The 115343-nt window shown below is 59.4% G+C and carries 94 protein-coding genes, 1 tRNA gene and 1 pseudogene (2 of these 96 running past the window's edge); 54 read left to right on the top strand and 42 right to left on the bottom strand.

The features are described from left to right. The 10 genes from VDP81_RS13195 to VDP81_RS13150 all read right to left on the bottom strand — a co-directional run. A protein-coding gene (locus VDP81_RS13195; protein WP_322997303.1) for an EAL domain-containing protein crosses the window boundary here: on the bottom strand, positions 1-2186 show its 5' portion. The gene continues 988 nt to the left of window position 1, outside the view; the window shows 2186 of its 3174 coding nt (coding positions 1-2186); it begins with the start codon at positions 2184-2186; its stop codon lies off the left edge, out of view. A 91-nt stretch (positions 2187-2277) separates the two neighbouring features. Further along, the gene (locus VDP81_RS13190; protein ID WP_323012575.1) at positions 2278-3705 is read right to left on the bottom strand and encodes a 4Fe-4S binding protein; all 1428 of its coding nucleotides are present in this window, start codon (positions 3703-3705) and stop codon (positions 2278-2280) included. A gap of 16 nt (positions 3706-3721) precedes the next feature. Next, positions 3722-4594, bottom strand: a complete 873-nt coding sequence (locus VDP81_RS13185) for an FTR1 family iron permease (RefSeq protein WP_323012574.1) — start codon at positions 4592-4594, stop codon at positions 3722-3724. Positions 4595-4611: 17 nt separating this feature from the next. After that, positions 4612-4956: a cupredoxin domain-containing protein gene (locus VDP81_RS13180; RefSeq protein WP_322997300.1), complete on the bottom strand. Its 345-nt coding sequence runs from the start codon at positions 4954-4956 to the stop codon at positions 4612-4614. Position 4957: 1 nt separating this feature from the next. Further along, complete coding sequence (locus tag VDP81_RS13175; protein WP_322997299.1) at positions 4958-5494, bottom strand: iron transporter; 537 nt, start codon at positions 5492-5494, stop codon at positions 4958-4960. Positions 5495-5679: 185 nt separating this feature from the next. Then, a complete protein-coding gene (gene phaR, locus VDP81_RS13170) occupies positions 5680-6249 on the bottom strand; it encodes a polyhydroxyalkanoate synthesis repressor PhaR (protein ID WP_322997298.1) in 570 nt (189 codons plus the stop codon). 5 nt (positions 6250-6254) lie between these two features. Beyond that, positions 6255-6992 (bottom strand): acetoacetyl-CoA reductase, encoded by a 738-nt coding sequence (gene phbB / locus VDP81_RS13165; protein ID WP_323012573.1) that lies wholly within the window; start codon positions 6990-6992, stop codon positions 6255-6257. A 10-nt stretch (positions 6993-7002) separates the two neighbouring features. Then, positions 7003-8622 (bottom strand): class I poly(R)-hydroxyalkanoic acid synthase, encoded by a 1620-nt coding sequence (locus VDP81_RS13160; RefSeq protein ID WP_323012572.1) that lies wholly within the window; start codon positions 8620-8622, stop codon positions 7003-7005. 140 nt (positions 8623-8762) lie between these two features. Next, entirely contained in the window at positions 8763-9578 is an 816-nt protein-coding gene (gene pgeF, locus VDP81_RS13155; RefSeq protein WP_323012571.1) for a peptidoglycan editing factor PgeF, read from the bottom strand. Further along, a complete protein-coding gene (locus VDP81_RS13150) occupies positions 9575-10540 on the bottom strand; it encodes an RluA family pseudouridine synthase (protein ID WP_323012570.1) in 966 nt (321 codons plus the stop codon). Before VDP81_RS13150 ends, pgeF begins: the two co-directional genes overlap by 4 nt. 55 nt (positions 10541-10595) lie before the next feature. Here VDP81_RS13150 and VDP81_RS13145 point away from each other — a divergent pair, with 55 nt between their 5' ends. Continuing rightward, the gene (locus tag VDP81_RS13145) at positions 10596-11435 is read left to right on the top strand and encodes an outer membrane protein assembly factor BamD (protein ID WP_416233256.1); all 840 of its coding nucleotides are present in this window, start codon (positions 10596-10598) and stop codon (positions 11433-11435) included. On the opposite strand, the gene VDP81_RS13140 is transcribed toward VDP81_RS13145, so the two are convergent. Next, positions 11436-13433, bottom strand: coding sequence for an ATP-dependent DNA helicase (locus VDP81_RS13140; protein ID WP_323012569.1), 1998 nt, complete (start codon positions 13431-13433; stop codon positions 11436-11438). It abuts the gene before it with no gap. Positions 13434-13552: 119 nt separating this feature from the next. On the opposite strand from VDP81_RS13140, the gene VDP81_RS13135 reads away from it, so the two are divergent. Continuing rightward, positions 13553-15913 carry a Tex family protein gene (locus tag VDP81_RS13135; protein ID WP_323012568.1) on the top strand — a complete coding sequence of 787 codons (2361 nt, stop codon included), beginning with the start codon at positions 13553-13555 and terminating at the stop codon, positions 15911-15913. A 4-nt stretch (positions 15914-15917) separates the two neighbouring features. Here the strand turns inward: VDP81_RS13135 and VDP81_RS13130 are convergent, their stop codons facing one another. Both VDP81_RS13130 and VDP81_RS13125 read right to left on the bottom strand, forming a co-directional pair. Then, positions 15918-17216 (bottom strand): CaiB/BaiF CoA-transferase family protein, encoded by a 1299-nt coding sequence (locus tag VDP81_RS13130; RefSeq protein ID WP_323012567.1) that lies wholly within the window; start codon positions 17214-17216, stop codon positions 15918-15920. A 10-nt stretch (positions 17217-17226) separates the two neighbouring features. Beyond that, positions 17227-18414 carry an acyl-CoA dehydrogenase gene (locus VDP81_RS13125; protein ID WP_323012566.1) on the bottom strand — a complete coding sequence of 396 codons (1188 nt, stop codon included), beginning with the start codon at positions 18412-18414 and terminating at the stop codon, positions 17227-17229. 123 nt (positions 18415-18537) lie between these two features. Here VDP81_RS13125 and VDP81_RS13120 point away from each other — a divergent pair, with 123 nt between their 5' ends. After that, the gene (locus VDP81_RS13120) at positions 18538-19512 is read left to right on the top strand and encodes a LysR family transcriptional regulator (protein WP_323012565.1); all 975 of its coding nucleotides are present in this window, start codon (positions 18538-18540) and stop codon (positions 19510-19512) included. On the opposite strand, the gene VDP81_RS13115 is transcribed toward VDP81_RS13120, so the two are convergent. Together VDP81_RS13115 and VDP81_RS13110 are read right to left on the bottom strand one after the other, a co-directional pair. Next, positions 19439-20800: an aspartate aminotransferase family protein gene (locus tag VDP81_RS13115; protein WP_323012564.1), complete on the bottom strand. Its 1362-nt coding sequence runs from the start codon at positions 20798-20800 to the stop codon at positions 19439-19441. The two genes, VDP81_RS13120 and VDP81_RS13115, sit on opposite strands and share 74 nt — an antisense overlap. 23 nt (positions 20801-20823) lie before the next feature. Continuing rightward, positions 20824-22314 carry a PLP-dependent aminotransferase family protein gene (locus tag VDP81_RS13110; protein ID WP_416233255.1) on the bottom strand — a complete coding sequence of 497 codons (1491 nt, stop codon included), beginning with the start codon at positions 22312-22314 and terminating at the stop codon, positions 20824-20826. A 105-nt stretch (positions 22315-22419) separates the two neighbouring features. Here VDP81_RS13110 and VDP81_RS13105 point away from each other — a divergent pair, with 105 nt between their 5' ends. The 5 genes from VDP81_RS13105 (at position 22420) to VDP81_RS13085 (ending at position 27038) form a co-directional block, all read left to right on the top strand. After that, positions 22420-22617, top strand: coding sequence for a hypothetical protein (locus VDP81_RS13105; protein ID WP_322997287.1), 198 nt, complete (start codon positions 22420-22422; stop codon positions 22615-22617). A gap of 36 nt (positions 22618-22653) precedes the next feature. Then, positions 22654-23745 carry an ABC transporter ATP-binding protein gene (locus VDP81_RS13100; protein WP_322997286.1) on the top strand — a complete coding sequence of 364 codons (1092 nt, stop codon included), beginning with the start codon at positions 22654-22656 and terminating at the stop codon, positions 23743-23745. A gap of 29 nt (positions 23746-23774) precedes the next feature. Then, a complete protein-coding gene (locus VDP81_RS13095; RefSeq protein WP_416233254.1) occupies positions 23775-24818 on the top strand; it encodes an ABC transporter substrate-binding protein in 1044 nt (347 codons plus the stop codon). Between the two features lie 42 nt (positions 24819-24860). After that, positions 24861-26129 (top strand): ABC transporter permease, encoded by a 1269-nt coding sequence (locus VDP81_RS13090; RefSeq protein ID WP_416233253.1) that lies wholly within the window; start codon positions 24861-24863, stop codon positions 26127-26129. Between the two features lie 72 nt (positions 26130-26201). Then, positions 26202-27038: an ABC transporter permease gene (locus tag VDP81_RS13085; protein WP_322997285.1), complete on the top strand. Its 837-nt coding sequence runs from the start codon at positions 26202-26204 to the stop codon at positions 27036-27038. Positions 27039-27059: 21 nt separating this feature from the next. On the opposite strand, the gene VDP81_RS13080 is transcribed toward VDP81_RS13085, so the two are convergent. Then, positions 27060-28565 carry an aldehyde dehydrogenase family protein gene (locus VDP81_RS13080; protein WP_323012563.1) on the bottom strand — a complete coding sequence of 502 codons (1506 nt, stop codon included), beginning with the start codon at positions 28563-28565 and terminating at the stop codon, positions 27060-27062. A 169-nt stretch (positions 28566-28734) separates the two neighbouring features. On the opposite strand from VDP81_RS13080, the gene VDP81_RS13075 reads away from it, so the two are divergent. From VDP81_RS13075 to VDP81_RS13065, 3 genes are read left to right on the top strand one after another with little or no spacing between them, the layout of a single operon-like run. After that, on the top strand, positions 28735-29916 hold the full coding sequence (locus tag VDP81_RS13075) for an FAD-binding oxidoreductase (RefSeq protein WP_322997283.1): 1182 nt from the start codon (positions 28735-28737) through the stop codon (positions 29914-29916). Between the two features lie 56 nt (positions 29917-29972). After that, a complete protein-coding gene (locus tag VDP81_RS13070) occupies positions 29973-30653 on the top strand; it encodes an XRE family transcriptional regulator (protein WP_322997282.1) in 681 nt (226 codons plus the stop codon). Beyond that, positions 30650-32332: a thiamine pyrophosphate-binding protein gene (locus VDP81_RS13065; RefSeq protein ID WP_322997281.1), complete on the top strand. Its 1683-nt coding sequence runs from the start codon at positions 30650-30652 to the stop codon at positions 32330-32332. Before VDP81_RS13070 ends, VDP81_RS13065 begins: the two co-directional genes overlap by 4 nt. Here the strand turns inward: VDP81_RS13065 and VDP81_RS13060 are convergent. Genes VDP81_RS13060 through VDP81_RS13040 form a run of 5 tightly spaced genes read right to left on the bottom strand, consistent with a single transcriptional unit; the run spans position 32329 to position 40393 of the window. Then, positions 32329-33660, bottom strand: a complete 1332-nt coding sequence (locus VDP81_RS13060; protein WP_322997280.1) for a tryptophan--tRNA ligase — start codon at positions 33658-33660, stop codon at positions 32329-32331. The two genes, VDP81_RS13065 and VDP81_RS13060, sit on opposite strands and share 4 nt — an antisense overlap. 33 nt (positions 33661-33693) lie before the next feature. Beyond that, positions 33694-34785 (bottom strand): cell division protein ZapE, encoded by a 1092-nt coding sequence (gene zapE / locus VDP81_RS13055; RefSeq protein WP_322997279.1) that lies wholly within the window; start codon positions 34783-34785, stop codon positions 33694-33696. A 9-nt stretch (positions 34786-34794) separates the two neighbouring features. Further along, the gene (gene lpdA, locus VDP81_RS13050; RefSeq protein WP_322997278.1) at positions 34795-36222 is read right to left on the bottom strand and encodes a dihydrolipoyl dehydrogenase; all 1428 of its coding nucleotides are present in this window, start codon (positions 36220-36222) and stop codon (positions 34795-34797) included. Between the two features lie 60 nt (positions 36223-36282). Next, positions 36283-37476, bottom strand: coding sequence for a 2-oxoglutarate dehydrogenase complex dihydrolipoyllysine-residue succinyltransferase (gene odhB / locus VDP81_RS13045; protein WP_322997277.1), 1194 nt, complete (start codon positions 37474-37476; stop codon positions 36283-36285). 37 nt (positions 37477-37513) lie between these two features. Further along, positions 37514-40393, bottom strand: coding sequence for a 2-oxoglutarate dehydrogenase E1 component (locus VDP81_RS13040; protein ID WP_322997276.1), 2880 nt, complete (start codon positions 40391-40393; stop codon positions 37514-37516). Positions 40394-40709: 316 nt separating this feature from the next. Here VDP81_RS13040 and VDP81_RS13035 point away from each other — a divergent pair, with 316 nt between their 5' ends. Further along, on the top strand, positions 40710-43004 hold the full coding sequence (locus VDP81_RS13035) for an NADP-dependent malic enzyme (protein ID WP_323012562.1): 2295 nt from the start codon (positions 40710-40712) through the stop codon (positions 43002-43004). A gap of 97 nt (positions 43005-43101) precedes the next feature. Here the strand turns inward: VDP81_RS13035 and VDP81_RS13030 are convergent, their stop codons facing one another. Continuing rightward, the gene (locus VDP81_RS13030; protein ID WP_323012561.1) at positions 43102-43989 is read right to left on the bottom strand and encodes a LysR substrate-binding domain-containing protein; all 888 of its coding nucleotides are present in this window, start codon (positions 43987-43989) and stop codon (positions 43102-43104) included. Positions 43990-44113: 124 nt separating this feature from the next. Between VDP81_RS13030 and VDP81_RS13025 the strand changes: the two genes are divergently transcribed. Then, entirely contained in the window at positions 44114-45166 is a 1053-nt protein-coding gene (locus tag VDP81_RS13025; protein ID WP_322997273.1) for an alkene reductase, read from the top strand. On the opposite strand, the gene tssE is transcribed toward VDP81_RS13025, so the two are convergent. Further along, a complete protein-coding gene (tssE, locus tag VDP81_RS13020) occupies positions 45163-45600 on the bottom strand; it encodes a type VI secretion system baseplate subunit TssE (RefSeq protein ID WP_322997272.1) in 438 nt (145 codons plus the stop codon). The genes VDP81_RS13025 and tssE overlap by 4 nt on opposite strands. Positions 45601-45734: 134 nt before the next feature. Here tssE and tssF point away from each other — a divergent pair, with 134 nt between their 5' ends. From tssF to VDP81_RS12965, 11 genes are all read left to right on the top strand, one after another. Then, on the top strand, positions 45735-47465 hold the full coding sequence (tssF, locus tag VDP81_RS13015) for a type VI secretion system baseplate subunit TssF (RefSeq protein ID WP_323012560.1): 1731 nt from the start codon (positions 45735-45737) through the stop codon (positions 47463-47465). After that, complete coding sequence (gene tssG / locus VDP81_RS13010) at positions 47429-48409, top strand: type VI secretion system baseplate subunit TssG (protein WP_322997270.1); 981 nt, start codon at positions 47429-47431, stop codon at positions 48407-48409. The genes tssF and tssG overlap by 37 nt, the downstream gene beginning before the upstream one ends. Positions 48410-48495: 86 nt before the next feature. Then, entirely contained in the window at positions 48496-50130 is a 1635-nt protein-coding gene (locus VDP81_RS13005; RefSeq protein ID WP_323012559.1) for a type VI secretion system Vgr family protein, read from the top strand. Between the two features lie 30 nt (positions 50131-50160). Beyond that, entirely contained in the window at positions 50161-51765 is a 1605-nt protein-coding gene (locus VDP81_RS13000; RefSeq protein ID WP_323012558.1) for a hypothetical protein, read from the top strand. Next, the gene (locus VDP81_RS12995; protein ID WP_323012557.1) at positions 51765-54017 is read left to right on the top strand and encodes a DUF2169 family type VI secretion system accessory protein; all 2253 of its coding nucleotides are present in this window, start codon (positions 51765-51767) and stop codon (positions 54015-54017) included. Before VDP81_RS13000 ends, VDP81_RS12995 begins: the two co-directional genes overlap by 1 nt. Before the next feature lie 19 nt (positions 54018-54036). Continuing rightward, positions 54037-55080 carry a pentapeptide repeat-containing protein gene (locus tag VDP81_RS12990; protein WP_322997266.1) on the top strand — a complete coding sequence of 348 codons (1044 nt, stop codon included), beginning with the start codon at positions 54037-54039 and terminating at the stop codon, positions 55078-55080. Between the two features lie 9 nt (positions 55081-55089). Continuing rightward, a complete protein-coding gene (locus VDP81_RS12985) occupies positions 55090-55749 on the top strand; it encodes a DUF3540 domain-containing protein (RefSeq protein ID WP_323012556.1) in 660 nt (219 codons plus the stop codon). A gap of 10 nt (positions 55750-55759) precedes the next feature. Then, positions 55760-56155: a DUF4150 domain-containing protein gene (locus VDP81_RS12980; RefSeq protein WP_322997264.1), complete on the top strand. Its 396-nt coding sequence runs from the start codon at positions 55760-55762 to the stop codon at positions 56153-56155. A 17-nt stretch (positions 56156-56172) separates the two neighbouring features. Then, positions 56173-57801 (top strand): hypothetical protein, encoded by a 1629-nt coding sequence (locus VDP81_RS12975; protein ID WP_322997263.1) that lies wholly within the window; start codon positions 56173-56175, stop codon positions 57799-57801. A 210-nt stretch (positions 57802-58011) separates the two neighbouring features. Then, positions 58012-58836 (top strand): DUF2169 domain-containing protein, encoded by an 825-nt coding sequence (locus VDP81_RS12970; protein ID WP_323012555.1) that lies wholly within the window; start codon positions 58012-58014, stop codon positions 58834-58836. Further along, entirely contained in the window at positions 58833-59885 is a 1053-nt protein-coding gene (locus VDP81_RS12965; protein ID WP_322997261.1) for a pentapeptide repeat-containing protein, read from the top strand. Before VDP81_RS12970 ends, VDP81_RS12965 begins: the two co-directional genes overlap by 4 nt. Here VDP81_RS12965 and VDP81_RS12960 read toward each other — a convergent pair. Next, positions 59866-60660 carry a hypothetical protein gene (locus tag VDP81_RS12960; RefSeq protein ID WP_323012554.1) on the bottom strand — a complete coding sequence of 265 codons (795 nt, stop codon included), beginning with the start codon at positions 60658-60660 and terminating at the stop codon, positions 59866-59868. The two genes, VDP81_RS12965 and VDP81_RS12960, sit on opposite strands and share 20 nt — an antisense overlap. A gap of 83 nt (positions 60661-60743) precedes the next feature. Between VDP81_RS12960 and tssJ the strand changes: the two genes are divergently transcribed. From tssJ to tssA, 10 genes are all read left to right on the top strand, one after another. Further along, positions 60744-61451: a type VI secretion system lipoprotein TssJ gene (tssJ, locus tag VDP81_RS12955; protein WP_322997259.1), complete on the top strand. Its 708-nt coding sequence runs from the start codon at positions 60744-60746 to the stop codon at positions 61449-61451. Positions 61452-61462: 11 nt separating this feature from the next. Further along, the gene (gene tssK / locus VDP81_RS12950) at positions 61463-62854 is read left to right on the top strand and encodes a type VI secretion system baseplate subunit TssK (RefSeq protein WP_322997258.1); all 1392 of its coding nucleotides are present in this window, start codon (positions 61463-61465) and stop codon (positions 62852-62854) included. Positions 62855-62857: 3 nt separating this feature from the next. Beyond that, positions 62858-63526: a DotU family type IV/VI secretion system protein gene (locus VDP81_RS12945; protein WP_322997257.1), complete on the top strand. Its 669-nt coding sequence runs from the start codon at positions 62858-62860 to the stop codon at positions 63524-63526. Continuing rightward, positions 63523-67365, top strand: a complete 3843-nt coding sequence (locus VDP81_RS12940; protein WP_323012553.1) for a type VI secretion protein IcmF/TssM N-terminal domain-containing protein — start codon at positions 63523-63525, stop codon at positions 67363-67365. Before VDP81_RS12945 ends, VDP81_RS12940 begins: the two co-directional genes overlap by 4 nt. Positions 67366-67443: 78 nt before the next feature. Beyond that, positions 67444-67935, top strand: coding sequence for a type VI secretion system contractile sheath small subunit (gene tssB, locus VDP81_RS12935; RefSeq protein WP_322997255.1), 492 nt, complete (start codon positions 67444-67446; stop codon positions 67933-67935). 57 nt (positions 67936-67992) lie between these two features. Next, on the top strand, positions 67993-69474 hold the full coding sequence (tssC, locus tag VDP81_RS12930; protein ID WP_322997254.1) for a type VI secretion system contractile sheath large subunit: 1482 nt from the start codon (positions 67993-67995) through the stop codon (positions 69472-69474). A 51-nt stretch (positions 69475-69525) separates the two neighbouring features. Further along, positions 69526-70014 carry an Hcp family type VI secretion system effector gene (locus tag VDP81_RS12925; RefSeq protein ID WP_322997253.1) on the top strand — a complete coding sequence of 163 codons (489 nt, stop codon included), beginning with the start codon at positions 69526-69528 and terminating at the stop codon, positions 70012-70014. A gap of 107 nt (positions 70015-70121) precedes the next feature. Beyond that, positions 70122-72845 (top strand): type VI secretion system ATPase TssH, encoded by a 2724-nt coding sequence (gene tssH, locus VDP81_RS12920; RefSeq protein ID WP_323012552.1) that lies wholly within the window; start codon positions 70122-70124, stop codon positions 72843-72845. A 15-nt stretch (positions 72846-72860) separates the two neighbouring features. Continuing rightward, complete coding sequence (locus tag VDP81_RS12915) at positions 72861-73637, top strand: hypothetical protein (protein WP_323012551.1); 777 nt, start codon at positions 72861-72863, stop codon at positions 73635-73637. A 26-nt stretch (positions 73638-73663) separates the two neighbouring features. After that, on the top strand, positions 73664-75307 hold the full coding sequence (gene tssA / locus VDP81_RS12910; RefSeq protein ID WP_323012550.1) for a type VI secretion system protein TssA: 1644 nt from the start codon (positions 73664-73666) through the stop codon (positions 75305-75307). 11 nt (positions 75308-75318) lie between these two features. Here tssA and VDP81_RS12905 read toward each other — a convergent pair whose 3' ends face one another. The 12 genes from VDP81_RS12905 to VDP81_RS12850 all read right to left on the bottom strand — a co-directional run bounded on the left by VDP81_RS12905 (position 75319) and on the right by VDP81_RS12850 (position 85367). Next, complete coding sequence (locus tag VDP81_RS12905; RefSeq protein WP_323012549.1) at positions 75319-75585, bottom strand: Txe/YoeB family addiction module toxin; 267 nt, start codon at positions 75583-75585, stop codon at positions 75319-75321. After that, on the bottom strand, positions 75579-75824 hold the full coding sequence (locus VDP81_RS12900; RefSeq protein WP_323012548.1) for a type II toxin-antitoxin system Phd/YefM family antitoxin: 246 nt from the start codon (positions 75822-75824) through the stop codon (positions 75579-75581). Before VDP81_RS12900 ends, VDP81_RS12905 begins: the two co-directional genes overlap by 7 nt. A 380-nt stretch (positions 75825-76204) precedes the next feature. Then, on the bottom strand, positions 76205-77173 hold the full coding sequence (locus VDP81_RS12895; protein WP_323011486.1) for an IS5 family transposase: 969 nt from the start codon (positions 77171-77173) through the stop codon (positions 76205-76207). A gap of 133 nt (positions 77174-77306) precedes the next feature. Continuing rightward, positions 77307-78359, bottom strand: a complete 1053-nt coding sequence (locus tag VDP81_RS12890; RefSeq protein WP_323012547.1) for a PD-(D/E)XK nuclease family protein — start codon at positions 78357-78359, stop codon at positions 77307-77309. 221 nt (positions 78360-78580) lie between these two features. Next, positions 78581-79249, bottom strand: a complete 669-nt coding sequence (locus tag VDP81_RS12885) for a DNA translocase FtsK (protein ID WP_323012546.1) — start codon at positions 79247-79249, stop codon at positions 78581-78583. Positions 79250-79654: 405 nt separating this feature from the next. After that, positions 79655-80950: a citrate synthase gene (gene gltA, locus VDP81_RS12880; protein ID WP_322997247.1), complete on the bottom strand. Its 1296-nt coding sequence runs from the start codon at positions 80948-80950 to the stop codon at positions 79655-79657. Between the two features lie 16 nt (positions 80951-80966). Next, entirely contained in the window at positions 80967-81230 is a 264-nt protein-coding gene (locus VDP81_RS12875) for a succinate dehydrogenase assembly factor 2 (protein ID WP_322997246.1), read from the bottom strand. A gap of 5 nt (positions 81231-81235) precedes the next feature. Beyond that, positions 81236-81949, bottom strand: coding sequence for a succinate dehydrogenase iron-sulfur subunit (locus tag VDP81_RS12870; RefSeq protein WP_322997245.1), 714 nt, complete (start codon positions 81947-81949; stop codon positions 81236-81238). Between the two features lie 13 nt (positions 81950-81962). Further along, on the bottom strand, positions 81963-83738 hold the full coding sequence (sdhA, locus tag VDP81_RS12865; RefSeq protein WP_322997244.1) for a succinate dehydrogenase flavoprotein subunit: 1776 nt from the start codon (positions 83736-83738) through the stop codon (positions 81963-81965). Between the two features lies 1 nt (position 83739). After that, complete coding sequence (gene sdhD / locus VDP81_RS12860; RefSeq protein ID WP_322997243.1) at positions 83740-84120, bottom strand: succinate dehydrogenase, hydrophobic membrane anchor protein; 381 nt, start codon at positions 84118-84120, stop codon at positions 83740-83742. Next, entirely contained in the window at positions 84120-84533 is a 414-nt protein-coding gene (sdhC, locus tag VDP81_RS12855) for a succinate dehydrogenase, cytochrome b556 subunit (protein ID WP_322997242.1), read from the bottom strand. The genes sdhD and sdhC overlap by 1 nt, the downstream gene beginning before the upstream one ends. A gap of 63 nt (positions 84534-84596) precedes the next feature. Next, positions 84597-85367 carry a GntR family transcriptional regulator gene (locus VDP81_RS12850; RefSeq protein WP_323012545.1) on the bottom strand — a complete coding sequence of 257 codons (771 nt, stop codon included), beginning with the start codon at positions 85365-85367 and terminating at the stop codon, positions 84597-84599. A gap of 259 nt (positions 85368-85626) precedes the next feature. Between VDP81_RS12850 and VDP81_RS12845 the strand changes: the two genes are divergently transcribed. The 10 genes and pseudogenes from VDP81_RS12845 (at position 85627) to efp (ending at position 97572) form a co-directional block, all read left to right on the top strand. Next, positions 85627-86616 carry a malate dehydrogenase gene (locus VDP81_RS12845; protein WP_323012544.1) on the top strand — a complete coding sequence of 330 codons (990 nt, stop codon included), beginning with the start codon at positions 85627-85629 and terminating at the stop codon, positions 86614-86616. 185 nt (positions 86617-86801) lie between these two features. Next, entirely contained in the window at positions 86802-87701 is a 900-nt protein-coding gene (prpB, locus tag VDP81_RS12840; protein WP_323012543.1) for a methylisocitrate lyase, read from the top strand. Between the two features lie 46 nt (positions 87702-87747). Then, positions 87748-88941: a 2-methylcitrate synthase gene (gene prpC / locus VDP81_RS12835; RefSeq protein WP_323012542.1), complete on the top strand. Its 1194-nt coding sequence runs from the start codon at positions 87748-87750 to the stop codon at positions 88939-88941. A gap of 23 nt (positions 88942-88964) precedes the next feature. Then, complete coding sequence (locus VDP81_RS12830; RefSeq protein ID WP_323012541.1) at positions 88965-90416, top strand: bifunctional 2-methylcitrate dehydratase/aconitate hydratase; 1452 nt, start codon at positions 88965-88967, stop codon at positions 90414-90416. Then, positions 90406-90729 carry a GNAT family N-acetyltransferase gene (locus VDP81_RS12825; RefSeq protein WP_323012540.1) on the top strand — a complete coding sequence of 108 codons (324 nt, stop codon included), beginning with the start codon at positions 90406-90408 and terminating at the stop codon, positions 90727-90729. Before VDP81_RS12830 ends, VDP81_RS12825 begins: the two co-directional genes overlap by 11 nt. A 365-nt stretch (positions 90730-91094) precedes the next feature. Beyond that, the gene (locus VDP81_RS12820) at positions 91095-91715 is read left to right on the top strand and encodes an OmpW/AlkL family protein (protein WP_322997235.1); all 621 of its coding nucleotides are present in this window, start codon (positions 91095-91097) and stop codon (positions 91713-91715) included. A 135-nt stretch (positions 91716-91850) separates the two neighbouring features. Beyond that, positions 91851-94436 carry a bifunctional aconitate hydratase 2/2-methylisocitrate dehydratase gene (gene acnB / locus VDP81_RS12815; RefSeq protein ID WP_323012539.1) on the top strand — a complete coding sequence of 862 codons (2586 nt, stop codon included), beginning with the start codon at positions 91851-91853 and terminating at the stop codon, positions 94434-94436. 125 nt (positions 94437-94561) lie between these two features. Next, a pseudogene (locus VDP81_RS12810) lies at positions 94562-95698 on the top strand (DUF2863 family protein); the annotation flags it as partial. Between the two features lie 129 nt (positions 95699-95827). Then, entirely contained in the window at positions 95828-96928 is a 1101-nt protein-coding gene (earP, locus tag VDP81_RS12805; protein WP_323012537.1) for an elongation factor P maturation arginine rhamnosyltransferase EarP, read from the top strand. 86 nt (positions 96929-97014) lie between these two features. Beyond that, positions 97015-97572 carry an elongation factor P gene (gene efp / locus VDP81_RS12800; protein ID WP_322997231.1) on the top strand — a complete coding sequence of 186 codons (558 nt, stop codon included), beginning with the start codon at positions 97015-97017 and terminating at the stop codon, positions 97570-97572. 71 nt (positions 97573-97643) lie between these two features. Here efp and VDP81_RS12795 read toward each other — a convergent pair whose 3' ends face one another. The 3 genes from VDP81_RS12795 to VDP81_RS12785 all read right to left on the bottom strand — a co-directional run bounded on the left by VDP81_RS12795 (position 97644) and on the right by VDP81_RS12785 (position 100467). Then, positions 97644-98141, bottom strand: a complete 498-nt coding sequence (locus VDP81_RS12795) for a DUF1178 family protein (protein ID WP_322997230.1) — start codon at positions 98139-98141, stop codon at positions 97644-97646. A 2-nt stretch (positions 98142-98143) separates the two neighbouring features. Beyond that, positions 98144-98695 (bottom strand): thermonuclease family protein, encoded by a 552-nt coding sequence (locus tag VDP81_RS12790; RefSeq protein WP_322997229.1) that lies wholly within the window; start codon positions 98693-98695, stop codon positions 98144-98146. A gap of 146 nt (positions 98696-98841) precedes the next feature. Further along, positions 98842-100467, bottom strand: a complete 1626-nt coding sequence (locus VDP81_RS12785) for an acyl-CoA dehydrogenase family protein (protein ID WP_322997394.1) — start codon at positions 100465-100467, stop codon at positions 98842-98844. A gap of 122 nt (positions 100468-100589) precedes the next feature. On the opposite strand from VDP81_RS12785, the gene VDP81_RS12780 reads away from it, so the two are divergent. The 10 genes from VDP81_RS12780 (at position 100590) to VDP81_RS12735 (ending at position 111456) form a co-directional block, all read left to right on the top strand. After that, positions 100590-101633, top strand: a complete 1044-nt coding sequence (locus VDP81_RS12780) for an adenosine deaminase (RefSeq protein WP_323012536.1) — start codon at positions 100590-100592, stop codon at positions 101631-101633. Positions 101634-101649: 16 nt separating this feature from the next. Beyond that, positions 101650-102279: a DNA-3-methyladenine glycosylase gene (locus tag VDP81_RS12775; RefSeq protein WP_322997227.1), complete on the top strand. Its 630-nt coding sequence runs from the start codon at positions 101650-101652 to the stop codon at positions 102277-102279. Positions 102280-102389: 110 nt separating this feature from the next. Continuing rightward, on the top strand, positions 102390-104747 hold the full coding sequence (locus VDP81_RS12770) for a 4Fe-4S binding protein (RefSeq protein ID WP_323012535.1): 2358 nt from the start codon (positions 102390-102392) through the stop codon (positions 104745-104747). A gap of 58 nt (positions 104748-104805) precedes the next feature. Beyond that, positions 104806-106710: a TAT-dependent nitrous-oxide reductase gene (nosZ, locus tag VDP81_RS12765; protein ID WP_322997225.1), complete on the top strand. Its 1905-nt coding sequence runs from the start codon at positions 104806-104808 to the stop codon at positions 106708-106710. Between the two features lie 5 nt (positions 106711-106715). Continuing rightward, positions 106716-108008, top strand: a complete 1293-nt coding sequence (locus VDP81_RS12760; protein ID WP_322997224.1) for a nitrous oxide reductase family maturation protein NosD — start codon at positions 106716-106718, stop codon at positions 108006-108008. After that, positions 108005-108907 (top strand): ABC transporter ATP-binding protein, encoded by a 903-nt coding sequence (locus VDP81_RS12755; protein ID WP_322997223.1) that lies wholly within the window; start codon positions 108005-108007, stop codon positions 108905-108907. Before VDP81_RS12760 ends, VDP81_RS12755 begins: the two co-directional genes overlap by 4 nt. Continuing rightward, positions 108904-109734: an ABC transporter permease gene (locus VDP81_RS12750; RefSeq protein WP_322997222.1), complete on the top strand. Its 831-nt coding sequence runs from the start codon at positions 108904-108906 to the stop codon at positions 109732-109734. The genes VDP81_RS12755 and VDP81_RS12750 overlap by 4 nt, the downstream gene beginning before the upstream one ends. Further along, the gene (locus VDP81_RS12745) at positions 109731-110309 is read left to right on the top strand and encodes a nitrous oxide reductase accessory protein NosL (protein ID WP_322997221.1); all 579 of its coding nucleotides are present in this window, start codon (positions 109731-109733) and stop codon (positions 110307-110309) included. Before VDP81_RS12750 ends, VDP81_RS12745 begins: the two co-directional genes overlap by 4 nt. Next, a complete protein-coding gene (locus VDP81_RS12740; protein ID WP_323012534.1) occupies positions 110306-111304 on the top strand; it encodes an FAD:protein FMN transferase in 999 nt (332 codons plus the stop codon). Before VDP81_RS12745 ends, VDP81_RS12740 begins: the two co-directional genes overlap by 4 nt. Before the next feature lie 75 nt (positions 111305-111379). Next, positions 111380-111456 (top strand) — tRNA-Arg (locus VDP81_RS12735). 181 nt (positions 111457-111637) lie between these two features. Here VDP81_RS12735 and VDP81_RS12730 read toward each other — a convergent pair. From VDP81_RS12730 to VDP81_RS12720, 3 genes are all read right to left on the bottom strand, one after another. Beyond that, on the bottom strand, positions 111638-113179 hold the full coding sequence (locus tag VDP81_RS12730) for a M10 family metallopeptidase C-terminal domain-containing protein (RefSeq protein ID WP_323012533.1): 1542 nt from the start codon (positions 113177-113179) through the stop codon (positions 111638-111640). Positions 113180-113321: 142 nt separating this feature from the next. Then, on the bottom strand, positions 113322-114719 hold the full coding sequence (gene clcA, locus VDP81_RS12725) for a H(+)/Cl(-) exchange transporter ClcA (RefSeq protein ID WP_322997209.1): 1398 nt from the start codon (positions 114717-114719) through the stop codon (positions 113322-113324). 64 nt (positions 114720-114783) lie between these two features. Beyond that, positions 114784-115343, bottom strand: the 3' portion of a protein-coding gene (locus VDP81_RS12720; RefSeq protein WP_416233269.1) for a DNA/RNA non-specific endonuclease. It continues 322 nt past the right edge of the window; 560 of the gene's 882 nt are visible here — the last part of the coding sequence; its start codon lies off the right edge, out of view — the gene reads right to left on this strand; it ends in the stop codon at positions 114784-114786.

The following is a 115343-nucleotide window of genomic DNA, read 5'->3' as shown; positions in this document are numbered from 1 at the left end:
AGTATCTGCTGGCCGATGGATTCCACCTCTCGGGCGGCATCCTCGATCTGCTCGGCAAGGTCGGTCAACACGATCACGAATTCATCGTCTCCGTGGCGGGCGATGGTATGGGCCTGGGCCAAGCCCGTGCGCAGGCGATACGCTACCTGGCGCAGCAGCTCGTCCCCCGCCTCATGGCCGCGGGTCTCGTTGAGTGTCTTGAAGTGATCCAGATCCAGCATCAGCAAAGCCCCGTACTGCCGATGGCCGCTGCTGAGGGCCAGCGCCTGTTCCAGGCGATCCACCAGGAGGCGGCGATTGGGCAGGTCAGTCAGGGCATCGTTATAGGCCAGGTAGTGGATTTCTTCCTCGGCGGCCTTGCGGGCGCTGAGATCCACGATGGTCATCAGATAATCAGCGCCGAATTTCAAGCCGGACAGTTCAACCAAACGGACCGTGGCATCCTTGCACAGAATCAAGGTTTCCAGATGCGCGCGCGTTTCGCCGACCTTGGCATCCGGGCGCCACTGGCGTTCCCAGGATCGGCGGATTTCGCGCCGGTCATGGGAATCGGGGATGGTCAGCATCCACCAGGCCCGGACATCCGGCATGTCCTGGATGTCATAACCGCAAATCTGCAGGAATTGCTGGTTGCGAAACACAATCTGCTGTTGGGCATCCACCAGGCATACCCCGACTGGCAGATGATCCAGCAAAGTACGCAAATGGTGTTCGCTATCGCGCAGGGCGTCTTGCATCCGGCGGCGCTCTGTGACGTCCTGGATGACAGCCACATGATAGTCGGGCGCAGCCCCGGCCTGCAAAATAGGCGATACAGTCAGTTCGACCCAGATGTCATGGCCGTCTTTATGCAGCATGCGCTTTTCCAGCTGGAATTCCGGGATTTCCCCAGCTTGCAGCCGCGCCATCCAGCGCAAATCCTCCTTGAGGTCGTCAGGATGCGTCAATGCCTGAAACGAGCAGTGCAGCAATTCGGCCGCAGTGTAGCCCATGATGGATGCATAGCGTTGATTGACCCGCACCAACCTGCCTGTGCGTACGTCGGTCAGCGACACCCCGATGGCAGCCTGATTGAATACCGCCCGAAACCTTTCCTCGCTGTGCTCCAGCGCCTGATGCGTGGCGGCCACATCCGATACCGCCAGACGATGGCGCAGCATCAGGGAATTGACCAGCGCCCCCAGCAATAGGGATAGGGCCAGGCCCGTCCCGCCCACCCACCAGGGCAGCCAACGCTCGCCAGCCGACAGCAGGTGCTGCGCCTGGGTGTATTGCAGTGACCAGCGACGGCCCAGCAAGTCCAGCTGGCTCGTGGCCTGCAAGGGATCGGACAAGGACTGTGCCGCATGGAGTAACGACGCACCAAAAGGGCTGCGGCCAGATTGCTCCACAGGCGGATCATCCACCCCGCCAGCATCGAAGATTTGCACCGACAGGCCGCGCAAGAATCCAGCAGCCCGAATTCCATCCAGCATCTCTTGGACTTGTATGACAGCGCCCACCGCCCCAATGAACCGAGGCAACTGTGCCACGCCGACGTCAGACGTCGTGACATAGACGGGATAGCGCACCACCACCGCCTGAGGCGCGGTGGGTTGCTGCACCAGAGAAAAAGGGGCCGAAAGCACGGGTTCATCGGTATCCCGCGCTGTCAGCAGCGCCGCCAGATTGGTGGGTTGAGAAGCAATATCCAGACCCAGCACACCCTGGTTGTTCTGGTACGGCCAGAGGAACTCGACAATATAGTGATCCCCAGACAAGCCAGGCGGATGCACAAAGGGGGCATCAATACCGTTGCTTTGAAGGTTCTGTACCCGCATGCGACGCTCGTAGTCGGGTAGTTCGGCCGCCGTCACATAACGCACAAAGGACAGATTGACGAGTTCTGGGTAGGCGTCAGGCACGGCATGGCGCTGGGCAACCTGTTCAAATTGGCTGCGAGAAAGATGGGGCCAGATCAAAAACAGATCGCGAAAGCTGGCCACTACCTGCGTATAGGCCAACAGGCGCTGGGAAACAGCCTGAGAGGTAGCCTGGATCTGGTGGGAAAACCGGGTCTGCCTGGCTGCCCGGGAAACATCCAGTTGCTGATGCACCAGGATGGCGGTCAAACCCAGCCCAAGCAAGCACACCAACACCCCGGCCCACCAACGATTCAAACCCCGATGCCATCGGGCTGCCGCCATGCCGTGCTCCAAGGTCTAGGATATCAAAGCAAAAGAATAACGAATTTATCCTGACCAGAGTACTGAGGCAAGCCCCTACAGCATAATGGGTTTACCAGACAATAAAGAACAGCACCCAAGCCCAGACAAATGGCACCAGGCCCAATCCGACAGCCATCACGGCACATAGCCTGGGCCAGGGCTGCAGGGTGCGCAAGCCCGCCAAACGCCACTCGAAACGCAGGCTCCAGGCCAGGGCCAGGGCGAGCAGCGCAAAACGCACAGGATTGGCCCACCAGGTTGGCACCCCTTCGTGTTGCAGCAGCGTCAGCGTGGTGGCGGTCAGGCCCAGAAAGACCCCTGCCCCCGCAACCGGGATCAAACCCTGTGCCAATTTATGAACCCCGGCCAGGCGACTGCGCAAAAGCCGACCTGCCGCATCCCGAACCCCAGGCTGCTGGCCGGGCGGCAACAAACGATCAGCCAAACACAGACCCATCAACACCCCGCCGCCGACCACCACCGCAGCGCCGAAGATAAACAGCAGGATGACCGTGCCATCCAGCCAACTGAAGCTGTCATTGACCTGGGGGTAGTGGGTCAACAAAAACCAGGGGGCATTATCGGCCAGCGGCCAGTAGACATCGTGGTTGACCAGCCAGGTAGCCATGGTTTGCTTGAGGGTGACATACCAGGGACTGGCGCTCCAGAGGAATGCCCCAATTGCCAGACCCATCAGGCCAAACACGATCAGCATGGTCTGCCAGCCGCTGCCATCGGCCACATGGACGATTTCGGCCTCGGGCGAGCGTGACGATAAGGTGATGGCCCCCCGGTAGTCGCTGCAGCGCCCACACATGTGGCATTCGGCCGCTCCCTGCATATTGCGCAAAGGCAATAAAGGAGCGCAGTTGATGGTTTCGGTACGGCGTACCGGGGCGCGCCAAGCCTGGGCGTCCACCCGATAATACCAAGGGGCAAGCTTGGCCAGGAGATTGAAAACACCATTGACTGGGCACAGGTATTTGCACCAGACGCGCTTGTCACGGCCATATAACCAGCCCACCACAATGGCCGCCACGGTAGATCCCCCCAGCACAGCGGCCACTGCCCAGGGGTATTGGTAGACGCTGACCAACTGGCCATAGATCGTCGTCAGGGAAAACGCCACAAAAGGCCAGCCACCCCAGCGCATCCAGCGTGGAATGGCGCCGCCGCGCCCATGGCGGCTGGCCCATTCCGTCAGCGTGCCTTCTGGGCAGAACAAGCCACACCAGGCGCGCCCCAATAAAGGAATGGATATCAGCACAAACGGCCACCAGACTCCCCAAAATGCGAACTGGGCGACGATGGTGAGGTTATTGAATACTGAAGCCGTGCGATCGGGCAGCGGCAGCAGAGCCGGCACGATCAGCAAGACCAGATAAAACACGACAATCACCCACTGGAGGGTGCGGATGGCCTGCTGATGATCTCGCAGAAAATCCCCTACCCGGGCAACAGCAGCCCGAAAACCCAGGCCTCGTGTGACGGCGCTCATGGTGTTTTGCCTGATATCAGAAGGAAGATTTCTGCGGCGCCACCTGAACCCGCGCGGCGGCAGTCGTCCCAGGCACGGAACTGGACGCACGGCGCAACAGCCACCACACCACGCCCCAGTACGCCAACCAGATCAATACCTGGGACAAGGCTGGATAAGCCCGATAACCGGCAAAGTCAGCCAGCACACGCCCCAGCGTGGTCTGGGTATCCAACAGGCTGCTGCTATCCCATACCGGGTCCATCAGCGCGGGCAGTATATCCAGGGAAATCAGACGATCCGTGGCGGACACCAGCAAGGCCCCGGCCAGCAACAGCAGCAAGATTTCGGTCAGCCTGAAAAAGCGCCGCCAGGTGATCACACGCCCCCCCAGTTGCAGCAGCCAAAATGTAAACAGCGCCGCCACAAAACCACCGAAGCCAGCCAGCAGCAGCCCCCCCAGGGCATTGCCGTCCGAGGCGGACAGTACCGTGCCATAAAGAAACACCACGGTTTCGCTGCCCTCGCGAGCCACGGCAATCATCACCAGCACCAGCAGCCCCCACCAGTGGTCGCCGCCCAGGTTTTGAGCCGCCCCGGTTTCGAGCTGGCGTCGAAGGCTGCGGCCATGCTGGCGCATCCAGATGACCATTTGCACCACCAAGGCACAGGCGACCAGCGCCATGATGATCTGAAACCACTCCTGACCGGTATCCGACAGCCAGGAAGCCACCCCCAGCAAAACCAGCGCCAATGCCCCAGCCAGCAATAAACCGGCCCCCACCCCGCCCCATAACCAGGGCAGGCCGCGCCGACCTTCAGGCGAGGCGCGCAGCCAGGCATAGAGAATCCCGACCACCAGAAGGGCTTCGACACTTTCACGCCAGACGATGAAGGCGACTTGTTCCATGATTCAACCAGGGAAGCTCAGGGCTTGGGCAGCACGACGAGCGTGCCTTTGACCTGAGGATGAAAATCATCAAAAAAAGGATATTCGCCTGGGCGCGACAGGGACAGAACGACAAACGAGGTCACCCCCGGTCCCAGGACTTTTTCCTTGCGCAGGGGCAGGCTCTCGAATTCGACTGCCTCGGTGCTTTCGTTGATCAGTATGATCTTGAAGCGCCCGGCAGGAACCTCGAGCCGGACAGGCTCGAAAGTGCCGTCAGCCTTGAAAGTCAGCTGATAGACCGGCATATCGGCCCAGGCGCCAGACCAAGGCGCCAGCCAGCCCGTCAGCGCCAACAGCAGGACCGCCAGCCGGGCACGCATCTCAGTATCCGCCTTTCTTGCCGGTGCCGGCAAAGACGAACTCATATTTGACTTCGAAGGGCTGGAACCATGGCGCAACGCCAGTTTCTTTATCGACGTGGCGGCCAAAATGATTGCCGGATGCGGCTTCGGGCGAACCGATGATAAAGGTCAGCTGGTATTTCCCCGGGCCATCCAGCTTGACGTTATCGCCATAATGCGGGCCATCGTTGGCCACCATGGGCATGAAGTCGCCTTTGATGACCCGATCACTGCCTTGTTTTTGAAGCACATACTGGATATTGAGGTAAGGCGCCCAGGCGCCCTCAGGCAGGCCATTGGTATTGTCGGCGGTCGCATGAATATCGGCTTCGAGGTGGACATCCGAGTCCTTGGCCGCGCGCATCATGCCCTCGGGCTCCATCACGACAGGCTGCAAATACACGGCGGCAATCTCCAGGCCATGCAGCTCAGCAGGCTCGCCGATGGGGTATTCGGCGGCCAGGGCGGAAGACGCCAGCCCCAGGCCAGCCATTGCAATGAGCAGTTTTTTAACCATCAAATAGTCTCCTGATTGAAAAAGGGAATGATTCTCGTTAATTTCAATTGCGATCAATATACACCTGTTTCAGCGGATTCATCAGGCATTTTCAAGCAAAAACGGGATGCTTGGCATCCCGTTTCCGGTGAACAAAAGACCATTTAGCTGATGATGGCTAAAAGAAAATATCACTTAAACGAAATTCAGGATTTCTTTCCAGACGTGTCGGACGGACCTGGAAAGGGAAATCCAGTAAATAAATTACGCGTCTGGTCCTGCATCTGGTCCTGCATCTGCACAAACACGCTACGGCTTTGTTCAAGATAGTTGTTCATCATGTTCTGCAGGGCCGGGGTCTGCATGCTCATGAGCTGGGCCCAGGCTTCAGGGCCAAAGTGCTGTTGGTACAAGTCCTGGGACTGCCCAGTCATCCGATCCTGGACGTCCATGAGCATCTGGATGTTTTTCTCCAGGAAAGTGCCCATGACGCCCTGCATGGCGTGGCCATAGAAGCGGATGATCTGGGCCAGCGCCGTGGCCGAGAACATAGGCATCCCGCCAGACTCTTCCTCCAGGATGATCTGCAGCAGAATGCTGCGGGTCAGGTCGCCGCCGGACTTGGCGTCAACCACCTGGAAATCCTCGTTATCCAGCACCAGCTGCTTCACATCAGCCAAGGTGATGTAGGCGCTGGACTGGGTATCATAAAGCCGCCGATTGGGGTATTTCTTGATCAAGCGGGTGGATTGGGAAGAATCTGCAGCGTGAGGCATCGGCATCAACCCATGTGCAGGCCGCCATTGAGCGAAAAATCCGCCCCAGTGGCAAAGCCTGCGTCGTCAGAGGCCAGCCAAGCCACGATAGAACCGATTTCCTCGGGGGTGCCCAGGCGTTTGACGGGGATGGTGGCAACGATTTTTTCCAGCACATCGGGACGGATGGACCGCACCATGTCAGTACCGATATAGCCCGGTGACACCGTGTTGACCGTCACGCCCTTGCCAGCGACTTCTTGGGCCAAGGCCATGGTAAAGCCATGGATGCCGGCTTTTGCCGTGGAGTAGTTGGTCTGGCCGAACTGGCCTTTTTGGCCATTGACGGAACTGATATTGATGATCCGACCCCATTGGCGATCAACCATATCGTCAATCACCTGCTTGGTGACATTGAACAGGCTGTTCAGGTTTGTGTCGATGACGGTACGCCAGTCGTCCTGGGACATCTTGCGAAACAAGCCATCGCGGGTGATACCGGCATTATTGACCAGCACATCCACCGGGCCGTGTTTTTCCTTGATGTCGATAAAGGCCTGGACCGTGGATTCCCAATCGGACACATTGCCGACCGAGGCATGAAATTTATAGCCCAGGGCCGCTTGCTCGGCGAGCCATTTGGCGTGATCGCGGCTGGGGCCGCAACCCGCCACCACGGTAAAGCCTTCTTTGGCCAGGCGTTGGCAAATGGATGTACCGATGCCACCCATGCCACCAGTAACGTAAGCCAGTTTTCCGCTCATAGGATCTCCTTCAGTCTGCTTTCACTTTGACGTAGCGCCCAGGGGCGGGCTCTATCGAGGGGTATTTTTTAGTGCCCAGGCTGCGCGCAGCGCGCTGCATGGGGCCGGCGTGCCTTGCCAGCCAATCCAGCCAATCAGGCCACCAGCTGCCTTTGGTATGGGCGGCGGCATCCAGCCATTTATCCGGGTCGCTGGGCAAGACACCCGCATCCTGGGACCAGTAGCCCCGGCGCTGGCGCTCGGGGGAATTGATAACCCCGGCAATATGGCCGGATTCCCCCAAGACGAACCGCAGCGGCCCGCGCAATAACAGTGTCGAGGCATACGCCGAGGTCCAAGGCACGATGTGGTCATCGCGCGAGGCATACAGATAGGTCGGCATATCCAGTGAACGGAAATCCACTACCTGGTCGCAAACGTCCAAATACCCTGTTTTCAGCTGGTTTTCCAGATACGTGTTACGGAAATACCAAGTAAAGAAGGGGCCGGGCAAATTTGTGCCATCGGCATTCCAAGCCAGCAGATCGAAGGCCCGGGGCGCTTGCCCCATCAAGTAATTAGAGCCAACGTAATTCCAGACGAGTTCGGAGGGCCGCAGGAAAGAAAAGGTTGTGGAGAGTTCGCCTGCGGTCATCAGACCGCCTTGGCCGAGCTGCTGATCGCGCGTACGCGCATGCCATTCGTCGACAAAGACATCCAGAATGCCGGTATCGCGAAAATCCAGAAAAGTGGTGAGCAGGGTGAGTGCCGCCACGGGGTCCTGACCACGCGCCCGAGCCACTGCCAGCGCAGTGGACAACAAGGTACCCCCCACGCAAAAGCCCAGGGCATTGATCTGGGGCTGACGGCTGATATCGCAGACAACCTGGATGGCCTGCAGAACACCGTCCTGGATGTAATCATCCCAAGTCTTGGTGTCGATAGGATCGGCGTCATCCGGGCGCGGATTGCGCCAGGAAATCATGAATACCTGAAAACCAGCCTGTACGGCATGACGCACCAGGGAATTGCCCGGCTGCAGATCCAGTATGTAGTATTTATTGATGCAAGGCGGCACCATCAACAGAGGGCGCTGGTATACCTGCGCCCCTGCCGGCTGATAGCGGATGATCTGCATCAGGGGGTTTTCATAGACCACGGCACCCGGTGTCATGGCCAGGTTTTCGCCTGGCACAAAAGCGGATTCATCGGTCTGGGTAATGCGTTTTCGGCGGACATCGTGCAGCAGATTGGTTATGCCTTTTTGCAAGGACTCGCCGCCCGTTCGCACGAACTCCTGGATGGCGTCCGGGTTGCTGACCAGGTAATTGGAAGGTGCTGCGGCCTCGACCCATTGCATGACGGCGAACTGCAGGCGTTCGCGCATGGAATCGCCGACATCGGCGGCCTGGGCGAGCTGCTGCAGCGCACGCGCCACAATGAGATAGGCATGCGCCGAAAATAAAGATTGGGGGCTCTCGGACCAGGCATCCGACGCAAAACGGCGGTCGGACAGCGGTGCCAAAGAACCTTGCTTTGCCTGTGTCAGCAATGCCTGCCAATCGCGCAAGAAACCGGATTGAATCTCGGCCAAGCGCTCGGCAGAGGCATCGGACGGTGACGCCTGCTGAGATGAATTGGTATTGCTCACTGCATCCCCCGCCCTAGTAAAGCCATACAAGGCTTTGTGATCTATGTGCCAACCATTCTGACAGCTTGATGCGCCGCGTCAATCCGGGTAAATCGCTACCCCTGACAAGCACCATCGAAGCAGAAATCATTCTATTTGTATCATACCAGCCAAGCCACCGTTGCCTGACGACCTGTGGGTACTTGTCTACGATAAGAAAAGTACTGATCGGGCTGCTGATACGTGCATTGCCTGCTGAGTTCGATGTGGTCCACCCCAGCCGCCTGCAGCCTATGACGGGCCAAGCCCGCCAGGTCGGCCAACCAATGGCCCCGCCGCCCTGCGGGTACAAAGCACGCGGCATGGGCCGCCTGCCGACCCACAAAAGCCTGACGAACCTCGTCGCCAACCTCGAAGACTTCCGGCCCAATGGCTGGCCCGACCCAGGCCCGCCACCCCCGGGCTGCGGGCGCCTGTCGGCGCAAGGCCGCCAGGGTATTTTCCAGCACACCTGCCGCCAGACCACGCCAACCGGCATGGGCCGCCCCCAGCACGGTGCCGTCCTGATCGGACAGCACCACAGGCAAACAATCCGCCGTCAAAATCGCCAGCGGCTGAGCTTTAAGACAAGTGATGGAAGCATCGGCACAAGGCGCTCCGGTGAGCGTAAGCGGCAGCACATCGACGGCTGCTGCTTCTTTCGAATTCAGCAATACGCCCTGCGCAGCATCCCAGACACCGGTGCCATGCACTTGATCAAGCCACACGGGCTGTCCTGGCAACACCGCCAGCAGACTTGCCCGATTGTGGATGACGTGCGCGGGATCATCGCCCACATGTAGACCCAGATTGAGGCTGTCCCAGGGGGGCAGGCTGATCCCCCCGATACGACAGGTGGAGAAATACCGCACCCCCGGCCAAGGTGTGCCGGTGACAGCAGCCAGGCCACTATCCCAGGACAGTAGCCTGGCCGTCATCGCGCAGCCTGCCAGGAAATCTGTGCTTGGCAAGTCTGAAAATCAGCGGGCAGGTCCGCCGTGTAGGACTGCCAATGACCGCTGTCCGGGTCCTGGAAGCTGAGTGCGCGGGCGTGCAGCATCTGTCGGGTCGCTTGGGCAATAGCACGTCCGCCATATACGCTGTCGCCCAGCAAAGCATGGTGCAACAAGGCCATATGCACCCGGATTTGATGGGTACGGCCAGTCTCCAGGTGACAAATCACCTGTGATACGGCCTGATCCTGCCAGTGCCCAATGCGCTGGGCCTCGTAGTGTGTGATGGCGGGCTTGGGGGCAATGGGATGCTCTGCGCTCATGCGCACCGGCACCCGGGCATCACGCCCAATCGGCGCATCTACCCGCCCTTGGCCCATCAGGGTGCCATGCACCAGGGCACAGTATTCGCGCTTGACGGTGCGCGCCTGCAACTGACGCACCAGGGCGGTCTGGGCGATTTCGGTGCGCGCCACCACCAGCAAGCCAGAGGTGTCTTTGTCCAGTCTATGCACAATACCGGCCCGCGCCACATGCAGCAGTTCTGGATAGCGGAACAGCAGGCCATTGAGCAAGGTGCCATGCCAGTTGCCGGCGCCGGGGTGTGTCACCAGGCCGGCAGGTTTATTCACCACGACCCAGTCGGGGGATTCGGCCACCACCTGAAAATCGACGGGCTCGGGCACAAAGGCCAGGTCTTCGGGGGCCTGCTGCGGCCAGACCTGGATACGCGCCCCTGGTCCGACCCGGGACCGCACCCGCCCGACAACCCCATCCACCTGCACATGGCCACCTTCGATCCAGGCCTGCAGGCGGCTGCGCGAATGCTGCGGCAGCAAACGTGCCAGAACCTTGTCCAAGCGATCGGGCAAGGCCAGCAAGGGCAGCTGAAACAACAAGATATCCTCGGTGGAGAGGTCTTCAATAACGGGTTCTGTGTCAGACATGGCGACAAATCATATAATCTGCCGACAATGCTAACACCTTGAACAAGGATGTCCCGTGGCCGCGCATGCACTTGCTTTACTGAAACCCCTGTCATCCCTCACGCGCTTGGCGCTGGCCAGCCTGTGCCTGGCACTGGTGGCTGGCTGCAGCACCACCTCTGGGAAAGTCGACCCCACTGCCGGCTGGAGCGCCGAACGCCTGTATACCCAGGCCCGCGCCGACATGAGTTCAAACAACTGGTCCGAGGCCCGCAAGAACCTGGAATCCCTGGAGGCTCGCTATCCATTCGGGCTCTATGCCCAGCAAGCCCTGATCGACCAAGCCTACGTCAACTGGAAAGACGAAGAGCCCGAACAGGCCCGGGCCAGCATCGATCGTTTCATGCAGCAGTACCCGAACCATCCAGGCACGGACTACATGCTGTACCTGAAGGGCATGATCACGTTTACGCCGCCCAGCGCCATTTTGTCCAATGTGACCCGCCAGGACCCCAGCGAACGCGATCCCAAGGGGCTGCGCGAATCCTACGAGGCCTTCAATGAGCTGATCCAGCGCTATCCAGACAGCCGCTACACCCCGGACGCCCGCAAGCGCGCCGCCTGGCTGGTCAACACGATTGCCGAAAATGAAATCCACGTTGCACAGTACTACTACAAGCGCGGTGCCTACGTGGCAGCAGCCAACCGAGCCCAGACCGTCGTCACGGACTTCGAAGGCGCCCCGATCGCTGAAAAAGCCCTGTATCTGATGATGCTCAGCTACGAAAAGCTGCAGTTGCCAGAGCTGGCGGCCGACGCAAGGCGCGTGCTGGACCAGAACTTTCCCAACAGCAAATACCACCAGCAGGGCCTGGACGAGCCCGTCAATTACTGGAACCCCATCAACTGGCTGTAATCACTCGTCCATATCCAACTGCGCTGCAGCATCCGCCAACGGAGGGTGCTGCAGGAAGTCTGCTGCCACGGCGGCATCCCGGGTCCGAGCAAAAGGCGGCAAGCCCTGCCACAGCAGGCGTCCATAGGGCTTGTCCACCAAGCGCCCATCCCCCACCAGCAATACCCCCCAATCCGATTCGGATCGAATCAGGCGCCCGGCCCCCTGTTTAAGCAGCAGGGCAGCCTGTGGCAATTGGTATTCCATGAATGGATTGCCCCCCTCGGCCCGACAGGCATTCAGCCGGGCCTCCAGCACTGGATCATCGGGCGGCGCAAAGGGCAGCTTATCAATTGCCACCAGCGTCAAGGCATCGCCCGGCACATCGACGCCCTCCCAGAAGCTGGTACTGCCCACCAACACGGCATTGCCGCCGGCCCGAAAACGCTCTAGCAAGGCCCCCCGGCTGGCCTCGCCCTGGCGCATCACCGCCCTGTCCGACGACAGCAGGCCGCGCAACAACTGATCGGCCACCCGATCCACGGCACGCAGCGTGGTGCACAGCACCAACACGCCCCCGGCACAGGCATCCACCAGCGGAATCAAAGCCTGGGCAAAGGCGTCGGTAAACTTGGGATCGCTGGGCCAGGGCAGGCCCTGCGGGACATACAGCAGGCCTTGGGCCGGATAATCAAAGGGCGAAGCCCAACTGGCGGTCTGGGCGCCGTGCAAGCCCAGTTGATGCTGAAAATGCGAAAAATCACTGCGTACCGACAAGGTCGCGGAGGTCAGCACCCATGCTTGTTCGGGCCGCTTAAAACCAGAAAAAACCCGTGCCACCGATAATGGCGCCCGATGCAGCCGCACTGAATGCTGGCTGTGTTCTATCCAGCGCACGGCAGCCTGATCGGCGGGCTCAGGCTGGCCTCGGGGGGGCTGGGCCCATTGCACCAGACGCGCACGCAACAAACGTGCCGTGCGGGCCGCCGCCGCCAGATCGGGGTGGCGTTCTTCTTGGGTGCCCAGGGCCTCGGCCAGGGCATCAAGCTCCTGCCCCAGACGATCCAGCACCGGATCGAATTGGTCTGTATCGGGAATTTGATCAAAGGTGGCGCGCGCACCCGGCATCCGCCCCACGGCAGCGCTGACAAGACGCAACTCCCGCGCGGCGGCCTCAAGGGCCTGACTGCGTTCCGACCAACGGGCGGCCTCGCGTGCGTGGGCCAGACCGGCAGCCTCGGCCTGACGGGCACAATCCAGGACCTGATGCAAGGACAGGCTTTGCCCTAAAAACCGCGTGGCGGTTTCCGGCAACTGGTGCGCTTCGTCAAACACGACCAAGCGAGTCTCAGGCAGCAGGTCTGGAATCCCTTCTTCATGCAAGGCCAGATCCGCCATGAACAAGGCATGATTGACCACCACCACATCGGCCTCCTGGGCATGGCGACGGGCCTTGAGCAAAAAACAATCCCGCACGAACGGGCAATCCTGGCCCAGGCAGTTTTCCCGCGTGGACGTGACCCGATTCCAGATATCGGCAGTTTCAGGCACGCCGGGCAAGTCAGCTTTGTCGCCGGTCTGGCTGATCTGGGTGAACTGCCGGATCTTGCGCAACTGGGCGATTTCGTCGTGCGACTTCAGGCCCCTATCGTCTTGCTCCAGCCTTTCGAGGTGATAGTGGCACACATAATTGCTGCGGCCTTTGAGTAAAGCCACATTCACGGACAAGGCCAGGGCGTCTCGTAGGCGCGGGATATCGCGGCGGTAAAGCTGATCCTGCAAGGTGCGCGTGCCAGTGGAGATCAGCGTTTTTTCGCCTAGCAAAAAAGCCGGCACCAGATAGGCCCAGGTCTTGCCGGTGCCGGTGCCGGCTTCGGCCACCAGCACATCGCCGGACTCTATTGCCGCTTGGATCGCCTGAGCGAGATCCTGCTGAGCCTGGCGCAAGGCATAGCCCGGCAAGCGGCGCGCCAAGGGGCCATCAGGGCCAAAGACTTCGGTCAGGTCGGAGCTGGACATGAGAAAACACTGGATAAAAAGACATGGATCAGGGGGATGATACGCCAGGCCAAGGCCCAAAAACGGCATGGTATGGCAAAATGCGCCGCTTAGACTTCGTTTTATTTTAGGCCGCCCGTATGTCCTCTGCCTCGAACACCCCCACCGCCCATCAGGTCGATCCAGCCCGTGTCCTGCGCCTGCTGGACGCCGAGTTGGATGCCCGACCAGCCCAGATCGCCGCTGCGGTTGACCTGCTGGATTCCGGCGCAACCGTGCCCTTTATTGCCCGCTACCGTAAAGAGGTCACCGGCGGGCTGGACGACACCGTATTGCGCCTGCTGGAAGTCCGCCTGCTGTATATCCGCGAACTGGAGGGTCGGCGCATCGCCATCCTGGATTCCATTACCCAGCAAGGCAAGCTGGACGATGCCCTGCAAGCCCAGATCCTGGCAGCCGACAGCAAACAGCGCCTGGAAGACCTGTACGCCCCCTACAAGCCCAAGCGCCGCACCCGCGCCCAGATCGCCCGCGAAGCAGGGCTGGAGCCCCTGGCCGAACGTCTGCTGAGCGAGGCTGGGGTCGACCCGCAGGCGCTGGCGGCAGACTATCTGAATGTCGATGCGGGTTTCGCCGACACCAAAGCGGTGCTGAATGGGGCTCGCGATATTCTGAGCGAACGCTTTGCCGAAGACGCCGGACTGCTGGAGACCTTGCGCAGCGAACTCTGGAACACCGGCCTGCTGATCGCCAAGGTGGTGTCCGGCAAAGAAAACGAGGGCGAGAAATTTCGCGACTGGTTCGATTTCAACGAAGCCCTGCGCACCCTGCCCTCACACCGCATTCTGGCGCTCTTGCGTGGCCGCCAGCAAGGCGTGCTGGATCTGCGCCTAGGGCTGGACGCCGAACGCGAAGCCCTGAACCCGCACCCCTGCGTACAGCGCGTTGCCGACATTCTGAAAATCGACGCCCGCTTCGACACCCAGGCAGATGCCCGCCAGCACTGGCTGGCCGAGGTCTGCCGCTGGGCCTGGCGCGTGAAGCTGCTGACGGCCTTCGAGACTGAGTTGGTCGGCCGCCTGCGCGAAGCCGCCGAGACTGAAGCCATCCGCGTCTTTGCCGCAAACCTGAAAGACTTGCTGCTCGCAGCGCCTGCCGGCCCCAAGACCGTACTGGGTCTGGACCCCGGCATCCGCACGGGCGTCAAGGCCGCCGCCATCGACGCCACAGGCAAGGTTCTGGACACTGCCACGATTTACCCTTTTGAACCACGCCGAGACATAGAAGGCAGTCTGCGCACCCTGGCAGCCCTGATCAAACGCCACCAGATTGCGCTGGTGGCCATTGGCAATGGCACGGCGTCACGCGAAACCGAGCGCCTCGTGGGTACGCTACAAGAGCGCCACCCGGAACTCAGCTTCAGCCGGGTGGTCGTGTCCGAGGCCGGGGCTTCGGTCTATTCCGCCTCCGAACTCGCCGCCCATGAATTTCCAGACCTGGATGTCAGCCTGCGCGGCGCGGTATCCATTGCCCGCCGTCTGCAAGATCCGCTGGCCGAACTGGTCAAGATTGAACCCAAGGCGATCGGCGTGGGACAATACCAGCACGACGTGAACCAACGTGAGCTAGCGCATTCCCTGGATGCCGTGGTCGAAGATTGTGTGAACGCGGTCGGGGTGGATGTGAATACCGCCTCTGCGCCGCTGCTGACCCGGGTGTCGGGCCTAAACATCACGCTTGCCCGCAACATCGTGCAATGGCGCGAAGCCCATGGAGCATTCCCCAACCGCAAGGCCCTGCGCGACGTCCCGCGCTTTGGTGAAAAAGCCTTTGAACAAGCCGCCGGATTCTTGCGCATCCCGGGCTCCGACAACCCTCTGGATGCCTCGTCCGTACACCCTGAGGCCTACCCGGTGGCCGAGCAGATCATCCTGAAGACGGGACGCTCCGCCCACGAACTGATGGGCCAGGCTCAGGCCCTGAAAGGCTTGTCTCCGGCAGACTTCACCAACGAACGTTTCGGCCTGCCTACCGTGCGTGATATTTTTGCCGAACTGGAAAAACCGGGCCGCGACCCGCGCCCGGAATTCAAAACCGCCCAGTTCAAGGAAGGCATACACGACATCAAGGACTTGATCCCCGGCATGACCCTGGAAGGCGTGGTCAGCAACGTGGCCAATTTCGGTGCCTTCGTCGATATTGGCGTGCATCAGGATGGCCTGGTGCATGTCTCGGCCCTGGCCGATAAATTCGTCAAGGACCCGCGCGACGTAGTGCGCGTGGGCCAGACGGTGCAAGTGCGCGTGCTGGAGGTTGACCCAGCGCGCAAGCGCATTGCCCTGAGCATGCGCAAAGACGACCCCGAACCGCGCCCGGCCAGCCGTGCAGGCAACAGCCCCGGCAATCACCGGACCGGTACGCGCCAGCCTGACCGCAAGGGTCGCCCCGCCTCAGCCCCGCAAGGGACGATGGCCGAGGCTTTTGCACGCCTGAAAAAATAAGGGCTCAGATGGTTCCAGCGGTGCGCAGCGCCGCCAGCGCCGACGCATCCAAGCCCAGGATTTCGGCCAGCACATCATCTGTATGCGCCCCCAACACAGGTGGCGGCAGGCGGTAGTCCACCGGCGTCTCTGACAGCCGGATAGGGCTGGCCACCAAAGACGCCTGTCCTACCTGGGGGTGCGGCATCTCGATGCGCAGTCCCCTGGCCAGAACCTGCTCGTCGGCAAACACCTGGTCCAGGGTATTGATGGGACCACACGGCACGGCGCAGGATTCCAGGGCCTGAATCCACTGCGCGGTGGTGCGGGCCGTGGTCAGATGCCTCAAAATAGGGATCAGTTCCTGCCGATGCTCTACCCTGGCCCGATTGGTGGAAAAACGGGCGTCGACAGCCAGATCCGCCCGCCCGGCCTCCTGGCAGAAACGGGCAAACTGACCGTCATTGCCAACGGCCAGAATCATATAGCCATCCGCCGTGGGGAAGTCCTGATAGGGCACGATGCTGGGATGCGCATTGCCCAGACGCTGCGGGCTGCGGCCCGTGGCGAGATAGTTCATGGCCTGATTGGCCAGACAGGCCAATTGCACATCCAGCAAGGCCATGTCCACATGCTGACCAAGCCCGGTGTGCTGGCGGGCAGCCAAGGCAGCCTGAATGGCATTGGCCGCATAAAGCCCAGTGAGGATATCGGTCAAGGCCACCCCGACCTTCATGGGGCCGCCGCCAGGCTCATCGTCGGGCCGCCCGGTGACGCTCATCAGCCCCCCCAAGCCCTGGACCAGAAAATCGTAACCGGCACGTTCGGCATAAGGGCCGGTCTGGCCAAAGCCCGTGATTGAGCAATACACCAGGCGCGGGTTCAGCGCCCGCAGGCTGGCATAATCCAGCCCATAACGCGCCAGTCCGCCCACCTTGAAATTTTCGACCAGCACATCGGAAGCGCAGGCCAGTTGACGGATCAAATCCTGTCCTTGGGGGCTGGCCATATCCACCGTCACCGAGCGCTTATTGCGATTGGCGCACAGATAATAGGCCGCGACGCGCGACTCTTGCCCTTGCTCATCCTTCATCCAGGGTGGCCCCCAGCCACGCGTATCGTCGCCGCTGCCGGGGCGCTCGATCTTGATGACGTCAGCCCCCAGATCGCCCAGGATCTGCGTCGCCCATGGCCCGGCCAGGACCCGCGACAGATCCAGCACCCGGATGCCCGACAAAGCCCCCTGAGGAGCGCCGGACAGCGACGTCAAGGGATCAGCGAGCTGCGGCTGCCCGATGGGCGACTGAGCTGGATTCTGTGCCATGACAGCCTCCTTAGTTGGAAAAGGCTGCAATGCCGGTGATGGCCCGCCCCAGGATGAGGGCGTGGACATCGTGCGTGCCTTCGTAGGTATTCACGACTTCCAGATTGACCAGGTGGCGGGCAACGCAGAATTCATCGGAAATACCGTTGCCACCCAGCATGTCACGGGCAGTACGCGCAATATCCAGGGCCTTGCCGCAGGAGTTTCGCTTGATGATGGACGTGATTTCGACCGGCGCCTGGCCTTCGTCTTTCAGGCGGCCCACCCGCAACACGGACTGCAGGCCCAAGGTAATTTCGGTCAGCATATCGGCCAGTTTTTTCTGGACCAGTTGGTTGGCAGCCAGCGGACGGCTGAACTGTTTGCGGTCCAGCACATACTGGCGGGCGGTTTCATAGCATGCCTCGGCGGCTCCCAAGGCCCCCCAGGCAATGCCGTAGCGGGCCGAGTTCAGGCACGTGAAGGGGCCGCGCAAGCCACGCACATCCGGAAATATATTGTCCTCTGGGACAAAGACCTCATCCAGCACGATTTCGCCCGTAATGGATGCCCGCAGGCCGACCTTGCCGTGGATCACTGGCGCGGACAAGCCTTTCCAGCCTTTTTCCAGGATAAAGCCCCGGATATCGCCAGCCTCGTCCTTGGCCCAGACGACAAAGACATCCGCAATCGGGCTATTGGTGATCCAGGTCTTGGAGCCGCTTAACTGGTAGCCGCCGGGCACCTTGCGGGCGCGGGTTGCCATGGAGCCAGGATCGGAACCATGATCGGGCTCGGTCAGGCCAAAGCACCCGACCCATTCACCGGAAGCGAGCTTAGGCAGGTATTTTTCTTTTTGGGCCTGGGTGCCGAAGGTATTGATCGGCACCATGACCAGCGAGCTTTGCACGCTCATCATCGAACGGTAACCGGAGTCCACCCGTTCGACTTCGCGGGCGATCAGGCCATAGCAAACATAGTTGAGCGCCGCCCCGCCAAATTCTTCTGGAATCGTGGCCCCCAGCAGCCCTAATTCGCCCATTTCACGGAAGATCGCCGGATCGGTCTGTTCCTTGCGAAACGCCTGCTGGACCCTGGGCAACAGGCGTTCCTGGGCGTAGGCACGGGCGGCATCGCGCACCATGCGCTCGGTCTCGCTCAACTGCTGATCGAGCAGCAAAGGGTCTAGCCACTGAAACTGGGGACGCGAAATGGACATGGAGATCTCCTGTAATCCTGTCAACAAATGGGTAATAAGTGATGATTTATCATCCTATATCGAGACTCCTCCATAGACAACCGATATAATTTACTGAATTTGTGATTTTTTAACACTCTTTAAATGCGTAAACGACTGCCCAGCACGCAAGCCCTACAAGCCTTCGAGGCCGCCGCCAGGCACGAAAGCTTCACGCGGGCCGCCCAGGAACTATCCCTGACCCAAGGCGCCATCTGTCGTCAGGTCGCGGGACTGGAGGGCCTGGTCGGCGTGCCGCTGTTCCAGCGCGTGCGGCGAGGCGTGCGCCTGACCGATGCCGGCGAGCGTTACGCCAGGCTGGTACGGCGACAACTGGACACCCTGGAGCGCGACACCCAGGCCGTGATGGCCCACCAAAGCGGCGGCGTGCTTGAACTGGCCGTGGTACCGACCTTTGCCACCCGTTGGCTGCTGCCACGACTGAAAAATCTACGCCTGGATCGACCAGGGCTGCAGGTCAATATGGCCACCCGCACTCGGCCTTTTTTATTTGAAGACACGGAATTCGATGCCGCCATTTATTCCGGCGACCCCCGCTGGCCGGGGACCGAGGCACATTTTCTGATGCACGAAAACCCAGTGCCGGTCTGCAGCCCCGCACTGGCCGAAGGTCCCTTGGACGCAGCCGCCATCGCCACCCTGCCCTTGCTGCAACAAAGCACCCGCCCCACGGCCTGGCGCGAATGGTTTGCCTCGACCGGCCAAGCAGCTTCCGGCGATATGGCCGGCATGCGGCTGGAACTGTTTTCTATGCTGGCTCGGGCTGCCAGCGACGGCCTGGGGGTGGCCCTGATTCCACCATTCTTGATTCAACAGGAATTGGCGGACGGCTGCCTGATTGTGCTCAATCCGCACAGCGGCCCTGGCCAACGCGCGTTCCACCTGATCATTCCCGAGCGCAAGCTGAGCCAGCCCACCCTGGTGTACTTCCGTGACTGGCTGGCGGGACAGGCCGGATACGATGGCCCATCACCGCCTGCGGCTGCTACAGCGCACGCGCCGTTTCTTCCAGCGACTGCTCAAAACGATCCACCACCTCATGGATCTGTGCTTCGGTAATGATCAGAGGCGGACAAAAAGCCAGGCTGTCCTGGATGCTTCGCAAGATCAGACCATGCGCCTGTGCCCGCCGCAGCAACATCCCTCCGACTTTACCCACAGGGTCAAAAGACTGGCGGGTAACCTTGTCCGCGACCAGTTCGACGGCTGCGATCAGGCCGACGCCACGCACCTCGCCCACCAGCGGGTGATCAGACAAGGCGCGCAGACGACGCTGCAATACGGCCCCGACAGCAGCCGCATGATCCACCAGTCCGCGTTCTTCGATGATACGGATGTTTTCCAATGCCACAGCCGCCGCCACCGGATGGCCGCTGGCGGTGTAGCCGTGGCCGAAGGTGCCTAATTCACCGCTATGACGCACCAGAACAGAGGCCACGCGCTCATTCATGAGCACGGCCGCCAGGGGTTGATAGGACGAAGTCAGCTGCTTGGACAAGGTCATGAAGTCGGGCTCGATACCAAACAAATCCGATGCAAACATATGCCCCGTGCGGCCAAAGCCGGTAATGACCTCATCGGCAATCACCAGCACATCATATTTCCGGCAGACGGCCTGCATTTTTGGCCAATATGCCTCGGGCGGCACGATGACGCCGCCGGCGCCCATGATGGGTTCGCCAATGAAGGCGGCGACGGTCTCGGGACCTTCCCGCAGGATCAGTGCCTCAAGTTCAGCGGCCAGTCGGTCACCAAATGCGGCCTCGGTTTCGCCCGGTTGACCCTCGCGATACCAGTGCGGGCAGCGGGCATGAAGGACCTGCGGCAGTGGCAGATCGAAGCTGCGGTGATTACCAACCAGACCGGTCAGGCTGGCAGAAGCCACCGTCACACCGTGGTAAGCGCGTTCACGGGCAATGATTTTTTTCTTGAGCGGCCGACCCAGCGCATTGTTGTAATACCAGACCATCTTGACGATGGTGTCATTGGCCTCGGACCCGGAGTTCGTAAAGAACGCCTGGGCCATGCGGCCACCAGTCAAACCAATCAATTTTTCGGCCAATTCGATCGACGGCACATTCGAGCGCTGGCTGAAGGTGTGATAGAAGGGCAGGTTTTGCATTTGCTCGAAGGCGACTTTGGCCAGACGCGGCTCGCTGAACCCCAGGGCTACGCTCCAGAGGCCCGCCATCCCTTCGATGTACTGTTTTCCTTCGGTGTCATAGACATGGATGCCATCGCCGCGCGCCATGATGCAAGGGCCTTCTTCGCGCAGACGCTGAGCGTTGGTATAAGAGTGAAACTGATAGGCCACATCGCTGTGCGCCAGACTGTCGGGTGTACTCATGGCGAGATCCTTTTATAAAAAAGTCAAAGATAAGCGCCAATCACACGCGCCAGCGTGTCAAAGGCGGGCCGGATTTCCGCCAGGGTAGCCCCGGCATAACCCAGCAATAAGCCTGGGCGAGCATGCGCACGTTCCAGGTAATAATTGCTCAGGGCGCGGGCCACCACCCCCTGCTGCAAAGCATCACGTACCACGAGGTTGTCATCCACCCCGTCGGGCAAGGCCAGAACCAGATGCAAACCGGCATCGTCGCCAATGATTTCCAGGTCCTGGCCAAAATGCTCTGCAATTTTCTCGATCAGACACAGGCGACGCTCGGCATAACGGCGGCGGACACGCCGGATGTGCTGGGCCAAGTGCCCTTCGCGGATGAACTCGGCCAGCACGGCCTGATTCATCATGTTGCCTTCGCGGTAAAGTTCGGCCACCGCATTGGCAAAGGTATCCGCCAGGTTCTCTGGCACGACCAGAAAGCCTACGCGCAAACCGGGGTACAGCATTTTGCTGAAACTGCCCGCATACAGGACCCGACCGGATTCATCCATGCCCTGCAAGGAAGACAGCGGGCGCGTGCCATAGCGGAATTCGCTGTCGTAATCGTCCTCGATAATCCAGCAGGACACCTGGCGGGCGTAATCCAGCAGCATGCGGCGGCGAGTCAGGCTCATCACCATGCCCAGGGGGTATTGGTGCGACGGCGCCACCACAATCAGGCGCGGTGGCTGGGCGTATTGCGCCCCATCCGGCAAGATGCCTTCATCGTCCACCCGGATCGGCACCAGATGCAGGCCACTGACAGTCAGCAGATTGCGAATCCCCCAATAGGCGGGTTCTTCGATCCAGACCGTATCGCCTGGCTCGCACAGCAGGCGCACAGCCACGTCGATGCCCTGGTGAATGCCGGTCGTCATGATCACCTGATGGGCAGTGCTGCGCACTGCGCGCACGCTGCTCAGGTAGTCGGAGATCGCCTGACGCACCGGCCCATAACCGCCTGCCGGTGCATAACGCATCAGATCCCAGGGTTCGGTGCGCCATAGGCGGTTCTGTATCCTGGACCAGACCTTCAGCGGAAATTCGCGCACATCGGGAATGCCCGGCATGAACGCCCCGGACTGAAGGTTGGAAAACCCCAGATTGGACACCAGGACCTGCCCGCGCGCCGACAAGATCCGCACGTCTTCCCGACGAACCTCAAGGCGCCCGGCCTCATCCGGTGGGGGCGACAGCGGCTCGACCAGGTCCTGGCTGATGTCCTGCACATAGGTGCCGCGCCCCACCCCCGCCCGCACATAGCCTTCTTCCGATAACTGTTCGTACACCTGCAGCACGGTGTTGCGCGCAATACCGAGTTCGGCCGCCAATTCGCGGGAAGATGGCAGGCGCATCCCTGCCGCCACATGGTTGTCCAGAATGGCTCTACAAATCAGTTGATATAAGCGCCGATATGCAGGACCGGGATCAGACCGATCAAAGCGCTGTAACAACCACTCTGAGAAAATGAAAGAATCCAAATTGGCTCCATCATATTTATTTAAATGGATCTATTTGACAAACCAAAATATTAGTATAGTGAAAAAAAAAGCAAACGGATACACCCCGATCTGACGGAGACAAACATGGCCAAACTGAACCAAACCTGGCAGCGACGTAAAGCCGCCACCCACCCCTGCGACATGGGCACTGCTGGCGACTCCCATGCCAGCCACACTCAATTCGGTCGTCACGGTCAAATGCTGGCCCCCCTGACAATCCCCGATGGCCTATCGGGCAAATGTCTGGCTATCCTGACGCAAGTCCTGACCGATCCGGTCTGACACCTTCTTGTTTTCCGCCTCAGGAGACTGCTGACGATGTCCTCTGCTATCCCGCCCGAACCCCTGGTTCGATTCCAGGGCGTCCAGAAATCCTATGACGGCAATCACTTGGTGGTTCGGGATCTGAACCTGGATATCTACCCAGGAGAATTCCTCTCGCTGCTAGGCCCCTCTGGCTCTGGCAAGACCACCTGTCTGATGATGCTGGCCGGATTTGAATCCCCGACCCAGGGCGATATCCTCCTTGAGGGCCGTCGCCTGAACGACGTTCCTCCGCACCACCGCAACCTCGGCATGGTGTTCCAGAACTACGCTTTGTTTCCGCATCTCACGGTAGAGCGCAACCTGGCGTACCCGCTTCAAGTCCGCAAAATGCCCGCCGCCCAGCGCGCGCAGCGCGTCCACGACGCCCTGGCCATGGTGCAGATGGAAGCCTTTGCCAAACGCTACCCCGCCCAGCTTTCAGGCGGACAGCAGCAGCGCATCGCGCTGGCGCGCGCCTTGGTATTCGAGCCGAAAATCGTCCTCATGGACGAACCCCTGGGCGCGCTGGACAAACAACTGCGCGAGCACATGCAGCTGGAACTCAAAGCCCTGCACCGCCAGTTGGGAATCACCTTCGTCTATGTCACACACGACCAAAGCGAAGCCCTGACCATGAGCAACCGGATCGCCGTTTTCAACCAAGGCATCATCCAGCAGGTCTGCAGCGCCGACGACCTCTACGAATCCCCCTGCAATCGCTTTGTGGCTGGTTTCGTGGGCGACAGCAATCAGTTTCCCGGCACCGTGAACCAGGTGGATGGCGACTGGTGCGACGTCCAGATCTCCGGCGGCCCCACGCTGCGCGGCTTGAATGTGCAGGGGCTGCAAGCGGGCAACGCCTGTGCTGTCGCCATGCGCCCTGAACGCATCCAGCCGGCTGGTAACGGTGCTACCAACCACTTTCATGCCCATGCCGTCGATGAAGTCTATTTCGGCGACCATGTCCGGCTGCGCTGTCGGATCGGCGACAGCGACACCTTTTTCGTCAAGATGCCCCTGGCTGCGGACGCCAGGCAACACGCGCCAGGAACACCCATCCCTCTGTGGATAGACCCCAAGCACGTCCGTATTTTTCATCCATAACACCAGCCCCACAGTCTCAGGAGACAAGCATGAAAAAACAGGTCCTACTGACGGCACTCGCCGCCGCCATTCCTCTGATGTTGCTGCAGACGCCAAGCCAAGCCCGCGACCTGACCGTCGTCAACTTTGGCGGGGCCAATGGCGACGCCCAGAACGTGGCGTATATCCAACCCTTTGAAAAAGAAACCGGCAAAAAAATCATCCCCGTGGCCTATAACGGCGAACAAGCCAAGGTCAAAGCCATGGTGCAGTCCAATAACGTCGTCTGGGACGTCGTCGAAGTGGAAACCGGCGATTTGGGCCGAGGCTGCGACGAGGGCCTGTATGAAAACATCGACTGGGGTTCAATCCTGAACAAGGGCGATATCGTGCGCGGCGCCCTGAAATACTGCGGGGTCGGTACCTTTGTCTGGTCCACGGTACTGGCTTACAACGCCGATACCCTCAAGACCGCCCCCACCAGTTGGGCAGACTTCTGGGATGTCGAGAAATTCCCCGGCAAACGCGGCCTGCGCAAGGGCGCCCACTACAACGTCGAATTCGCGCTGATGGCCGACGGCGTCCCGGTCGAGGACGTCTATAAGGTGCTTTCCACTCCCGAAGGCGTAGACCGCGCATTCAATAAACTCACCGAACTTAAGCCCCACATCCAGTGGTGGGAAGCCGGTGCCCAGCCCCCGCAGATGCTGTCGGCCGGTGACGTCACCATGTCCGCCGCCTATAACGGGCGCATCGATGCTGCGCAGCGCGAAGGCAGAAACCTGAAAGTCGTCTGGACCGGCAGCGTCTATGACTTTGACTACTGGGTGATCCCGACTGGCTCGCCCAATAAAGAACAAGCCATCGAGTTCGTCCGCTACGCCAGCTCACCCAAAGCACAGGCCGCCTACTCGACCGCGATCGCCTACGGCCCAGTCAGCAAAGAAGCCATCGGCATGCTGGACCGCGACACGCTGGCCAACCTGCCTAACTCGCCGGCCAATGCCCGCAACGCCCTGTTCAATGATCTGGAGTTCTGGACCGACCACGGCGAAGAACTAGAGCAGCGTTTCACGGCCTGGGCCGCACGCTAAGTTAAGCAACTCCTGGGGTGGCGGCGACGCCACCCCAGCCCCATGTCACTTCTTCTGCATCAGGACGACACCGCCATGGACACGATCTTTGATGATCCGGTTGCTATCCGACGCTCGATGCGCGCCACACAAAGAAAGAAAACCCTGCGCGCCCTGCTGTTGGTCGGGCCTCTGGCCTTGTTTCTGCTGATTGTTTTCATCATCCCGATTGGCTCGCTATTGACCCGCGCCATCGACAACCCCGAAGTCATCCAGACCTTGCCGCGCACCTTGCAGGTGCTGCAAGACTGGGATGGCCAGAATCCACCACCGGACACTGCCTATCAGGCCTTGACCGAAGACTTAAGCCACGCAAAAAGCACGCCAGCCGCCGGCGAATTGGCTCGTCGGCTGAACTATGAAATCGCCGGCTACCGTTCATTACTGTTCAAGACCCTGCGTCGCCTGCCGCCTGCGGCCAGCAGCCCCGAAGAAACCCGCGCGCAACTCATCGCCCTGGATCAACGCTGGGCCGATCCTGCTTACTGGACCGTCATCATCCAGAACAACCGCTCCTGGACGCCTTATTACCTGCTGACTTCGCTGGACCTGAAACTGGACCAACAAGGCCATATCATCGCCGTACCACCGGATACTTCTGCCTTTCAGGAAATCTTTTCGCGCACCTTCATCATCAGCGCCATCGTCACCCTGGTCGCACTGATATTGGGTTATCCGCTGGCCTACTGGATCACGCGGCTCAAAAAACGCCAGGCAAACCTGGTCCTGATCTGTATTCTGATCCCCTTCTGGACCTCGGTCCTGGTCCGCATCGCAGCCTGGGTGGTGCTACTGCAACGCGAAGGCCTGATCAACGGGGCACTGGTCGATCTCGGCCTGATTCAAGACCCTTTGCCCCTGCTATTCAACCGGCTGGGCGTCTATATCTCGATGGTCCATATTCTGCTGCCCTTCATGGTGCTGCCACTGTATAGCGTCATGCAGTCAGTGCCCGAAACCTACCAGCGGGCGGCGATTTCTCTGGGCAGCCACCCTTTTGCAGCCTTCTGGCGCATTTATGTGCCCCAAACGTATCCGGGCATCGCAGCGGGGTCCCTGCTGGTCTTCATCATCGCCATCGGCTACTACATCACCCCGGCCCTGCTGGGCGGGGCCGGCGACCAGATGATCAGCTACTACGTGGCGTATTTCACCAACCAGACCATCAACTGGGGCATGGCCAGCGCACTGGGGCTGATCCTGCTGGCAGGCACTTTGCTGCTGTATGGCCTATACCGCCGTATCTCGGGCCGCGAACTGGCACTGAACTGATAAACGCTGGCTGCCGTGCCCCATATTGCCCATGGCACAGGGTCACGGCCCTCCAAGACTAGAAGGACGAACATGCTGAAACCGAACTTCCCGCCCTATCTGTCCTTGACCGAGCGCACCTGGTATTACGCCTTGCGTATTCTGTGCGGGCTGACCCTGCTGTTCCTGGTGCTACCTATTTTGGTCATCATCCCGCTGTCGTTCAACCAGGGGTCTATGCTGCTCTACCCCATCGACCAGTATTCCCTGCGCTGGTACACCGCACTGTTCCAATCCGACGAATGGGCCAGGGCCACCACCAACAGCTTTATCGTCGCCCCCGCCGCTACCGTCCTGGCAACCGTGCTGGGCACCCTGGCGGCAGCCGGACTGCATCAGGTGCAGTTCCGCGGCAAAGGGCTGTTGATGTCCATCCTGATCTCGCCCATGATCGTGCCGCTGGTCGTCACCGGCCTGGGGATCTACCTGTTTTTCGCCCCTTACGGACTGGTCAACAGTTATACCGGGCTGATCCTGGCCCTGGCAGCCATCGGCGCACCATTTGTCGTCACCACCGTCTCAGCCACCCTGCAAGGCTTCGACCCCAATCTGCTGCGCGCCAGCTATAGCCTGGGTGCAGGGCCGGTACGCACCTTTTTTCGTGTCACGCTGCCCATCATCGCACCCGGCGTGATCGCCGGCGCCTTGTTTGCCTTTGCCACGGCATTCGACGAAATCGTCATCACGCTGTTTCTCGCCGGCCCCGAACAAGTCACACTGCCGCGCCAGATGTTTACAGGCATTCGTGAAAACATCAGCCCCATCATCGCTGCCGTAGCCACCATTCTGATCCTGTTTTCCACGACCTTGCTGCTGGTGCTGGAATGGCTCCGAGGATGGGCAGCCGCCAAGATGACAGCGGCTGATTAAAGCTGTGGCAGAAAATCCGGCTTACGCATCACCGAACTGTATGCCCTGTGCCAGGGGCAGTTCGTGTGAATAATTGATGGTATTGGTGGCGCGCCGCATATACGCTCGCCAGGCATCCGAACCCGATTCGCGACCGCCGCCGGTTTCTTTCTCGCCGCCGAAAGCCCCGCCGATTTCGGCTCCGGAAGTGCCAATATTGACATTGGCAATGCCGCAATCAGAACCTGTTGCGCTAATGAAATATTGGGATTCACGCAGATCGGTGGTAAAGATGGCCGATGACAGCCCTTGCGGGACGGCATTGTGCATCACCACGGCGTCTGCAAACTCGGTGTAGCGCATCACGTACAGAATAGGCGCGAAGGTCTCGCTGCACACCAGCGCATGCTGGGCAGGCATTTCGACAATGGCCGGACGCGCATACCAGGCATTGGGGTAGCGATCCATCAGGGTGCGCTCGCCGCCCGTGACGATGCCGCCTGCCTGACGCGCTTTATCCAGCGCCTGCCGCATTTGATCAAAGGCCGCTTGGTCGATTAGTGGCCCCACCAAAGTACCGGCTTCTAGGGGATTGCCAACCACGGCGCTGGCATAGGCTTTTTTCAGGCGGGTCAAAAGCTCGTCTGCCACGGATTCATGCACGATCAAACGACGGGTGGTGGTACAGCGCTGTCCCGCCGTGCCAATCGCCCCGAATAAAATAGCCCGCGCAGCCATATCAAGGTCTGCAGATGGCGCCACGATAATGGCATTATTGCCACCAAGTTCCAGCAGGCAGCGACCAAAACGCCGCGCCACCTGCGGCCCCACCTGGCGCCCCATGCGGGTAGACCCCGTGGCCGACACCAAAGCCACCCGGGCATCATCCACCATGGCCGCACCCACATCTTGGTGGCCAATCAGCACCTGTAGCAAGTCGGCGGGGGCATCGGCCCCGAAACGCAGGCAAGCCCGCTGAAAAATCGCCTGGCAGGCCAAGGCGGTCAGCGGGGATTTCTCGGAAGGCTTCCAGATGACCGGATCACCGCACACCAAGGCAATCGCCGTATTCCAGGCCCAGACCGCAACCGGAAAATTAAACGCCGAGATCACCCCAACCACCCCCAAGGGATGCCAGGTTTCGAGCATGTGATGGCCAGGACGTTCGGAGGCGATGGTGCGCCCATATAACTGGCGCGATAGCCCGACGGCAAAATCACAGATATCAATCATCTCCTGGACTTCACCCTCGCCTTCGGCAGGGATTTTGCCGACTTCAAGCGATACCAGCCGACCCAGGGCCTGCTTCTGAGCGCGGAGTTCTTCTCCCAGCAAACGCACAAGTTCGCCCCGACGAGGAGCAGACACGGCGCGCCATTGTAAAAATGCCTGCTGTGCCCGTGCCACCATCGGGCCGACATCCTGAGGCAGATGGCTAGGGATGGCAGCCAGTTGGCTGCCATCAATGGGGGAATGGACAGCAAGGTCACCACCGATAAGACTGTCGGGGGACAGGCCGAGAGAGCGCAGCAATTCCTGGGGATTCATCCGATGCTCCTACACTTGAGTCAGGCTGAAAAACAGCATAGCACGCAGCCAAATATCAGAAAATTATTTTCTCCAGGGGAAAATACCTAGAGAATTCAGAAAAATTTAAACCCACAATATCGACACGATCCACTCTCGCAGCATCCCTATTCTCCCAGGAGCACCCAGGATGACGCAGCAGCATTTCGACGTAGTCATTGCAGGGGGCGCAGCCATCGGCAGCGCGGCTGCTTATTTCCTGACCGCCGATGCGGGGTTTTCCGGTTCAGTCGCCGTCATCGAGGCAGACGCCAGCTATCAATTCTGCGCCACGGCGCTGTCGGCAGCTTCGATCAGACACCAGTTCTCCACCCCCGAAAATATCCGCATGTCGCTCTTTGGCACGCAGTTTCTACGCCGCTTCAGCCAGAACATGGCGGTGGATGGCGACTGTCCGGACCCTGCTTTTCACGAAGGCGGCTATCTGTTTCTGGCCTCGGCGTCCGGCCTGCAAACCCTGCACAACAACCACCAGTTGCAAAGCAGCCTGGGTGCCGACATTGCCCTGCTAAACCCTGCACAGCTGCAAACCCGCTACCCCTGGTTAAATACCAGCGACCTGGCAGGCGGCGCACTGGGCCTCAGCGGCGAAGGCTGGCTGGATGCCTATGGCATGATGCAAGGCATGCGGCGCAAGGCCATTGCTCAGGGCGCCAGCTACCTGCACAACAAAGTGACCGGGCTCGATCACACTGCTGGCCATGTCACTGCGGTGCGCCTAGCTGATGGCGAACGCATCCACTGCGGGGCGCTCATCAATGCGGCGGGCACAGGGGCGACAGCCCTGGCGGCCACCGTGGACATAGACCTGCCTGTGCACGCTCGGAAACGCAGTGTGTTTTATGTCCAATGCCCCCAGCCGTTACCTGGCTGCCCTATGGTCATCGACCCCAGTGGGGCTTATTTTCGGCCTGAAGGCCAGGGTTTCATCATGGGGATTTCCCCGCCAGCCGACCAGGACCCGGATGCCACGGACTTCGACGTGCAACATGCGCTGTTTGACGAGGTGCTATGGCCGACGCTGGCGGCCCGGGTGCCGGCCTTCGAGGCGCTGCGCTGTGGCCGCAGCTGGGCTGGCCACTACGACATGAATCTCTTTGATCAAAACCTGATCCTGGGCCTGCACCCGGCCATGGACAATCTTTATTTTGCCAACGGCCTAAGCGGCCATGGCATGCAACAGGCGCCGGCCATTGGCCGCGCATTATCCGAATTGATCATCACCGGAAAATTCCAGACCCTGGACTTGTCCCGCCTGGGTTGGGAGCGTATCTTGCACCATCAGCCCATGATCGAGCACAACATTGTTTAAACCGCAGGCCGATGCTGTTGATCACACCGACCTGATGCTGCACGAGACCCCAAGACATGATGGCAGAATCCGAACTCAACGAAGCGCAGGCCCAGGCCCGCAAATCCGCCCTGGCCGAACGCTTGAAGTCTCTGCGCCTGCAACAAGGCCTGACCCAAGGGCAGGTGACGCTGGCCAGCGGAATATCCACCCCCACTCTGTCCAAAATCGAAAACAGCCAGCTTTCTCCTACCTACGACGTACTGTTGCGCCTGGCCCATGCGCTGGGGGTGGATATTGCCGAACTTTTCACCACCGCCCAGTCCCATATGGGGGCCGGCCGCTGCAGCATCGAACGTAAGCACAGCGGCGAAATACACGACACCCCGCTTTACCGCCACCGCCTGTTGTATTCTCAGTTGGCCAATAAAAAAATGATGCCTTTCGTCACCAGGATCAAAAAGCATCATGTCCAGGCCGATGAAGGCTGGAGCCATCACGAAGGCGAGGAATTCGTCTACGTGCTATCGGGCCAGATCCAGCTGCACACCGAGTTCTACCAACCAGTCGTCCTGGATCAGGGCGAAGGTTTTTATATTGACAGCCGCATGCGTCACCGGGTGATCAGCCTGAGCCAAACCGATGCCGAGGTCTTATGGGTCAGCACCACGCCCGACCTCGACAGCCAGCCTCAAAGCCCGGCGCTGGACTGCGATGCGCTGGATTCACACGCTTCTTTTATTCAGGATACTTTATGACAGTGGCAACAACCCCCCGCTTGGCGGGCCATATTCTGGTTGACCAACTACGCCTGCATGGCACGGATCACGTGTTCTGCGTACCGGGCGAAAGTTACCTGGCCGTGCTGGACGGCCTGGTCGATGCTGACATCCAGGTCACGGTATGCCGCCAGGAAGGCGGCGCCGCCATGATGGCCGAAGCCTATGGAAAGCTGACGGGCCGCCCAGGCATCTGCCTGGTCACCCGCGCGCCCGGGGCCACCAATGCCATCCCCGGCATCCATATCGCCTCGCAGGACTCCACGCCGATGATTCTGCTGGTCGGGCAGATCCAGCGCAGCCATCGCGATCGCGAGGCCTTCCAGGAAATGGACTATTCGGCGGTATTCGGCTCGCAGGTGAAATGGGCCGCTGAAATCGATCAGGCCGAACGCATTCCAGAATACCTGGCGCGGGCCTTTCATGTGGCCCAGTCAGGTCGTCCCGGGCCTGTGGTGCTGGCGCTGCCCGAGGACATGCTGACTGAAACACTGGCTGTTGCGGATGCCCGGCCCTGCCAGCGCACCGACAGCTATCCAGACCCGGCCCAGCAGCAGAAATTCGCTGATTTATTGGCCCAGGCCAAGCGCCCCCTGGCGATCTTGGGCGGTAGCGGTTGGGACGCGGAATCAGTCCAACTCTTTGGTGACTTTGCGCGCCGCCACGACATCCCGGTTGCCGTGCAGTTTCGGCGCCAGATGCTATGCCCCACCGACCATCCAAACTTTATCGGCGACCTGGGGCTGGGCAGCAGCCCCCAGCTGCTGGCGGCCATCCGCGAGTCCGACCTGATCCTGGCCGTGGGCGGACGCCTGTCCGAGGTTCCCAGCCAGGGGTACACCCTGCTGGGCATTCCCGATCCAGGCCAAGCCCTGGTGCATGTACACCCCGACATCAATGAATTGAACCGGGTATACCAGGCTGATGCCGCCCTGGCCTGCTCGCCTCGATCCTGGGTGCAGACCATCCAGCAGATGGCTGCCACCAATACCGCCGAACGCAAACAACGCTGCGACAGCCTGCACGCCCAACGACAAGCCTGGAGCGACCCTAGCCAGATCAGCATCCCCGGCCCGTTACAACTGGGCGCAGTCGTCAGCCACCTGAATGCAACGCTGCCGGTCGATACCATCATGACCAACGGCGCGGGCAATTTTGCCACCTGGATACACCGCTTCTACCAGTTTCGGGCCTATGGCACCCAGTTGGCGCCAACCTCTGGGTCGATGGGCTACGGCCTGCCCGCCGCCGTGGCCGCCAAGCGCATATTTCCCACGCGCACTGTGGTGTGCTTTACCGGAGACGGCAGCTTTATGATGCATGGCCAGGAGTTCTCCACCGCCGTGCAATATGGCTTGCCCATTGTGGTGATCATTATTGATAACCACATGTACGGCACCATCCGCATGCACCAGGAACGCCACTATCCGGGCCGGGTATCGGCCACGAACTTGCATAATCCGGATTTTGCCGCCTATGCCCGGGCCTTTGGCGGCCACGGCGAACGCGTGGAAAACACCGCCGAATTCGCTCCGGCCCTGCAGCGCGCCATGGCCAGCGGCCTGCCCTCGATTGTGCACTGCATCCTGGACCCCGAAGCCATCACGCCGACCACCTCCCTCAGCCGCTTGCGCGAGGACGCCCAGCGCAGCGATTAAATCTGCGACAAGGCCTGACGCACCTGCGCTAGCAGGTCCGCTGGGCAGCGGGCCCAGCACTGGCCCTGCGCCTGCAGGCTGATTTGTCCCTGGGCATCCGCCTGCACATCGGACAAATCAGCCTGAGCCAACTGACGGCTTAGCTGATTCAGCAGTTTCGGATCGGAAAAGGCTTCGGTCAGCAGAAGTTCGGTGCCATCGGCAGCAAACAGGCGTTGGCGGAATTGACCATCATCCTGGCGAAATGACACCAGCCGGGCCTGCCCGGATTTAGCAGATTTGGCGGTGGTCGATTTAGCGGCACTCGCCATCTGGCGCAGGCCCACGGCCTCGCGCAGCTGATTCATGAAGGGCACGGCCGTCTGGCGCGCCTTGGCCGCCCCGGCCTGCAGAATATCTTCGATACGCGCCGGATGCGCCATCAGGTCGGCATAGGTATCGCGCATGGGGCCGATCTGGGCTTCGATACACGCACACAGGGCATGCTTTGCATCCCCCCAGCCCAAACCATCAGCCAAAGACTGCCGGAATTCAGCCGCCTGCTGGTGCGAGGCAAACGCCCGGTACAGCGTATACAAGTGCGAGCTCTCCGCGTCCTTGGGCTCGCCCGGCAGGCGAGAATCCGTGACAATCTGGGCCACTGCGGACTTCAGGGCCTTGGCCCCCCCTTCAAACAACGGGATCGTATTGTTGTAGCTCTTGGACATCTTGCGCCCATCCAGCCCCGGCAGGGTCGCTACATCCTCGTCGATCTGGACCTCGGGCAAGACAAACAGATCCTGCCCCCCACCATACAGATGATTGAAGCGCTGGGCGATATCGCGAGTCATTTCCAGGTGCTGGATCTGATCGCGCCCCACCGGCACCCGGTGGGCATTGAACATCAGGATATCGGCCGCCATCAGCACCGGATAGGAAAACAAACCCATCGTGACGCCATCATCCGGGTCGACCGCTTTGGCCAGATTGGCATCCACCGAAGCCTTGTAGGCGTGCGCCCGATTCATCAAGCCCTTGGCGGTGACGCAGGTCAGCATCCAGCACAGCTCGGGGATTTCCGGCACATCCGACTGGCGATAGAAAGTCACCCGCTCGGTATCCAGTCCTGCGGCAATCCAGGTGGCTGCTATTTCCATACGCGACTGGGCCACCCGGGCCGGATCGGCACACTTGATCAGGGCGTGGAAGTCCGCCAAAAAGAAAAAGGCATCGACATTGGGCTCTGTACTGGAGTGGATGGCGGGACGAATCGCCCCGGCATAATTGCCCAAATGAGGGGTCCCGGAAGTCGTGATGCCGGTCAGGACACGGCGTTGGTCTGTGGTCATGAGAAAGTCTAATATTGCCCAGCCCGGCAGTCGCTAGAGGACTACCGCAGCCCGGCGGGTTTCGGCCAGATATTCGCGTGACTGCATCTCCATCAGGCGCGAGACAGTCCGCGAGAACTCGTTGGACATCGGCCCCTGAGTATATAGCTCATCGGGCGGGCACTGAGCCGAGAGAATCAGCTTCACCTTGTGGTCATACAGCACGTCCACCAACCAGGTAAAGCGCCGGGCCTCGGAGGCTTGACGCGGCACCATGCGCGGGACATCGGACACGATAATGGTCTGAAAGCGATCCGCCAGATCCAGATAGTCGTTTTGTGAGCGCGGCGTAACGCACAAGGCCACAAAATCAAACCACACCACCGTGCCAGCCAGCGCAATCGCCTGGATTTCACGATTCTCGATCTGCAGCACGGGCTTTTGCTCGGCGGTATCGGCCAGGCGATCAAAGGCCAGGCGCAACTCGTCATGGGTGGCCGCCACAATGGGCGTGATATAGGTACGCAACTGAGCCAGTGTGCGGCGTCGATAGTCCACGCCCGCATCCACATTCAGCACATCCATTTTTTCCTGAATCAGGGCAATGGCCGGCAAGATGCGGTCTCGGTGCAGACCATCCGGATACAGGGTGGAGGGCTCGTAGTTGGACGTCATGACAAACGACGTGCCATATTCGAACAGACGCAGCAGCAGCCGGTACAGAATCATGGCATCGGCCACGTCCGACACATGAAACTCGTCGAAGCAGATCAAGCGATAGCGTTTGGCGAGATTGCGCGCCACATGGTCCAAGGGATCGACTTCGCCGCTGACTGCGCGGATTTCACGGTGCACGCCCCGCATGAACTCGTGAAAGTGCAGGCGAACCTTGCGCTTGACGGGAACCGTCAAGTAGAACGCATCCATCAGAAAGCTCTTGCCACGCCCCACGCCACCCCACAGGTATACCCCGCGCGGCACAGCCGGATGCAGAAAAAGCTTTTTCAGGCGACTGGAACGCTGCTGCTTGAACTCGATCCAGTCGTCATAATATTGCTGCAGGCGCTTGACCGCCACGAGCTGGGCCTCGTCAACGACGAAGCCCCGTTCGTGCAGGGCCTGCGCGTAATACGCACTGACATCCATCCGCTTGCTTTACAGGTTGAGCGTACGCTTATCCACCGCCAGCGCGGCTTCCTTGACAGCCTCGGACAAGGTTGGGTGCGCATGGCAAATACGCGCAATGTCTTCGGCTGCACCACGGAATTCCATGATGGTGACAGCCTCGGCAATGAGTTCGGAAGCCATCGGCCCCACGATATGCACCCCCAGGACTTCATCGGTCTTGGCATCGGCCAGGATCTTGACGAAACCGGTGGTATCGCCCAACGCACGAGCACGACCATTGGCCATGAAAGGGAAAGACCCAGTCTTGTAGTCGCGATTTTCGGCCTTCAGGGCCTGCTCGGTCTTGCCGACCCAGGCGACTTCGGGCGAAGTGTAGATCACCCAAGGAATAGTGTCGAAATTGACGTGGCCATGTTGGCCCGCGATGCGTTCGGCCACCGCGACGCCTTCTTCCTCGGCCTTGTGGGCCAGCATCGGGCCACGCACCACATCGCCCACCGCCCAGATATTGCTGAGATTGCTGCGGCAGTCTTCGTCGACCACCACAAAACCGCGCTCGTCCAGCTTCAAGCCGATCGTGTCGGCCCCCAGGCCCTGGGTATTGGGCACCCGGCCAATCGAGACTATCAAGCGATCAACCGAGAGTTTCTGCTCGGCGCCCGCTGCGTCCGTATACTGGATATTGACCGATTTGGCCGTTGATTTGACCTCGCCGATCCGCACCCCGGTCTGAATACCCAGGCCCTGTTTGACCAGGGCTTTCTGGACTTCCTTGGCCACATCGCGATCGACCGCGCCCAGGAAGTCCGGCATGGCTTCCAGGATGGTGACCTCGGACCCCAGACGGCGCCAGACACTGCCCATTTCCAGGCCAATCACGCCAGCACCGATGATGCCCAGCTTTTTAGGCACGGCAGGAATACGCAGGGCACCATCATTCGACAGAATCTTGTCTTCGTCAAACGGCAGTCCGGGAAGTTCACGGGCGCTGGACCCGGTGGCGACAATAACGTGGCGGCCTTCGAGATCTTCCTCGGCCTTGCCGGCGACCTTCACTGACCAGCCAAAATCGCTCTTGCCCACCAATGAGGCCGTGCCATGAAAGAAAGTGACCTTGTTTTTCTTGAGCAGGTACAGAATGCCTTCGTTGTTTTGCTTGACAACGGTGTCCTTGCGGCCAATCAGCTTGGCCAAATCCAGGGTGACATCCTTAGCAGTAATACCATGGTCAGCAAAATGATGATTGATCTGGTCGTAGTGCTCGGAGGACTGCAGCAGGGCCTTGGAAGGAATGCAGCCTACATTGGTGCAGGTGCCGCCGGGGGCTGGCTTGCCTGCGGCTGTCGACCAGGCATCCACACAAGCAACACTAAGGCCCAGTTGGGCGGCCCGAATGGCCGCAATATAGCCGCCAGGCCCTGCACCAATCACAATTACATCAAACTGTTTTGCCATCTTGTTCTCTCAAAAAGACGCACCCCGAAGGGTGCGTGCAAAATTACATCAAGCCGGTGATCAGACGCTTAGCAACAGACGTTGCGGATCCTCGAGGGCCTCTTTCATGGCGACCAGCGCCAGCACAGCCTCGCGACCATCAATAATGCGGTGATCATAAGACAGGGCCAGGTAGTTCATGGGACGGATCACGACCTGACCGTTTTCGGCGACCGGGCGGTCCTTGGTGGCATGAATCCCCAGAATGGCCGACTGCGGCGGATTGATGATGGGGGTGGACAGCATCGAGCCGAACACACCGCCATTGGAAATGGAGAAGGTGCCGCCTGTCAATTCGTCCAGGGTAAGCTTACCATCCTGGGCGCGCCGACCGAACTCGGCAATTTGCTTTTCGATGTCGGCCAGCGAGAGCTGGTCGGCATTGCGCAGAATCGGCACCACCAGACCACGCGGGCTGCCCACGGCCACACCGATATCGAAATAACCGTGGTAGATGATGTCCTTGCCGTCCACCGAGGCATTGACCACCGGATAGCGCTTCAAAGCAGCCACAGCAGCCTTGACGAAGAAAGACGTGAAACCCAGCTTGACGCCGTGCTCTTTTTCGAAGGCTTCCTTGTATTTTTTACGCAGATCCATGATGGCCTGCATATTGACCTCGTTGAAGGTCGTCAGGATGGCGTTTTCCGACTGGGACTGAAGCAGACGTTCGGCCACACGGGCACGCAGGCGGCTCATGGGGACGCGCTGTTCGGGGCGACCGTCCAGGTTGACGGGCACAGGCGCAGCGGGCGCCGCCGAGGCAGAAGCCGTCGAAGCGTTCAGGGCATCACCCTTGGTGACGCGGCCAGCACGGCCCGTGCCTTCGAGCGTGGCGGGATCAATGCCCTTCTCGGACAGGATCTTGCCTGCGGCGGGGGATGCAACCGAGGATTTGGCAGCCACAGGCGCAGCAGCAGGCGCAGCAGCAGCGGGGGCCTCGGCGGCAGGGGCAACTGCTGGCGCCGCCTTGGCGTCGGTATCAATGCGCGCCAGCACTTCGCCAGAAGTGACGGTACTGCCGTCGCCCTTGACGATCTCGGACAAAACGCCTGAGGCCGGGGCGGGGACCTCCAGGACAACTTTGTCGGTTTCGACCTCGATCAGGATTTCGTCGGCTTGAACGGCTTCGCCTGGCTGTTTTTTCCAGTTGAGCAGCGTGGCTTCGGAAATCGATTCTGAAAGCTGAGGAACGAGAACTTCGGTAATGGCCATAATATTTTCCGGTATGTCTGTCTTTGAATTAGTCGGTTTATTTGATCAGCGAGAAGCTTTTGAGCTTAGGAGCAAAGGCCTGTTCGATCAAGGCGCGCTGCTGCTCTTGGTGCTTCGCCATATAGCCCACCGCCGGGGAGGCCGAGGCCGGACGCCCCGCATAACCCAGTTTTTGGCCATCATTCATGTTTTCGTACAGATGGTGCTGCACATAGAACCAAGGGCCTTGGTTTTGCGGCTCGTCCTGCACCCAGACCAGTTCCTTGGCGTTGGGGTATTTCTGCAGTTCGGCCTGGAAGGACTTATGCGCGAACGGGTAGAGCTGTTCGATGCGCAAAATGGCGACGTCCTTGCGGGACTGTTCGTCGCGCGCATGAACCAGGTCGTAGTAGACCTTGCCCGAGCAGATCAGGACGCGATGCACATCATCGGCCACGATATCGGCATTGGCCTCGCCGATCACCGGCTGGAAGCCACCCTGGGCCAGGTCTTCGATGGGCGAAGCGGCGCTTTTATTGCGCAGCAGGGACTTCGGCGTGAAGATCACCAGCGGTTTGCGGAACTGACGAATCATCTGGCGACGCAGTACGTGGAAAATCTGCGCCCCGTTGGTCGGCTGGACCACCTGCATATTGTTATCGGCACACAACTGCAAAAAGCGTTCGATGCGACCAGAGGAGTGTTCGGGGCCCTGCCCTTCATAGCCGTGCGGCAGCATCAGCACCAGGCCGCAGGCGCGGCCCCACTTGGCCTCGCCTGAAGCGATGAACTGATCGATCACGACCTGGGCGCCATTGGCAAAATCGCCAAACTGGGCTTCCCAGATGGTCAGGATATTGGGCTCGGCCGTGGCGTAACCATATTCGAAACCCAGCACGGCAGCCTCGGACAACACGGAATCGATGACCGTGAAAGGCGCTTGGCCTTCTGCGACATTTTGCAGAGGAATATAGGTACCGGCATCCCAGCGTTCGCGTTTCTGGTCATGCAAGACCGCATGACGGTGCGTGAACGTGCCCCGACCCGAATCCTGGCCGGTGATGCGAATGGCATAGCCATTGGCCACCAGCGTGGCAAAGGCCAGATGTTCGCCCATGCCCCAATCCAGGGGGTGCTCGCCGCGGGCCATGGCCAAGCGGTCTTGCAACAGCTTATTGACCAGCGGATGCACAGTGAAGTCGTCAGGCACCTGTGTCAGCTTTTCGCCAATCCGGGTGAGTTCGGCCAAAGGCACTGCGGTATCAGCCTGATCGGTCCATTTGGCCCCCAGGAATGCAGACCAGTCGGTGGCGTATTTGTTTTTATAGTCGGTCAGGACAGGTTCGACCGTGCGATGGCCGTCTTCCATCAACTGACGGTAGTCTTTGACCATCTGATCGGCTTCGCCCTCGGTCAGCGTACCCTGAGCCACCAGGCGGTCGGCGTAGACCTTGCGAGTGCCGGGGTGCTTGCCAATGCTTTTATACATCAGCGGCTGGGTCAGGGACGGGGTGTCTTGTTCGTTGTGGCCCAGCTTACGGAAGCACACAATATCGACCACCACATCATGGCCAAACTGCTGGCGGTAATCCAGGGCGAGTTTCGTGGCAAATACCACGGCCTCGGGGTCGTCGCCATTGACGTGGAAAACCGGCGCCTCGATCATCTTGGCGACATCGGTGCAATACGTGGTGGAACGCGTGTCGCGCGGATCCGATGTCGTGAAGCCGATCTGGTTATTGATGACGATGTGCAGGGTGCCGCCCGTGCCATAACCACGCGTCTGGGCCAGGTTCAGGGTCTCCATGACCACGCCTTGGCCGGCAAAGGCCGCATCCCCGTGCACCAGCACCGGCAGGACCTGATCGCCCTTATCGTCGCCACGGCGATCCTGGCGAGCGCGCACACTGCCCTCGACCACGGGATTGACGATTTCCAGGTGGGACGGGTTGAACGCCAACGACAAGTGCACTGGGCCGCCGCGCGTCGACAGATCGCTGGAAAAGCCATTGTGGTATTTGACGTCGCCGTCGCTGAGTGCCTGGCTCTGCTTGCCTTCGAATTCGGCAAACAGATCACCCGGCATCTTGCCCATGATGTTGACCAACAGGTTCAGGCGGCCTCGGTGGGCCATGCCGACCACGATTTCCTGCACGCCGTTTTCACCAGCATGGTTGACGACCTCGTCCATGGAGGCGATGAAGCTCTCGCCGCCTTCCAGGGAGAAGCGTTTCTGGCCCACGTATTTGGTGTGCAAAAAGCGTTCCAGGCCTTCGGCCTCGGTGACCTGCTGCAGGATATTGCGTTTTTGTTCGGTGGTGAATTCGGGCACGCCCAGCGTGGATTCGAGGCGTTCCTGAATCCAGCGCTTGATGGCCGGATCAGCAATATGCATGAACTCGACGCCGACATTGCGGCAATAGGTGTCCTGCAAGGCCTTGATGATGTCCCGCATGGTCATCGTGTCGGCTTTGGTGAAATACGTATTGGTGGCCGAATAGATCTGGTCGAGATCAGCCTCGGTCAAACCATAGAAAACGGGATCAAGCTCGGGGATGGCCGGACGATCACTGCGTTTGAGCGGATCCAGCTGAGCAATGCGCGAACCCATCGAGCGATAGGCGGCAATAATGGACTGAACGTAGACTTGCTTGCTGGCGATGGCCAGCGACTGATCAGTCGCCTGGGCGGGACGAACCTGAAAAGCATTCTCGCGGGCTCGTTGGGCAAACGAGGCCACAATGGGTGCATGCGCCCGATCACGCGTAGCCTCGCGGCCATCAGCGGCGGGCTGATGCTGCAGCTGATCGAAATAGCTGCGCCATTGATCTGGAATGGAACCCGGATTATCGAGGTAGTCTTCGTAGAGTTCTTCTACGTAGGGTGCATTGGCACCGAAAAGATAGGAATTGGACTGGAGTTCTTGTTCCGTGGGCATTGTGCGCTTCACCTGACGGGTGTTTCACCCGAACGATGCAGATTGAAAAACCTTCCGCGACTCGGCCAGACCGATGAGCGGATAGCAGGGGCAGAAGGCTGATGTACGACGCCTTGCATAAGCCGTATTAAGGCTAAAGTATACCCGTCTTGCCACGCGGGTTTAAACTGAACAGCCCAAAACGCCCGGTCTATGCCGCTTTTCACAAGATTGGCGTTGGTATTAACAAACACTTGCGTAGCCTGGTCCCCGGTGGCCCTCTTTTCCAGCCCAGGCTCGACGCCGCCAGATCAATAACATCGGAGCCCTCAACATCATGAAGCAAAATGACGAACGCGCCAAAATGGCGCTCGACTATCATGAGTACCCTACCCCAGGCAAGATTTCGGTGGTTCCCACTAAACCGCTGGCCAATCAGGACGACCTGAGCCTCGCGTACTCTCCCGGGGTCGCCACGGCCAGCATGGCCATCCACGCCGGCGGCGAGGCCGCCGCTGCGAAATACACCTCGCGCGCCAATCTGGTGGGTGTCATCACCAACGGCACCGCCGTACTGGGCCTGGGCAATATTGGCCCCCTGGCGGCAAAGCCCGTCATGGAAGGCAAAGGATGCCTGTTCAAGAAATTCGCGGGTATTGACGTCTTTGACATCGAGTTGGACGAGCACGATCCGGATAAGCTGGTCGATATCATCGCTGCGCTAGAGCCTACCCTGGGGGGCATCAACCTCGAAGATATCAAAGCGCCAGAGTGCTTCTACATTGAAAAAAAGCTGCGCGAGCGCATGAAGATCCCGGTCTTCCACGACGATCAGCACGGCACGGCCATCATCTCCTCCGCTGCCGTACTGAACGGCCTGAAAGTCGTGGGCAAGGCCATGGACCAGGTCAAGCTCGTCTGCTCGGGCGCCGGCGCCGCTGCCATCGCCTGCCTGGACCTGCTGGTCAAGCTTGGGATCTCGCAAAAAAACATCTATGTGGTGGACTCCCGCGGGGTCATCTGGCAGGGCCGCGACGAAAACATGGAGGCCAACAAGGCCCGCTATGCCCAACAGACCGACGCGCGCACCCTGGCCGATGTCTGTCAGGGTGCCGACGTATTCCTGGGCTGCTCGGCCCCCGGCGTACTGACCCAGGACATGGTGCGCAGCATGGCTGCCCAGCCCCTGATTCTGGCACTGGCCAACCCCGACCCCGAAATCCTTCCCGAAGACGCCAAGGCGGCCCGCCCGGACTGCATTGTCGCCACAGGTCGCTCCGACTATCCCAACCAGGTCAATAATGTCCTGTGCTTCCCGTTTATTTTCCGGGGTGCCATGGATTGCGGCGCCACCGTCATCAACGAGGAAATGAAGCTCGCCTGCGTCAAGGCCATCGCAGAACTGGCCGAGGCAGAAAGCAGCGCCGAAGTCGCAGGTGCCTATGCCGACCAGGACCTGTCGTTTGGTTCCGAATACATTATCCCGAAGCCCTTTGATCCCCGCCTGATCGTCAAGATCGCCCCGGCGGTGGCTCAGGCTGCAGCAGATTCGGGCGTTGCACGCCGCCCCATCCAGGATATGGACGCCTACCGCCAATCCCTGATGAGCATCGTCTACCACTCTGGCCAGTTGATGCGCCCCCTGTTTCGCCAGGCAAAATCCGCACCGAAGCGCGTTATCTATGCCGACGGCGAAGACGAGCGCGTTCTGCGGGCTGCCCAGACCGCCGTGGACGAGCAGATTGCCCACCCAATTTTGGTGGGGCGCCCCAGCGTCATCAATATGCGCATCCAGAAATTCGGCCTGCGTTTAGTGCCGGGACAAAATATCGAAATCGTCGATCCCGAAGACGACTCCCGTTTCAACGATACCTGGTCTGCCTACTACAAGATGCGGGGACGTGACGGCATCACCCCCAATATCGCCAAGGCCATGGTGCGCAAGCACAACTCCTTGATCAGCGTGATGCTGCTACAGCGCGGCGACGCCGATGCCATGATTTGCGGGGTCGCCAGCCGCTTTGATAATCAGCTGAAATATGTGCAGGAAATCATCGGACTGAAACCCACGGCACGCACCTATGCCGCGATGAACGTGCTGATGCTGCCTACCCAGACGCTATTCATCTGCGACACGCACGTCAATGAAAACCCCGATGCCGAACAGATCGCCGACATGACCATTCTGGCCGCCGAGGAAGTTCGCCGCTTTGGCATCGTGCCCAAGATCGCCTTGCTGTCGCATTCCAACTTCGGCAGTCGGCCAACCGAATCGTCCCTGAAAATGGCCGAAGCTCGCCGCATCATTGCCAAACGCGCCCCCGACCTGGAAGTCGATGGCGAAATGCACGCTGATTCGGCCTTGTCGGAATCAATTCGCACGACAGCCTATCCCGATACCACCCTGGCGGGACCGGCCAACCTGCTCATCATGCCTAACCTGGACGCCGGCAATATCACCTACAACATGTTGAAGATGACCGGCAGCCACGGCGTGGCCATGGGGCCGGTGCTACTGGGGGCAGCGCGTCCGGTACATATCCTGACGACCAGCTCCACCGTGCGGCGCATCGTCAACATGACGGCACTGGCCGTGGTGGATGCTCAGCAAGAAGTTGGACAGGCTGATTAAGTAGCGGGCTCATTTCAGGCAATACCCCCAGGCACTCGATATAGCGCGCCTGGGGGATCTATCAGCCAAGAGACACACGGAATGCCGCCAGCCATCTTTATAGGGCCAAAACTCTTTGTGGAAAGGCACGACATAGATAGTCGACAAAGGCAGTGACCTTGGTGCTGACCAAGCGCCGCGAGGCATGCAGAACCCATAGCTCCACCGGACGATCAGGCAAACGCCCCCAAACGGCAAGCGCAGCGTGTTTGTCAGCCTGCCGAATCAAGGACTGCGGCATCAGCGCTGCACCTGCCCCCGCGATGACGGCATCACGAATCATGATCAGAGAAGACAAGCGCAGCCGGATATCAGGGATCACCGTGCTCATGACATCACCATCCTGATAATGCCACGGCCCATGATCAAACATATTGGCCAAGGCCACTGCGGGCACTACTGCCGGTACGCCATCAGAACCAGATGGGGGCCGCACGACGGATGGCGCAGCCACCAACAGCATGTCGTCGCGTGCAAAACAGCGCCCCACCAGCATGGCATCAGGACGCGGATTGACACGAATCACGACGTCATAGCCATCGCTGACCAAATCGACCTGTCGATCTTCTGCCGTAATGTCCAGCAATACTTCTGGGTATGCCCTGGCAAACCCTGCAGCCAGGTCGCCGAGCAAGGTGTGCGCGAACAAGACGGGTGCGCTGACCCGCAAGCACCCCCTGGGCGTCGCCAGACCAGCCGAAACCGAGTCCCCTGCCTCTTTGATTTCGCCCAGCAGTGTGTGCGTACGCTCGTAGAGCGCCTGACCCTCTTCAGTCAGACGCAATGCGCGCACATCGCGTTCCAGCAAGCGCACCCCAAGGCTTTGTTCCAAATCCATGACACGGCGTGACAGCGTTGCCTTAGGCCGCCCACTGGCGCGACTGGCCTTGCCAAACCCGCCGTGCAAGGCCACCAGATTAAAGTCTGCTAAAGATGACAAATCCATTATTGTTCCAATAACAAGACACATTGTCCTAATTTTATAATATTGTTTATTAAACTGAAACACATTACTGTATCTGACACGCTATTTGTGCGTGATTTTCAATCAACGACAGAAAGATACATATATGGACAAGCTTTGGAATCCCATTCAAATTGGTCGCATGCAGCTAGGCCATCGCCTCGCCATGTCGCCTCTGACCCGCAGCCGTGCGCAAGCTGACGGCACGCCCGGCGAACTGGCGGCCGAATATTATGCTCAAAGGGCATCATTAGGTTTACTGATCACTGAAGGCACCCAGCCATCGGCGGATGGCCAAGGCTATCTCAATTCGCCGGGGATCTACACGGACGCGCACGTTGCTGGTTGGCGCAAGATCAGCCGTGCCGTCCACGCGGCAGGCGGATATTTATTCATCCAGCTCATGCATGCGGGGCGCATGTCCCACCCAGCCAATACCCCGCACGGCCGCCAAGCCGTCGCCCCATCGGCGATTGCACCAGACGCACAGATGTACACAGCGGACGGCATGCGAGCCATCCCTCGGCCGCGCGCCTTGTCTACCGAAGAGATCAGCACCACCATACAAGACTACCGGCACGCCGCGGCACTCGCCATCGAGGCAGGTGCCGATGGCGTCGAGATCCACGCCGCCAATGGCTACCTGATCCAGCAGTTCCTGTCTGCAAACGCCAATCACCGCACGGACGCTTACGGTGGCTCGTTGAACAAGCGCATGCGCTTTGCCTTGGATGTCGTCAAAGCGGTGACTGACGAGATCGGCGCCAATCGCACGGGCATCAGGCTTTCGCCCGGCTCTGCTTTGGGCGATATCGACGAAGGGAGCGACTACGAAGATCTATACCGCTCTTTGCTGAGTCAGCTTAAAAAATACGATCTTGCCTATCTGCATATCGCCCACCATGGCAACGATGCTTTACTCAAAGACCTACGTCAGATCTGGCCTGGGACATTGCTGGTCAACCGGGTCAACCGCGCCATTGAGGATCTTGCACAGGATATAGACGCAGGATTGGCCGATGTCGCTCCGGTGGGGCGCTGGGCACTGGCCAACCCAGGGCTAGTCCAGCGCCTGCGTGACGGGCGTCCGCTGAACACGGCCGATCCTGATACTTTCTATGGCGGCGACGCAAAAGGCTATACCGATTACCCAGCTTAGATATTCCTGATCGGCTCGACAAAAATCTGGCCGGATGAGTTCACCCGCAGGCTGACGGTAAACGGCAGGTCCGGCGCATCGGCACGCTCAGCCGCCAGCAAGCCCGACAATTCAAAGCGCAAGGCAATCACATCGCGCCGCTCGGACGAGACGGCAATGCGGCACTGGCGCAAACGAGGCTCGTATTGGCTGACCTGGCGCAAGATCGTTTCAGATAAAGCCTCGGGCGTACCAACCGAGAACGAGCCTGCGATATTGCTCATGTCGGACAATCCATATTGGGCGTCAATCGGCACGGACCCTGCTCGGGTATTGAGTAGGCGCACCAGGTACCGCACGATAGATGCAAGCACCTGTCGGTCTGTCGACATGCCAGCCGACAGGCCAGGATCTTCGAGATCGGTCAGGCGCTCCAGCAGACGAATCTGACTCATCGCATCCCCCTTGATGACACCATCATAGCCAGTCAAACCGTGATCTTACCTGCTTGAGCAGCCTTCGGGGTTCTCTTGACACCTATCCCATGCTTCGTGCAACATCCTTGGGTTAACTGTCTTTGATCACACCCATGGCCACCAGCTTCAATCGGTTTTATGCTACCGAACTTGCCCACCTGCGCACCCATTCACTGGAGTTCGCCCAGGCGAATCCGGCTGTCGCACCGATGCTGGGTTCCGTGTCCACCGACCCCGATATCGAACGCCTGCTCGAGGGCGTGGCCTTTCTGAATGGCCTGACCCGCCAGAAACTGGACGACGAATTCCCTGAAATCGTCCAGGAACTCGCCAGCGTTCTGGTGCCTCAATTCCTGCGGCCCCTACCGGCCACCTCCATGGTGGCCTTCAGCCCCAAGGCCCAGCTCAATGATGCTGCCTTGATCCAGGCAGGCACTGAAATCGGCGCCACTCCCCTGGAAGATATCTCCTGCCGTTTTCGCACCACAGCCAGCCTGCAGGTCTCGCCCATCACGCTGGAATCCGCCGCTACGGAAAAAACATCCGACGGCAACTACATCCTGCAGCTGCAATTCAACGCACCGAGCCAGTCCGACGCGCCTGCGTTGCCGTCACAGCTACGGCTGTTTCTGGCTGGCGACCCGGTCGACGCGGCCAGTTTATTCATGCTGCTCAATAGCCAGGTCCAAAGCATCCGCCTGCGCGATCAGGCCGGCAGGGCCGTTTCATTGTCGCCACGGCTGGGCACCCCTGGCTTTGACGAGCCCCTACTGCCCTATCCGGACAATGCTTTCCCTGCCTTCAGTTGGATGCAGGAACTGCTGTTCATGCCGCAAAAATTCCTGTTCATCGAATTTTCCGACCTGCAAAAAGGCAATGGCGTGCTTCAGGGCAGCCGGTTTCGCATCGAGATTTTCCTGCGCAAAACCAGCCACAGCGTCCCCAACCTCAGTACCCGCAGCTTTGCCTTGCATGTCACCCCGGTGGTCAATCTGTTTTCCTCCGAAGCCGAACCCATCAAACTGGACCACGAGCTATCGGAATACCTGATTCTGCCCCACGGCACACAGCGCCAGCATCACCAGATCTACTCTATCGATTCAGTCAGCGGCTATATTCAGGGCGGTGCCCTGCCACGCTCTTACATCCCGTTTTCTTTGCTGTCGCATGCCCGCCAGTCAGCTCAGGCCAGCTACCGAACCTCGATCCGGCCCGCCATCGTGGGCAACTCTATTGATACCTACCTGTCGGTGGTCTACGAGCAGGACAATGTCCCGGCCAACGAAACCCTGTCCATCAATCTGACCTGCACCAACCGCACCCTGCCGGAACGCCTGAAGCTGGGTGATATTTCCCGTCCGACCAGCACCTCGCCAGAACGCTTCACCTTTCATAACATCACCCCCATCACGGCAGCCATCGACCCCCCGCATGGCGAAAAACTGCTGTGGGATGTGATCAGCCACACCACCCTGAACTTGCTATCGCTTTCCAGCATCACCAACCTGCGCGCGATTCTGCACCTGTACAATTCCACCTGTTCGCACGACAACAGCGTACGCAGCGCCAACGACCGCCAAATCGAAGGCCTGCAGGATCTGACGGTGACCCCCGAATCCCGTCTGGTGCGCGGCAGTCTGATGCAAGGCCAGCACATTATCCTGAGCTGCGACGAGAAAAATTGGCCAGGGGCCGGCACGCTATATTTGTGGGGCTGCGTGCTGGATCGTTTTCTGTCCAGCTACATCAGCATTAATTCTTACACCCGATTCGAAATCCACGACAAAAACTCTGGGACTCAATTCACATGGCCGATGCGCATGGGGCTAAAGACAGTCCTCTAAAAACCCGGCTGCTCTCCCAGGGCGAGCGTTTTTCATTTTCGCAGGCCTACCGGCTGCTGCGCTTGCTGCCGCGTCCGGCTTCCAGTCCCGAACCCGACGTGCGGGTACGGCCCCACCTAAGCCTGGATTTCCCAGGCACAGATCTCAACAAGATCCGCGAGCCCATCCCAGGCCAATACCGCCTGACGGCCAATTTTCTGGGGCTGTACGGGGTAACTTCCCCCCTGCCCAACTTCTACACCGAAGACCTGCTGGACGAGCGCCACGATGGCCGCCACAGCAATCGCGATTTCCTGGACATCATCGGCCAGACGCTGTATCCACTGTTTTTTCGCGCCTGGCTGAAATCCCGCGCCCACATCCGCATCAAGGAATTCGGCGACGATAGGCTGCTGGAAATCTTCCATACCTTTGTGGGCATCTGCCGCCCACTGGACTACCTGAGTCGCCCCGGGGTTTCACATCTCTTGCGCTTTGCCGGACTGTTCAGCCAATACCCAAGATCCGCCATGGGGCTACAGACCATTATTGCTGCGCTATACCCCGATACCCAGGTCGAAGTCGTCCAACAAGATCTGCGCAAACAACCCATTCCCAGCTTGCAACAAATGTCCTTGGGCCAGCAAAACTGCACGCTGGGCGACGATGCCCACCTGGGCAGCGAAATCCGCTGCCGCACCAGCAATCTGACCCTGCGCATCAGCAATATCGACGAAGCGCTGTTCACCCGCCTGCTGCCCGGTGGCGCGGCCTACAACGAGCTGCAATTCCTGGTGCGGTACTACTTGGTTACCCCCCTGCATATCCGCCTGGAACTGCGCCCGGCGCCTGACGTCGTCGGCCCGCTGCACTTGGGGGTCAAGGCTTGGGGGTCCTTGGGCCGAAACAGTTGGTTACCCGCCTGGGACGGCCACTGTTACCAGGCGCTGATCCTGACACTATGAGTTGTTTTCCTTCAAAACCCGAGACTTGATCTAGGTCTAGTCTGGTGTAAGCTAGTGACCTAGAGACAGCACAAAAAGAGACTACTATGGCTATCGCCGACAAAGAATTGCTCTTCACCTTTGAGCTTGCCCCTTTTGATGCATCATTCCAGGTCATCCGACTAGAAGGACGCGAAGCCATTTCACAGGCCTTCGAGTTCCAGCTTATCCTGGTCAGCGATCAGGCGGACATCGATCTGGACGCAGCCCTGCAGGCATCTGCCACGCTGACCATCCGCTCCAGAGACCAGTCGCAGTCCGTGCCTTACCACGGCATGCTGGCCAATATCCAGCAGCTTGGTTATGTGAACCAATACTATTTCTACCAGGTCTGCCTGGTTCCTCGCCTCTGGAAGGCCGGCCTCAACCGCCTGAACGAGGTCTATCTGAATGAACAGGCCTTGCCCGACATCATCACCCAGGTCCTCGAACGCAATAATCTGCGCGGCCCGGATGTCAGGCTGTTGCTGAAAAACCCATCCGCATACCGCGCCCGCAGCTTTACCTGCCAATACCAGGAAAGCGATCTCAACTTCTTGTCGCGCTGGATGGAACAAGAAGGCCTGTACTATTACTTTGACCACGACAGCGGCACATCCGGCGAAGTCCTGACCATCCTGGATCATCTGCAGGCCCAGCCCGACCACGGCCTCTCCTTACGCTACACCCCGCCGGAAAATGTCCAGACCGACCGCCAGGACAGCTGCGTCACGGCCTTTACCTGCAGCAAGACCCAACTGCCGGGTACTGCCCTGGTGCAGGACTTCAATTACCGCAAAGCCAGCCTGGGCGACTCCATCCGCCACAAAACCGACATCACACAAGGCACGCAGGGCTGCTATATGTTGTACGGCCAAAACCTGCGCACAGAAGACGATGCCCAGCGCCTGGCCACTGTCTGCGCCGAAGGCATCAATGCCCAAGGCACGGTATATCAGGGCGAGGCCCCCGCCGTGGGCGTGCGCAGCGGCTACTTCCTGGACGTCACCCACCACTTCCGCGACAGCTTCAATGCCCGCTACCTGGTCACCCAGGTGCAACACCGGGGCTCCCAGGCCGGGGTCGTGCTGGCCGGCCAGAACACCCCCTATAACCGCGAAGAACAGGGTTCCACCTACCACTGCCAGTTCCAGGCTATCCCGGCAGACCTGCAGTACCGCGCCCCACGCATCACGCCGCGTCCCAGCATCCACGGGGTCATCAGCGCAGTGGTCGATGCCGAGGGCAACGGCAAGCTCGCCGAAATCAACGAATACGGCCAATATAAGGTCCAGCTACCCTACGACTACTCAGAGAAACCCCTGAACAAAGGCTCGTCATGGCTGCGCATGGCCACCCCATACGCGGGCAAATTCGAGGGCATGCACTTCCCCTTGCTGCGCGGCACCGAAGTCCTGCTGGCGTTCAACCAGGGCGATCCCGACCAGCCCGTCATCCTGGGGGCAGTGCCTAATTCCGAGCACCAAAGCATCGTACGCAACGTCAACTACACCAGCAATGCCGTACGCACCGTGGGTGGCAACTTCATGAACATGTCCGACCAACCTGGGCGGGAATTCGTCGGCGTGTATTCGCCGGTCAAAAGCTCCATGTTCTATATCGGCACCCTGCCCCAGGCAGGTTCCAAAGACCAGGCCCCATCGCCTGCCAGTGACCCTGTCTCGATCCTGTCATCCCTGTAAATCCCGCCAGAAATCACCTCAGGACATCTTATGGCAGACGAATCAGACACTGAAACCGGCATCGTAGAACACACGAACGGCCAGAAATTCACCTGGTACGGCACGGGTGAATCAAAAATCGTCGCCAACGCCGATTTTGTCATGACCTACGGCGTCAAAAATGACATCACCTTGGGGGTTTCCAACGGCTTTACCGCCGCCGTCAAATCGGAAATCAGTATTGGGGCCACGCTGGCAGCCGGGCTTTCCACTGAGTTCGGCTTCAAGCACGAACACGAAATGACCGAATCCAAGGGGAAATCCGTCCATACCCTGGATAAACAGGTCCTGACGGTGGGGGGCGACATTGCCCACAACACCATGACCAAAACCGTGCGCATCGCGGCTTTGGTGCTGATTCTTGCCCAGGCGGGCATTCTGGCCACAGGCGCTGCCGCCACGATCTACCAGGCCACCAAAGACCAGGAAGAACGCCAAAAACAACAAGACGACGCCAATGCAAAGGCAGACGACGCCAACGCACAGTTGGCGGCCGCCAAAAAAGAGCTGGAAAACGCCAGCACACCAGAAGAAAAGGAACAAGCCGAAACCAACATGAAAGCGGCCTTGAAGGCCGCCGCTGACGCCAAAGAAGCCGTCGACGAAGCTGATCAGAACGTCGCCGCGCACGAACTGACTTACAGCCAGACCATGCAGGGCAATATTCCGGGCTATGTATTTTCAGCCATCACCCTCTGTTTGAACGCCATCACCGTCTTGGGCGTCATCACCCACATCCTGTACCAAAAATTCAAGAAAATCCAGTATGGCAATGCGCCGACCGCCGTGCTGTCGCTGGATAAACTGCCTGCGGCCTTCCTGGGCATCCGTCCGCCCACGGGGATCGGGGCCATGGGCCTGGCCATGAACAACGCCGGCCTCAGCCTGACAGCCTCTGACCAGAACCTCCAATACGCCAAGGTCCCCGGCGCGGATACCCAAACAAACTTCGATCAAACCCCGGATGCCTACACCACATCGGGCGCCCGCATCCGATTGAACGCCTCTGGTCCGATCGAAACCTGGGGCAGTGACCAATACACCTACCTGGGCGGTGCCAATTGTCTGTATGCCGTAGCCCACCAGCTACAGGTCACCGGCGTCGGAGGCGCCCCCACCCCAGACAACTGGTTGAAACTCGGTGCCCAAGGAACATCCATTCGCGCAGACCAGAACACGCTTCTAACAGTCGACACAGACAATGGCATCTCCGCCCAAAAAAACAACAGCTTTTTATCTTTGACGTCCAACAGTGCCAGCGTGGGCCAGGGTGGCAACACCATCGATATCCAAGGCGACCAAATTGAAATCACCTTCGGCGGCAACACCATCAAAATGGACGCCGCCGGCGTTCATCTGGGCGATGGCATTGACATCATCAGCCCCACCGCCCCAACAGGGGTCAGCTCCACACTGACCACCTTGAAAACAAATCTGTTGAATCTCACGACTGCACAAACCCAGGATCAGGCCGAAGTCAAGCTTCAAGCCACCAAGCTTCAGGCCCTGAACGACGCCATGCAAACCATGAACGAAGCCCTGCTGGAAACCCGCGCCATGGTCGAATCCGCCACTGAAGCCGCCACACCCACCTGATGACCCCAATTCTTCCATCCTTTCGTGCTTTCCTGCCCCCTGGAGCTGAACTCATCCAGCGTAGCCTGCGCCTGAGCAACGACCAGCAGGCGATGTCCCTGGGGGTGGTTGTCCCTTTTGCCCTGCATCCCCAGGACAGCCCTGCCCCCATCTGGTCGGGCAGCCTATGGGACGCCGTGGGCCAAGCCCTGGGTAAAACCGCCACGCTGGACGAAGCCTGGCCCAAGCTGCGCGGCGAACTCCTGGCCGCAGGCACCTGTTACCCCCCGGCAGGCCACGACCAGTGGCCGATCTCCGCCCACATCACAGCAGGCCCCATCGACAAACGTCTGGCAATCAGCCAGAACGATACCCAGGTCAGCGGCTTTGCGCCCCTGGCACCAGAGCACCCCGCCCGCCAAGCCTACGCCGGGGCACACGATCACGCCTGGCTAAAGGCCCGCTGGCCGCATCACGCCACCGACACCGACCCGCTGTTTTTCCAGCAAGCCCCAAAAGATCAATGGCTGGACGGCTTTTGGGCAGGTGGCGATACTATCCTCATTCGCAACATGCACCCCCAGCACCCGGATCTGGTCGGGCGCGTGCCCCAAGACCGGATACGCTGCTTTACCCACCAGACCCAGCCGGACGGCAACCCCAGCTTCAAAGAACTGGACGCGCACCTGGACACCCTGTGGCTCTTGCCCGAAGCCCAACTGGGGCTGGTCATTTACCGCGCTCTGTGCCCGACCCACACCCCGGATGGCCGCGACATCAACGCCTTGCTGGCCGAATACGAAGCCCCCGATGCCCCACCCCTGACGATTGATCACTACGTCCAGCTCTGCATACAGAAAATGTCCGGGCAGGTCGCCCTGCCCCCCGAAACCAAAAAGCTGCAGACCGAAGCCGAACAGCTCTCCAGCCAGCAGTTGCTGGCAAAAGTCCTGCAACAAAAAGAAAGCTTCCAGGCCATTCTGCAGGCCGAAGGCGTCGATGACCAGGCCATGATCGCGCAAATGCTGGCCCACCCGCAAACGCGCCAGTTTGCCCAGGCCATCCAGCAGCGCAACGGCAGCATCAGCGGGTTTTTCGCCGAAATCGAAGGGCTGCTGAAAGCCTTTGACGACGCTGAAGCAGAACAGCTGCAGCACCTGGCACAGCAGTTCAAACCGCCCGCCCTGTCACTGGCCTCGGTCATGCCCCCCGCTTTGATCACGGCCCAATATGCCCCGGAATTTCCCCCGGCACCGGCCGCCCCCACCTTGCAAGACCCCACGCTGGCCACCCAGCGCCGCCAACAGGTGCTGGCCCTTTACGCCCAGGGTCGCCCCTGCAGCGGACTGGACCTGAGCCAGGCCAACCTGGCAGGCCTGGACTTGGCCGGGGCCAATTTTTCCGCCTCCGTCCTATCCGGGGCCAATTTGGCCGGGGCCAAGCTGCAAGGGGCAAACTTCAGCCAAGCAATTCTACAAGGGGCCCGCCTGGACGCTGCCGATCTGTCCGGCTGCCAGTTAAACCAAAGCACCCTGGATCAGGCCAGCCTGGCGGGGGCCAAACTAAACGGCGCTACCCTGGATGGCAGTAACTGCCACGGGGCCAATTTCGCCGGGGCGGACCTGAGCGGGGTCAGCCTGCAGGGTGCCGGGCTATCCAAAGCCTGGCTACAACAAATCCAGGCTCCCCAACTACAGGCTGACGGGGCGGACTTTTCCCACGCCAACCTGGAAGGCTGCAACCTATCGCAAGCCCACCTGGATCAGGCCAATTTCACCGGCGCGCGGCTGGCTCGCATCCAACTGGACGGCGCCAGTTGCCGCCAGGCCAACTTTACCTTGGCCGACATCAGCCATGCCAGCCTGCGGCGCTGTGATCTCAGCGACAGCCAATGTACACCCGGCACCCAGTGGCAAGGCAGCAAACTACAAGCGGCCATCCTGAACGGCGCCAGTTGGACCGGGGCCATGCTGGATGGCGCCTGCCTGGACGAAATCCAGGCCCAGGGCACAGACTTATCCGATGCGCGGCTGGACAATGCCCAGGTCACCCAAGCCGACTTACGCAAGGCCAATCTGGATCGTGCCAGCCTGCGCCACGCCGTCTTTCGGCGCAGCAACCTGATGGAAGCCTCGTTCAACCACACCGACCTCAGCCACTGCCAGATTTTAGACAGCAATCTGTATGCAGCCAGCTTCATCGACACCGTCCTGGATACGGTCACAGTGGCGGGCTGCAACACCGATGCCACCATTTTGCCCGTGCGTCTGTAACTTTTATCCTCTGCCTGCCATGCCACTCTCTGCAAACATCGTCAACGGCGTCCTGGAAGATGCTGACCTTAGCCAGGAAAACCTGTCCGGCACGGACTTTTCCGGCATCCAGTTTCGCCGGGTGCGCTTTTGTCAGGCGGATTTATCCGGGGCCAATTTTTCCCAAGCCGACCTCCAGGGGTGCGACTTCAGCGACGCCCAACTGAACAACAGCAACTTCATCGGAGCGACCCTGACAGGCTGCCTGCTGGATCGCAGCAACCTGACCGAGGCCAACCTGAGCACGGCCACCCTCCACACCGTCAGCCTGACCCAGGCATCCCTGCACCAGGCCAATCTATCCGCCTGTCTGCTGGATCAATGCACGCTCAATCAGGCCACGCTCACCCAGGCCGATCTGTCCCTGGCCCGATTGAAATCCTGCCAGCTGGCTGGCACCGACCTGACCGGCACCAACTTGGCACGCTTCATGGCCCTGGAAACCGACCTGAGCCAGGCTCGGTTTTGCGACAATCCCATGGGCAGTGCCATGCTCATGAAAGCCAATCTGGCTGGACAGCGCTTCCCAGGCTGCGACCTGGAACTCACTCTATTCATCGAAGCCCAGTTGCCTGGGGCCGATTTTTCGGATTGCGTCCTGGACAACACCCAGTTTTCCCAAGCCAATCTGACCGGTGCCAGCTTCAAAAATGCCCGAATCACCAATGCCAGCCTGGCCATGGCCGACTTGACCGGGGCAGACCTATCTGGCGCACAATTTGAACTTTGTGATCTTTCCCTGGTCACATTGAACAACGCCCGCTGTCTGAACAGCCAGTTTTCCATCTGCACCATGGCCCACATACAGGCCAAGGCCAGCATCTGGGATCAGGCGACCCTGAAACTTTGCGACCTATCCCAGGTCTGTCTGGATCACGCCAGCTTTCGCAATGCAGAACTTAATCTCTGCAATCTGCACAAAGCCCAGGAAGATGGGACGCTGTGGGATGGCACTCGCTTCAACGACACGACCCGCACCAACCCGGCTCGCGCACAAGCCGAAGAATGGACACCGCCTCAGTAGGATACCGCCATGCACTCCACCACCCCTCTGATTCAGTCTCTCCCGGCAGCAGCGGATACCTCCTTGCTGCAGGCTCGCATCATTGGCATCGTGGGGGATACCTTCCTGACGGACACGCCAAGCTGCCCCGGGGCGCAGCAGGCTTTCAGCTGCCTGATTACCCCCCAAGTTGCCGACCTGGTCCTGTTAAGCCCCGCCCACGCAGGCCAACCGGCCTATGTGCTGGCTATCCTGCAACGAACTGATCCCCAACAGGCCCGGTTGGTGTTGCCAGGCGGCACCCAACTGCAGGCCGATGCCGCAGGACTACAGCTACACGCTAAAAACCTGTCCCTGGGCAGTCAAGACACCCTGTCCTTGCGCAGCGGGCAGCTGGACATCACAGCCGTCAGCGCCCAGACCCGCATTACCCACTGGCAAGGCTGGTTCGACACCCTGCAAGCCCACGCAGTGTCCATCCAGTATGGTGCCAAAACCCTGTCTGCTACCCTGGGCCGGCTGATTTCACGCTCGATTGAAAGCTTCCGCTCAGTCCAGGGGCTGGACGAAACCCGGGCGGGCCGCAGCAGTACCGTCGTCCAGGATCACCACCAGCTTCAGGCGGGCCACATCACGGCCCGCGCCACGGGCTTTGTCAAAATCGACGGCCAGAAAATCGACCTGGGCTAAGGAAGCCGCCATGCCTTTTGTTGCCACCCTCAAGCCCGCACAAGTCAACTGCATGCCGGATGTCTGCAAGACCCCGGCCCCTCCGGCCCCCCCCATTCCTGTGCCCTACCCCAATATGGCCATGACGGCTATGGCGACGCCCCCGACCACCAAAGTGCTGGTGGATGGTGTTCCTGCCGTCACCAAATCCTCCAAAATCCCCTTAAGCAACGGCGACACCCCTGGCACGCTGGGCGGTGTGGTCTCCGGCACCTTCATGGGCGAATGCGAATTCATCACCGCCAGCTTCAAGGTCAAATTCGAAGGCAAGCCCGTGATCCGCCAAGGCGACAGCGCCAAATCCAATAAAGGCAACTGCTTTGGCGCCCTGCTGCAGCCCAGCCAGGTCAAGGTCAACTGCAATTAACCCATAAAGGCCCTCCCATGGCAGAATCCGCAGAAAACACCGGCATCGTCGAACACACCAAGGGTAAAAAATTCGGCTGGTACGGTGAAGGCAAAGCCACCATCGCCGCCGGTACCGATTTCTCCATGTCCTATGGGGTAAAAAACGAAATTACCCTGGGCGTCGTTAACGAATTCTCGGCCGCCATGAAAACCGGGGTGTCCATTGGGGCTACCTTTGAAGCCGGGCTATCGACTGGACACGAATTCAAGAAAAGCTACACCATCGCAGAAAGCGCGGGCGTTGCTTCGCACAGCGATGACAACCAGTCGATCTCCACAGGGGGGGACGTCGTCAGCTATGCCAAAACAACCGCCATCAAAACCGCCATCAAGGTCTTGATCGGCGCACAAGCGGCCCTCCTGCTGGGGGCTGCCGCCACGATCATCGCCAAAGCCGCCCTGCAAACCAACGAAGAAAACGATAAAGTCGACAAGGAAAACGAAAAAAATGAAACAGAAAACAAAGCAAAAATCGACGAAGCTCAGAAAAAATACGATAAGGAAAAAGAGGACTACGACGCCGCCGTAAAATCCGGATCGCCTAAAGATCCAAAACAAGAAGCCGAGCTGGAAAAACAGGCAGCCGCCATCCAAGCCGCCAAGAACGAAATGGCTGAGTCCAGAAAGAGCACCAGCAGCCTGGAGCTCGAAGACCGCCTGCCCACATACATTTTTTCCGCTATCTCACTGGGGCTCTACCCCCTGGTCGCCATCAGCACCATTCTAAAAATTGCCCTCGACAAACTAGAAGACGGTCAATACAACAACAAACCGGCGGCCGTGCTGTCGTTGAACAAAGTCGCGGCGGCCTTTCTCGGGGTGCGCGCGCCCACCGGTGCAACCGGCTCCGCAGGCATCAGCCTGAACACCACAGGAATCACCCTGTCCACAGCCACCGCCGACCTGCAATACGAACAGGTCACCGATGACGCCAGCATTACCCGCTTCACCACGAAACCAGATGCTTTCACCACCAATGGATCCAGACTGGACCTCGATAACAGCGGCTTGATCCAGACGTGGGGACAGCAAATCACCAACAAGGCAAAAGGCAGCATTTGGAGCTACAGCCCCCTTCATGCTCTCCAGGTTGTCAGCGGGAACGGCATCTCTGTCAGTTACAACAGACTGCAAATCAACGACGAAGGCACCACCATCCGCGCCGCCCAAAACACCGCATTACGGGTCAGAACCAACAAGACCATTCAGGCAGAGGCTGGCAAAGGGGTGATGGTGCTGGACGACACGCATGCCAATATCGGACACGGCGGCAATGCGCTGACCTGCAACGGAGCAAGCGTCAAACTGGCCTTTGGGGCAACAACCAATCTGACCATCGACAGCACCGGTATCAGCATTGGCGGAGCCATCACGATTCTGGCACCGGGTGGCCCATTGCCCACCTCGACGGATCTGGCCGCGATTCAGGCGGGGCTGCTTGCCGCCGACGCCAGTAACGCGGCGCTTGAAACGCGATTGCAAGCCGCCGAACTCAAAGCCCGGCTGATGGAAGAATCCGTTGCCAAGCTGGACAAGTCCGTGATCGCGGCCCACTCCCGGGTGACGGCTGCCGCCCGCCGGGCCAAACGCCTGGGGGGTAGGTGACAATGGCGCTGGATATGCCCCGTTTCGCCTGCATTCTGCCGCCCGATACGCGGCTGACGCGGCGCAGCCTGTGCCTGGACAACCAGCAGCAGGCCTTGGCCCTGGGCCTGATTGCACCCTTTGCCCTAAGCCCCGATCCCGACGCCCCCACGGCTCCCAATCCCGATATTCCGTGGACCCAGTTCACCCGCTTGCTGGGCGAGGATCTGGATGCCCGGCTGGCCCAAGCTGCAAGGCGAATTGCACATCGCGGGCGGCTGGCAGGCCCCCCCGCGACAGGCGGCGCAGATCACCGTCCAGGCGCCCGGCGCCTGCCTGTCGGTCCAGCTGACGCAAGCAGACACTGCGGCAGGCCCCTTTTTCATTCCGCAAACAGACCCGCCATCTCCCGCCACACCCTACTGGGCCGGTGGCGAAACCATCCACCTGCAGTCCATGCACCCGCAGCACCCCCATTTGCATGGGGTCGTGCCGTCAGCCCAGCCGCGGTTTTTCGTCCACCAGACCCAGCCCGACGGCAGCCACCGCTTCGCCGAACTGCAAGCCAAGATCGAAACCCTATGGCTGCTGCCCAGCCTGACGCAGGGCCTGGTCATTTACCGTGCCCTGGCCCCCACCCGCAGCACCGAGGGACACGACATCAACGCCCTGCTGGTGGCCCTGGAACCTGCGGATGCCCCGGCGCACCCCACAGAACACTATCTGCAGTCCTGCGTGCAAGCCATGGCCGCCCACCACGCGGGCGATATCTCCAGCGTCATGCCGGGCATCCCGGACAAGCTGCCCACCGAGCACCCCCTGCACGAAGACATCCGCCAACAAAAATTGCGATTCCAGGCGGCCTTGGCGCAACACGGCCTGGATGACGATCACGTCATGCAGGTGCTGATGGCCAACCCCCACACACAGCAATTTGCCCAGCTCATTGCCCAGCGGGCTGGCAACCTGAGCGGTTTCTTCACTGAAATTGAATCCCTGCTGCACATCATCGAACAGGGTGATATGCAGCAACCGTCTGGTAAAAACTCCCCATGACCGCGCCCACCATCATCGACAACACCCTGAAAGACGCCAATCTGGCCAAGGCCAAACTGGCCGACACGGATTTTTCCGGCATCACGTTCCATGGGGTGATTTTTCAGCAGGCCGATCTGCGCCGGGTCAATTTTTGCCAGGCCATCTTTGAAGAATGCGACTTCAGCCAGGCCCTGCTGGGTGGCAGCCAGTGGCTGGGCGCCACCATCACGCGCTGCATTCTGGACGATGCCCAGCTACAGAACGCCAATGTGTCCACCGCACAATTTACCCAGGTCAGCCTGAACCGCATCGAGGCTACCGAAGCCGATTTTTCCGGCTGCCGACTGGATCGCTGCACCCTGACTCAGGCCCAAATGATCCAGACCGACCTGTCTCTGGCCCAACTGGACCACTGCTTTCTGGAAGCCACCAATCTGACGGGCGCCTGCCTGAAAAATCTATCAGTTGAATCCTCTGATCTCAGCCAGGTCATCTTTGAGAACAACCACATGAACCAGGCCCTGTTCATGCAGGCCAAACTCACCGGCCAACGCTTTCCGGACTGCACTCTGGACCAAACCCTGTTCATCGACGCCCAACTGGAAAACGCGGATTTTTCCGACTGCACCCTGATCGACACGCAATTTACTCAGGCCAAACTGAACGGTGCCAGTTTCAAAGGCGTACGAGCCGAACGCGTCCATCTGGCCCTGGCGGATCTCAGCGGGGCAGATCTTTCTCACGCCCGCTTTGAAGTCTGTGATTTTTCCTATGCCGTCATGCATAAAACCCGCTGCCAGCACAGCCAGTTTTCCACCTGCCAAATGGAAGACATCGACGCCAGCGGCAGCGTGTGGGACGAAGCCCGCCTGAAGCTGTGCGACCTGTCGTCCGCAGTGCTGGACGGAGCCAGCTTGCGCCATACCCAGTTTGATGTCTGTGGCCTGGACGATATCAGCGACGCCTCTGCCCAATGGGAAGGTGCCCGCGTCAATGAAACCCTGCGCATACCCGACAGCGCCCCACCTCCGCCAGGCGATTGGGCCCCTATTGTGGGATCTCCTTGACCCTGATCTGCTGGGTCGGCGTCGGTCGCAGCATGACAGGCTTGCCATTGGCGTCCAACTCTATGGTGTCGCCTGGGAATCTAGGCACGCTGACCGTATGGCGTTGACCCTGGAATTCGTAGACTACCTGGTAGGCGCTCTCGGTATATTGTGTCTTGGGTCTGGATAAGCAGCTGGTCTCGATATAGAACTGCTGCTCGGCCAGATATTGGCCGGGTTGCACGGGGGCCAGCAGGTCTTTCGAAGGCTTATCGGGAAACAAAAAATCAAAGGCTTTATCGCCCAATATCGCCCCTAATAAACTGACCGCCGCCACCACCGGCAGCTTGCCTGGAATATAGGCATATGCCAGTGTCCCCAGGCCGTACCCCCCCAGCACGGCACCCGGCCCCGCCAAAGCGCCCACCGCCATCCCCCCCGCCACCGTGGGGTATGTCCATTTTTGGTGGGTAGGTCCATAGTTTCCGGTAAATTGATACGCCACCGCACCACCCAGGACAGCCCCCAAAATAGGCTTCCAGTATTTGACCACCCAGGGCTGCTGTTCATATTGGCGCTGGGCCAGTTGGCGATCGCTGACGATCACATCCCAACAGGTCTTTTCATCGGTGGTTTTAGCCACCGTATCGTAAGTAATGGACAGCACAGGAACCTGTTGGCCAGCCTGAGCCAGACGCGTGCCTCCGATCATGAGAAACGACATCAGGAATAGCGCGCCAAAGCATGATTTACCGTATATACCAGCACCACCACGACAAGGTTGAAAGATCGACATGGGCTATAATCCAGCCTTCTGGAAAAGGGTTAATCCATCCAGGGGCAGTGTATTTTTTTGTTCACCCCAGCACAAGGTTTCGCATGCCCCCCACACGCCTATTATCGCTGTTCGTGCTGATCTGCCTGGCATCCCTGGCAGGCGGGTGCTCCAGCGTGAACTCGGCCCTGGGCGGAAACACCTCCAAAGAAGCCAAAGCCGAAGTCGCCTGGGACTATGCCCGTGGCGCCATCCAGATCGAGCTGGACAGCGACGCCAATCTGAACGATTACTTCAACCGCCCACACACCGTGGTCCTGGGGGTTTTTCAGGTCGCCGATGACAAAACCTTCACCAGCGCCCTGAAAGATACCGATAAATTAAAACAGGTCCTGGCCAGCGGCAATGCCGATAAAGACATACTGCAACTTGACCGTTATGTCGTCAGCCCCGACAAGCACACCATATTGACTCTGGACCGGGTGCAGGACGCACGCTTTGTCGGCCTGATCGTAGGCTACTACCATTTTTCACCCGACGATGCGGCAAAATTATTCCGTATCCCACTGAACATGGACAGCAGCGGTATGATCAGCACTACCTATACCGCGCAGCCTGCCCACCTGGCCCTGAAACTCCAGTTAGGCAGGCAACGCATCACCAATGCCCAGAGCCTGACCTTCGATGCCGACGCCAAACCCAACATCGAGTCCGTGCCGCTGGACAACAAGAACCTAGAAATCGATACCAGCAGCCAGGCCCGAGACGCAGCAGAAGCCTCCTCGTCGGCCGCCAGAAAGCTCCGCAACTAAGGATCTCGCACATGGATTTTCGCACTGCAACCTATTGGCATCAGGGGCTGTTTCTGCAACCCCAGCACCTGCAGCGCCAAGACCTGCACCTGCAGTTTCTCCAAAAGCCGCTGTATCAGTTGGCTTCCCCCTACGGCTGGGGGGTCGGCAGCCTGGAGTTCGCCCCGGAAGGCCTGGTGGCCCGACATATCGATGTGCGCGAAGCCCAACTGATCTTCCGGCCCAATACCTATGTCGAATTTCCCGGCAATGCCATCATTGCCCCCAGATCCTTCGAAACCGTCTGGACAGATACCGACCAGCCGCTGGATATTTATCTGGGCCTGAAAAAACTCGCCGTCGCCTATCCCAACGTCACCGTCGTCGATGCATTCGATGACGCGGCCCTGGCTTCTACCCGCTATGCATCCCAGGCCGATGGTCAGGAAACCCCCGATCTGTACGGTGACGGCCCCGTCGCCCAAGTCCCCATCATCAAGCACATCGTCCGGGTATTTTTCGGCCCTGAACTCGATGCGCTGGACGACTATGACCTGATTCCCATCGGCCAGTTGCAGCGCACCAATGACGTCATCCAGTTCAACAGCAACCACGTGCCTCCCTGCTATCACCTATCGGGCTCGGCCACCTTGCAAAATCTGTTGCGCGATATCCGCGACGACCTCTCTGGCCGCATGCGCCAATTGGCCGAATACAAGATCCCCGCTGATCTGCAACAAGAACTGGACGCCAGCTACTTCACGCTGATGCAAGCCCTGCAGGCACTCAATCGCCAGGTTCCCTCCCTGACCCATCTGGCCGAAACCCCACAAATCCACCCCTGGGAAATATACGGCGTCCTGCGTGGCTGCGTGGGCGAACTCAGCACCTTCAGCGAAGCCTTCGACGCACTGGGTCGGCGCCGCGACCAACCCAACGATACTGGCCTGCCCGCCTACGACCACCTCAATCAACAAGCCTGCTTCCTCAGCGCACGACAACTCATCAGCCGACTGCTGAACGACATCTCCGCTGGCCCCGAATTCCGTGTGACGCTGGAACCCATGGACGACTATCGGGTGGCCTCTATCGCCCGCGACCACTTTGCAGCGCGCAATCGGTTTTATCTCATGCTGCAATCGACTAAAAAATGGGATAGCTCGGTGCAGGACTTCCTGCGGCTGGCCCGTCTGGCAGCCCCCAAGGCCTTGCCGTCTCTCATCGACCATGCCCTGCCAGGCACGGACCTCATCGAGCTCAGCGCCCCGCCTCAAGGCATCCCAAAACGCGCCAATGCCCGCTATTTCCGCATCGAACAAATGAGCGCCGAATGGGAACAAATCGTCCAGGCAGCCGAAATCGGCCTGTTCTGGGCTGATGCCCCGGACGACCTACGTGCCCAGATCATCGTGCTACGAGGCTGACCCATGCCATTAGTTGACTGCTTTACCTTGCTGCTGGCCCGGATACAGGGCTTTCAACACCAGTCAGACATCACCCCGGAAGAACTCTCGGGCACGATAGACCAGTTGATCGACCAGGGCCATGCCCAGGCCCTGCACCAAGGTGCCAGTGCCGACAGCTTTCGCGCGGCGCTATACCCTGTTCTGGCCTGGGCCGACGAAACCATATCCCGGCGGCGCCATTGGGCCGACGAACACGCCTGGCAGCCATTTTTATTGCAGCGCCGGTACTTTCAGACCGGCATGGCCGGACGCGAATTCTTCGAACGCCTGGACCAATTAGGCCCGCAGGACCACGATTTGCGCGAAGTCTATCTGCTGTGCCTGTGCCTGGGATTCCAGGGCCGTTACAGCACGGCGACCAATACGGCAGACCTCACCGACATCCGCATGAAGCAATACCGCCTGCTGCCTCAGGCCAGTCAACATAACGCCGCTGCCGATAGCCGTATGTTCCCTGCCGCCTACTCTGCTCAAAGCAAATCAGGCCGGCGTAGCCTGCGATCACGGTTTTCTCTACAGCGCCTGTTGCTGATTCTGGTCCCTCCCCTGTTTGTGCTGGGGCTGGCGCTGATCATGCACACACAGCTCACCCAGGCCGTCCAGCAATTCCGTCAGGCCATCAACCTATGAAAACCTTTCTGCTCAGGTTCCTGCAACTCATCGCCTTGGCCTTATTCAGCTGGATTCTGGCCATGTATCTCATGTGGCCGGCCTGGGGGGCGCTCGCGGTTTTCTTCGGCTGCATCGGCATTTGGCTCAGTTATAAGCTCTTGCGTCGCCTGTGGCTCGTGACGCGGTCGCGGGCAAAGCTCGCCGCTTCCGAAATCCACGGGCGCAGTCAGAACGACACCCCTGCAGGCCTGACGCGGCTTAACCAGAAATGGAAGCAAACAATCGCCTCGTTGCGTCGCTCCAGCCTGCGCCGCCACGGCAACCCCATCTATGCCCTGCCCTGGTACATGGTGATTGGTCAGCCTGGCAGCGGCAAGACCACCGCCATCACCCAATCCCGGCCAGGCAGCCTGGTGCGCGGCACGGCCCCCCAAGACATCATCGAACCCACTGAAAACTGCGAATGGTGGTTTCTCAATCGCGCCGTGATTCTGGACACAGCGGGGCGCTATGTTGCGGCCGACAACACCGAAACCGACCAGGCCGAGTGGAATCGCATCCTGGAATTGCTCTCAAAATACCGCCTCAAGGAAGGGATTAACGGCCTGGTCCTGTGCGTCACCGCCGACCAGCTCATCCAGGCCTCTGAAGACACCCTGGCCAGCCAGGGCCAAGCCCTGCGCGAACACATCAACCAACTGATCCGCCTGTTCGACCGGCGTTTCCCCATCCATCTGCTGATCACCCAGTGCGACCACATCCCGGGCTTCGAAGCCTGGTCCAAGGTCCTGTCCACCAGCCAGCTCAGCCAAGCCATGGGCTTTACCGGTGTTTTGGCAGATGGCGATGGCGCCGAAGCCCGCTTCGCCGACCAGGCCATCGACCAGATCACCGCACGCTTGCGCCAATTGCGCCTGGATACTGCTGTCCAAGGGCTGGATCTCAGCCCCGAACTGCTGCTCTTTCCTGACGAAATCGAACGCCTGCGTGCCGGACTGAAGCAATTCCTGGCTGCCAGCATGGGCAATAGCCCCTACCTGGAGCAACCCCTGTTGCGCGGTATCTTTTTGACCAGCGCCCACCAGGATGGCCAGCACTGGCCGGATATTCTGGATCAGAAAACCGGCAACACCAGGCCGGTGCCCGTGCGCAAGGGGCTGTTTCTGCATGACGTATTTGAATATGTGCTGCCCGCTGACCGCAGTGCCTGGCAGCCTACCATCATCGTCGACCGCTGGCGGCAAGCCACACGCAACCTTGCCACACTCACCTGGCTCTGCCTGTGCCTGGCAGCCCTGGGATTCCTCCTGGTGTCCTACTACCAGACCCGCACCAGCTTGCTGCAAATCCGTGATGCCTACCCCAAGACCTCACTGAATAAGGACCAGCCCGCCCAAGAGCGCATTCAGGCATTGCGAGGCATGCTCAGCATCATCAACCTGATCGACGACCACGAGCAGCAATGGGCCACCCGCTGGCTGGCTTTCAGCCCGGATTTGATCGGCCTAGAGAACGACATCAAATCGAATTATGTGGATGGCTACCGCGAACTACTGGAACGCAACCGCCGCGAGGTCATTATCCCGGCCCTGCAGCAGGACGACCCGGCACATGAACAGGCATATTCAGCCGCCATCCTCACCCTGACCCGCAACATCAACCAGACCCAGGCCCGCATCCAGGGCGCCGATTACGAGCAACTGCTGAAGATGCCCCAGGCACCCGAGCAGATCACCGCCACATTAGGGCTGGACCTGCCTTCTTCATTGGATGGCGCTCCGGCCCAAATGGCGGCTGCCTTCAAGGCCTGGAGCCCCACCAACGCCCCCTGGCTGGAAGACACCGCCACCTCTGACCGCACGTTGCTGCAGCAGGCCATCGACCAGACAGACCATTTCCCCTGGCTGCTATCCTGGGCCAATCACCAGTCCGGACTCAGCCCAGTTGCGCTACGCGACTTCTGGCTGCCCGGTTCCCAGGGCACCAACCACAATGAAATCCCGCCAGCCATGACCCTGGTCGGCTACCAACGCATCGAAAAACAACTGGACGAAATCGGCCAGGCCCTGAACCAATCCACCGATTTCCAGTTCAAGAAAGGCGCCTTCGAGGCCTGGTACGCCAGCGAGCGCCTGAACACCTGGCGCAGCTTCGCCTGGTCGTTCGATCAGGGCGAACAGCTCATCACCAATGAGCCCGCCTGGCGCGATCTGGTCACCCGCGTCGACACCGTCACCAGCCCCTACTATCTGTTTTTCGACCGCCTGAACGCTGAGTTCGCAGGCACACCGGATACCGAGCTACCTGGCTGGCTGCAGTTTTCGCGCGAATTCAGCACACAGCGCCGGGTGTCCAGCGATAATATTTCGCTGGACAAGGCCTCGGCCATCATCCAGACCATCAATACCATCGGCACCCGCATCCTGCACCCGGAAATCAAAGGCCACGTCACCGCGGCGGCTGGCACTACGCTCAACCGGTCCATCCAGGGGGTCCAGGCATTTTCCGACTACGCCAAGCAATTCGACGTAGCCGCCGCCAAGGCACTGGAAGGCACAGGTCAGGCCTATCAACTATCCGCCGACTACTTCAGCCTGGGCACCAACCCAAAAGCCGCCAGTTCCGACCTGCAAACGGCCCAAGATAGCCTCAACGCCTTTCGGAAAGCATCCGGCTATAACCAGCCCGATGACCAGATGATCTGGAAACTCGTGGGCGGACCTTTGCGCATCCTCACGCAATACGCCCTGGAACAGGCCTCTTGCCACATCCAGCAAGCCTGGGAACACGATGTGCTCTGGAAAACCCAACTGGCCGTCAGCTCACGCGAGGCCAACGACCAACTGTTCGGTGATCAGGGCTCTGTCTGGGCATTTGCCGATGGACCACTGAAACCCTTTGTTCAGCGTCAGGCCAGCGGCTTCAGCCTGCTGGTCAAAGACGGCTACAAGGCCCCGCTGAATGCGGATTTCCTGCCCTTTCTCAATCGCTCGGTCAATACCCGGGTGGAATCCGTCGTCAAGACCAAGCAGGCCGAGGCCGTCAAGGGCAAAAGCGCCAACATCCTGATCACGGCACGCCCCCTGGGCGTCAACGAAGGGGCCAAAGCCCAGCCCTACGCCGCCATCCTGTCCATCCAATGCTCGCAGCAAGAAGTCACGCTGGACAACTTCAATATGGCGGTCACCAATAGCTTCGACTGGTCACCTGAACAATGCGGCGATGTGACGCTGCGCATTGACATCGACGATCTGACCCTGACCCAGCGTTATCCCGGCCCCATGGGCATGGCCAGATTCCTGACCGATTTCAAGGACGGCGAACATATTTTTACCCCGGCAGATTTCCCGCAATCCCAAGCCCGCCTGGATGCGCTGGATGTACGTACCATCCACGTGCGCTATGACTTCACAGGCGCCGACCAGTTGCTGGCCATGGCAGACCAACTCAGCTACCTGGCCGAGACCGATACTCCCGCCGCCGGGGTTGGGGTCACTCCGGCCCGCGTCGCCTTGAAAATTCCGGATCGGGTCGGGCAATGCTGGACTGCGGGCCCTCCCCGTCAAACAGCATCCACCCTGCCGCTGTATATCCAGCAGCGCGCAGATCTGTTGCTGAACCCCCTCCCCGAACCCGACCCGGTGCAGGCGCCTGAACCACCGCCGCCACCGCCGCCCAAACCAGCGCCTCCAGAACGCACCCACAAGGTCTTGGTCGGTGATACTCTGTATTCACTTGCCCGGCATTACGGCACGACCATAGAGGCTCTGCAAAAGCTCAACCATATTAAAAATGACAACCTGATCCTGATTGGCCGGACTTTAAAAATCCCGCCAACAGAAAGTAACCCTACTTAAAACATTGACAAAACCAAGCATCTCGCGCCAAAATTTTCATGCCCTGCACCATCGGGCTAGCCATTACAGGAGACACACATGGCCACAGAAGGATCCGTCGCCCCAAAAGAACGCGTCAATATCACCTATAAGCCAGCTACTGGTGATGCCCATGCCGAAGTCGAATTACCTCTCAAGCTCCTGATTCTTGGCGACTTCACCCAAAGCGCCGATGACCGCAGCGTCGAGGATCGCGCGCCCATCAACGTCGACAAGGACAACTACAACGACGTCCTCAAGGCCCAGAACCTGTCACTGGATCTCTCGGTCCCGAACCGCCTGGAGCCCGGCTCCGAAGACAATATCCCGGTTAATCTGAAATTCGAATCGCTGGCGGATTTTCAGCCCGACAGCATTGTCGAAAAAGTCCCGGAATTGCGCTCCATCGTCGAATTGCGCGGTGCCTTGAAAGCTCTTAAAGGTCCCTTGGGCAATATTCCCGACTTCCGCAAAAAACTTCAGGAACTCGTCCAAGACGACGCTGCCCGCGAACGGCTATTGAAAGAACTCGACATCGAAGACAAACAATAAATCTTCTGCATACCCCCGTTGCACGGGGCCCCATCGAACACCACGCAGGATGTAAGCATGAGCGAAGAAGCCGCAAAACAGGAACAAACCAGCCCCCAGGAAGCCAGCGGATCCCTGATCGACCAGCTACTGGAGACCACCCGGGTACGCCCCGGTGACGAGTCCTACGCAATCACCCGCCAAGGCATTCAGACCTTTATTTCGTCCCTGCTGGACCCCGCCCGGGCCACAGACCGCATCACGGCATCGCTGGCCGATGACATGATCGCGGAACTGGACAAAAAACTCTGCCGCCAGGTCGATGAAATTCTGCATCACCCGGACTTTCAGCGCATGGAATCCTCTTGGCGCTCGCTGAAGTTCCTGATCGACCGCACCAATTTCCGCGAAAACATCAAGATCCAGATCATGAACGTCAGCAAAGACGATCTGCTCAGTGATTTCGAGGATTCCCCAGAGGTCACCAAATCCGGCCTCTACAAAAACTGCTATACCGCCGAATTCGGCCAATTTGGTGGCCAGCCGTTCGGGGCCATCATCGCCAACTACGAATTCGGGCCAGGATCTTCCGACGTCAAGCTTCTGCAATACTGCGCCAGCGTGGCATCCATGTCCCACGCCCCATTCATTGCCGCTGCCGGCTCGCAGTTCTTCGGGTTGGACGACTTCGCCAAGCTTCCCGACCTCAAGGACCTGTCCTCGATCTTCGAGATGCCGCAATACACAAAATGGAACGGCTTTCGCGAAAGCGAAGACGCACGCAACGTCGGGCTGGTGCTGCCACATTTCCTGCTGCGCACGCCCTATGGCAACGACACCACACCTTCCAAGAAATTCAACTACGAAGAAGACGTCACGGCAGGCAATAATGCCTTTCTGTGGGGCAACGCCGCCTTTGCCTTCGCCTCGCGCCTGACGGCCAGTTTCGCCGACTACCGCTGGTGCGCCAATATTATCGGGCCACAAGGCGGCGGCACGGTGGGCGATCTCCCGATCTACAACTTCCAGGCCATGGGCGAGATCCAGACCAAGATCCCCACCGAGGTCCTGATTTCCGAACGCCGGGAATTCGAATTGGCCGAACAGGGCTTTATTGGCCTGGCCATGCGCAAGAACAGCGACAATGCTGCGTTTTTCTCGGCCAACTCCTGCCAAAAACCCAAATTCTTTGGCAATACCAAAGAAGGTAAAGAAGCCGAGACCAACTATAAACTCGGCACCCAATTGCCCTATATTTTCGTGGTCAGTCGCTTGGCACACTATATCAAAGTGTTACAACGTGAAAATATTGGTACATGGAAGGAACGCGCAGACCTAGAAGGTGAACTAAACAACTGGATCCGCCAGTATGTCGCCGACATGGATGCTCCGGGACCAGAGGTTCGCAGCCGCCGACCTTTGCGCACCGCCCAGATCAATGTCGAAGACGTAGAAGGCGATCCCGGTTGGTACCGCGTTTCCATGCTGGTACGCCCACATTTCAAATATATGGGCGCCTCGTTCACCCTATCCCTGGTGGGCAAGCTCGACCAAAAATAAACCCTGAACGCCGGCTTCGGCCGGCAAACATTCCTCTAAGGAGAAACCACCATGCCAATGCCCGGTTACCTGACCCTCACAGGTCAAACTCAAGGCAAAATCGACGGCAGTTGCACAATCCAGGGCCATGAAAATACCATTCTTGTCCAAGCAGTCGATCACACCATCGAAATCCCGAAGTCCATCCAGACGGGCCTGCCTACCGGCAAGCGTATCCATGGTCCCCTGACCATCACCAAGGAAATCGATAAGTCCTCGCCCAAGCTCTTTCAGGCATTGACCTCGGGCGAACAACTGACCGACGCCAAGCTTGAATACTATCGAATTTCACCACAAGGCAAAGAAGAGCTCTACTACACGGTAGAGATCAAAAACGCCATCATCACCTCCATGCACAAATTTGTCCCGATCTGCCTGGATCCGGCCAATAAGTCCATGGGCCACATGGAAGCCGTGTCCTTCACCTACGAGACCATCATCGAAACCTTCACACCCGATGGCATCGAAGCTCAGGATTCCTGGAACGCTCCAAAGTCCTGATCCAGTCTTTCCCCAACAGCCAGGCCCAGTGCCTGGCTGTTTTTCTCCCCCAAGCCTTGTGCTGCGGGACCTTCCTCCCTATTTTTAATTTTTCCAGGTAGCCGTACATGCAAATCGTCGAGTTCAGATCCCTGGTCGAGCGTCTCAACCCCGCTTGCCGTGACGCCCTGGAAAATGCGGCAGGCCTATGCCTGAATCGCACCCACTACGAAATCACCATCGAGCATCTGCTGGTGCGCTTGCTCGACGACCCCAACGGCGATACCCGGCTGATCCTGCGCCAGGCCGACATTGACCCCGGTCGCTTGCAGCGGGCGCTGGAACAATCCCTGGAATCCTTTAAAACCGGCAACGGCGCGCGGCCCCAGTTCTCGCCCCTGTTGCCGGATCTGTTCTCCGATGCCTGGATGATCGCATCGGTCGATCTCTTCGAATCATCCATCCGCTCGGGTGCCCTGCTGGCGGCATTTACCGCCCGGACATCCTTTTATGCCAACAGCACCTATGGCGCCTTGCTGGAACACCTAGACAAAGACCGGGTCATCCAACTGCTGGGCACGGTTGCCGCCCAATCCCGCGAGACCGGCATGGCCACCGCCGCTGGCGGCGCCAGCGGCGGTGCTGGCGCCCCGGCAGCCGGCCCCGATGGCCGCGGCGGCACGGCCATCCAGCGCTTTTGCGAAGACTTCACCGCCAAGGCCCGCGACGGCAAGATCGATCCGGTCTTCGGCCGCGATCCGGAAATCCGCCAGATGGTCGACATCCTGGCGCGTCGCCGCAAGAACAACCCAATCTGCGTGGGCGATCCCGGCGTCGGCAAAACCGCCGTCATCGAAGGCCTGGCGGTACGGATCGCCGAAGGCGATGTCCCCGATCTGCTGCAAGATGTCACCATTCTGGGCCTGGACATGGGTGCCCTGGAGGCCGGTGCCGGCGTCAAGGGCGAATTTGAAAACCGCCTGCGTGGCGTGATCACCGAAATCAAGGCATCCCCCACGCCCATCATCCTATTCATCGACGAAGCCCACACCCTGATCGGGGCAGGCGGTGCAGCCGGTTCCAGTGATGCAGCAAACCTCCTGAAACCCGCTCTGGCGCGCGGCGAACTACGCACCATCGCTGCCACCACCTGGAGCGAATACAAAAAATACTTTGAAAAAGACGCCGCCCTGGCGCGACGCTTCGAACTGGTCAAGCTGGACGAACCCAGCGTGGACATGGCCGTGCAAATTTTACGTGGCCTCAAGCCGCGCTACGAACAAGTTCACCAAGTCATCATCCGCGAAGAAGCCCTGGCCGCCGCCGCCGAGCTCTCGAACCGCTATATCACGGGACGCCAACTGCCCGACAAGGCCATCGACCTGCTGGACACCGCCTGCGCCCGCATCAAGATCAACCTGTCTTCCAAGCCCGACTTCATCGAGGATCTGGAACGCCAGCAACAAATGCTGGAACGCGAAAAAACCGGCCTGCTGCGCGACATAGCCAACCGCGTACCCACCGACACAAGCCGACTGGACGAAATCGAACAATCCCTGGCCGATACGCAGACCCAGCTGACCGCCGCACGACTACGCTTCCAGACACAGGCCGATGCCGCCCATCGCGTGCTGGCGCTACGCGCAGAGCGCAGCCAGGCGACTGCAGCCGCCACCACAAGCACCGGTGCGGCAAGCGACGAAGCCCTAGACACACAGGCTAGTGATGCCCCCCCCGTTGCCGATGCCGCCACGCCTCGCGATCCGGCAGCCATCGAGACCGAACTCATCCAGGCCGAGCAGGCCCTGGACGCCTTGCAGACTCAGGAAAAACTCATTTTCATTGACGTCTCTGGCGACACGATTGCCAAGGTCGTTTCCGACCGAACAGGCATTCCGCTGGGCAAGATGATGCGCGACCAGGCCTCTGCCGCTCTGGGTCTCGAAGACACGCTGAAAACCCGCATCCGAGGCCAGGATCATGCCCTGAACACGATTGCCGAAGTCCTGAAATCAGCTCGATCCGGCCTGCGTGATCCTGATCAGCCCATGGGGGTCTTTTTGCTGGTCGGGCCATCAGGCACCGGCAAGACCGAAACCGCACTGTCGATTGCCGATACCGTGTTCGGCGGCGAGCAATCCATCGTCACCATCAACATGAGCGAATTCCAGGAAAAGCACACGGTCAGCCGACTGGTGGGTTCGCCCCCCGGCTACGTGGGCTATGGCGAGGGTGGTGTGCTGACCGAGGCCGTGCGTCAGCGGCCATATTCGGTAGTGCTGCTGGACGAGGTCGAAAAAGCCCACCTGGATGTCGTCAACCTGTTTTATCAAGTCTTCGACAAGGGCGTGTTGTCCGACGGCGAGGGCCGCGAAATCAATTTCCGCAACACGGTGGTGTTCCTGACGTCCAATCTGGGCCTGGACGTGATCACTGAACTCTGCTCAGGGGACGAGCACCCGCCCCTAGAGGCCATTCAGGCGGCCATCCGACCCATTCTGTCGCAGCACTTCAAACCCGCCTTGCTGGCCCGCATGACGATTGTGCCCTTCCTGACCCTGAATACCGACGCGCTGCAGGGCATTGTCCGCCTGAAGCTCGACAAGCTCGCCCGCCGCATGCTGCAAAACAACAAAATCCGTCTGGAAATCAGCGATGCCGTGGTGGACGCCATCACCCAGCGCTGCACCGAGGTCGACACTGGCGCGCGCAACATCGACTTTATTTTGCGCGGCACGCTGCTGCCACTGCTGTCCAATACCCTGCTCACGCACATGGCCAATGCCCAGGAGCTCAGCCAAGCCCAACTGGGGGTGGACGAGCAGGGCCAGTTCACTGCACACTTTGCTTAGGCGCCCGCTCCCGACATGACCGAAAAATGTGCCTGGTTCATCAACCTCTCCGATGACGAACACGCAGCCCAGGCCGCTGCGCTGCAACTCAAGCCCTACGGCCTGCCTATCCGGGGGCAACGCTGGCCCCAGGGCCTGGCCTGGTTGGCCGCCGCCCAGGAAGCGGCCAGCGCAAACGCCGCCGTCACCGTGGTCTTTGGCGCGGCCAACCGCTATGCCGATCCGGCCCTGCGCCGCGACCTGGCCTTGTTCAGACTGATGCTGCAGACCCAGGCGGGCCATGCCATCAACGGTTTCACACTGCTGACGGACGATACGCCCGATGCACCGCAAGCCATGCCGGGACTGGCCGTGCTGGACGATTGGACGCCACTGTCGGCGGGCTGGCCTGCAAAGCTCATCGCCCGTGCCTACGCCCCGATTGCGCCGCGCTGGCCGGCTCAACTGGGCCTGCATGCCCATGAACGCCTGGGGGTCTGGCTGGAAACCCATCCTCAACCTGGTCACACCGCCTCAGGCGCCTTGGTCGGGGTGGCCGGCAATCAGGCAAAGATCGATTTTCATGCCGTGGGCCCCAAAGGCGGCCTGCCATCGACCACCGATAACCAGTACGAACTCAGAGGCCTGCAATTCACGGTGGCCGATACTGCCTTCGAGGCGTGGGGCCTGCGCAATCTCATCCCCGCAGACGAGCGTTACTATGTACGCTTGGAGGGCGACCCGGATTTGCTGGCCATCGGCAGCCTGCCTGATGGCGAACCCGATGATGTCGCCCTCATCCGCCTGGGATAATCTCCCCCGGCCTGACGACACACAACATGACGACGATCAATACAGAGCCCTTACTACACGCCATCTCCGAACAAGCCCCTGGCGGCACCGACATCCGCGACGGCGAAGCCTACGAGGCGCTCTCCAGCGAAATCGAAAAAATGGCCAGCCCCACCAGCGACGGGCAGATCGACTGGACCAAAATCGAAACGCTGGCCAGCCGGATATTGGCCGAACAAAGCAAGGATTTCATGGTGGCCGCCTGGCTGTCGGCCGCCTGGATACACCACCACGGCATTGATGGGCTGGCTGCCGGGCTGCACCTTTACGAACAACTCGTCGCCCAGTTCTGGGACAGCGCCCAGCCCCCCCTCAAGCGCCTGCGCGGGCGGCGCAATGCCCTGATCTGGGGCATCGAACGGGCCAGTGGCTGGCTGGAACAACAGGATCTTGCCCCATTGCCTGTCGCCTTCCATGCCGCCATGCTGGCCGATATCCAATCCCTGGATGCCCGCCTGGCCGAACTGGACCCCGACAGCCCCCCGCTGCAGGCACTGATGCAGCAGATTCGCCGCCTACCCACAGAAGAACCCGATCCGGTTGACGCGCCGGAGGCCGTTTCACCCCCCATCGCCACGGCGCAAGCCAGTCCTTCCCCATCCACAACGGCACCCGGCAGCCCAGCAATCCCTGCTGCGACAGCCATACCCACTGCCACTGCTGCCGCCCCTGCGACAGCCCCCGGTTTTGCACCAACAGCCAATGGCACCCAGCCCCTGGATAGTCCCGATGCCGCCATCCAGGCCCTGCGTCCTGCATTGGAATACATTGCTCAGATCAACGGCTCGTTGCGCACGCTCAACCCGCTCAACCCCATCAGTGTGGATCTGTGCCGCTTGACGGCACGTTGCACGATTTTGGAATCCCCCCCGGCCCAACAGGGTCTGACCGCCCTGATGGCCCCCCCCGTGGCCATCCAGGATGCCTTTGGCACCATCATGCAAAACAGCAATCCCGATGGCCTGGTCGAATTCTGCGAATCTCGCCTGGGTACGTTCCCCTACTGGCTGGACCTGGACCGCGAATCAGCCAGGGGCTTTGCCCTGATGGGGGCGGCCGGTGCCCCCCTGCGCCAGAAAGTCATCGAACACGCCCTGTCTTTCACCCAAAGACTGCCGAACATCGAACACCTGGCTTTTTCGGATGGCACGCCCTTTGCCGACGAAGCCACCCGCCAATGGCTGGCCAGCAGCAGGGCCGAACGCGAAGCCGGGAGCAGCGCCCCCCTGGACCGCCCCGGCCAGACACAGCAGCAGGCCCAGGCCGCCCTGGCCGCCGGGCACCCCGAACAAGCCCTGGCGGCGTATCAAACCCTGATTGAAACCACCTGGGCCGGACGCGACCGTTTTCTGGCCCGCCTGGCCCTATTGGAAGCCCTGCCGGGACTGGCGGCAGGCGCAGCCCCCTATCCCCTGGCCCGCCACCTGGCCGATGAATGCCAGACGCACAAACTGGATAGCTGGGAACCGGACCTTGCCCGCCGCTGCTGGCAGGCCATCTACCGGGCGCTGCGCAACAGCCTGAACAAGCCAGCGGATACAGCCAATCCGGCCCAGGAATCCGCCAGCCGGGATTTGATGGCACAGGCGCAGCTTGCTCTGGCGGGATTGGCCCCGGGGGCGATGGTCTGATAGGCTACCGACTACTCGTAGTGCGTCCACATTCTTAACACACGAACAGTACGTTCTTGGGTAAATACCTCGTATACCAAACGGTGCTGAATGTTGATGCGGCGTGAATAGGCTCCGGACAGATCACCAACTAATTTTTCGTAAGGCGGTGGATCCTGAAATGGATCAATTCCAAGAATTGAAATCAACGCTTGCACTTTGGCTTTAAAGCCAGCGGCAGCTACTTTTTTCGCGTCTTTGGACGCTGCCCGCGAAAAAACGACCTGCCAGCTTACCACTCTAGCGCCTTGGCGCTTTTTTCCAGTGGTTCTGCCATGCCCTCTTTGATAGATTCACGCATTCCTGGCACAGAGATCAAGTACAGGGTTTCTTGAATGGCATCCCAATCGGCTTCCGAGATCAGTACGGCACTGGTACGTTTACCCGCAATTCGGATGGGCTGGTGGGACTCGGCAGTTTGGTCGATAAGGCGGTAGAGATTCGCCCGTGCTTCAGTCGCAGTCAGAGTTGTGGACATGATAAATCTCCAAATACGCTTAAATAGTACGCTTTTACGTACGATATAACAACGCTTAGTACACACTGCCGCCTGGCCCGATCACATTCAGTCATGAATCGATTGACCTTAAGCCCTGCCGCTAACGGAGGAAAACTTCCACCTATCGAGATACCCATATAAACACCTTTTCAAATGACTTGCACTGTAAACCATTGAGGTCTGGGGGCCTGACTGACGACTAGGGAAGGTCTGATCAAGCCGGTTTCAGAATCTGTTTTTCCAGCCCAATCGACCTGAATTTCATAATGCAGAACTTTTGCTCAAAAATAGGCCAGAATCAGGGTGATTTCCGCCCTGACAGGCCCGTTTTGGGCCCTCTACGCCCATTTCGGGCGCACCTATCCCGCCGTAGCCATCAAATGGTGGCGCACCTTCCACAGGTTTGCCAACGTAAACAGCATCTTCAGCTGCGCCGTGTTCTTGGCCAGCCCCCGATAGCGCACCTTGGTAAATCCAAACTGGCATTTGATCACCCGAAACGGATGCTCCACCCGCGAGCGCAGGCTGGCCTTGGCTCGTTCGTAGGACTCCAGCATCCGCCCCATGTTGCTCTTGCCCAGCGCACGGCGTTTGCCCGGACGCATGGCAATGTGCCACTGCACGTTGCGACTCTGGTTTTCCTCTCGATCCTGGACTCCTCGGTAGCCCGCATCGCCCAGCACCAATTCTTCTTCACCGTGCAGCAGCGCATGGGCCTGCGTGACATCGTGAACATTGGCTGCCGTGCCCACCACAGTGTGCACCAGGCCGGTCATGTCCACGCCAATGTGGGCCTTCATGCCAAAGTGCCACTGATTGCCCTTCTTGGTCTGATGCATCTCGGGATCCCGCGCGCCTGCGGCGTTCTTCGTAGAACTGGGCGCTTCGATGATCGTGGCATCGATGATCGTGCCCTTGCGTACCGTGATGCCCTGATCGGCCAACAGCAAGTTCACCGCTTCCAGTGCGTCTGCTGCAATGTCGTGTTTTTCCAGCAGATGACGAAAGTTCAGGATCGTCGTCTCGTCAGGAATGCTGCCACGCGTGAGCGAGAGCTTGGCGAAATTGCGTATCGAGGTGCTGTCGTACAGCGCCTCTTCCATCGCCGGGTCCGACAGGTTGAACCACTGCTGCATGAAGTGGATGCGCAGCATCACTTCCAACGGGTAAGGCCTACGGCCGTTGCCGGCCTTCGGGTAGTGCGGTTCGACCAGGTCGGCGAAGACCTTCCAGGGAACGGCCCGTTCCATCTGGGCCAGGAACTTCTCGCGGCGCGTCACTTTGCGCTTGCCTGCAAATTCGGCGTCGGAAAAACTCAACTGGCTCATCGGGGCTTCCTGATTGGGTCTCGTTCAACAACCTACATTCTGACAGGTCCAGGGGACTTGTTCAGACCTTCCCTAGGCAAAACAAAGTGATTTTCCTTTTGTTTTACCTCTATTTTAGTGACCTTGTGCTGGTTTATTGTGCAGCGTCCGTTTTGAGCGATCTATTAGCATCCTCTTTAACGACCCACACCATCCATTCGCAAAGCTTTTCCTTTATTTCATGTAATTCTGTAAAGATAGGCCATCTTGCCAAAGCTAATCTACCTTTTTCTATGGCGATATGATCGCTACACCTAGATAATAATTGTATTATATATTCATTTGACGATTGATCTCTTCCAAACAACGTCAATTCCCATCCTGCTTGGCAAATATTCAAATCAAAGGCAATCAAATTTCCCGAAAGATTAAAATCATGTACCAAGCAATATCCTGCATATATCCACTGCTTTTCACATACATCAGGTTTTTTTATTTCTTCTTGTAACTTTTGAATTCTATATCTGAGCTTGTATAAAAACATATTTTTTACGCTAATTAATGAATTTATCCTACTCTCATTTTTAATAAAAAACTTATCATTTTCATCAAATTCCATATCGCCACCTTTTAAATTTTCTATAGTATTTATAAAATCTATGAGATACAAAAGCCATTTTTGAGAAGATGTGGTTACGTAATTCCCAAGATGCTCTTTAATTTTTAAAAAAAACTCCTCATAGGTGATGCATATAAAACCAAAAGATTCTTTTTCTTTCCTTATAGAAAGAATGATTTTCATGACGGCCAATTGATTGGGCTTCGCCCATTCGTCAAGTGATTTCCCATAGTCCTCTAGGTCATTTGCAAGAAAATGATATATTTTATTTTCAATGCCAATCAACTGGCTTTCGGTCTCTATTAGTATATCTAGCCTCCCACCATTTACTGTATATACTTCGCGACTTATCTGAACATTACTTTGGTTTGTCTCATTTGCACCAGCAAGATTTAGAAGAGAGGAAAGCATTAACTTGCCAAGGCCATGTTCGTTATTTGGGTTAAGAAAGAATGCTAATACATTACTAGCCACATTTTCGTAATGTGGATACCCGGCCACGTCAAATATGCTTTTACTGCACGCTTTTTTTGGTAAAGATTCAAACTCGCTAAGTAATTCCAAATATTGATCACAAGATGGCGGCATACGGTGCTCCTTTCTATTCTGATGTACAGCATTAGCCGCAAGCGGCGCATATTTATTTTCAAAAAAGCTCAGTGTTGACCTCGCCCTCTGTTAATGGCCATTGACACCCTCCACGTGAAAAACAACCACAGTGCTGTGTCGATAGTCCGTGATGCGCTGTGCCCACGGCAGATCGTCGCAATGCAAGTAAACAAGGATGCTGTCTTTTTTGATTCCTTTGCTCACTTTTGTTGCCAATTTGAAGCCGAAAATCCCCTCAACGTACAATCATGGAAATCTTCCGCGCCATTCTGAACAACAGTAAAGGTAGGAAATTGTGCAATTCTCACATTCTCCGGTTGCACGACAACAGTGACCGTCTCGACCTCGAAACAAGCTTTGAGACTAGGCCGGAGACATTCGACTAGAATTTCGAATGTCCCATGCCGTGATTCACCTGAGAAATATCTCGTAAGAATAATTTTTTCAAAGATCTGCTGCTCGGCGCATAGTTCGCAGTAAAAATCATCGCGGCGACGCAATGATGGTGTTAGCGCAATAGAGTGTTCGATCTTATCGCGACTGAGCCGATAACTAAGCGGACTTTGTGGGGTAATGGATAGACTCAATTTAGTCTTCTGGGCCGAGGCAATAGTTGAATCGGAAGCTGCCACCGCACGAGCTATGTCGTCTTCCGCATCAAAGAGGACAAGACGGCGACCCGTGGCATCGATAGTACCGACAACTCCCCTGTGTTCCAGTCCATCTACCAACGAGAGCGCGAACCCGTAGCCCAATCTAAGTTGGCGCTGGATGAGGCTGACCGTAACCCAGCCATAGGCTAAAGCAACCTCTCTCGCCCGTCCGTAGTAGTCAGTAGATTCCGGAGTGTCCTCATCTGTTGACAGCATGTATTTTCCTTTATGTCTATTAGAGAAGGCCTGATCAGCTCGTTTTCGAATTCGACGTTGGCGACCCAATCTGTCCAATTTTCATAATGCAGAAGAATCGCACAAAAATAGACCAAAACCAGTGTGGTTTTCACACTGAACACCCAGCTGCGGGCGCCTTTGCTTATTTGGGGCACACCTACCCCGGCAGTGGTGACGAACCTTCTGAGCCCTGCAAAGGGGTTGAGTTCCTGAATTGAGGCGCCTACTGAACAAAAGGACAGTCACCTCCCTTGATAGTATTCAGCCATGAACCGACCGCAGCAAAATTCCATCCATGCCGAGTACCCACAAAAAACGGGCCTCCGCATTCACGAAGGCCCGTTTTCCTAATCCGGCATCAGATGCCGAAAAAACCCAGTGCGCTTATTTCACGTCACGTACCGCAGCACCGGTGTACAACTGGCGCGGACGACCAATTTTGTAGCTGGGATCGGACAGCATTTCATTCCACTGGGCGATCCAGCCCACCGTACGGGCCAAGGCAAAGATTGCCGTGAACAAGGACGTGGGGATGCCGATGGCACGCTGCACAATGCCGGAATAGAAGTCCACATTGGGATAGAGCTTGCGCTCGACGAAATACGGATCTTCCAGGGCAATGCGTTCGACTTCCATGGCCAGCTTGAACAGCGGGTCGTTATGCAGGCCCAACGCATCCAGCACTTCGCGGCAGGTCTCCTGCATCATGGTGGCGCGCGGATCGAAATTCTTATACACGCGGTGGCCAAAGCCCATCAGGCGCACGCCCGAGTTCTTGTCCTTGACCTTTTCCATGAATTCGCCGACTTTTTCGATGCCGCCATTGGCCTGGAGGTTTTCCAGCATGTTCAGGCAGGCCTCGTTGGCGCCCCCGTGGGCAGGACCCCACAGGCAGGCCACACCAGCGGCAATCGCAGCAAACGGATTCGTACCCGACGAGCCGCACAGACGTACCGTCGACGTCGATGCGTTTTGTTCGTGGTCTGCATGCAGGATGAAAATACGGTCCAGTGCACGCTCAACAACTTCATTGACCTGGTAGTCGTCGCACGGCGTGGCGAACATCATGCGCAGGAAGTTGCCCGTATAGGACAGGTCGTTCTTGGGATAGATAAAAGGCTGGCCCAGAGAATGCTTATAGGCCATGGCGACCAAGGTAGGCATCTTGGCAATCAGACGAATAGCCGACACCTCGCGATGCACCGGATTGGTGATATCGGTGGAGTCATGATAAAAGGCCGACAGCGCCCCTACCAAGCCCGTCAAGACCGCCATCGGATGGGCGTCGCGGCGGAAGCCCTGCAGAAACGTGTGCATTTGTTCATGCACCAGCGTGTGATGCGTGACCAGATCATCAAAGGCAAATTTTTGCTGAGCATCCGGCAGATCGCCGTTCATGATCAGATAGGCGATGGACAGAAAATCACATTTCTTGGCCAGTTGGTCGATCGGATAACCACGATACAGCAGTTGCCCCTTGCCCCCATCAATAAAGGTGATGGCGGATTCGCAGGATGCGGTAGCCATGAAACCCGGATCAAAGGTAAACATCCCGGTTTCGCCATAGAGCTTGCGGATATCGATAACCTCGGGACCAACGGTACCCTGATACACCGGGAATTCAACCGCAGGACTGCCGTCGGAGAACGATAGCGTGGCTTTTTTATTGGATAGCTGCATGTGATTTTCCTTTAAGTTACAGCGCTTTCATTTGCTCAACGAGCCGCCGGATATCGGGCGTGTCATAAATGCCAGACACGTCGCTACGCCCCAACAGAACATCGAGTAATTCGTTGTCGCCCATGTCGAAAAGTTGTGTCAGTGCTCGGACATCGACCTCGGACAACTGCGCTTCGTGAAGATCCAGAAAGCGCGTGATGATGAGGTCGTTTTCGAGCAGGCCGCGCCGCGCCCGCCAACGCAGGCGAGCGCGGTCCAGATCAGTCAGATCGTCAGACATGCGAGTTACACCGTCCGGCGCACAAGCATTTCTTTGATCTTGCCGATGGCGGCCGACGGGTTCAAACCCTTGGGGCAGACTTCGGTACAGTTCATGATCGTATGGCAGCGGAACAGGCGATACGGATCTTCGAGGTTATCCAGCCGCTCGCCCGTGGCGTGATCGCGAGAATCCGCGATAAAGCGATACGCCTGCAGCAGGCCCGCCGGACCGACGAACTTGTCCGGATTCCACCAGAAAGACGGACAGGCCGTAGAACAGCAGCCGCACAAAATACACTCGTACAAGCCGTTGAGTTCCTCGCGTTCCTCAGGAGACTGGAGGCGCTCTTTCTCGGGGGGCGGCTCGTCGTTGATGAGGTAGGGCTTGATCGAATGGTACTGATCGTAGAAGAACGTCATGTCGACGATCAGATCGCGCACCACCGGCAGGCCAGGCAAAGGCTTCAGCACGATGGGCTCGGTCAGGGTCAGCAGATTCGTTGTGCAGGCCAGGCCATTATGGCCATTGATGTTCATGGCATCCGAACCGCATACGCCCTCGCGGCAGGAGCGGCGCAGCGCCAGGCCATCATCGACCTCATTTTTAATGCGCATGATGGCGTCCAGCAGCATCTTGTCCGATGGCTGCAGCTCGACTTCCAGCTTTTGCATGTAGGGGCGCTCGTCCTTGTCCGGATCGTAGCGGTAGATTTCAAATTTAACGATACGTTTGGTCATTACGTTATCCAGATTAGAAGGTACGCGGCTTGGGCGGAATGGTGTCCACAGTCAAGGGCTTCATGCGCACCGGCTTATATTCCAGGCGATTGTCTTCGGCAAACCACAGCGTGTGCTTGAGCCAGTTGACGTCGTCACGCTCGGGATATTCGTCCAGCGCATGGGCGCCACGGGATTCCAGGCGATTGGCAGCGGACTTGGAGGTGGCTCGGGCGACCTCGATCATATTGGCGACTTCGAGCGCCTCCAGGCGGGCCGTATTGAAGACCTTGGACTTGTCCGAAAAATACATATCGTGGACTTCGGGCACCAGATCATTGATGACCGCTTCGCCTTCCTTGAGCTTGTCGATCTTGCGGAACACCCCATAATGGCTTTGCATGGCCAGCTGCATCTTGTGCACGACATCCTGGGGCTTTTCGCCCGAGGTGCGGGTTTCCAGGTGATTGACACGATCCATGGAGGCATCGATATCGGTGTCCGGCAGCACCTGATGGCTGTGCTGGCGTTCCGGGTGTTGGTCGACGATGAAATTGCCGGCCGAACGGCCGAACACCACCAGATCCAGCAGAGAATTGGTGCCCAGGCGATTGGCGCCGTGCACCGAGGTTGCCGCGCACTCGCCAATGGCGTACAGCCCGTTGACGATTTTTTCTTCGCCGTTGACCAGCGTCATGACCTGACCATGGTAGTTGGCCGGAATGCCGCCCATCTGGTAGTGAATGGTCGGCACGACCGGGATCGGATCCTTGATCGGGTCGACGTTGGCGAACTTGATGGCGATCTCGCGAATCGACGGCAGGCGTTTTTGGATGGTTTCCGCCCCCAGATGATCGAGCTTCAGGTGCACATAGCTGCCATCGCCACAGCCTCGGCCTTCCTTGATTTCCTGGTCCATCGAGCGCGAGACGAAATCGCGCGGCGCCAGGTCTTTCAGCTGAGGCGCGTAGCGTTCCATGAAGCGTTCGCCGTCTTTGTTCAGCAGAAAGCCGCCCTCGCCGCGCACACCTTCGGTGATCAGCACGCCGGCACCGGCCACGCCGGTGGGGTGAAATTGCCAGAACTCCATGTCTTGCAGGGGAATGCCCGCACGCGCCGCCATGCCCAGACCGTCGCCGGTATTGATGAAGGCATTGGTGGTGGCCGCCCAAATACGACCGGCGCCGCCCGTCGCCAGCACCGTGTGCTTGGCTTCCAAGACGTAGATTTCGCCGGTTTCCATCTCGATGGCCGTGACGCCCAAGACATCGCCATCGTTATTGCGCAGCAAATCCAGTGCCATCCATTCGACGAAGAAATTGGTGCGCGCCGCGACGTTGCGCTGGTACAGCGTATGCAGCATGGCATGACCGGTGCGGTCAGCGGCAGCACAGGCGCGCTGGACAGGTTTTTCGCCAAAATGCGAGGTATGCCCGCCAAAGGGACGCTGGTAAATAGTGCCGTCCGGATTGCGGTCGAAAGGCATGCCGAAATGTTCGAGTTCGTACACGGCATTGGGGGCCTCGCGCACCATGAACTCGATGGAGTCCTGGTCGCCCAGCCAGTCGGAGCCCTTGACGGTGTCATACATGTGCCACTGCCAGTGGTCTTCGCTCATGTTGCCAAGCGATGCACTGACGCCGCCCTGGGCTGCCACGGTATGCGAACGCGTGGGAAAGACCTTGGTCAGCACGGCGACGGTCAGGCCGGCGTTGGACAGTTGCAGAGCGCAGCGCAGGCCGGCCCCGCCGGCACCAACGACCACCACATCGAACTGGCGGCGCGGGAGAGATTTCTTGACAGCTGCCACGTTAGAGACTCCAGAGAATTTTGATAAAGAAGGCGGCGGCGGCCACCAGCCACAGCGCAGTCAGTACCTGCAGAAACAGGCGCAGGCCATCAGAACGGGCATAATCCATCCAGATATCGCGCACACCCACCCAGGCATGCCAGATCAGGGATAGAAATGCCACTGTAGCCAGCATCTGGCCCACTGGCAGCGCACCGACCGTAAAGACGAAAAAGGCACGCCAGGACTCGAAGCCCAGGCTAGGGACAAACACCGCATAAAACACCAGAATCAAGGTGTAGACGGCCATGATGACCGCCGTCATGCGCTGCACAATGAAATCGCGTGTCCCGTAGTGGGCGCCCACGACCAGGCGCTTGCGACCGATGCGTTCATGTGTCATTACCAGACTCCAAACAGTTTCAGGCCAAACACGGCGGTCAGCACCAGGCCAATAATGATCACCAGCGCACCAGAGCGCTGCGAAGGAATACGGTCATTGCCGATGTGCAGATCCAGCGTCAAATAGCGGATGCCCGCGCAGAAATGGTGGAAATACCCCCACATCAACACCAGCAGCACGATCTTACAGGCGGGGCTGGATACCCAGTCTTTCATGGCTGCAAAGGTCTCTGGCGACTGGACGCTCTGGGCAAACAGCGGGACCAGAATCACCGGCAGCGCCAAAAACAGCAGCGCGCCGCTGATGCGGTGCAGGATGGAAGCTTTGCCCGCGTTTGGCAGCTTGTAGCTCATGAGGTCGGATAACCCCAGATTACGAAACTGCGGGCGCGGCTTTTTGACTGATTCAGACATGATGGCCTCGTAGTGGATAAGAAAAAATTCAGTGCTGATGCGGCATTTTCGCCGATCTGCGGGTCAATTCAAACTGTTGCGATAATGATGGCGTTCCGTTACGTAATGCCCCCGCCGCAACTCCATGGGTCGGTCGCCATAAGTGTAAGCAATACGCTCTACTTGCAACAACGGACTACCCGCTGAGACCTGCAGGTGTTCCGCCTGGATCTGGCTGGCCGCTACGGCACGGATTTTTTCCTCGGCACGTACCATGCTGACCCCGAACTCGGTCTCGAACAAGGCATACACCGGCCCCCGGTAGCGTTGTAGAAATTCCAGTGTCAGGCCTTTGAAGGGACTGCCAGGCAACCAGATATCATCCAGAATCGTCGGGATGTCATCAAAAGACAGCACCCGACGCATATTGACCACGGCATCGCCCGCCCGCAGATCCAGGGCGGCGGCGATATCGGCCGAGGCCTTGGTGCGGCGACAGTCCAGTATCTGGCTGGTGGATACTCCCGGCTGGCCATCGTCCGGACTAAGGCGTAAAAACCGATACCGTACGCGGGCTTCGTTGTGGGTGGCCACAAAAGTGCCCTTGCCCTGGCGGCGGATCAAGAGGTTATCCGCAGCGAGTTCGTCGATGGCCTTGCGCACAGTCCCCTGGCTGACCTGGAATCGTGCGGCAAGCTCGAGTTCGCTGGGGATGGATTCGCCGGGCTTCCATTCGCCGCGATCCAGCCCCTGCAAGATGAGCCCCTTGATCTGCTGGTACAGCGGGCTGAAAGCGGCACTATGAGAAGTGCGCCCTGGCGGCTGTTGGCGATCTAGCTGGGAAGTATCTGACATGTCTTGGAAATGTTGCAGGGCAGCCCATGCTACAAAATGGAACTGCGCTATTTTCGCATTTCCACGGTCAGATGTCTAATACTCTTCTGTCTTATATAAGATATAAGACTCTTGACGTTGAGGGATGAAATACACTACTCTTTTCGGCACTTTTATCAGGGCATATGATGCTGCCGCTGGCTAGCCTGGCCAAACCGGGCTCTGGTGCGCCATTCCCCTGATTCCGGATACTGTTTACCATCCCACTCGGAGAATCACTATGTCCAAACCCGCCATGCGCGTTGCCGTCACGGGCGCCGCCGGCCAAATCGGCTATGCCTTGCTGTTTCGTATTGCCTCGGGCGAAATGCTCGGCAAGGACCAGCCCGTCATTCTGCAACTGCTGGAAATTCCGGACGAACGCGCCCAAAAAGCCCTGCACGGCGTGATGATGGAACTGGACGACTGCGCCTTTCCGCTGCTGGCCGGCATGAGCGCCCACAGCGACCCACGCACCGCCTTCAAGGACGCTGATGTGGCCCTGCTGGTGGGCGCCCGTCCGCGCAGCGCAGGCATGGAACGCAAAGACCTGCTGCAGGTCAATGCGCAGATCTTCACGGCCCAGGGCAAAGCCCTGAACGAAGTTGCCAGCCGCAACGTCAAGGTTCTGGTGGTGGGCAACCCCGCCAACACCAATGCCTATATTGCCATGAAATCCGCCCCGGATCTGCCGGCCAAAAACTTCACCGCCATGCTGCGCCTAGACCACAACCGCGCCCTGTCCCAACTGGCTGCCAAGACCGGCAAGGCCGTGGCCGACATCGAAAAACTGATCGTGTGGGGCAACCACTCGCCCACCATGTACCCGGACACGCGCTTTGCCACCATCGGCGGCCAATCCGCGCAGTCGCTGGTCAATGACCAGGCCTGGATCGCCGATACCTTCATCCCCACCGTAGGCAAGCGCGGCGGCGCCATCATCGAGGCCCGCGGCCTGTCGTCGGCGGCCTCGGCCGCCAACGCCGCCATCGACCACATCCACGACTGGGTGCTGGGCAGCAATGGCAAATGGGTCACCATGGGCATCCCCTCCGACGGCTCTTATGGCATCCCTGAAGGCATCATCTACGGCGTGCCGGTCACCACAGAAAACGGCGAATACACGCGCATCAGCGGCCTGGAAATTGACGCTTTCTCGCGTGAGCGCATGGACCATACCCTGAACGAACTGCTGGAAGAACGCGACGGCATCGCCGATCTCCTGAAATAATTCGTTCTGCGGCGGCCCGCCCGGACACCCAACCGGTGCGGGCCACCAAATGTCCAGCCGATGACAGACAAGGATCCTTTCCGGGCACAAAATCCCTCTACCACCGACTGGAACTCCGCCCCTTATCCGGGGCGATTCTGCCGCGCACAGGGTCTGCCCGGCGCGGCTGCACACCGGAGCCGTTCATGACCCGTCCTTCCTCTCCAGGCGCCCTGCTGCGCCAAGCCATCGCCGAAGAATCCCCGCTGCAAATCATCGGCACCATCAACGCCAATCACGCACTGCTGGCCAAACGCGCCGGCTATCGGGCTATTTATGTATCGGGCGGCGGCGTCGCTGCCGGCTCATTGGGCCTGCCCGATCTAGGCATCAATACCCTGGATGACGTGCTCACCGATATCCGTCGCATCACCGATGTTTGCGACGTACCGCTGCTGGTGGATATCGACACCGGCTTTGGCCCGTCGGCCTTTAATATCGCCCGCACCGTCAAATCCCTGATTAAATTCGGCGCCGCCGGCTGCCACATCGAGGACCAGGTCGGCGCCAAGCGCTGCGGCCATCGGCCCGGCAAGGAAATCGTCAGCATCGAAGAAATGGCCGATCGCGTCAAAGCTGCCGCCGATGCCCGCACCGACAGCGATTTCTATCTGATCGCCCGCACCGACGCCATCGCTGTCGATGGGGTGGATGCCGCCCTGGAACGCGCCCACGCCTGCGTCGAAGCCGGTGCGGATGCAATTTTCGCCGAAGCCTCCTATGATCTGGAGACCTACGCAAAATTCTCCAGTTCCCTGCCTGTGCCAGTCCTGGCCAACATCACCGAGTTCGGCAAGACCCCCCTGTTCACGGTAGAAGAGCTTGCCAGTGCCGGAGTCGGGCTGGTGCTATACCCGCTGTCCGCCTTTCGCGCCATGAATAAAGCCGCCGAAGCCGTTTACCAGGCCATCCGCCGCGACGGCCACCAGCACAGTGTCATCGACCTGATGCAGACCCGCGAAGAACTCTACGACCGCATCGGCTACCACAACTACGAAGCACAGCTTGATGCCTTGTTTCAGCAAGGCAAAGGCAAGGCCAACTGAACGCGCCGGTCCCATCCCCTTTATTCTGTTCCCAAGGAGACCTCTGATGGCAACATCCTCCAAAAGCAAAAAATCCGATACCGCAGCCCCCAGCACCCCTGCGGCAGGCCCCAAGCCTAAAAAATCGGTGGCGCTGTCGGGCATTGTCGCGGGCAACACCGCCCTGTGCACCGTGGGCCGCAGCGGCAACGACCTGCACTATCGCGGCTATGACATCCTGGATATCGCCGATACCTGCGAATTCGAAGAAGTCGCCCACCTGCTGATTCACGGCAAACTGCCCAACAAGGCCGAACTCACCGCCTACAAAGAAAAGCTGCGCCGCCTGCGCGGCCTACCGCTGCAGGTACAGATGGCCCTGGAGGCCCTGCCTGCCGCCAGCCACCCGATGGACGTCATGCGCACGGCAGCTTCGGTGCTGGGCTGCGTGTTGCCCGAAAAAGACAACCACAACCTACCCGACGCCCGCGACATTGCCGACCGCCTGATGGCCAGCCTGGGCTCGGCCCTGTTGTACTGGTATCACTACAGCCACAATGGCAAGCAAATCGACGTCGAAACCGACGATGACAGCATTGGCGGTCATTTCTTGCACCTGCTGCACGGCGAAGTGCCTTCGGACGAGTGGGTGCGTGCCATGCATACGTCGCTCATCCTGTATGCCGAACACGAATTCAATGCCTCCACCTTTACGGGCCGGGTCATCGCCGGCACCGGGTCCGACGTGTATTCAGCCATTACAGGCGCCATCGGCGCCCTGCGCGGCCCGAAACACGGCGGCGCCAACGAGGTCGCCTTTGAAATCCAGAAGCGCTACGACACCCCCGACGAGGCCGAAGCCGATATCCGCCGCCGCGTCGAAGCCAAGGAAGTCGTCATCGGCTTTGGCCACCCGGTCTACACCGTGTCGGACCCACGCAATGAAGTCATCAAAACCGTCGCCAAGAAACTCTCCAAATCCGCCGGCTCGACCAAGATGTTCGACATTGCCGAACGCCTGGAATCCGTCATGTGGGACGCCAAGAAAATGTTCCCCAACCTGGACTGGTTCTCCGCCGTGTCCTACCACGTGATGGGGGTGCCCACCGCCATGTTCACCCCTCTGTTCGTGATCGCCCGCACGGCAGGCTGGTCAGCCCATATCATCGAACAACGCATCGACAACAAAATCATCCGCCCGACCGCCAACTACGTCGGCCCGGAAGACCGGAAATTCGTCCCACTGTCCAAGCGCAAATAAGCCGCAATTCTTTAGGAATCACTATGTCTGCGACTATTTCAAACGTCCGCCCCCAGCCCGACCAGGTGCTGGTGGATATTGTCGACTACGTACTCGACTACCAAATCAACAGCGAATTGGCGCTTTCCACCGCCCGCAGTTGCCTGATCGACACCCTGGGCTGCGGCCTGGAAGCCCTGGAATACCCGGCCTGCCGCAAGCTCATGGGCCCCATCGTGCCCGGCACCGTGGTCCCCAACGGCGCCAAGGTCCCCGGCACTCAATTCCAGCTGGACCCAGTCCAGGCAGCCTTCAACATCGGCTGCATGATTCGCTGGCTGGACTTCAATGACACCTGGCTGGCTGCCGAATGGGGCCATCCCTCGGATAATCTGGGTGGCATTCTGGCGGTGGCCGACTGGCTGTCGCGCAATGCCGTGGCGGCGGGCAAGGCCCCCCTGACCATGCGTGCCGTGCTCGAGGGCATGATCAAGGCCCACGAAATCCAGGGCTGCATCGCACTGGAAAACTCCTTCAACAAGGTCGGACTGGATCACGTGGTGCTGGTCAAGGTCGCCTCTACCGCCGTGGTATCCCAGATGTTGGGTCTTTCGCGCGAGGAAACCATCAATGCCGTGTCATTGGCCTGGGTCGATGGCCAAAGCCTGCGCACCTATCGTCATGCCCCCAACACCGGCAGCCGCAAATCCTGGGCGGCGGGCGACGCCACCAGCCGCGCCGTGCGTCTGGCCCTGATCGCCCGCACGGGCGAAATGGGCTACCCCTCGGTGCTGTCCGCACCGGGCTGGGGCTTCTATGACGTGCTGTTCAAAGGCCAGCCCTTCAAATTCCAGCGCCCTTATGGCAGCTACGTCATGGAAAACGTGCTGTTCAAGATCTCCTTCCCGGCAGAGTTCCACTCGCAGACCGCCGTGGAATGCGCCATGCAGATCCACGAAAAACTGGTCGCCGCCGGCAAAACCGACGCGGACATCAAGAAAATCACCATCCGCACGCACGAAGCCTGCATCCGCATCATCGACAAAAAAGGCCCGCTGAACAACCCGGCTGACCGCGATCACTGCATCCAGTACATGGTGGCTGTGCCTATCATCTTCGGTCGCCTGACCGCCGCCGACTATGAAGACGGCATCGCTGCCGATCCACGCATTGATGTCCTGCGCGACAAAATGACCTGCGTGGAAGACCCGGCCTTCACCGCCGACTATCACAACCCGGAAACGCGCTCGATCGCCAATGCCCTGACCGTCGAATTCAACGACGGCACAACGCTGGACGAGATCGTCTGCGAATACCCGATCGGCCACAAGCGTCGCCGGGCCGACGGCATCCCCCTGCTGGAGGAAAAATTCCGCACCAATCTGGCCCGCCAGTTCCCGGCACGCCAACAGCAGCGCATCCTGGACGTCTCGCTGGATCAGGCGAAGCTGGAAGCCATGCCGGTGCACGAATACGTGGATCTGTATGTCATCTAAGGCACCTGCCAACGGCGCAACTGCGGGGGTTGCGCCCCGCGCCATCCGCCACCATGCAACCGCCTCCCGGTTCGAATGGACCGAAGACGGCCAATTGTGCGTGTTGGATTATGTGCTGTCCGGCAATGTTGCCGCATTCACGCACACCGGGGTACCCGCCTCGGTAGGCGGACGCGGAATAGCCGCCGATCTGGTGCGCACCGGGCTGGACACGGCCCGCGCACAAGGTTGGAAAATCCAGGCAGTCTGTTCTTATGTCGCAGCCTATGTGCAGAAACATCCTGAATATCAGGATTTGCTGGCGGATGCATAGCCTGCGCCCCTGAGCCGGGGTGGTGCTTCTGTCTTTGGGGGCGCCAGCCAGCGGTCCGGCCTTTGGCCGGACTCCCCGGATCTGCCTCGTCCGCCGGGGCGTCGGGCGAACTCGGCCTACGGCCTCAAACACGCCCGACGAAAGCCCCCCGGCTCCCTTCGTCAGCATCCGGCGCTGGCCGACCGCGCCCCCAAAGACAGAAGCACCACCCCGGCTCTACTCCACCGCTCCTAGCCAAGCACACAAAAACCACTCACATATTAAATAAACTGCCATTTACTTGATCCGGATTAAAGCTTTTTAACCGGCTTCTGAACACAATAGGGCCTTGCATAAAACCACACTGCCAACATGGAGGCCCTCTCATGGCATCGTATCTTCGTCAAACCACCCTTGCCTGCGCTCTGGTGGCCTGTTCAGTTGCCGCCAGCCCCGTGCTGGCTCACGAAGCAGGCGACATTCTGGTCAAGGTCGGCGTCACACACGTCGAACCAAAATCGAATAACGGCACCGTCGCCAACGGCGCCGTCAAGCTCGACATCGATGGCAGCACCCGCCCCAGCCTCAGCGTGACCTATATGGCCACTCAAAACATCGGGATCGAGCTGCTGGCCGCCGTGCCATTCAAGCACACGATCAACGCCAAAGGCATCGGTGAAATCGGCTCGACCAAGCAACTGCCCCCCACCCTCAGCGTGCAATGGCACTTTCTGCCCGAATCAACCTTCCAGCCCTATGTCGGCATCGGCCTGAACTACACCACTTTCTTCAGCACCAAGAGCTCGCTGGGCGACCTGAGCCTCGGTGATTCCTGGGGCGTTGCCGCCCAGGCCGGCGTGGACATCAAGCTGAATGAGCGCTGGTTTCTCAACGCAGACTTGCGTTATATCGACATCTCGTCCACAGTGCGCCTGAATGGTGCCAACATCGGCAAAGCCCGGGTCGATCCCTGGGTCGCCACGGTCGGGGTCGGCTACCGCTTCTAAGTCCGTTGATGGGGCGGTTCAACCCCGAACCGCCATCACATCCAAGTCTTATGTCTTATATAAGACTGTTGCTCAAACTGCCGATCCCCTTTAAAATGCCCGCATTCTCAAACCCTTTCTGACTGGGGCATTTCCATGCTGGACTCCTATCGTACCGAAGCCGCCGCCCGTGAAGCCATTGGCACGCCACCGCTTCCTCTGACGGCAAAACAAACCGCCGACCTCATCGAACTGCTGAAAAACCCGCCCGCAGGCGAAGAAAAATTCCTGCTGGATTTGCTGACGCACCGTGTGCCGGCTGGCGTGGATGACGCCGCCCAAGTAAAGGCCTCTTATCTGGCTGCCGTGGCGCTGGGCAGCGAAACCTGTGCCCTGATCAGCCCCACGCATGCCACCGAACTGCTGGGCACCATGCTGGGGGGCTTCAATATCAGCGCCCTGATCGAACTCCTGGACCATGAGGCCCTGGCATCCGTCGCCGCCGAAGCCCTGAAAAAAACCCTGCTGGTGTTCGACGCTTTTCACGATATCGAAGAAAAAGCAAAGGCTGGCAACCCCCACGCCCAGGCCGTGATTCAAAGCTGGGCCGACGCCGAATGGTTCACCAGCCGCCCCGAAGTCCCCGAAAGCATGACGCTGACCGTCTTCAAGGTCACCGGCGAAACCAACACGGACGATCTGTCCCCCGCCCCTGACGCCTGGAGCCGCCCGGACATCCCGCTGCACGCCCTGGCCATGCTGAAAAACCCGCGCGACGGCATTACGCCGGATGCCCCCGGTCAGGTCGGGCCGATCCAGCTCATCACTGAACTGAAGAAAAAAGGCCACCTGGTTGCCTATGTGGGCGATGTAGTCGGCACCGGATCTTCACGCAAGTCCGCCACCAACTCCGTCATCTGGCATACGGGTGAAGACATCCCCTTCGTGCCGAACAAGCGCTTTGGCGGGGTATGCCTGGGCGGCAAGATCGCCCCGATCTTCTACAACACCATGGAAGACTCTGGCGCCCTGCCGATCGAACTCGACACCTCCGCCATGGCCATGGGCGACGTGATCGAACTGCGCCCCTACGATGGCAAAGCCCTGAAAGATGGCCAGGTCATCGCCGAATTCCAGCTGAAATCCGACGTGCTGCTGGACGAAGTCCGCGCCGGCGGACGGATTCCGCTGATCATCGGCCGCGGCCTGACCGCCAAGGCCCGCGCATCGCTGGGCCTGCCGCCTACCACCTTGTTCCGCCTGCCCGAATCTCCCGCCGATACCGGCAAGGGCTATTCACTGGCACAAAAACTGGTCGGTCGCGCCTGCGGCTTGCCTGAAGGCCAGGGCGTGCGCCCAGGTACTTACTGCGAACCGCGCATGACCTCGGTGGGCAGCCAGGACACCACTGGCCCCATGACCCGCGACGAACTGAAAGACTTGGCCTGCGTGGGCTTTTCAGCCGATCTGGTGATGCAGTCCTTCTGCCATACCGCAGCCTACCCAAAGCCCGTAGACGTCAAGACCCACCACGAACTGCCCACCTTCATCAGCACCCGTGGCGGCGTGGCCCTGCGTCCGGGCGATGGCATCATCCACTCGTGGCTGAACCGCATGCTGCTGCCTGATACCGTCGGCACCGGCGGCGATTCGCACACACGCTTCCCGATCGGCATCAGCTTCCCCGCCGGGTCCGGCCTGGTGGCCTTTGCCGCCGCCACCGGCGTCATGCCGCTGGACATGCCTGAATCCGTGCTGGTGCGCTTCAAGGGTGAAATGCAGCCTGGCGTCACGCTGCGCGACCTGGTCAACGCCATCCCGCTGTACGCCATCAAAAAGGGTTTGCTGACGGTCGAAAAGAAAGGCAAGAAGAACATTTTCTCCGGTCGCATCCTGGAAATCGAAGGGTTGCCCAACCTGAAGATCGAGCAGGCTTTCGAACTCTCCGATGCCTCCGCCGAACGCTCGGCGGCTGCCTGCACGGTGCGCCTGAACAAAGAACCAATCATCGAATACCTGAACAGCAACATCACGCTGCTGAAATGGATGATCGCCAATGGCTACCAGGATGCCCGCACACTGAGCCGCCGCATCAAGAACATGGAAGCCTGGCTGGCCGATCCGCAACTGGTTGAACCCGACGACAATGTCGAATACGCTGCCGTGATCGACATTGATCTGGCCGACATCCACGAACCCATCGTGGCCTGCCCGAACGACCCGGACGACGTCAAGACGCTGTCCGATGTGGCCGGCACCGCCATCGACGAGGTCTTCATCGGTAGCTGCATGACCAATATCGGCCACTTCCGCGCCGCCGCCGCGTTACTCAAGGGCAAACGCGATCTGCCCTCGAAGCTGTGGGTGGCCCCCCCCACCAAGATGGACGCCAGCGAACTGACCAAAGAAGGCCATTACGGCACCTTTGGCACGGCAGGCGCACGCATGGAAATGCCGGGATGCTCTCTGTGCATGGGCAACCAGGCCCAGGTGCGCGAAGGCGCCACGGTGTTCTCCACCAGCACCCGGAACTTCCCCAACCGCCTGGGTAAAAACGCCAATGTGTTCCTGGGTTCCGCCGAAATGGCAGCCATCTGCTCGGGCCTGGGGCGCATCCCCACCCGCGAAGAATACCTGGAAGCCATGGGCCTGCTGGCCAAGGACAGCCAGGAAATCTACCGCTACATGAACTTCGATCAAATCGAGGACTTCACCGCCGTGGCGAACACAGTCGATGCCTGATTGACCTCGCTGGGCGCCTCAGGGCGCCTCTCGCACCCAGCCCCGGACGAGCCGGGGCTTTTTATCGCCCAAGCAATCGCGATGGTCGCGGTACACTAATGAAACCCTGATATTTCTGGTGCTCCATGCCTGCTCGCTCCCGTTCATCCTCTTTGTCCCGCGCATCCCAGAGCCTGATTTCGCTAGCCGAGTCCCTGTCCTCCTGTGGCAGCCGACTGGAAGCACTCTGGTGGCAACAAATCCTGGGTCAGACCCTCATCAAGGCCCTGAGCTCACGCCAGGGCCATCCCGTCGAGTCCGCGCTGGATTATCTGCTGGACGAGCGCTCTGCCGCCTACGAAATCCTGGTTGAACAGGCCGAGGCTCATTCCGAGGCCATTACCCTCAGCCATCAGGATCAGACCTACGAAGCGCAACTGATCTCGGCCCCTATCCTGGCCTGGACACGCTACCAGTTGCCGACAGGACAACTGAACACCGACCAACGCCAGCAACTGGCCGATCTGCTCAGTACAACGGTATTGGCCCCAGGCGCGACGCACTACCTGATTCCCGAACTGGTGCGCTTTGACCAGCTTCCCCAGTCATTCCGCGACACCCGCACCTGGGTGACCGCGCTGGCCCAACATGCCCTGGGGGCCCGCCGCGAGGCACCCGACACTCGCCAGGCCGAAATTCCGGAAGACCTGCTGGCCGATGCCTATTTTCTGATGGCCCTGGTCGTGGTTCCTCAGGGACAGCCACTGTTTCAATGGCAGGCCCTGCCCGCCGACGATGCCGCCAGCCGGGCCTCAGTGACGGCGCAGTGGGCCGAGGGCTGCACCCGCATCGTTGATCCGCTATTTACCGGCTGCCTCATGGAATACCTGCCTCCCGAGGCCTTCTACAACAGCACCCGCCAGGCAGACCAGGCGATTCGGCCTCTGACCCTGAAGGCAGCCGTGACATGGCTGCAGACCGCCGCCCATCTGCCCGGGCAGGATCTGCGTGCCGCCATCGTCGCCTGCGGCGAACAAGCCATCGAGGAATACCGCATCGGCTTTTGCACGCGGCTCAGCAACGACGTTATTTATGGCTGCGTCTGGCCTGCCCTCAGCCCCGAGGAATCCGCCCCCGACCAAGGCGCCGATGGTCAGGTGGACACCTGGGACACGCTGGCAGCCCTGCTGTGCGAGGCAGGCATCCAGGACGTGCGCCGACTGCCCGGTTTGCAGGCACTGGAATTCTGCGAAGACTGCGGCACGCCCTTTTTCCCCAATATGCTGGGCGAAATGCAACACCCGGAACTCCCCGAGGAAATCGACCCCGAGCCCGTGCAGTTTCATTGATACCGCTTTCTAACCCCACCCGGCCTGCAAAACCAGCCCACAGCCATTCAGGCCTGTGCCCCCATGCCACCGAACACCCTGTCCTTTGATCTGTTTTGCCGCGTCATCGACAACTACGGCGACGCAGGCGTCTGCTGGCGGCTGGCCCGCCAACTGGCCGACATGGGCCATACCGTCAGGCTCTGGATCGATGATCTAGCCACGCTGGCACGGCTGGTGCCTGCCGTCCATCCCGACCTCGATACACAAGGTCGGGCGGGCGTCACCGTCAGCCTCTGGGCGCTGGCCGAACACACGCCGCCGCCAAGCGCAGGCGTCGTGATCGAGGCCTTTGGCTGTACGCTGCCCCCTGCTTACGTCTCGGCCATGGTGAGCCAGCAATGCCTGTGGATCAACCTGGAATATCTAAGCGCAGAATCCTGGATCGACGGCTGTCATGGCCTGCCATCCCCCCAAGCCAATGGCCTGAATAAATACTTTTACTTCCCAGGATTCAGCTCAGGCAGTGGGGGTTTGCTGCGCGAGCCAGACCTGCTCACCCGACGCCAGCAATCCAGTTCCCTAGACCGTTTTCAGCGCCTGCAGGCCCTGACGGGACTGGACACCACTGCTTGGCCCCGGCACGCCCGTCTGGTGTTGCTGTTCTGTTATCCGAATGCCCCGCTGGCCGGCCTGACGGCTGCCTTGGCCCGGCAAAGCCAGCCTACTTACCTGCTGGTGCCTGGCCAAACACCGGCTGGGCTGACCAGCCTGGACCAGCTCCACGTCCAGTCATTTGATTTTGTACCCCAGGACCGTTTTGACGAACTGCTATGGTGCTGCGACCTGAATATCGTGCGCGGCGAGGATTCTTTGGTACGAGCCATCTGGGCAGGCGCCCCGTTGGTGTGGCATATCTACCGCCAGCCCGAGTCAGCCCACTTGGATAAGCTCAAGGCCTGGTTGGATCGCGCCCAATGGCCCACTGCTGCCCACGCCCTGAACCAAGCCTGGAATCAAGCCGATGCTGCTGCCCTGGCCCAGGCCATGACCGATGCCCTCTCGCCAGCAGCCTGGAAATCCTGGCAAAACCGCAGCCATGACTGGAGCCAGGCACTGGCTGAACAACAAGATTTAGCGCACGGTCTGGTGGCGTTTTGCCAGAAGCACAGTCAAACAGGGTAGAATGTGCAGTTAACTTTTTTCTGCTGTTGCCTCGATATGCGTGTTTGTCTGCTCGGGGCATGTCAATCCCCCGGAGTCCTAACACCATGAAAACCGCCCAAGAACTGCGCGTTGGCAATGTCGTGATGGTCAATAATGACCCCTTGGTCGTTCAAAAGACCGAATACAACAAATCTGGCCGTAATTCCGCCGTCGTCAAGCTCAAATTCAAAAATCTGCTGACCGGTTCCGCCAGTGAATCCGTCTACAAGGCCGACGAAAAGCTCGAGCAAGTCATGCTCGAAAACAAGGAATGCACCTATTCCTATTTCGCCGACCCGATGTATGCCTTCATGGACGAGGAATACAACCAGCACGAAGTCGAAGCCGACAGCATGGGCGACGCGCTGAACTACCTCGAAGAAGGCATGACTGTGCAAGTCGTCTTCTACGACGGCCGTGCGATTTCCGTGGAACTGCCCACCATCATCGTGCGTGAAATCACCTACACCGAGCCCGCCGTCAAGGGCGATACCTCCGGCAAGGTCCTCAAGCCCGCCAAGATCAACACCGGCTACGAACTCGCCGTGCCGCTGTTCTGCAATATCGGCGACAAGATCGAAATCGACACGCGCACCAACGAATACCGCAGCCGGGTGATGTAAGCCTCTGTGGCCTTTCGTCACTACAACAAAAAACCGGCCTGTATGCCGGTTTTTTGTTGTAGTGCCCAGGCCTACTGCAGGCGGTCGTCGTCCAAAATATCGGGAATCGGCATGATGGAAATACCATCTTCCGCCAACTCGCGGCACTCCTCGATAGACGCGGTCCCCCGGATGGGGCGTTCTTTGGTTTCGCCTTCGTGCATACGGCGGGCTTCGTCGGCAAAGCGGCTGCCGACATCTTCGGTCTGACGCACAATATTGCGTACCTGGCGCAAGACCTCGGCCTGCAGTTTGGCCAATTGATGACTGGAGGGAGCAGCCACCGCAGTCTGGCCTTTAGGGACGGCAGGTGTGGCGGACTCTTGAGGCGCATCGCGTGTCGGCGACTGGCGCAGGTGGCTGAGATTCAGATGCGGTGCAGACACGCGGCGCGTAATCTGGCTGCTCTGGCAAATAGGACAACGCACCAGCGCCTGGGCCAACTGATCGTCATAGCTTTCCTGAGATGCAAACCAGCCTTCAAAGACGTGGTCATGTTCGCAGGCGAGGTCGAATACTTTAAGAGGCATAATCAGCAGATGGTGGTCTTTTTTCCAGTTTCAAGGGCTTTCCAGCACATCCAGCGCCAATCCCAGGGCGCCACCGGCTGAGCATCCCGCCATAGGCCCAAACCCTGTTGGCGGGCCTTGTTCTGCAGGGCCAGCAGACTGTTGTCGCGCAAATACTTACCCCCGCCCTGTTGGTTGGCCCAGGCCATGCCGCTGGCGACCATCGCCTGACTGGCGGTCCGTCCATCGGCCAACGGCACATCGCAGATCTCGCGCCCATAGCGGTCTTGTTCATAGCAGCGCAATTGCAGCGTCTGACCAGCCACCAGGTCCGCCAGCGCACGCCGGGCCGCCTGGCCATAAGGCTGGCCTGGCTGCTTTCTACCATGTCCGGTCTCGGGTGCATCGATGCTGGCCAACCGCACTCGCTGACGATGCCTACCCACCAGCAAAGTCAGCGTGTCTCCGTCAGCCACCTGCACCACCTGCCCCTTCAAAGTATAGGAAGCTGCAGTAGCGGGCATGGGCCAAAACAGCAATACCGCCAGACACAGCACCAGTCCGAAGCACGCCATTGCCCGAGGCGTCCGATATGCAGAGACGCCTAAGTCTGAGGAATAAGAGAGTCGCACGCCAGCACACAAGACAGCCATAAGAATTCCGTTCGTCCCGAGCCTGTCGAAGGACACATCATCAACCAGCGGCCCATTGTACCGGCTGTTCACTCTGGCCAGGCGCGCTGCAATAAGACATCCGTCGCCAACGCAGTCATGCACGCCCCATATACCCGACCGCCCACCGCCAGACGGCTATCGACAAAAGCCCGGGATACCGCCGCCGGAGCATGTCGCAGCAACAGGTCCGCCTGCACCAGCAAGATCAGATCCTGTGCCAACTGGCGCGCCTGCCATGGCTGTTGTACCGCATCCGCCTGCAAACCCCGCAACACACGGCTTGCCGTTTCACGCAGCGCAGGTTCTTCGTGATGCAGCTGGGCCAAGGCATCCACCCCCTGGCTGATGTAGGCACCGGCATGCCGGGCCGCCCGCAGCACATCCAGGCACATGACATTGCCCGACCCTTCCCAGATGGAGTTGACCGGCGCTTCGCGATAAAGACGCGCCATGGGACCGTCCTCGATATAGCCGTTACCGCCCCAGACTTCCATGCACTCAGCCAGGGCCTCGATGGTGCGCTTGCAGACCCAGAACTTTGCCGCCGGCGTCAAAATGCGCCGCCAGGCCTGCTCGGCCAGGTTTTCCGGATGATCAAAGGCCCGCGCCAGACGCAGCGCCAGCACCGTCGCGGCCTCGGACTCCAGCGCCAGATCTGCCAACACCTGGCGCATCAAAGGCTGATCAATGAGGTACTGGCCAAAGGCCCGCCGGTGCCGGGCATGATGTATCGCCTGCACCACCCCCTGGCGCAGCAAAGCAGCACTGCCCAGCACGCAATCCATGCGGGTATAGCCTGCCATTTCGACCAATGTAACGATCCCACGACCAGGTTCGCCGACCCGCCGACCCAGCGCATCCACAAACTCGACCTCGGCACTGGCATTGGAACGATTGCCCAGCTTGTCCTTGAGACGCTGAATATGCACGCCATTGCGTTGACCGTCCGCGACCCAGCGCGGCACATAAAAACAGGAATGTGCTTCGCCATCGCGCGCCAGCATCAAGTGCGCATCGGACATCGGCGAGGAAAAAAACCATTTATGCCCGGTCAATCGAAACCAATCGCCCCCCTCGGGCTGCGCCTGGCTGATATTGCTGCGCAAATCCGAACCGCCCTGTTTTTCGGTCATGCCCATGCCGACCATCATTGAATGCTTTTTGGTCAGGGGGAGATCCCTGTCATCGTACTGATCGCTGGCCAGCTTAGGCTGCAAATCGGCAAACCAGGGTTCACGCGCCAACAAGGGAATCGCGGCACTGGTCATGGTGATGGGGCACAAGGACCCGGCTTCGATCTGGCCATGCATCAAATAATGAGCAGCCCGCGCCACATGCGCCCCTGCCGTGGGCCGCAACCAGGCATGTCCCTGCATGCCCTGGGCAAAAGCCAGGGACAGGAACCGGCTCCAGCCCGGATGCGTGTCCACCGTATCAATGCGATGCCCGGTCCGATCAAAGGCGCGCAAGACCGGCGCGTTCCGATTTACCTCGGCGGCCAAGCTGGCCAGCTCAGCCTGCCCCAGGCGCTGCCCCCACGCAGCCAGACTGGCTTCGTGATTTTGCGCCCCCTCGCGTCGCACGCCTTCAGCCAGACACGCATCCATCAGATACAGATTGTAATCTGACAAATCAGGCACCTGATTATCCACCCGGTGCGCGGGTGACACCATAGAAGCCTCCATGACGCAGCCCCCGATTTCAGACAAGCTCAGTCCTCAGTCTACCCCTCTGCGGCAACTCGCAACAGCCTGCGGCCCTATAATCAAAGTCCGCCAACCAGACCGAGCACAACATGTCCCTCGCTCCGCAAGACACCGCTCTGCGCACCTGGGTGCGCCGCCTGCCCAAGGCCGAACTCCATCTGCACATCGAAGGCACCCTGGAACCCGAACTCATGTTCGAACTCGCCGCCCGTAACGGCGTCGCCCTGCCCTATGCCGATGTGGATGCCGTGCGTGCTGCCTATCAGTTCACGGACCTGCAGTCCTTTCTGGACCTGTATTACGCCGGTGCCAGCGTGCTGATGACCGAGCAGGACTTCTATGACCTGACCATGGCGTATCTGCGGCGCATCCATGCCGATGGTGTGGTCCATGCGGAAATCATGTTCGATCCCCAGACGCACACACATCGCGGCATCCCCATCGAGACCGTCTTCGCCGGTCTCGCCCGTGCCCTGCGCGAGGCCCGCGACACCCTGGGTATCAGCAGCTATCTGCTGCTGAGTTTTCTGCGCCACCTGTCCCAGGATGACGCTTTTGCCACGCTGGAATCGGCGCTGCCCCTGCGCGACGCCTACCAGGATCTTTGGATTGGAATCGGGCTGGACTCCGCCGAACTGGGCAATCCCCCGGAAAAATTCGCTGATATTTATGCCCGCTGCGCCGAACTGGGATTCATGCTGGTGGCCCACGCCGGCGAGGAAGGCCCGGCCGCCTATGTCCGCACGGCACTGGATACCCTGAACGTCGCCCGGATCGATCACGGCGTGCGCAGCAGCGACGACCCGGCTCTCTTGCAGATCCTGATCCAGCGCCAGATTCCGCTGACCGTCTGCCCCCTATCGAACCTCAAGCTCGCCGTGGTCCCCCGGCTGGCCGACCATAATCTGGCCCAGTTGCTGCGCGCCGGTGTTCTGGTCACCATCAACTCCGACGACCCCGCCTATTTTGGCGGCTATCTGCTCGATAACTATCTGGCCTGCGCCCAGGCCCTGGATCTCTCGCACGACGAACTGGTGACCCTGGCGGCCAACAGCCTGAACGCCTCGTTCTTACCCATCGCCGCCAAAACTCGGCTGCTGGATCAATTGACCCTGGCAGCCACCCAGGCCTAGCGCCGACAACCCATCCATGGCCACCCCCATCAATCTGGATAAATTGCGCCTGCCCTCTGATGCGATCCAGGGGCAGTGCCACAAGCTAGGCCGCGACTTCTACGACCGTCCCGCCCTGGCGGTAGCCCCCGACCTGTTGGGTCGACTGCTGGTACACGCCACCCCCAGCGGCCTGCGCATCGGCCGCATCGCCGAGGTCGAGGCCTATCTGGGCCCTACGGATCTGGCCGCACATACCTCACGCGGACGCACGGCCCGCACCCGGGCCATGTTCGGCCCGCCCGGCCATGCCTACGTCTATCTGATCTATGGCATGTACCATTGCATCAATGTCGTCACCGGCCCCGAAGGCAGCGGCACGGCCGTCTTGTTGCGGGCGCTGGCGCCAGTCTCGGGAATAGACAGCACCACCAACGGCCCTGGGCGGCTGTGCCGCGCCATGAACATCACCCTCGACCACTACGGCATGGATCTGTGCGGTGATACCTTGTGGCTGGCCCAGGATGAATCTCCCGCCCCATCCAAAATCACGACCAGCCCGCGTATCGGCGTAGACTACGCGGGTACCTGGGCCGACAAGCCCCTGCGCTACCACATAGACGGACATCCCGCCGTCAGCCGCCGTCCCAGCCGCAAGAAAACCTGAATCGGCAGCTTGTCCAGTCAAAATTCAAGCTTCAACTTGATATGGCTCAACACAAGGGTTTCCCCTAGCTACTAAGATGGTCCGGTCAACGATCCTGTAGTCCTGTCATCATGCACCGCGCCAGTCAGCCCTTGCTATCTTCCCGTTTTCCCGCCACCGGATTCCTATGGCTGCTGTTGCTTGCCGCCTTCTGGCTGGGCACTACGTTGGCGCATGCCGACACCCAGACATCCAGCAACACCAAGCACCAGGCCTATCAATTCGGCCAGAGCGGCACGGCGCTAGGCGGCGGCCCGCGCCTGGGTGCATTCCTGGAAAAAACCAATCCCGCCGAGATCTTTCCTGGCGCTGATCGCATCGGCCCCCCCGAAGGCAAACCCGTGGTGGCCCGCGCCTATGCCGGCAACCAGCAGCTGGGCTACGTGTACCTCACCACTGACATCGTCAATACCCGCGGTTACTCCAGCAAGCCCATCGACACTCTGGTAGGCCTGTCGCTGGATGGCGAAATCGTCGGCGCAAAGCTGGTCGAGCATCACGAGCCCATCGTCCTGATCGGCATTCCCGAAGCCAAGGTCACGCACTTCATCCAGGGCTACGTCGGTAAAAACTACGTCAAAGATCCACCCAAGCCCGGCAGCCCGCCCCCGGTGGACATCATCAGCGGCGCCACCGTCACCCTGATGGTGGTGGGCGACAGCATCACGCGCTCGGTATTGGCCGTGGCGCGCGACTATGGCATTGGCCGCAGCGGCACGGCCCAGACCGCACCGGTCGAACAACGCAGCGTCGACATGTCGCAAACCAACACGGAATCCTGGGATCAGTTGCTGGCCTCTGGTGCCGTCACCCAACTGAACGTCAGCGTCGCCGACATCAACCAGATATTTGAGAAAACAGGCCGTCAGGCAGCCATCGACAAACCCGAGTCCGGCGATCCAAACGACACTTTCATTGATCTTTACGTTGCCCTGGTCAGCGCTCCCACCATTGGCCGCAGTCTGCTGGGCGACACAGAATACAAGTACTTGCAGGAACGTCTGGCACCAGGCCAATCCGCCATCCTGGTGGCCAGCGCCGGCAAATATTCCTTCAAGGGCTCGGGCTATGTGCGCGGCGGGGTCTTCGACCGCATCGAAGTCGTCCAACAAGAAAACAGCTTCCACTTCACCGACCTGGACCACCAGCGCCTGGCCGATCTGATGGCCGCAGGCGCCCCCCGCCTGCCTGAAATCGCCCTGTTTACCGTCCCCACAGACGCCACCTTCGATCCCATCGCCCCTTGGCGCCTGCAACTGACCGTGCAGCGTGTGCTCAACGTTAAGGAAAAGGCCTTCACGACGCTCAGCCTGAACTACACGCTGCCCCAGTCGTTCACACAAGTCGACGCACCAGCAGCACCAGCCCAGACAGCCCCGGTTGACGCGACCCAGGCGGCTTCGGCCGACGACATGGCCGCCTATGAAGCGCCTGCGCTGTGGAAGCAAATGTGGGCCGCCAAGACCGGCCAGATCATCATTATCTCGATCGCCCTGGTACTGCTGATCGGCGTGTTCTTCTTCCAGGAACAACTCACCAGGCACGAGAAGCTCTACCGGCGTTTTCGCACAGGCTTTCTGATCTTCACCCTGTTCTGGATCGGTTGGTATGCGCAGGCCCAGCTGTCGGTGGTCAATGTACTCACCTTCACCACGTCGCTGCGCACGGATTTCAGCTGGGAATACTTCCTGATGGACCCCATTGTGTTCATCCTGTGGGTCGCCACCGCCATGTCGATCATCTTCTGGAATCGCGGCGCCTTCTGTGGCTGGCTATGCGCCTTTGGCGCCCTGCAAGAGCTCATCAATAAGCTCGCCAAGCTTCTGCGGGTGCCACAGATCAAAGTCCCGCACGGCGTCAACACCCGCCTGGCCGGCCTGAAATACATTATTTTCCTGGTGCTGTTCGGCGTCTCGATGTACGAACTGGGCCTGGCGGAAAAGCTCGCGGAAATCGAGCCCTTCAAAACCGCCATCATCCTGAAATTCGTGCGGGACTGGCCATTTGTCATCTTTGCCGTGCTGGTGCTGGTGCCGGGGCTATTCATCGAACGCTTCTACTGCCGCTATATGTGCCCCATGGGTGCCGCCCTGGCAATCCCTGCACGTCTGCGCATCTTCGACTGGCTGCGCCGCTACAAAACCTGTGGCAACCCCTGCCAGTTGTGCGCGGTCGAATGCCCTGTCCAGGCCATCAACCCCGAAGGCGACATCAACCCCAACGAATGCATCCAGTGCCTGAACTGCCAGCAGCTCTATAACAACGACAAGCGCTGCCCGCACCTGATCCAGAAAAACGCCAAGCTGAAACGCGACAAAAAAGCCCCGCCCGCCGATACCGGCCTGCCCGGCGAAGTCATCATCAGCCGCAAACCCTCTGTGCGCCCGCGCACGGAGGCCGACGTCAACCCGGTTTCTTCAAACCCATAGCGACCACTCTGGCAAAGATGCCAGAACCACTATGCCATTACCCCCCTGGGAGAACTTCATGTCCGACCAAAGCAATGACAAGCCCGGCCTGAGCCGCCGCGGATTTCTCGGCACCGCCGCCCTAACGGGGGCTGCTGCCATTGGCACCACCACGCACTTGACGGCCAACGCCAAGGACGAGAAAAAGAGCCATCAATCGATCGAGATCGCCCCCGGCGAACTGGACGAATACTATGCGTTCAGCTCCGGCGGCCAATCCGGCGAAGTGCGTATCCTGGGCTTGCCCTCGATGCGCGAACTCATGCGCATCCCGGTTTTCAATATGTGCAGCGCCACTGGCTGGGGCCAGACCAATGAAAGCCGCAAGATTCTGACCGAAGGCCTGACGCCCGCCACCAAGAAATTCGTCGACACCATCGGCGGCGTATTTCCCAATGGTGATGCCCACCATCCCCATATGTCGTTTACCGACGGCACCTATGACGGGCGCTACATCTTCATCAACGACAAGGCCAACACCCGCGTGGCCCGCATCCGCTGCGATGTGATGAAGACCGACAAGATCACCGAAATCCCCAACGCCGACGGCATCCACGGCCTGCGCCCACAGCGCTATCCGCGCACCGGCTACGTGTTTTGCAACGGCGAGCACATTGTGCCCCTGCCCAATGACGGCACGGTGATGGATGATCCCCAGAAAAACTTCTGGGCCATCTACACCGCGCTGGATGGCGACACCATGAAGGTCGCCTGGCAGGTGCTGGTGGACGGCAACCTGGATAACGGCGATGCCGACTACCAGGGCAAGTATTCTTTCGCCACCTGCTACAACTCCGAAAAAGGCCTGAACGTCACGGATATGTCCGCCAACGAGCAGGACTGGGCCGTGGTATTCAACATCGCCCGCATCGAAGAAGCCGTGAAAAACGGCGACTACAAGGAAATGAACGGCGTGCCGGTCATCGACGGGCGCAAGGGTTCCAAATACACCCGCTACATTCCGGTGCCCAATTCGCCGCACGGCTGTAACGCTGCCCCGGACGGCATCCACGTCGTCTTCAACGGCAAGCTCTCGCCCACCGTCACCGTGATCGACGTGCGCAAGCTGGACGACCTGTTCAACGACAAAATCAAGGAACGCGACGTTGTCGTGGCCGAGCCCCAACTGGGTCTGGGCCCCTTGCACACGGCCTTCGACGGCAAGGGCAACGCCTTTACCACGCTGTTTATCGATAGCCAGATGTGCAAATGGAATATCGAAAAAGCCAAGCAAGCCTACGCCGGCAAGGACGTCGACCCCATCATCCAGAAGCTGGACGTGCATTACCAGCCAGGCCATAACCACACCACCATGGGCGAAACCAAAGAAGCCGATGGCAAATGGCTGGTCTCGCTGAACAAGTTCTCCAAGGACCGCTTCCTGAACGTCGGCCCCCTGAAGCCCGAAAACGACCAGTTGATCGACATTTCGGGCGACGAGATGAAATTGGTGCACGATGGCCCCAGCTTCGCCGAACCGCACGATATGTTGCTGGTCCATCGCAGCAAGATCCGTCCCAAGCACCTCTGGGATCGCGATGACCCCATGTGGGAAGACGCGCGCATACAGGCAGAGAAAGACGGCGTCACGCTGGAAGGCGGCTCCACCGTCATCCGCGACGGCAACAAGGTGCGCGTCTATATGCTGGCCATTGCGCCGGTCTTCAGCCTGCCCAGCTTTGAAGTCAACGAAGGCGACGAAGTGACGGTATTTGTCACCAACATGGAGCGCATTGAAGACCTGACGCACGGCTTCACCCTGACCGGCTACGGCCTGGCGATGGAAATCGGCCCACAGGCCACGTCGTCCATCACCTTTACGGCATCGCGCCCCGGGGTGCACTGGTATTACTGCCAATGGTTCTGCCACGCGCTGCACATGGAAATGTCGGGTCAGATGTACGTCAAGCCCAAAAAAGCCTAAAGACCATGCGCATCTTCCGTTCCATCCCCGGTCTGGGGGCAGCCAACATGGCCGCCCTGCTGCTGGCCCTCGCGGCCAGCGGGGTGGTGCGGGCCGCCGTGCTGGACGTCCCGTCCGGCACGGCGCTGCAGGCGGCCATTCAGGCCGCCGCGCCAGGCGATACCTTACGTCTGGCCAGCGGCGATTACCCCGGCAACCTGGTCATCGACAAGCCTCTGATCCTGGAAGGCCCATCGGACCACAGCGCCATCATCACGGGCGAACGCCAAGGCCGCACCATTTGGGTCCAGGCCCCCGACGTCACCCTCAGGCAGTTGACCGTGCGCCATTCAGGCCTGAGCCTGTCCGACATGGACGCCGGTATTTTCCTAGACAAGACCGCCGCCCGCGCCCACATTGAAAACAACCAGATCCTGGATAACTCCGTCGGTGTCTACCTGTGGGGCGCCCAGGACGCGCTGGTCGAACACAACCGCATCATCGGCAACACCGGCCTGCGCGTCAACGAACGCGGCAACGGTGTCACCGTCTGGAATGCACCGGGATCGAAAGTCCTGGACAACCATATCTCTGAAGGCCGAGACGGTATATTTTCCAATAACAGCCGCGAAAACGTCTTCAGCCGCAATGTATTCGATCATCTGCGCTACGCGGTGCACTATATGTACACCAACGACAGCGAGGTCAGCGACAACCTGTCGCTAGGCAACGAAGTTGCCTATGCCATCATGTTCTCACGCCGTCTCAAGATCCGCGATAACATCGCCGTCCACAGCACCCACCAGGGCCTGATGCTGAACGCCACCGATGAATCCCTGGTTCAGGGCAACGTCATCGTCGATGCGGAAAAATGCGTTTTCGTCTACAACGCAAATCTGAACGAACTGACCGACAATCATTTTCAGGACTGCGACATCGGCGTGCACTACACCGGGTCCGATGGCAACCGCATCCACGGCAATGCTTTTGTGGCCAACCGCAACCAAGTCAAATACGTCGGCACCCGATTCCTGGAATGGTCTGACGCAGGCCGTGGCAATTACTGGTCTGACGCCGCAGTCTTCGACCTGGACGGCGACGGCATCGGCGACACCGCCTACCGGCCTAACGGCCTGATCGACCAAGTCATCTGGCGCGCACCCAATGCACGCCTGCTGCTGAATAGCCCCGCCGTGACCATCGTGCGCTGGGCCCAATCCCAATTTCCCGCCATCCTGCCAGGCGGCGTGATCGACAGTGCCCCCTTAATGGCGGCCCCCATCACCCCCACCTGGACCCGCTACGAGGCCCTGCCATGACTGTGACGGCACCCCCGATTGATTTGCACCGCGTCACCAAACGCTACGGCAAGCAGTGCGCCGTTGATCGCATCAGCCTATACCTGGAACCCGGCGAATGTGTGATTCTTGCCGGCCATAACGGTGCCGGTAAAAGCACCCTGATCAAACTCATCCTGGGCCTGATCCGGCCCGAATCCGGTACAGTGCGCGTGCTGGGCGAACTGGCAGGCAGCCGGGCTGCTGCCCGCAGTCGCCGCCTGATCGGCTATCTACCCGAAACCGTCGCCCTGCACCCTTCGCTGACAGGTGTCGAAACCCTGGATTTCTATGCCCAGCTAAAAGGCCTGGATACCCGGGCGAATGCCGCTTTGCTGTCGCGCGTGGGGATTGCCGAGGCCTCACGCCGCCGTGTCGGCGGATACTCCAAAGGCATGCGCCAACGCCTGGCCCTGGCCCAGGCCCTGCTGGGCCAGCCGCGCATCCTGCTGCTGGATGAACCCACCACCGGGCTGGACCCCGCCTCGCGGCTGCTGTTCTACGATATCGTGCGCGAATTGCGCGACGCCGGGACCGCCATTCTGCTGTCCACCCATGCGCTGGCCGAACTCGAAGGCCAGGCTGATCGCGTCATTGTGCTGCAAAAAGGCCAGAAGATCGCCGATGGCAGCTTGGCCGAGCTGCGACGCAACGCCGATCTGCCCGTGCGCATCCGGCTTAGTCTCAGCCACGATCCCATTTCGCTGCCGGACGGCTGGCGCCAGATCAGCGCCCAGCGCATTGAACTCAGTTGCTCGCAATCCGAGAAATTGCAGCATCTGCGCGCAGTACACGCCATGGAACATGTCATCGACATCGAACTGGAACAACCAGGGCTGGACGAAATGTACGCCCACTTCTTGCAGCGCGAGGACACATGAACCCCACTCTGATCCTGATGCGCAAGGAAATCCGCGACGGCCTGCGCAACCGCTGGGTACTGGCTGTCGCTATCTTATTGGCCATGTTGGCACTGTCACTGGGTTTTCTGGGTAGCGCCCCTACCGGCAGCGTCAAGGTCGACCCCCTGACCGTCACCGTAGTCAGCCTGTCCAGCCTGTCGATTTTCCTGGTGCCCCTGATCGCCATGCTGCTGTCCTATGATGCCATCGTCGGCGAAATCGACCGGGGCACCATGAACCTGCTGCTGAGCTATCCGATTTCCCGCCGCCAGGTCATGAGCGGAAAATTCTGCGGCCACCTGACCATCCTGGCGCTGGCCATCGGCGCGGGCTATGGCGTGGCCGGCCTGACCCTGCAACTGGCTTTTGGCGGGCTGGATTTATCCGCCTGGGGGCCTTTTGCCATGCTGATTGCCGCCAGCGTACTACTGGGGGCGGCCTTTCTGTCCATGGGCTACCTGATCAGCGCGCTAGTCCAGGAACGTCCGACCGCCGCAGGCATTGCCATTGGCGTCTGGCTATTCCTGGTCGTCATCTATGACATGGCCTTGTTGGGCATCCTGGTCGTCGATCAGGGCCGCCTGATCACAGCCCCGATCCTGAACATCATCTTGTTGCTCAATCCCACCGATGTCTATCGTCTGCTGAACCTGACCGGACATGAAAATATCGCCATGTTCGCCGGCATGGCGGGACTCAGCGGACAAGCCAGTCTGTCCCTGGGGTGGCTGCTGCTGGCCCAACTATTATGGATTGCCATCCCCCTGGCCCTGGCGGCCCGGGCCTTTGGCCGGAGGGCACTATGACCTTGATCACAACCCGCCGCCTGCTGCAGGCGGCTGCGATGGCAGGGTGCCTGCTGCTGGCCGCCTGTGGCGGCAGCGCCCCATCCGGCCCCCCGCCCGAGCCTCAGCTCCTGACTGATCAGGCCGTGGGGCATTACTGCGGCATGAACCTGACCGAGCATATCGGCCCCAAGGGCCAGATCCTGCTGCGCGACCAGGATCAGGCAGTCTGGTTTTCCACCATCCGTGAAGTCTTTGCCTATACCCTGCTGCCCGAAGAGCCCAAGACCATCGTGGCCATTTACGTGCAGGATATGGGTCAGGCCGATCCCAACGGAAATCCGCCCGCCGATGCCTGGATCGATGCCCGCACGGCACATTTTCTGATTGAAAGCCGCGCTGTGGGCGGCATGGGCGCACCCGACGCCCTGCCCTTTGCCCGCAGCGAAGACGCCCAGGCTTTCGCCCAGCGCCACGGTGGTCGCGTGCTTAGCTTTCAGGATGTGCCGGAAGACTACATCCTGCGCTACCAGGAACCCAGCCCATCGGCCCTGCGCCTGACTGATACCGATACCGCCCCCAAAGGTTCATCATGACCCGGACATCCCCCACCCGCCGACGTTTTCTGGGCATTGCCGCCGCCAGTGCCGCCCTGCTGGGGTCCACCCCGCTGTATGCTGCCCTGCAGCGCCCAGATGACTTGCCCTCACTGACGACCTGGCACGGTATTGCCCTGGGCGCAAACGCACAAATGCAGTTGCTGCACCCCGACCCCAGACAAGCGGAACAGTTGATCCAGTTGGCCATCGGCGAGATCCACCGTCTGGAACAGATCTTCAGTCTGTACCGCGACGACAGCGCGCTGGTACGGCTAAATCGGACCGGCCAGCTCGATCGCCCGCCCGCCGATCTGTGCCGTCTGTTGTCGGAAGCCTGTGCCCTGGCCGAACTGACTGGCGGATATTTCGACCCCACCGTCCAGCCGCTATGGGACTGGTATGTGCGCCAGGGCCTGCATCCCGCAGCCGCTCAGCCAGACACCATCCGACAAGCCCTGGCTACAGTCGACTACCAGGCGATCGACAACCGCCAGGACCGCATCCGCCTGACCCGCCCCGGCATGGCAATCACCCTGAATGGCATTGCCCAGGGCTATATCACTGATCGCGTCACCGAGCTACTGCGCGCCAATGGCCTGGAACACGCCATGATCGACTTGGGCGAAGCCCGCAGCCTGGGCCGTCCCGACCCCAGCCGCCCCTGGCGTGCCGGCCTGGCGGACCCAACAGATACAAGCAGGCTATTAAGCACCATAGAACTCCACAACCAGGCCCTGGCCACCTCCAGCGGCTCCGGCACCCTGATGGACGCTCATGGGGTTCAAACCCACCTGTTCGATCCGCATACAGGCAGTGCTATCCCCCGCTGGCGCAGCGTCAGCGTGCGCGCAAACGATGCCACCACGGCAGATGCGCTATCCACGGCCTTTAGTCTGATGCAAGAACAGCAAATTCGTAGTATAGTAGTGGGCTTTCCTGCACAGGCATGGTTATTGCCTTCTGGCACTGATCAGCTGGTGAAGTTGGGTTGATTATCAGTCCAGCCATCACAGGAAACAGCGTTATATGACAGCTTTTAAAAAACATGTTATATTTACGCCTCTTTAGCGGCTGTAGCTCAGTTGGATAGAGTACTTGGCTACGAACCAAGGGGTCGTGGGTTCGAATCCTGCCAGCCGCGCCATATTAAAAAGCCTGCAAACTTTGTTTGCAGGCTTTTTTCTTACTAGGTCGAATTGCTTTAGCGACTGCAAGCCAGCATAGTGACGAGTCTCCCCTTGCCACATGGCCTCGATACGCCCATAAAAAAACGGGCTCTGTTGCCAGAATGCCCGTTTTTCTCTGATTACCTGCGGTAGTTGGAATCAAGCAGTCACATAGAAGGCTACGCCTTCATAGTTGAAATAACCACTTAACATGACTGCGTCCATCTCAGCTATATCGACGGTATAGAAGTGCGTACCTGACTCTTTATTGACAAAGCGATAGAGTTCCGTCGTACCGTCGACCTTAGTTGCATAGGCCTTGAAAGCAACGCCCTCGTATTGCCATGCACCGCCAGCTTCACGCAGATGATCCGCTTCTGCAGGACCCGCTGTATAAAAATGGTCGCCAGTATCTACATTGAAGAACCGCTGCACAGACACGGTATCCGCCCCGTTGACGCTACGCTCGAAGCTTGTGCCCTCGTACTGAAAGCCACCCGTCTGAGCTACAGCCGAGGCCTCGTCGTTATTGGACGTATAGAAATGGGCATTCAGTTCAGTATTATAAAAACGGTGCACCGCCGGGGTCAGATCGTTGAGATTCCCCCCAAAATCACTGAAGTCGGCGACTTCGATATTCAGCAAGGTATCCGTGCCATCACGGTCTGCCACCGTATCCTGAACCGTATACTCGCGGCTTAAGACGTCATAGCGCAGGCCGTAGTCCGCATAGCTGCCCAGGAATAAAGCATTATCCCAGCCCGCGCCGCCATCCAGGTAATTATTGGCCGCATTGCCCCGCAAGACATCATGACCGGCGCCCGTGATGGCGTTTTCGATGATGGTTCCATAGGCGATGGCAAGATTCTGCGTCATGCCATTTACCGAGGAATAATGGCCGGGCCGCAGATCCACCATGCCGTCGGTGCCCCAGCCGCTAAGATTCAAGGTGTCGTTTCCGCTCGCATCATAAATCGTCAGAATGGGGTGCTGGTTGATGGAAAAATCGTAGATCTGGGCGGTGGGCCCCTGAATATTGGAACCAAAACCATAAACGGTATTTTCCGCCCGGGTCGTCACATCGGCGCCATATAACTCCTGAATCACCATGATGTCATTCAACATGGGGGTCTGGGCGGAATGCCCCAACCAATTGCCCCAGGCAACCTGGCCTTCACCATCGTTCATGCCGGGACCGTAGTACGACATGATCGACAGAAGATCGCTATCCTGATAGGACGACGGGCCATCATTGTCTTCGCCGTTGTAATCCCCCATATGATTCAGACCCAGGGCATGACCGACTTCGTGGACAAAGGTGATGAAACTGTCTTCCCCGACCTTAGGTGCCTGAAGATTTTCGTACTTAGATGAAAACCAGACGCTGCCGCCATCCTTCGGATAAAGGGCAAAAGCGTAGCCGTCTGTATTGGATGTATTGCTGACTGCAATATTGGCGGCCTGCACAGACCCCTGCATGATATGGGGCGCAATCAAGTCATCCCAAAGCATCATGCTTAAGTTGACCAGGGGCAACTGGGCGGCATTGATCGGCGAAAACCCAGCTGCTTCGTCGGCAAGATCCGGCCCGAATTGGCTGGCCAATTGTGGAAACGCATAGGTAATGACCTGATTGTTCCAAGTGCTGCCAGAGTTCATCTGATTGAAGACCTGCTGGTCAGTCCATTGCGGGAGGGCCATATCTGTGCTCCTTTGGCAAATATATAACGTTGTTGTCATTGCGGTTATTAGACGCTAATTCTACAGGCAAACATTATCTTCAGGCGGGGAAAACCTTGCTGCATGACGCGACCCCGATGGTCTGCAGGATAGCGCAGAAACATCATGCACTGGCACCCGTTTCAGCGGCTTTGTCGCGCGCGCTGGCTGCCAGCGTTTTTTCCAGCAACACCGTATACAAGGGCCGCCCTCCCAGGTACTGGGCCACTATCGTCGCCCCCAGGCAGGTAATAATCATGGGCAGGATCAGTTGATAGTTATCGGTCATCTCCAACACCAGCAAAATCCCCGTAATGGGCGCACGCACGGTAGCTGCAAATAAGGCCCCCATCCCGGCAATCCCAAAGGCACCGACTTCAAGACCATAGCCGGGAAACCAATCCAGCGCCACGTAACCGAATGCCCCGCCAAACAAAGTGCCCAGCGCCAACAAGGGCGAGAAAATACCGCCAGGCGCACGCGAACTGAAGCTGAGCGTCGAGGTAAAAAACCGCAGCACAAAAAACAAAGCCAGCATGGGCAAGGCCACACCACCCGCCATGGTCTGATGGATCACATCGTAGCCTTCACCAACAATGGCCGGCATATACAGGCCCACCACACCAAAGACCCCGCCAAGCAGTCCGCCAGTCAGGACAAACCGCAAGCATTTACCCTGGTAAAAACGCTGGAAAACATCCTGCAAGAACAGCAGGCAGCGATTGAATGCAATCCCTGCCACCCCTATGCACAAGCCCAGCACCAGATACAGCCATAAAGTCTTCAGCGGCGCCGTGGAAAACTGCCCCACCTGCAAAATTGCAGCCTGGCCATTTAGCAAACGCATCATGATCGTGGCGCAGACCGACCCCAGCACCACGGCTTTAATGGAGATCAGATTATATTTGAACTGCGGGCGCATTTCCTCGATGACAAACAAAATCCCGGCCAGGGGCGCATTGAACGCCGCTGCCAGCCCGCCTGCCGCCCCAGCCAGCAACAAGATATGCCGCGAATCACCATCGTGAACCTTGAATTTCTCGGTGATCATCTGCCCCAGGTTCGCGCCCATTTGAATCGTAGGGCCCTCACGCCCCAGCACCAGGCCGGACCCCAGAGAACCCAGGCCACCGATGAATTTCACCGGCAGCACACGACGCCACCGCGTGGGACGCAAATCCTGCACAGCCCCCTCGATCTCTGGCACACCCGAACCACTGGTCTCTGGCGCAAAACGATGCACAAGATAATAGGCCAGCATGGCCAGCAGGGCCGACAGCGCAAACAAAGCCGGAATCAGCAACCAACTGCCGCTCAGATGCTGAGTAATGAAAGCAGGCCTGGCACTGAAAATCCAAGCCGTCCCACGCTGGAACAAGGCTCCCACCAGCCCGGCTAAAGTCCCCACTAGCGCCGCCAGCAGCAAAATCCTCAACGAAACCATCTGCGTTTCCCGTAGTTTCAGCAAATGCTGAAGACGGAAACGCTGATTTGAAGGCGAAACATGGGGGGGCTGGGGCATGAGAATCGGGCAGCGGGTGGATGGTGATGTATGTTAACTGCTGGCGTCTCGCTTGCGCTGATACTCAGGCAGTCTCCAGCAACTGCAGCCCCGTCCTGCGCACAAACTCCTCATAGCTGATCGGCGGCCCGACCTTCGTATTCTGACTATTGGTATGCCAATGCACCCATGATCGACCTGTCGTCGCATCGTAGACCAGCTTGAATAGATGCGTCGGCACGGCCACGCGCCCTGCCCCAATGGTTTGCGGCTGGCCGATATAAAGAGGCCCGGTGAACACATAGACATTGCCCCTGGCCCGCATGACGTACTTGCGCGTGTCTGCCTCGATCTGACTCCATGCTTCCCTGTTGTGCTGGGCGTCCTGCGGCACGATGTTGGCCAGGCTGAAACTCTGCGCCATCGCCTCATTAGTATGCATGTCACCGGCTGGCGCCATGTGGCCCCGGTCGTAGCCGGAACCTCGGTAGTCATCAAGCTCTGCGCGCTCGGATCGCGGCAGGCGTGCGTCCGCAAAAAACCGATCCGTTCGGCTGATGCCCTGGGCCTGCTGGAGCATCCCCCTATTCAGGCCTTGGGCAACAAATACCGACGTTTTCGTCCGACCGCTATACAGAATGGCGA

Origin of the sequence: Castellaniella sp. (assembly GCF_034675845.1) — a bacterium.
In the GTDB taxonomy this organism is placed as follows: domain Bacteria; phylum Pseudomonadota; class Gammaproteobacteria; order Burkholderiales; family Burkholderiaceae_B; genus Castellaniella.
Note: the sequence above shows the minus strand (reverse complement) of the source record. Positions and strands in the feature narration are given on the sequence as shown.

Excerpts from the sequence above, each read along its gene's own strand:
- VDP81_RS13185 (WP_323012574.1), bottom strand. The coding sequence starts at position 4,594 with ATGGAACAAGTCGCCTTCATCGTCTGGCGTGAAAGTGTCGAAGCCCTT.
- tssG (WP_322997270.1), top strand. The coding sequence starts at position 47,429 with ATGGCCGATGCGCATGGGGCTAAAGACAGTCCTCTAAAAACCCGGCTG.
- nosZ (WP_322997225.1), top strand. The coding sequence starts at position 104,806 with ATGTCCGACCAAAGCAATGACAAGCCCGGCCTGAGCCGCCGCGGATTT.
- pgeF (WP_323012571.1), bottom strand. The coding sequence starts at position 9,578 with ATGACGGCCAGGCTACTGTCCTGGGATAGTGGCCTGGCTGCTGTCACC.
- earP (WP_323012537.1), top strand. The coding sequence starts at position 95,828 with ATGCCACCGAACACCCTGTCCTTTGATCTGTTTTGCCGCGTCATCGAC.
- VDP81_RS13130 (WP_323012567.1), bottom strand. The coding sequence starts at position 17,216 with ATGGCACAGAATCCAGCTCAGTCGCCCATCGGGCAGCCGCAGCTCGCT.
- VDP81_RS12740 (WP_323012534.1), top strand. The coding sequence starts at position 110,306 with ATGACCCGGACATCCCCCACCCGCCGACGTTTTCTGGGCATTGCCGCC.
- tssB (WP_322997255.1), top strand. The coding sequence starts at position 67,444 with ATGGCCACAGAAGGATCCGTCGCCCCAAAAGAACGCGTCAATATCACC.
- VDP81_RS13100 (WP_322997286.1), top strand. The coding sequence starts at position 22,654 with ATGTCCTCTGCTATCCCGCCCGAACCCCTGGTTCGATTCCAGGGCGTC.
- VDP81_RS13120 (WP_323012565.1), top strand. The coding sequence starts at position 18,538 with ATGCGTAAACGACTGCCCAGCACGCAAGCCCTACAAGCCTTCGAGGCC.
- odhB (WP_322997277.1), bottom strand. The coding sequence starts at position 37,476 with ATGGCCATTACCGAAGTTCTCGTTCCTCAGCTTTCAGAATCGATTTCC.
- tssJ (WP_322997259.1), top strand. The coding sequence starts at position 60,744 with ATGCCCCCCACACGCCTATTATCGCTGTTCGTGCTGATCTGCCTGGCA.
- VDP81_RS13070 (WP_322997282.1), top strand. The coding sequence starts at position 29,973 with ATGATGGCAGAATCCGAACTCAACGAAGCGCAGGCCCAGGCCCGCAAA.
- VDP81_RS12990 (WP_322997266.1), top strand. The coding sequence starts at position 54,037 with ATGCCACTCTCTGCAAACATCGTCAACGGCGTCCTGGAAGATGCTGAC.
- VDP81_RS13140 (WP_323012569.1), bottom strand. The coding sequence starts at position 13,433 with ATGTCCAGCTCCGACCTGACCGAAGTCTTTGGCCCTGATGGCCCCTTG.
- clcA (WP_322997209.1), bottom strand. The coding sequence starts at position 114,719 with ATGCCCCAGCCCCCCCATGTTTCGCCTTCAAATCAGCGTTTCCGTCTT.
- VDP81_RS13115 (WP_323012564.1), bottom strand. The coding sequence starts at position 20,800 with ATGAGTACACCCGACAGTCTGGCGCACAGCGATGTGGCCTATCAGTTT.
- VDP81_RS12820 (WP_322997235.1), top strand. The coding sequence starts at position 91,095 with ATGGCATCGTATCTTCGTCAAACCACCCTTGCCTGCGCTCTGGTGGCC.
- VDP81_RS12845 (WP_323012544.1), top strand. The coding sequence starts at position 85,627 with ATGTCCAAACCCGCCATGCGCGTTGCCGTCACGGGCGCCGCCGGCCAA.
- VDP81_RS12745 (WP_322997221.1), top strand. The coding sequence starts at position 109,731 with ATGACCTTGATCACAACCCGCCGCCTGCTGCAGGCGGCTGCGATGGCA.
- VDP81_RS12770 (WP_323012535.1), top strand. The coding sequence starts at position 102,390 with ATGCACCGCGCCAGTCAGCCCTTGCTATCTTCCCGTTTTCCCGCCACC.
- tssH (WP_323012552.1), top strand. The coding sequence starts at position 70,122 with ATGCAAATCGTCGAGTTCAGATCCCTGGTCGAGCGTCTCAACCCCGCT.
- gltA (WP_322997247.1), bottom strand. The coding sequence starts at position 80,950 with ATGCAGCTATCCAATAAAAAAGCCACGCTATCGTTCTCCGACGGCAGT.
- tssF (WP_323012560.1), top strand. The coding sequence starts at position 45,735 with ATGGCCACCAGCTTCAATCGGTTTTATGCTACCGAACTTGCCCACCTG.
- VDP81_RS13065 (WP_322997281.1), top strand. The coding sequence starts at position 30,650 with ATGACAGTGGCAACAACCCCCCGCTTGGCGGGCCATATTCTGGTTGAC.
- VDP81_RS13180 (WP_322997300.1), bottom strand. The coding sequence starts at position 4,956 with ATGCGTGCCCGGCTGGCGGTCCTGCTGTTGGCGCTGACGGGCTGGCTG.
- VDP81_RS13090 (WP_416233253.1), top strand. The coding sequence starts at position 24,861 with ATGTCACTTCTTCTGCATCAGGACGACACCGCCATGGACACGATCTTT.
- VDP81_RS12915 (WP_323012551.1), top strand. The coding sequence starts at position 72,861 with ATGACCGAAAAATGTGCCTGGTTCATCAACCTCTCCGATGACGAACAC.
- VDP81_RS12885 (WP_323012546.1), bottom strand. The coding sequence starts at position 79,249 with ATGCTGTCAACAGATGAGGACACTCCGGAATCTACTGACTACTACGGA.
- VDP81_RS13035 (WP_323012562.1), top strand. The coding sequence starts at position 40,710 with ATGAAGCAAAATGACGAACGCGCCAAAATGGCGCTCGACTATCATGAG.
- VDP81_RS12755 (WP_322997223.1), top strand. The coding sequence starts at position 108,005 with ATGACTGTGACGGCACCCCCGATTGATTTGCACCGCGTCACCAAACGC.
- VDP81_RS12850 (WP_323012545.1), bottom strand. The coding sequence starts at position 85,367 with ATGTCAGATACTTCCCAGCTAGATCGCCAACAGCCGCCAGGGCGCACT.
- VDP81_RS12875 (WP_322997246.1), bottom strand. The coding sequence starts at position 81,230 with ATGTCTGACGATCTGACTGATCTGGACCGCGCTCGCCTGCGTTGGCGG.
- VDP81_RS13125 (WP_323012566.1), bottom strand. The coding sequence starts at position 18,414 with ATGTCCATTTCGCGTCCCCAGTTTCAGTGGCTAGACCCTTTGCTGCTC.
- VDP81_RS12790 (WP_322997229.1), bottom strand. The coding sequence starts at position 98,695 with ATGGCGTGCTTCGGACTGGTGCTGTGTCTGGCGGTATTGCTGTTTTGG.
- VDP81_RS13005 (WP_323012559.1), top strand. The coding sequence starts at position 48,496 with ATGGCTATCGCCGACAAAGAATTGCTCTTCACCTTTGAGCTTGCCCCT.
- phaR (WP_322997298.1), bottom strand. The coding sequence starts at position 6,249 with ATGCCTCACGCTGCAGATTCTTCCCAATCCACCCGCTTGATCAAGAAA.
- VDP81_RS13040 (WP_322997276.1), bottom strand. The coding sequence starts at position 40,393 with ATGCCCACGGAACAAGAACTCCAGTCCAATTCCTATCTTTTCGGTGCC.
- sdhD (WP_322997243.1), bottom strand. The coding sequence starts at position 84,120 with ATGACACATGAACGCATCGGTCGCAAGCGCCTGGTCGTGGGCGCCCAC.
- VDP81_RS12870 (WP_322997245.1), bottom strand. The coding sequence starts at position 81,949 with ATGACCAAACGTATCGTTAAATTTGAAATCTACCGCTACGATCCGGAC.
- VDP81_RS12965 (WP_322997261.1), top strand. The coding sequence starts at position 58,833 with ATGACCGCGCCCACCATCATCGACAACACCCTGAAAGACGCCAATCTG.
- VDP81_RS13025 (WP_322997273.1), top strand. The coding sequence starts at position 44,114 with ATGGACAAGCTTTGGAATCCCATTCAAATTGGTCGCATGCAGCTAGGC.
- acnB (WP_323012539.1), top strand. The coding sequence starts at position 91,851 with ATGCTGGACTCCTATCGTACCGAAGCCGCCGCCCGTGAAGCCATTGGC.
- VDP81_RS12830 (WP_323012541.1), top strand. The coding sequence starts at position 88,965 with ATGTCTGCGACTATTTCAAACGTCCGCCCCCAGCCCGACCAGGTGCTG.
- VDP81_RS12825 (WP_323012540.1), top strand. The coding sequence starts at position 90,406 with ATGTCATCTAAGGCACCTGCCAACGGCGCAACTGCGGGGGTTGCGCCC.
- VDP81_RS12730 (WP_323012533.1), bottom strand. The coding sequence starts at position 113,179 with ATGGCCCTCCCGCAATGGACTGACCAGCAGGTCTTCAATCAGATGAAC.
- VDP81_RS13095 (WP_416233254.1), top strand. The coding sequence starts at position 23,775 with ATGAAAAAACAGGTCCTACTGACGGCACTCGCCGCCGCCATTCCTCTG.
- VDP81_RS12980 (WP_322997264.1), top strand. The coding sequence starts at position 55,760 with ATGCCTTTTGTTGCCACCCTCAAGCCCGCACAAGTCAACTGCATGCCG.
- VDP81_RS12975 (WP_322997263.1), top strand. The coding sequence starts at position 56,173 with ATGGCAGAATCCGCAGAAAACACCGGCATCGTCGAACACACCAAGGGT.
- VDP81_RS13105 (WP_322997287.1), top strand. The coding sequence starts at position 22,420 with ATGGCCAAACTGAACCAAACCTGGCAGCGACGTAAAGCCGCCACCCAC.
- VDP81_RS12960 (WP_323012554.1), bottom strand. The coding sequence starts at position 60,660 with ATGTCGATCTTTCAACCTTGTCGTGGTGGTGCTGGTATATACGGTAAA.
- tssK (WP_322997258.1), top strand. The coding sequence starts at position 61,463 with ATGGATTTTCGCACTGCAACCTATTGGCATCAGGGGCTGTTTCTGCAA.
- VDP81_RS13000 (WP_323012558.1), top strand. The coding sequence starts at position 50,161 with ATGGCAGACGAATCAGACACTGAAACCGGCATCGTAGAACACACGAAC.
- zapE (WP_322997279.1), bottom strand. The coding sequence starts at position 34,785 with ATGGATGTCAGTGCGTATTACGCGCAGGCCCTGCACGAACGGGGCTTC.
- VDP81_RS12985 (WP_323012556.1), top strand. The coding sequence starts at position 55,090 with ATGCACTCCACCACCCCTCTGATTCAGTCTCTCCCGGCAGCAGCGGAT.
- VDP81_RS13150 (WP_323012570.1), bottom strand. The coding sequence starts at position 10,540 with ATGTCTGACACAGAACCCGTTATTGAAGACCTCTCCACCGAGGATATC.
- VDP81_RS12775 (WP_322997227.1), top strand. The coding sequence starts at position 101,650 with ATGGCCACCCCCATCAATCTGGATAAATTGCGCCTGCCCTCTGATGCG.
- VDP81_RS13190 (WP_323012575.1), bottom strand. The coding sequence starts at position 3,705 with ATGAGCGCCGTCACACGAGGCCTGGGTTTTCGGGCTGCTGTTGCCCGG.
- VDP81_RS12760 (WP_322997224.1), top strand. The coding sequence starts at position 106,716 with ATGCGCATCTTCCGTTCCATCCCCGGTCTGGGGGCAGCCAACATGGCC.
- VDP81_RS13030 (WP_323012561.1), bottom strand. The coding sequence starts at position 43,989 with ATGGATTTGTCATCTTTAGCAGACTTTAATCTGGTGGCCTTGCACGGC.
- tssC (WP_322997254.1), top strand. The coding sequence starts at position 67,993 with ATGAGCGAAGAAGCCGCAAAACAGGAACAAACCAGCCCCCAGGAAGCC.
- tssA (WP_323012550.1), top strand. The coding sequence starts at position 73,664 with ATGACGACGATCAATACAGAGCCCTTACTACACGCCATCTCCGAACAA.
- tssE (WP_322997272.1), bottom strand. The coding sequence starts at position 45,600 with ATGAGTCAGATTCGTCTGCTGGAGCGCCTGACCGATCTCGAAGATCCT.
- VDP81_RS12780 (WP_323012536.1), top strand. The coding sequence starts at position 100,590 with ATGTCCCTCGCTCCGCAAGACACCGCTCTGCGCACCTGGGTGCGCCGC.
- VDP81_RS12925 (WP_322997253.1), top strand. The coding sequence starts at position 69,526 with ATGCCAATGCCCGGTTACCTGACCCTCACAGGTCAAACTCAAGGCAAA.
- VDP81_RS12970 (WP_323012555.1), top strand. The coding sequence starts at position 58,012 with ATGCCCGGCTGGCCCAAGCTGCAAGGCGAATTGCACATCGCGGGCGGC.
- VDP81_RS13075 (WP_322997283.1), top strand. The coding sequence starts at position 28,735 with ATGACGCAGCAGCATTTCGACGTAGTCATTGCAGGGGGCGCAGCCATC.
- efp (WP_322997231.1), top strand. The coding sequence starts at position 97,015 with ATGAAAACCGCCCAAGAACTGCGCGTTGGCAATGTCGTGATGGTCAAT.
- VDP81_RS12785 (WP_322997394.1), bottom strand. The coding sequence starts at position 100,467 with ATGGTGTCACCCGCGCACCGGGTGGATAATCAGGTGCCTGATTTGTCA.
- VDP81_RS12995 (WP_323012557.1), top strand. The coding sequence starts at position 51,765 with ATGACCCCAATTCTTCCATCCTTTCGTGCTTTCCTGCCCCCTGGAGCT.
- sdhC (WP_322997242.1), bottom strand. The coding sequence starts at position 84,533 with ATGTCTGAATCAGTCAAAAAGCCGCGCCCGCAGTTTCGTAATCTGGGG.
- VDP81_RS12895 (WP_323011486.1), bottom strand. The coding sequence starts at position 77,173 with ATGAGCCAGTTGAGTTTTTCCGACGCCGAATTTGCAGGCAAGCGCAAA.
- VDP81_RS13060 (WP_322997280.1), bottom strand. The coding sequence starts at position 33,660 with ATGACCACAGACCAACGCCGTGTCCTGACCGGCATCACGACTTCCGGG.
- VDP81_RS12795 (WP_322997230.1), bottom strand. The coding sequence starts at position 98,141 with ATGCCTCTTAAAGTATTCGACCTCGCCTGCGAACATGACCACGTCTTT.
- VDP81_RS12940 (WP_323012553.1), top strand. The coding sequence starts at position 63,523 with ATGAAAACCTTTCTGCTCAGGTTCCTGCAACTCATCGCCTTGGCCTTA.
- VDP81_RS13135 (WP_323012568.1), top strand. The coding sequence starts at position 13,553 with ATGTCCTCTGCCTCGAACACCCCCACCGCCCATCAGGTCGATCCAGCC.
- VDP81_RS13085 (WP_322997285.1), top strand. The coding sequence starts at position 26,202 with ATGCTGAAACCGAACTTCCCGCCCTATCTGTCCTTGACCGAGCGCACC.
- VDP81_RS13080 (WP_323012563.1), bottom strand. The coding sequence starts at position 28,565 with ATGAATCCCCAGGAATTGCTGCGCTCTCTCGGCCTGTCCCCCGACAGT.
- VDP81_RS12890 (WP_323012547.1), bottom strand. The coding sequence starts at position 78,359 with ATGCCGCCATCTTGTGATCAATATTTGGAATTACTTAGCGAGTTTGAA.
- VDP81_RS12945 (WP_322997257.1), top strand. The coding sequence starts at position 62,858 with ATGCCATTAGTTGACTGCTTTACCTTGCTGCTGGCCCGGATACAGGGC.
- VDP81_RS13175 (WP_322997299.1), bottom strand. The coding sequence starts at position 5,494 with ATGGTTAAAAAACTGCTCATTGCAATGGCTGGCCTGGGGCTGGCGTCT.
- prpB (WP_323012543.1), top strand. The coding sequence starts at position 86,802 with ATGACCCGTCCTTCCTCTCCAGGCGCCCTGCTGCGCCAAGCCATCGCC.
- VDP81_RS12750 (WP_322997222.1), top strand. The coding sequence starts at position 108,904 with ATGAACCCCACTCTGATCCTGATGCGCAAGGAAATCCGCGACGGCCTG.
- prpC (WP_323012542.1), top strand. The coding sequence starts at position 87,748 with ATGGCAACATCCTCCAAAAGCAAAAAATCCGATACCGCAGCCCCCAGC.
- lpdA (WP_322997278.1), bottom strand. The coding sequence starts at position 36,222 with ATGGCAAAACAGTTTGATGTAATTGTGATTGGTGCAGGGCCTGGCGGC.
- VDP81_RS12900 (WP_323012548.1), bottom strand. The coding sequence starts at position 75,824 with ATGTCCACAACTCTGACTGCGACTGAAGCACGGGCGAATCTCTACCGC.
- phbB (WP_323012573.1), bottom strand. The coding sequence starts at position 6,992 with ATGAGCGGAAAACTGGCTTACGTTACTGGTGGCATGGGTGGCATCGGT.